The organism is Nitratiruptor sp. YY08-10, from assembly GCF_016629565.1.
Taxonomy (GTDB): domain Bacteria; phylum Campylobacterota; class Campylobacteria; order Campylobacterales; family Nitratiruptoraceae; genus Nitratiruptor.
The window spans coordinates 339,304-454,646 of sequence record NZ_AP023057.1 but is presented as its reverse complement, the minus strand read 5'-3'; the positions used below and the strand labels follow the sequence as shown (position 1 = coordinate 454,646).

The 115,343-nt window shown below is 39.9% G+C and carries 114 protein-coding genes, 2 tRNA genes, 3 rRNA genes and 1 other RNA gene (2 of these 120 only partly in view); 38 read left to right on the top strand and 82 right to left on the bottom strand.

Annotated features, from left to right (window positions below):
• The 3 genes in view from folK to aroQ are tightly spaced (at most 15 nt apart) and all read right to left on the bottom strand, a layout consistent with a single transcriptional unit that may run on beyond the window.
• Positions 1 to 285: the 5' portion of a 2-amino-4-hydroxy-6-hydroxymethyldihydropteridine diphosphokinase gene (gene folK, locus JG735_RS02625; RefSeq protein WP_201335286.1), read on the bottom strand. Its footprint begins 210 nt before the window's first position; only the first 285 of its 495 coding nucleotides appear in the window; the start codon lies at positions 283 to 285; its stop codon lies off the left edge, out of view.
• Entirely contained in the window at positions 286 to 1,299 is a 1,014-nt protein-coding gene (locus JG735_RS02620; RefSeq protein ID WP_201335285.1) for an aminopeptidase P family protein, read from the bottom strand.
• A gap of 15 nt (positions 1,300 to 1,314) precedes the next feature.
• Complete coding sequence (gene aroQ, locus JG735_RS02615) at positions 1,315 to 1,794, bottom strand: type II 3-dehydroquinate dehydratase (RefSeq protein WP_201335284.1); 480 nt, start codon at positions 1,792 to 1,794, stop codon at positions 1,315 to 1,317.
• A 65-nt stretch (positions 1,795 to 1,859) separates the two neighbouring features.
• On the opposite strand from aroQ, the gene JG735_RS02610 reads away from it, so the two are divergent.
• Positions 1,860 to 3,071, top strand: coding sequence for a metal-dependent hydrolase (locus JG735_RS02610; protein WP_201335283.1), 1,212 nt, complete (start codon positions 1,860 to 1,862; stop codon positions 3,069 to 3,071).
• Positions 3,064 to 3,954 (top strand): signal peptide peptidase SppA, encoded by an 891-nt coding sequence (gene sppA / locus JG735_RS02605; protein ID WP_201335282.1) that lies wholly within the window; start codon positions 3,064 to 3,066, stop codon positions 3,952 to 3,954. The genes JG735_RS02610 and sppA overlap by 8 nt, the downstream gene beginning before the upstream one ends.
• Here sppA and JG735_RS02600 read toward each other — a convergent pair.
• The 16 genes from JG735_RS02600 to nadA are packed head-to-tail and all read right to left on the bottom strand — an operon-like array spanning position 3,940 to position 20,384.
• Positions 3,940 to 4,302 carry a gamma-glutamylcyclotransferase gene (locus tag JG735_RS02600; RefSeq protein ID WP_201335281.1) on the bottom strand — a complete coding sequence of 121 codons (363 nt, stop codon included), beginning with the start codon at positions 4,300 to 4,302 and terminating at the stop codon, positions 3,940 to 3,942. The genes sppA and JG735_RS02600 overlap by 15 nt on opposite strands.
• Complete coding sequence (gene xseA, locus JG735_RS02595) at positions 4,292 to 5,542, bottom strand: exodeoxyribonuclease VII large subunit (protein ID WP_201335280.1); 1,251 nt, start codon at positions 5,540 to 5,542, stop codon at positions 4,292 to 4,294. The genes JG735_RS02600 and xseA overlap by 11 nt, the downstream gene beginning before the upstream one ends.
• Positions 5,539 to 8,700 (bottom strand): EAL domain-containing protein, encoded by a 3,162-nt coding sequence (locus JG735_RS02590; RefSeq protein ID WP_201335279.1) that lies wholly within the window; start codon positions 8,698 to 8,700, stop codon positions 5,539 to 5,541. The genes xseA and JG735_RS02590 overlap by 4 nt, the downstream gene beginning before the upstream one ends.
• Complete coding sequence (ubiE, locus tag JG735_RS02585) at positions 8,684 to 9,412, bottom strand: bifunctional demethylmenaquinone methyltransferase/2-methoxy-6-polyprenyl-1,4-benzoquinol methylase UbiE (RefSeq protein WP_201335278.1); 729 nt, start codon at positions 9,410 to 9,412, stop codon at positions 8,684 to 8,686. Before ubiE ends, JG735_RS02590 begins: the two co-directional genes overlap by 17 nt.
• Positions 9,405 to 10,406, bottom strand: coding sequence for a bifunctional diaminohydroxyphosphoribosylaminopyrimidine deaminase/5-amino-6-(5-phosphoribosylamino)uracil reductase RibD (gene ribD / locus JG735_RS02580; RefSeq protein ID WP_201335277.1), 1,002 nt, complete (start codon positions 10,404 to 10,406; stop codon positions 9,405 to 9,407). Before ribD ends, ubiE begins: the two co-directional genes overlap by 8 nt.
• Positions 10,400 to 10,828 carry a ribosome maturation factor RimP gene (gene rimP, locus JG735_RS02575; protein WP_201335276.1) on the bottom strand — a complete coding sequence of 143 codons (429 nt, stop codon included), beginning with the start codon at positions 10,826 to 10,828 and terminating at the stop codon, positions 10,400 to 10,402. The genes ribD and rimP overlap by 7 nt, the downstream gene beginning before the upstream one ends.
• Positions 10,825 to 11,175 (bottom strand): 30S ribosome-binding factor RbfA, encoded by a 351-nt coding sequence (gene rbfA / locus JG735_RS02570; RefSeq protein WP_201335275.1) that lies wholly within the window; start codon positions 11,173 to 11,175, stop codon positions 10,825 to 10,827. The genes rimP and rbfA overlap by 4 nt, the downstream gene beginning before the upstream one ends.
• Before the next feature lie 9 nt (positions 11,176 to 11,184).
• The gene (gene infB / locus JG735_RS02565; RefSeq protein WP_201335274.1) at positions 11,185 to 13,716 is read right to left on the bottom strand and encodes a translation initiation factor IF-2; all 2,532 of its coding nucleotides are present in this window, start codon (positions 13,714 to 13,716) and stop codon (positions 11,185 to 11,187) included.
• Complete coding sequence (locus JG735_RS09935; protein WP_370583465.1) at positions 13,709 to 13,927, bottom strand: DUF448 domain-containing protein; 219 nt, start codon at positions 13,925 to 13,927, stop codon at positions 13,709 to 13,711. The genes infB and JG735_RS09935 overlap by 8 nt, the downstream gene beginning before the upstream one ends.
• A 56-nt stretch (positions 13,928 to 13,983) precedes the next feature.
• Positions 13,984 to 14,865, bottom strand: coding sequence for a homoserine kinase (thrB, locus tag JG735_RS02555; protein ID WP_201335272.1), 882 nt, complete (start codon positions 14,863 to 14,865; stop codon positions 13,984 to 13,986).
• 3 nt (positions 14,866 to 14,868) lie between these two features.
• Complete coding sequence (locus JG735_RS02550) at positions 14,869 to 15,357, bottom strand: hypothetical protein (protein WP_236584201.1); 489 nt, start codon at positions 15,355 to 15,357, stop codon at positions 14,869 to 14,871.
• Entirely contained in the window at positions 15,326 to 16,222 is an 897-nt protein-coding gene (gene lpxC, locus JG735_RS02545; RefSeq protein WP_201335270.1) for a UDP-3-O-acyl-N-acetylglucosamine deacetylase, read from the bottom strand. Before lpxC ends, JG735_RS02550 begins: the two co-directional genes overlap by 32 nt.
• A 40-nt stretch (positions 16,223 to 16,262) precedes the next feature.
• On the bottom strand, positions 16,263 to 17,618 hold the full coding sequence (locus JG735_RS02540) for a M23 family metallopeptidase (RefSeq protein ID WP_201335269.1): 1,356 nt from the start codon (positions 17,616 to 17,618) through the stop codon (positions 16,263 to 16,265).
• Positions 17,615 to 18,553, bottom strand: a complete 939-nt coding sequence (locus tag JG735_RS02535; RefSeq protein ID WP_201335268.1) for a bifunctional oligoribonuclease/PAP phosphatase NrnA — start codon at positions 18,551 to 18,553, stop codon at positions 17,615 to 17,617. Before JG735_RS02535 ends, JG735_RS02540 begins: the two co-directional genes overlap by 4 nt.
• Complete coding sequence (nadC, locus tag JG735_RS02530; protein WP_201335267.1) at positions 18,550 to 19,374, bottom strand: carboxylating nicotinate-nucleotide diphosphorylase; 825 nt, start codon at positions 19,372 to 19,374, stop codon at positions 18,550 to 18,552. The genes JG735_RS02535 and nadC overlap by 4 nt, the downstream gene beginning before the upstream one ends.
• Positions 19,371 to 20,384 (bottom strand): quinolinate synthase NadA, encoded by a 1,014-nt coding sequence (gene nadA / locus JG735_RS02525; protein ID WP_201335266.1) that lies wholly within the window; start codon positions 20,382 to 20,384, stop codon positions 19,371 to 19,373. The genes nadC and nadA overlap by 4 nt, the downstream gene beginning before the upstream one ends.
• A gap of 69 nt (positions 20,385 to 20,453) precedes the next feature.
• Here nadA and plsY point away from each other — a divergent pair, with 69 nt between their 5' ends.
• From plsY to JG735_RS02495, 6 genes are all read left to right on the top strand, one after another.
• Positions 20,454 to 21,083, top strand: a complete 630-nt coding sequence (gene plsY, locus JG735_RS02520) for a glycerol-3-phosphate 1-O-acyltransferase PlsY (RefSeq protein ID WP_201335265.1) — start codon at positions 20,454 to 20,456, stop codon at positions 21,081 to 21,083.
• A complete protein-coding gene (locus JG735_RS02515) occupies positions 21,083 to 21,415 on the top strand; it encodes a dihydroneopterin aldolase (protein ID WP_201335264.1) in 333 nt (110 codons plus the stop codon). Before plsY ends, JG735_RS02515 begins: the two co-directional genes overlap by 1 nt.
• A 94-nt stretch (positions 21,416 to 21,509) precedes the next feature.
• Positions 21,510 to 22,181: a homeostatic response regulator transcription factor HsrA gene (gene hsrA / locus JG735_RS02510; protein WP_201335263.1), complete on the top strand. Its 672-nt coding sequence runs from the start codon at positions 21,510 to 21,512 to the stop codon at positions 22,179 to 22,181.
• A 23-nt stretch (positions 22,182 to 22,204) separates the two neighbouring features.
• Positions 22,205 to 23,470, top strand: a complete 1,266-nt coding sequence (locus JG735_RS02505; protein WP_236584199.1) for a HAMP domain-containing sensor histidine kinase — start codon at positions 22,205 to 22,207, stop codon at positions 23,468 to 23,470.
• Between the two features lie 60 nt (positions 23,471 to 23,530).
• The gene (locus JG735_RS02500; protein ID WP_012081786.1) at positions 23,531 to 23,785 is read left to right on the top strand and encodes a YfhL family 4Fe-4S dicluster ferredoxin; all 255 of its coding nucleotides are present in this window, start codon (positions 23,531 to 23,533) and stop codon (positions 23,783 to 23,785) included.
• Positions 23,785 to 25,251, top strand: coding sequence for a Ppx/GppA phosphatase family protein (locus JG735_RS02495; protein WP_201335261.1), 1,467 nt, complete (start codon positions 23,785 to 23,787; stop codon positions 25,249 to 25,251). The genes JG735_RS02500 and JG735_RS02495 overlap by 1 nt, the downstream gene beginning before the upstream one ends.
• On the opposite strand, the gene bamA is transcribed toward JG735_RS02495, so the two are convergent.
• On the bottom strand, positions 25,241 to 27,457 hold the full coding sequence (gene bamA / locus JG735_RS02490; RefSeq protein ID WP_201335260.1) for an outer membrane protein assembly factor BamA: 2,217 nt from the start codon (positions 27,455 to 27,457) through the stop codon (positions 25,241 to 25,243). The genes JG735_RS02495 and bamA overlap by 11 nt on opposite strands.
• A 120-nt stretch (positions 27,458 to 27,577) precedes the next feature.
• On the opposite strand from bamA, the gene JG735_RS02485 reads away from it, so the two are divergent.
• Positions 27,578 to 28,405, top strand: coding sequence for a prephenate dehydrogenase (locus JG735_RS02485; RefSeq protein WP_201335259.1), 828 nt, complete (start codon positions 27,578 to 27,580; stop codon positions 28,403 to 28,405).
• On the opposite strand, the gene JG735_RS02480 is transcribed toward JG735_RS02485, so the two are convergent.
• The 18 genes from JG735_RS02480 to metK form a co-directional block, all read right to left on the bottom strand.
• Positions 28,388 to 29,818, bottom strand: coding sequence for a BatD family protein (locus JG735_RS02480; RefSeq protein ID WP_201335258.1), 1,431 nt, complete (start codon positions 29,816 to 29,818; stop codon positions 28,388 to 28,390). The genes JG735_RS02485 and JG735_RS02480 overlap by 18 nt on opposite strands.
• Positions 29,802 to 31,454, bottom strand: a complete 1,653-nt coding sequence (locus tag JG735_RS02475) for a VWA domain-containing protein (RefSeq protein WP_201335257.1) — start codon at positions 31,452 to 31,454, stop codon at positions 29,802 to 29,804. The genes JG735_RS02480 and JG735_RS02475 overlap by 17 nt, the downstream gene beginning before the upstream one ends.
• Positions 31,454 to 32,371 (bottom strand): VWA domain-containing protein, encoded by a 918-nt coding sequence (locus JG735_RS02470; protein WP_201335256.1) that lies wholly within the window; start codon positions 32,369 to 32,371, stop codon positions 31,454 to 31,456. The genes JG735_RS02475 and JG735_RS02470 overlap by 1 nt, the downstream gene beginning before the upstream one ends.
• A complete protein-coding gene (locus tag JG735_RS02465; RefSeq protein ID WP_201335255.1) occupies positions 32,364 to 32,744 on the bottom strand; it encodes a hypothetical protein in 381 nt (126 codons plus the stop codon). Before JG735_RS02465 ends, JG735_RS02470 begins: the two co-directional genes overlap by 8 nt.
• Positions 32,744 to 33,577, bottom strand: a complete 834-nt coding sequence (locus JG735_RS02460) for a DUF58 domain-containing protein (protein WP_201335254.1) — start codon at positions 33,575 to 33,577, stop codon at positions 32,744 to 32,746. The genes JG735_RS02465 and JG735_RS02460 overlap by 1 nt, the downstream gene beginning before the upstream one ends.
• Positions 33,574 to 34,521, bottom strand: coding sequence for a MoxR family ATPase (locus JG735_RS02455; protein ID WP_201335253.1), 948 nt, complete (start codon positions 34,519 to 34,521; stop codon positions 33,574 to 33,576). The genes JG735_RS02460 and JG735_RS02455 overlap by 4 nt, the downstream gene beginning before the upstream one ends.
• Before the next feature lie 271 nt (positions 34,522 to 34,792).
• A 5S ribosomal RNA gene (rrf, locus tag JG735_RS02450) occupies positions 34,793 to 34,908 on the bottom strand.
• Positions 34,909 to 35,036: 128 nt separating this feature from the next.
• Positions 35,037 to 37,944 (bottom strand): 23S ribosomal RNA (locus JG735_RS02445).
• 173 nt (positions 37,945 to 38,117) lie between these two features.
• Positions 38,118 to 38,193, bottom strand: a tRNA-Ala gene (locus tag JG735_RS02440).
• 11 nt (positions 38,194 to 38,204) lie between these two features.
• Positions 38,205 to 38,281, bottom strand: a tRNA-Ile gene (locus tag JG735_RS02435).
• A gap of 173 nt (positions 38,282 to 38,454) precedes the next feature.
• Positions 38,455 to 39,997: ribosomal RNA gene (locus JG735_RS02430) — 16S ribosomal RNA — on the bottom strand.
• The 16S, 23S and 5S rRNA genes sit together here with 2 tRNA genes alongside, the layout of an rRNA operon.
• 285 nt (positions 39,998 to 40,282) lie before the next feature.
• Positions 40,283 to 41,281: a beta-ketoacyl-ACP synthase III gene (locus JG735_RS02425; RefSeq protein WP_201335252.1), complete on the bottom strand. Its 999-nt coding sequence runs from the start codon at positions 41,279 to 41,281 to the stop codon at positions 40,283 to 40,285.
• 3 nt (positions 41,282 to 41,284) lie between these two features.
• The gene (gene plsX, locus JG735_RS02420; protein WP_201335251.1) at positions 41,285 to 42,286 is read right to left on the bottom strand and encodes a phosphate acyltransferase PlsX; all 1,002 of its coding nucleotides are present in this window, start codon (positions 42,284 to 42,286) and stop codon (positions 41,285 to 41,287) included.
• Between the two features lie 10 nt (positions 42,287 to 42,296).
• Complete coding sequence (gene rpmF, locus JG735_RS02415; protein ID WP_012081774.1) at positions 42,297 to 42,446, bottom strand: 50S ribosomal protein L32; 150 nt, start codon at positions 42,444 to 42,446, stop codon at positions 42,297 to 42,299.
• A complete protein-coding gene (locus JG735_RS02410; RefSeq protein WP_201335250.1) occupies positions 42,433 to 42,813 on the bottom strand; it encodes a hypothetical protein in 381 nt (126 codons plus the stop codon). The genes rpmF and JG735_RS02410 overlap by 14 nt, the downstream gene beginning before the upstream one ends.
• On the bottom strand, positions 42,814 to 43,227 hold the full coding sequence (gene ndk, locus JG735_RS02405) for a nucleoside-diphosphate kinase (protein ID WP_201335249.1): 414 nt from the start codon (positions 43,225 to 43,227) through the stop codon (positions 42,814 to 42,816). It abuts the gene before it with no gap.
• Between the two features lie 104 nt (positions 43,228 to 43,331).
• Positions 43,332 to 43,616 carry a 4Fe-4S dicluster domain-containing protein gene (locus JG735_RS02400; protein WP_201335248.1) on the bottom strand — a complete coding sequence of 95 codons (285 nt, stop codon included), beginning with the start codon at positions 43,614 to 43,616 and terminating at the stop codon, positions 43,332 to 43,334.
• A gap of 58 nt (positions 43,617 to 43,674) precedes the next feature.
• Positions 43,675 to 44,835: a methionine adenosyltransferase gene (metK, locus tag JG735_RS02395; protein WP_201335247.1), complete on the bottom strand. Its 1,161-nt coding sequence runs from the start codon at positions 44,833 to 44,835 to the stop codon at positions 43,675 to 43,677.
• Positions 44,836 to 44,999: 164 nt separating this feature from the next.
• Between metK and JG735_RS02390 the strand changes: the two genes are divergently transcribed.
• Complete coding sequence (locus JG735_RS02390) at positions 45,000 to 45,599, top strand: peroxiredoxin (protein ID WP_236584197.1); 600 nt, start codon at positions 45,000 to 45,002, stop codon at positions 45,597 to 45,599.
• 22 nt (positions 45,600 to 45,621) lie between these two features.
• Here JG735_RS02390 and dxs read toward each other — a convergent pair whose 3' ends face one another.
• The 13 genes from dxs to clpS all read right to left on the bottom strand — a co-directional run bounded on the left by dxs (position 45,622) and on the right by clpS (position 59,210).
• On the bottom strand, positions 45,622 to 47,421 hold the full coding sequence (gene dxs, locus JG735_RS02385; protein WP_201335246.1) for a 1-deoxy-D-xylulose-5-phosphate synthase: 1,800 nt from the start codon (positions 47,419 to 47,421) through the stop codon (positions 45,622 to 45,624).
• Complete coding sequence (gene hisC / locus JG735_RS02380) at positions 47,411 to 48,511, bottom strand: histidinol-phosphate transaminase (protein WP_201335245.1); 1,101 nt, start codon at positions 48,509 to 48,511, stop codon at positions 47,411 to 47,413. Before hisC ends, dxs begins: the two co-directional genes overlap by 11 nt.
• Entirely contained in the window at positions 48,498 to 49,580 is a 1,083-nt protein-coding gene (gene pheA / locus JG735_RS02375) for a prephenate dehydratase (protein ID WP_201335244.1), read from the bottom strand. Before pheA ends, hisC begins: the two co-directional genes overlap by 14 nt.
• Positions 49,580 to 50,353, bottom strand: coding sequence for an HAD-IIA family hydrolase (locus tag JG735_RS02370; RefSeq protein WP_201335243.1), 774 nt, complete (start codon positions 50,351 to 50,353; stop codon positions 49,580 to 49,582). The genes pheA and JG735_RS02370 overlap by 1 nt, the downstream gene beginning before the upstream one ends.
• Positions 50,350 to 51,552, bottom strand: a complete 1,203-nt coding sequence (gene lysA / locus JG735_RS02365; RefSeq protein WP_201335242.1) for a diaminopimelate decarboxylase — start codon at positions 51,550 to 51,552, stop codon at positions 50,350 to 50,352. Before lysA ends, JG735_RS02370 begins: the two co-directional genes overlap by 4 nt.
• A gap of 43 nt (positions 51,553 to 51,595) precedes the next feature.
• On the bottom strand, positions 51,596 to 52,627 hold the full coding sequence (locus JG735_RS02360; protein WP_201335241.1) for an LptF/LptG family permease: 1,032 nt from the start codon (positions 52,625 to 52,627) through the stop codon (positions 51,596 to 51,598).
• A 45-nt stretch (positions 52,628 to 52,672) separates the two neighbouring features.
• The gene (gene pth, locus JG735_RS02355) at positions 52,673 to 53,239 is read right to left on the bottom strand and encodes an aminoacyl-tRNA hydrolase (protein WP_201335240.1); all 567 of its coding nucleotides are present in this window, start codon (positions 53,237 to 53,239) and stop codon (positions 52,673 to 52,675) included.
• Positions 53,239 to 53,775: a 50S ribosomal protein L25/general stress protein Ctc gene (locus tag JG735_RS02350; protein ID WP_012081761.1), complete on the bottom strand. Its 537-nt coding sequence runs from the start codon at positions 53,773 to 53,775 to the stop codon at positions 53,239 to 53,241. Before JG735_RS02350 ends, pth begins: the two co-directional genes overlap by 1 nt.
• A gap of 64 nt (positions 53,776 to 53,839) precedes the next feature.
• Positions 53,840 to 55,021, bottom strand: coding sequence for a type IV pilus twitching motility protein PilT (locus JG735_RS02345; RefSeq protein WP_201335239.1), 1,182 nt, complete (start codon positions 55,019 to 55,021; stop codon positions 53,840 to 53,842).
• A gap of 14 nt (positions 55,022 to 55,035) precedes the next feature.
• Positions 55,036 to 56,016 (bottom strand): transaldolase, encoded by a 981-nt coding sequence (locus JG735_RS02340; RefSeq protein WP_201335238.1) that lies wholly within the window; start codon positions 56,014 to 56,016, stop codon positions 55,036 to 55,038.
• A gap of 25 nt (positions 56,017 to 56,041) precedes the next feature.
• Complete coding sequence (gene aat, locus JG735_RS02335; RefSeq protein WP_201335237.1) at positions 56,042 to 56,731, bottom strand: leucyl/phenylalanyl-tRNA--protein transferase; 690 nt, start codon at positions 56,729 to 56,731, stop codon at positions 56,042 to 56,044.
• On the bottom strand, positions 56,728 to 58,917 hold the full coding sequence (gene clpA / locus JG735_RS02330) for an ATP-dependent Clp protease ATP-binding subunit ClpA (protein WP_201335236.1): 2,190 nt from the start codon (positions 58,915 to 58,917) through the stop codon (positions 56,728 to 56,730). Before clpA ends, aat begins: the two co-directional genes overlap by 4 nt.
• Positions 58,917 to 59,210: an ATP-dependent Clp protease adapter ClpS gene (gene clpS / locus JG735_RS02325; RefSeq protein WP_012081756.1), complete on the bottom strand. Its 294-nt coding sequence runs from the start codon at positions 59,208 to 59,210 to the stop codon at positions 58,917 to 58,919. The genes clpA and clpS overlap by 1 nt, the downstream gene beginning before the upstream one ends.
• A 67-nt stretch (positions 59,211 to 59,277) precedes the next feature.
• Between clpS and bioD the strand changes: the two genes are divergently transcribed.
• Positions 59,278 to 59,916: a dethiobiotin synthase gene (gene bioD, locus JG735_RS02320; protein ID WP_201335235.1), complete on the top strand. Its 639-nt coding sequence runs from the start codon at positions 59,278 to 59,280 to the stop codon at positions 59,914 to 59,916.
• Here the strand turns inward: bioD and JG735_RS02315 are convergent.
• Positions 59,878 to 60,366, bottom strand: a complete 489-nt coding sequence (locus JG735_RS02315; RefSeq protein WP_201335234.1) for a glycine zipper 2TM domain-containing protein — start codon at positions 60,364 to 60,366, stop codon at positions 59,878 to 59,880. The genes bioD and JG735_RS02315 overlap by 39 nt on opposite strands.
• Positions 60,367 to 60,439: 73 nt before the next feature.
• Here JG735_RS02315 and JG735_RS02310 point away from each other — a divergent pair, with 73 nt between their 5' ends.
• The 6 genes from JG735_RS02310 (at position 60,440) to JG735_RS02285 (ending at position 66,646) form a co-directional block, all read left to right on the top strand.
• Complete coding sequence (locus tag JG735_RS02310) at positions 60,440 to 61,318, top strand: aspartate carbamoyltransferase catalytic subunit (protein ID WP_201335233.1); 879 nt, start codon at positions 60,440 to 60,442, stop codon at positions 61,316 to 61,318.
• Positions 61,311 to 62,252 (top strand): aminodeoxychorismate synthase component I, encoded by a 942-nt coding sequence (locus JG735_RS02305; RefSeq protein ID WP_201335232.1) that lies wholly within the window; start codon positions 61,311 to 61,313, stop codon positions 62,250 to 62,252. Before JG735_RS02310 ends, JG735_RS02305 begins: the two co-directional genes overlap by 8 nt.
• A 601-nt stretch (positions 62,253 to 62,853) precedes the next feature.
• Entirely contained in the window at positions 62,854 to 64,626 is a 1,773-nt protein-coding gene (locus tag JG735_RS02300) for a replication endonuclease (RefSeq protein ID WP_201335231.1), read from the top strand.
• 12 nt (positions 64,627 to 64,638) lie between these two features.
• Positions 64,639 to 64,848 carry a hypothetical protein gene (locus tag JG735_RS02295; RefSeq protein ID WP_201335230.1) on the top strand — a complete coding sequence of 70 codons (210 nt, stop codon included), beginning with the start codon at positions 64,639 to 64,641 and terminating at the stop codon, positions 64,846 to 64,848.
• Between the two features lie 125 nt (positions 64,849 to 64,973).
• A complete protein-coding gene (locus JG735_RS02290; protein WP_201335229.1) occupies positions 64,974 to 65,228 on the top strand; it encodes a hypothetical protein in 255 nt (84 codons plus the stop codon).
• 152 nt (positions 65,229 to 65,380) lie between these two features.
• Positions 65,381 to 66,646, top strand: a complete 1,266-nt coding sequence (locus JG735_RS02285) for an FtsK/SpoIIIE domain-containing protein (protein ID WP_201335228.1) — start codon at positions 65,381 to 65,383, stop codon at positions 66,644 to 66,646.
• Here JG735_RS02285 and JG735_RS02280 read toward each other — a convergent pair.
• The 3 genes from JG735_RS02280 to trpA form a co-directional block, all read right to left on the bottom strand.
• The gene (locus JG735_RS02280; protein ID WP_201335227.1) at positions 66,643 to 68,088 is read right to left on the bottom strand and encodes a tyrosine-type recombinase/integrase; all 1,446 of its coding nucleotides are present in this window, start codon (positions 68,086 to 68,088) and stop codon (positions 66,643 to 66,645) included. The genes JG735_RS02285 and JG735_RS02280 overlap by 4 nt on opposite strands.
• 146 nt (positions 68,089 to 68,234) lie before the next feature.
• Positions 68,235 to 68,613: a transfer-messenger RNA gene (gene ssrA, locus JG735_RS02275) on the bottom strand.
• A gap of 21 nt (positions 68,614 to 68,634) precedes the next feature.
• The gene (trpA, locus tag JG735_RS02270) at positions 68,635 to 69,375 is read right to left on the bottom strand and encodes a tryptophan synthase subunit alpha (protein ID WP_201335226.1); all 741 of its coding nucleotides are present in this window, start codon (positions 69,373 to 69,375) and stop codon (positions 68,635 to 68,637) included.
• 78 nt (positions 69,376 to 69,453) lie between these two features.
• Between trpA and panB the strand changes: the two genes are divergently transcribed.
• From panB to JG735_RS02255, 3 genes are read left to right on the top strand one after another with little or no spacing between them, the layout of a single operon-like run.
• A complete protein-coding gene (gene panB, locus JG735_RS02265; RefSeq protein ID WP_201335225.1) occupies positions 69,454 to 70,233 on the top strand; it encodes a 3-methyl-2-oxobutanoate hydroxymethyltransferase in 780 nt (259 codons plus the stop codon).
• Positions 70,233 to 71,240 (top strand): Holliday junction branch migration DNA helicase RuvB, encoded by a 1,008-nt coding sequence (gene ruvB, locus JG735_RS02260; RefSeq protein WP_236584195.1) that lies wholly within the window; start codon positions 70,233 to 70,235, stop codon positions 71,238 to 71,240. The genes panB and ruvB overlap by 1 nt, the downstream gene beginning before the upstream one ends.
• A 7-nt stretch (positions 71,241 to 71,247) precedes the next feature.
• Entirely contained in the window at positions 71,248 to 72,291 is a 1,044-nt protein-coding gene (locus JG735_RS02255; RefSeq protein ID WP_201335224.1) for an AI-2E family transporter, read from the top strand.
• On the opposite strand, the gene JG735_RS09840 is transcribed toward JG735_RS02255, so the two are convergent.
• Genes JG735_RS09840 through hemB form a run of 12 tightly spaced genes read right to left on the bottom strand, consistent with a single transcriptional unit; the run spans position 72,292 to position 86,563 of the window.
• Entirely contained in the window at positions 72,292 to 72,414 is a 123-nt protein-coding gene (locus JG735_RS09840) for a hypothetical protein (protein WP_255322336.1), read from the bottom strand.
• On the bottom strand, positions 72,411 to 73,235 hold the full coding sequence (gene lgt / locus JG735_RS02250; protein WP_201335223.1) for a prolipoprotein diacylglyceryl transferase: 825 nt from the start codon (positions 73,233 to 73,235) through the stop codon (positions 72,411 to 72,413). The genes JG735_RS09840 and lgt overlap by 4 nt, the downstream gene beginning before the upstream one ends.
• 37 nt (positions 73,236 to 73,272) lie before the next feature.
• A complete protein-coding gene (locus tag JG735_RS09890; RefSeq protein ID WP_201335222.1) occupies positions 73,273 to 74,775 on the bottom strand; it encodes a methyl-accepting chemotaxis protein in 1,503 nt (500 codons plus the stop codon).
• 9 nt (positions 74,776 to 74,784) lie between these two features.
• Positions 74,785 to 75,525, bottom strand: coding sequence for a carbonic anhydrase (locus JG735_RS02240; RefSeq protein WP_201335221.1), 741 nt, complete (start codon positions 75,523 to 75,525; stop codon positions 74,785 to 74,787).
• A 45-nt stretch (positions 75,526 to 75,570) separates the two neighbouring features.
• The gene (locus JG735_RS02235; protein WP_201335220.1) at positions 75,571 to 76,845 is read right to left on the bottom strand and encodes a (Fe-S)-binding protein; all 1,275 of its coding nucleotides are present in this window, start codon (positions 76,843 to 76,845) and stop codon (positions 75,571 to 75,573) included.
• 2 nt (positions 76,846 to 76,847) lie between these two features.
• Positions 76,848 to 79,415 (bottom strand): RecB-like helicase, encoded by a 2,568-nt coding sequence (locus JG735_RS02230; RefSeq protein WP_201335219.1) that lies wholly within the window; start codon positions 79,413 to 79,415, stop codon positions 76,848 to 76,850.
• Complete coding sequence (locus JG735_RS02225; RefSeq protein WP_201335218.1) at positions 79,412 to 81,607, bottom strand: PD-(D/E)XK nuclease family protein; 2,196 nt, start codon at positions 81,605 to 81,607, stop codon at positions 79,412 to 79,414. The genes JG735_RS02230 and JG735_RS02225 overlap by 4 nt, the downstream gene beginning before the upstream one ends.
• The gene (gene hemN, locus JG735_RS02220) at positions 81,604 to 82,971 is read right to left on the bottom strand and encodes an oxygen-independent coproporphyrinogen III oxidase (RefSeq protein ID WP_201335217.1); all 1,368 of its coding nucleotides are present in this window, start codon (positions 82,969 to 82,971) and stop codon (positions 81,604 to 81,606) included. Before hemN ends, JG735_RS02225 begins: the two co-directional genes overlap by 4 nt.
• Positions 82,968 to 83,465, bottom strand: a complete 498-nt coding sequence (locus JG735_RS02215; protein WP_201335216.1) for a DUF2603 domain-containing protein — start codon at positions 83,463 to 83,465, stop codon at positions 82,968 to 82,970. Before JG735_RS02215 ends, hemN begins: the two co-directional genes overlap by 4 nt.
• A gap of 10 nt (positions 83,466 to 83,475) precedes the next feature.
• Positions 83,476 to 84,639, bottom strand: coding sequence for a multiheme c-type cytochrome (locus JG735_RS02210; protein ID WP_201335215.1), 1,164 nt, complete (start codon positions 84,637 to 84,639; stop codon positions 83,476 to 83,478).
• Positions 84,624 to 85,565 (bottom strand): ornithine carbamoyltransferase, encoded by a 942-nt coding sequence (argF, locus tag JG735_RS02205; RefSeq protein WP_201335214.1) that lies wholly within the window; start codon positions 85,563 to 85,565, stop codon positions 84,624 to 84,626. The genes JG735_RS02210 and argF overlap by 16 nt, the downstream gene beginning before the upstream one ends.
• 32 nt (positions 85,566 to 85,597) lie before the next feature.
• Positions 85,598 to 86,563, bottom strand: coding sequence for a porphobilinogen synthase (hemB, locus tag JG735_RS02200; protein ID WP_201335213.1), 966 nt, complete (start codon positions 86,561 to 86,563; stop codon positions 85,598 to 85,600).
• Positions 86,564 to 86,622: 59 nt separating this feature from the next.
• Here hemB and ribA point away from each other — a divergent pair, with 59 nt between their 5' ends.
• Genes ribA through JG735_RS02180 form a run of 4 tightly spaced genes read left to right on the top strand, consistent with a single transcriptional unit; the run spans position 86,623 to position 88,295 of the window.
• Positions 86,623 to 87,186, top strand: coding sequence for a GTP cyclohydrolase II (gene ribA, locus JG735_RS02195; protein WP_201335212.1), 564 nt, complete (start codon positions 86,623 to 86,625; stop codon positions 87,184 to 87,186).
• The gene (gene rsmG, locus JG735_RS02190; RefSeq protein ID WP_201335211.1) at positions 87,186 to 87,731 is read left to right on the top strand and encodes a 16S rRNA (guanine(527)-N(7))-methyltransferase RsmG; all 546 of its coding nucleotides are present in this window, start codon (positions 87,186 to 87,188) and stop codon (positions 87,729 to 87,731) included. Before ribA ends, rsmG begins: the two co-directional genes overlap by 1 nt.
• On the top strand, positions 87,721 to 87,921 hold the full coding sequence (locus tag JG735_RS02185) for a PP0621 family protein (protein ID WP_201335210.1): 201 nt from the start codon (positions 87,721 to 87,723) through the stop codon (positions 87,919 to 87,921). The genes rsmG and JG735_RS02185 overlap by 11 nt, the downstream gene beginning before the upstream one ends.
• The gene (locus tag JG735_RS02180; RefSeq protein WP_201335209.1) at positions 87,918 to 88,295 is read left to right on the top strand and encodes a hypothetical protein; all 378 of its coding nucleotides are present in this window, start codon (positions 87,918 to 87,920) and stop codon (positions 88,293 to 88,295) included. Before JG735_RS02185 ends, JG735_RS02180 begins: the two co-directional genes overlap by 4 nt.
• On the opposite strand, the gene JG735_RS02175 is transcribed toward JG735_RS02180, so the two are convergent.
• Positions 88,273 to 89,271: an alanine racemase gene (locus JG735_RS02175; RefSeq protein ID WP_201335208.1), complete on the bottom strand. Its 999-nt coding sequence runs from the start codon at positions 89,269 to 89,271 to the stop codon at positions 88,273 to 88,275. The two genes, JG735_RS02180 and JG735_RS02175, sit on opposite strands and share 23 nt — an antisense overlap.
• Positions 89,272 to 89,331: 60 nt before the next feature.
• A complete protein-coding gene (locus tag JG735_RS02170) occupies positions 89,332 to 89,823 on the bottom strand; it encodes a hypothetical protein (RefSeq protein WP_201335207.1) in 492 nt (163 codons plus the stop codon).
• Between the two features lie 95 nt (positions 89,824 to 89,918).
• On the opposite strand from JG735_RS02170, the gene JG735_RS02165 reads away from it, so the two are divergent.
• Genes JG735_RS02165 through JG735_RS02140 form a run of 6 tightly spaced genes read left to right on the top strand, consistent with a single transcriptional unit; the run spans position 89,919 to position 94,501 of the window.
• Positions 89,919 to 90,857: an agmatine deiminase family protein gene (locus JG735_RS02165; RefSeq protein WP_201335206.1), complete on the top strand. Its 939-nt coding sequence runs from the start codon at positions 89,919 to 89,921 to the stop codon at positions 90,855 to 90,857.
• Between the two features lie 24 nt (positions 90,858 to 90,881).
• Positions 90,882 to 91,715: a metal ABC transporter solute-binding protein, Zn/Mn family gene (locus tag JG735_RS02160; protein WP_201335205.1), complete on the top strand. Its 834-nt coding sequence runs from the start codon at positions 90,882 to 90,884 to the stop codon at positions 91,713 to 91,715.
• Complete coding sequence (locus tag JG735_RS02155; protein WP_201335204.1) at positions 91,699 to 92,424, top strand: metal ABC transporter ATP-binding protein; 726 nt, start codon at positions 91,699 to 91,701, stop codon at positions 92,422 to 92,424. The genes JG735_RS02160 and JG735_RS02155 overlap by 17 nt, the downstream gene beginning before the upstream one ends.
• A complete protein-coding gene (locus tag JG735_RS02150) occupies positions 92,417 to 93,208 on the top strand; it encodes a metal ABC transporter permease (RefSeq protein WP_201335203.1) in 792 nt (263 codons plus the stop codon). The genes JG735_RS02155 and JG735_RS02150 overlap by 8 nt, the downstream gene beginning before the upstream one ends.
• Entirely contained in the window at positions 93,205 to 94,071 is an 867-nt protein-coding gene (locus JG735_RS02145) for a carbon-nitrogen hydrolase (protein WP_201335202.1), read from the top strand. Before JG735_RS02150 ends, JG735_RS02145 begins: the two co-directional genes overlap by 4 nt.
• The gene (locus JG735_RS02140) at positions 94,061 to 94,501 is read left to right on the top strand and encodes a globin (RefSeq protein ID WP_201335201.1); all 441 of its coding nucleotides are present in this window, start codon (positions 94,061 to 94,063) and stop codon (positions 94,499 to 94,501) included. Before JG735_RS02145 ends, JG735_RS02140 begins: the two co-directional genes overlap by 11 nt.
• A 10-nt stretch (positions 94,502 to 94,511) precedes the next feature.
• On the opposite strand, the gene JG735_RS02135 is transcribed toward JG735_RS02140, so the two are convergent.
• From JG735_RS02135 to JG735_RS02125, 3 genes are read right to left on the bottom strand one after another with little or no spacing between them, the layout of a single operon-like run.
• Positions 94,512 to 95,057 carry an NUDIX domain-containing protein gene (locus JG735_RS02135; RefSeq protein WP_201335200.1) on the bottom strand — a complete coding sequence of 182 codons (546 nt, stop codon included), beginning with the start codon at positions 95,055 to 95,057 and terminating at the stop codon, positions 94,512 to 94,514.
• A 1-nt stretch (position 95,058) separates the two neighbouring features.
• A complete protein-coding gene (mgtE, locus tag JG735_RS02130; protein ID WP_236584178.1) occupies positions 95,059 to 96,417 on the bottom strand; it encodes a magnesium transporter in 1,359 nt (452 codons plus the stop codon).
• On the bottom strand, positions 96,365 to 97,621 hold the full coding sequence (locus tag JG735_RS02125) for a peptidoglycan DD-metalloendopeptidase family protein (protein WP_201335199.1): 1,257 nt from the start codon (positions 97,619 to 97,621) through the stop codon (positions 96,365 to 96,367). Before JG735_RS02125 ends, mgtE begins: the two co-directional genes overlap by 53 nt.
• A gap of 140 nt (positions 97,622 to 97,761) precedes the next feature.
• Here JG735_RS02125 and JG735_RS02120 point away from each other — a divergent pair, with 140 nt between their 5' ends.
• The 3 genes from JG735_RS02120 (at position 97,762) to JG735_RS02110 (ending at position 100,944) form a co-directional block, all read left to right on the top strand.
• Positions 97,762 to 98,451 carry a plasminogen-binding N-terminal domain-containing protein gene (locus JG735_RS02120; RefSeq protein ID WP_201335198.1) on the top strand — a complete coding sequence of 230 codons (690 nt, stop codon included), beginning with the start codon at positions 97,762 to 97,764 and terminating at the stop codon, positions 98,449 to 98,451.
• Positions 98,451 to 99,833, top strand: coding sequence for an FAD-linked oxidase C-terminal domain-containing protein (locus JG735_RS02115; RefSeq protein ID WP_201335708.1), 1,383 nt, complete (start codon positions 98,451 to 98,453; stop codon positions 99,831 to 99,833). Before JG735_RS02120 ends, JG735_RS02115 begins: the two co-directional genes overlap by 1 nt.
• 259 nt (positions 99,834 to 100,092) lie before the next feature.
• The gene (locus JG735_RS02110; RefSeq protein WP_201335197.1) at positions 100,093 to 100,944 is read left to right on the top strand and encodes a YihY/virulence factor BrkB family protein; all 852 of its coding nucleotides are present in this window, start codon (positions 100,093 to 100,095) and stop codon (positions 100,942 to 100,944) included.
• Here the strand turns inward: JG735_RS02110 and JG735_RS02105 are convergent.
• The 9 genes from JG735_RS02105 to JG735_RS02065 all read right to left on the bottom strand — a co-directional run bounded on the left by JG735_RS02105 (position 100,840) and on the right by JG735_RS02065 (position 108,258).
• Positions 100,840 to 102,039, bottom strand: coding sequence for a ComEC/Rec2 family competence protein (locus JG735_RS02105; protein ID WP_201335196.1), 1,200 nt, complete (start codon positions 102,037 to 102,039; stop codon positions 100,840 to 100,842). The genes JG735_RS02110 and JG735_RS02105 overlap by 105 nt on opposite strands.
• A 41-nt stretch (positions 102,040 to 102,080) precedes the next feature.
• Positions 102,081 to 103,496 (bottom strand): replicative DNA helicase, encoded by a 1,416-nt coding sequence (locus JG735_RS02100; protein ID WP_201335195.1) that lies wholly within the window; start codon positions 103,494 to 103,496, stop codon positions 102,081 to 102,083.
• A gap of 3 nt (positions 103,497 to 103,499) precedes the next feature.
• Entirely contained in the window at positions 103,500 to 104,558 is a 1,059-nt protein-coding gene (gene ispG / locus JG735_RS02095; protein WP_201335194.1) for a flavodoxin-dependent (E)-4-hydroxy-3-methylbut-2-enyl-diphosphate synthase, read from the bottom strand.
• A 32-nt stretch (positions 104,559 to 104,590) separates the two neighbouring features.
• A complete protein-coding gene (locus tag JG735_RS02090; RefSeq protein WP_201335193.1) occupies positions 104,591 to 106,420 on the bottom strand; it encodes a primosomal protein N' in 1,830 nt (609 codons plus the stop codon).
• Complete coding sequence (locus JG735_RS02085) at positions 106,420 to 106,758, bottom strand: hypothetical protein (protein ID WP_236584157.1); 339 nt, start codon at positions 106,756 to 106,758, stop codon at positions 106,420 to 106,422. The genes JG735_RS02090 and JG735_RS02085 overlap by 1 nt, the downstream gene beginning before the upstream one ends.
• Positions 106,759 to 106,834: 76 nt before the next feature.
• A complete protein-coding gene (locus tag JG735_RS02080; protein WP_236584147.1) occupies positions 106,835 to 107,263 on the bottom strand; it encodes a prepilin-type N-terminal cleavage/methylation domain-containing protein in 429 nt (142 codons plus the stop codon).
• A 21-nt stretch (positions 107,264 to 107,284) separates the two neighbouring features.
• Positions 107,285 to 107,743 (bottom strand): type II secretion system protein, encoded by a 459-nt coding sequence (locus tag JG735_RS09885; protein WP_201335191.1) that lies wholly within the window; start codon positions 107,741 to 107,743, stop codon positions 107,285 to 107,287.
• Positions 107,744 to 107,818: 75 nt separating this feature from the next.
• Entirely contained in the window at positions 107,819 to 108,028 is a 210-nt protein-coding gene (locus JG735_RS02070) for a hypothetical protein (protein WP_201335190.1), read from the bottom strand.
• A 2-nt stretch (positions 108,029 to 108,030) separates the two neighbouring features.
• Positions 108,031 to 108,258: a hypothetical protein gene (locus tag JG735_RS02065; protein ID WP_201335189.1), complete on the bottom strand. Its 228-nt coding sequence runs from the start codon at positions 108,256 to 108,258 to the stop codon at positions 108,031 to 108,033.
• 59 nt (positions 108,259 to 108,317) lie between these two features.
• Here JG735_RS02065 and uvrB point away from each other — a divergent pair, with 59 nt between their 5' ends.
• Positions 108,318 to 110,348, top strand: coding sequence for an excinuclease ABC subunit UvrB (uvrB, locus tag JG735_RS02060; RefSeq protein WP_305080211.1), 2,031 nt, complete (start codon positions 108,318 to 108,320; stop codon positions 110,346 to 110,348).
• On the opposite strand, the gene JG735_RS02055 is transcribed toward uvrB, so the two are convergent.
• Complete coding sequence (locus tag JG735_RS02055; protein WP_201335188.1) at positions 110,335 to 110,970, bottom strand: carbonic anhydrase; 636 nt, start codon at positions 110,968 to 110,970, stop codon at positions 110,335 to 110,337. The two genes, uvrB and JG735_RS02055, sit on opposite strands and share 14 nt — an antisense overlap.
• A gap of 78 nt (positions 110,971 to 111,048) precedes the next feature.
• On the opposite strand from JG735_RS02055, the gene JG735_RS02050 reads away from it, so the two are divergent.
• The 4 genes from JG735_RS02050 to JG735_RS02035 form a co-directional block, all read left to right on the top strand.
• On the top strand, positions 111,049 to 113,145 hold the full coding sequence (locus JG735_RS02050; RefSeq protein WP_201335187.1) for an RNA degradosome polyphosphate kinase: 2,097 nt from the start codon (positions 111,049 to 111,051) through the stop codon (positions 113,143 to 113,145).
• Positions 113,145 to 113,681, top strand: coding sequence for a gamma carbonic anhydrase family protein (locus JG735_RS02045; RefSeq protein ID WP_201335186.1), 537 nt, complete (start codon positions 113,145 to 113,147; stop codon positions 113,679 to 113,681). The genes JG735_RS02050 and JG735_RS02045 overlap by 1 nt, the downstream gene beginning before the upstream one ends.
• 134 nt (positions 113,682 to 113,815) lie before the next feature.
• Complete coding sequence (locus JG735_RS02040) at positions 113,816 to 115,291, top strand: NAD(P)/FAD-dependent oxidoreductase (protein WP_201335185.1); 1,476 nt, start codon at positions 113,816 to 113,818, stop codon at positions 115,289 to 115,291.
• Positions 115,292 to 115,306: 15 nt separating this feature from the next.
• Positions 115,307 to 115,343: the 5' end (the start) of a hypothetical protein gene (locus tag JG735_RS02035; RefSeq protein WP_201333324.1), read on the top strand. 140 nt of this gene lie beyond the right edge of the window; 37 of the gene's 177 nt are visible here — the first part of the coding sequence; the start codon lies at positions 115,307 to 115,309; the stop codon falls past the right edge of the window.

Genomic DNA, 115,343 nt, shown 5'->3' with positions numbered 1-115,343 from the left:
TTCTCTCGGAGAAAACGAAGTTTGAACAATAATCACCGAATTGTAAAAATCTGGTTGATCAAAATAACCAAAAGGCGGGTTTTTAAGCACTGGAGCCGTTCGTAGTAGTCGTACATGCGGATGAGAGGCAAGATAAATTGCCAGTTTACGAAAACGTCTTCGCACATTGCCAAGATTGCCTCCTATTCCGAGGATGGCAATCTCTCCATTTGTATATTTAGAGAAATTTTTTGGATAGAGCGGATCGAAATAAAAGACAAGATCCTCGCTGAGCTTCTTTCGCACCTACAATACCTCTGCCCGTCCGTTTCGCAGCACAACCATATCTTCTATTCGGATACCAAACTCTCCAGGGATATAAATGCCAGGTTCAATGGTAAATACCATGCCATCTTCAAGAATCTGTTCATTTTTTGCGTTGATAAAAGGCATCTCATGGATATCGAGTCCAACTCCATGTCCCAAGGAGTGGACAAATGTCCCTTTGAATTCGCTCTTGTCGATGATTTCTCGAGCCACTTTATCCAGATCTTTTGCTTTCATCCCGCTTCTTGCAGCCTCGATCGCACGCTCTTGTGCTTTTTTAACAAGATCGTAGGCCCGTTGGATTTTTGGATTTGAAAAGGTTTGCTCTTTGCCAAAATGGATGTTTTCACCAAAACAAGCGGTTCTTGTGCGGTCACTGCAGTAGCGTTTGTACTTGATACCGGCATCAAAGAGTATGAGATCACCTTTTTGTAATCTTTTTTCACCCGGCAGTGCATGGGGTTTTGCAGCGTTTTCATTGATGGCAAAGATGGGATCGAAACTGAGATCAAATTCTCCAAATCTGCTCAGATGTGCAATCGCTTCAAAATGAAGTCTCTTTTCACTCCACCCTTCACACTCTTGCAACTTTTTTGCAAATATATCGAAGGCTTCGGCATTCAGCTCTACCGATCTTTTAATAAGTGCGATCTCCTCTTCCGTTTTGATGAGTCGTTTTTTCCAAGAAAGATTTGCTCTTTTTCTCCAATCGATACGAAACTTTGAAAGTTCGGAAAAATCGGCACAACTGAACTCTTTTGGATCGAAATAGACCCGTTTTACGCCACTTTTTCGAATAATCTCTCTTGCCGTTTTATAAAGATTTCGTGTCTCAATAACCTCAGCATCTCTTATCTGTTCTTTGGCCTCTGTAGTATAGCGGGCATCGGTCAGAAAATATTTTTCATCGCCTAAAGCGATCAAAAGTTCATTATCGCAGCTAAAACCACATTCATAATAGACTGCGTTTTCATCTTTGAGTATATAGTTCATGCAACCTCCAAAGGCTTACGCCTGTTGAGGTTGTTGCTGTTGCTGCGCTTTAAGAGCTTCAATCTCTTGGAAAATCTGATGCATGGCAACCATGGCAAGATGATAGCTAAATGGCCCAAAACCTGTGATCACTCCCGCACACACTGGAGCAATCATACTTTTTTGCCGAAACTCTTCACGTCTATATACATTGCTCAAATGCACTTCGATTGTAGGAAGCTGTACCGCTGCAATCGCATCACGAATAGCAATGGATGTATGTGTATAGGCTCCTGCATTGATGATGATACCATCAGCATCTCCCAAAGACTCCTGAATCTTGTCGACTATTTCGCCTTCAAGATTGCTTTGGAAAAATTCGATATCCAAGCCATTCGCATCGGCGAAGTTCTTCATCTGCTTGTGAATATCTTCCAGTTTCATAGGACCATAGATATGTTGCTCACGAATTCCAAGCATATTGAGATTGGGACCTTGAATGACCATCACTTTCATTCTGTTTCCTTTTTTATCGGTATTATTTTAAGGTATGATTATATCAAATATTTCAAGGAGACTCGGTGCGAATTATCAAACCTTTTGCAATTCTCACTCCGCAAACAATCATACAAGATAAAGCTGTTGCATTTGATAAAAAAATCGAAGCTATCGATACGGTAGAAAATTTGATCAAAAAATATCCCAATGCAGCAGTCGAACATGATGAAAATGCTCTTTTGCTTCCAGGATTTGCAAATCCTCACCTCCATTTGGAATTTAGTGCAAACAAAGCAACGTTGCAATATGGCGACTTTATCCCGTGGCTGTACAGTGTCATACGACACCGAGAAGATCTCTTGCCGCTATGTGACGGGGCATGTTTAGAGCAAACCCTATGGTCCATCATCCAAACCGGAACCACCGCTATAGGCGCAATTAGTAGTTATGGAGAGGACCTGCAAGCCTGCGTCGATTCGGCTTTGAAAGTCGTCTATTTCAACGAAGTGATCGGTTCAAACGCTGCAACCGCCGATGTGATGTATGCCTCTTTTTTGGAGCGATTTCATCAAAGTAAAAAGCATGAAAACGAGCGATTTAAGGCAGCTGTCGCTATCCATTCGCCCTACTCTGTACATTACATCTTGGCCAAAAGAGCACTCGATATCGCTAAAAAATATGGCTCTTTGGTGTCTGTGCATTTTATGGAGAGCAGGGCTGAGCGAAAGTGGCTCGACAAAGGAAGCGGGGAGTTTGCCAAGTTTTTCAAAGAGTTTTTGAATCAGACAAGACCTGTGAATGACACAAAAAGCTTTCTTGAACTCTTCAAAGAGCTTCATACCCTTTTTGTCCATATGGTCTGGGCCAATGAAGAAGAGATTCAAACCATCGCTTCATATAACGCCCACATCATCCACTGTCCCATCTCAAACAGGCTGCTTGGCAACGGTGTTTTGAACCTTGAAAAAATAAAATCCATTCCGTATGCCATTGCTACAGACGGGCTCAGTTCCAACTATTCGCTTAATATGTATGAAGAACTAAAAGCCGCCCTTTTTGTCCATCCTTACAAAGAGGCTACCACATTTGCGAAAGAGCTGATTATCCGTGCAACTAAAGCAGGATATGATGCTCTTGGATTTGAGGGAGGTGAGATAGCTGTGGGAAAAGATGCGGACATGCAACTCATCGATCTGCCTGAAGGCTTAACAAATGTCGAAGATCTCTACCTCCATACAATTTTACATACAAAAAAACCCAAAAAAGTCTATATCCAAGGAGTAGAATATGTCTGAAAACAAAAACTCCATAACCTCTTTTTTTTCAACACTTTTTTCGCCTCTTACGGCACTTCTTGATTTTTTGCAAAAATATTTCAAAGGTATTTTGCTTCTCATCGCTCTATTGCTTCTTATAGGAGCTTTGCAAAAAACGACGCTGCAAAAGCCAAACCTTATGGAGATACGACTCAATGGCCCTATCATCGATGCAAAGAATATCCTCAAAAAAATAGAGTTGGCCGAACAGCCAAACATCAAAGGGGTTCTTTTCGTAGTCAGTTCACCGGGAGGTGCGGTAGCCCCAAGTATTGAAATATCGCGAGCCATCAAACGACTCAATGCTAAAAAACCGGTCATCACCTATGCCGCCGGAACACTGGCAAGTGGAAGCTACTACGCCTCTATCTGGAGCAAAAAGATTATCGCCAATCCAGGAAGTGCAGTCGGTTCCATCGGTGTGATTTTAGAAGCTCCAAATCTTAAAGGCTTGCTCGATAAACTTGGCGTTGCTCCACAAGTGGTCAAAGCCGGAAAATATAAAGAGGCCGGAACGCCATTTCGGCCATGGAAAACATATGAAAAGGAGGAGCTGCAAAAAGTCATCAACGATACCTATGATATGTTTGTGCACGATGTAGCAAAAGCAAGGGGGCTGGATCCAAAAAACAAAGATCAATTTGCCGAAGCACATATTTTTACAGCTCGACAGGCTCAAAAAGTGGGACTCATCGATGAGATAGGTGACTATTTTTCAGCAAAAAAAGAGCTTGAAAAGATAAGCGGTGTTCGAAAAGCCATCTGGGCCAAAGAGGATCCGTGGGAAAAATTTATGGACCAAGTAGCACAAAAAAGCAGTACTATGATTGTGGATATGCTTTTTGGATTAAAACTTTTCTAAACAGTGCTTTTGCAAAAATGGTGGAGGATTGGTCACAAAGTAGGTATAGGCTTCATGCACAGTTCCTTGTTCATCCTTCACTTCAATTTTCGCTCTAAAGTAATAGCGGGGCACCTCTTCGAGTCTGTCAACTTGTTTCAATGTCCTCAAATCCACTTCGTACAGTTCCCCTTGCACTCTTTTGCCTTTGCCAGGCATGTCAATGAGATAGGGATAGATTTTTTTGGGCGCTATCATCGGGTATGGATGTAATGTTGTCGCATTTCCTAAAAAGATGGCGTTTTGCAGATAGTGATGATTGCAATACCCCTGTTTGAGCGTCCCGTATACAAACAGTTTATAATGCATCTTTGGACAGGATTTTCGCCAACGCTTTATAGTGTAGATCTTGTAATTCTACTTCATCTCCAACATCAATATCTTCAAGTGACACCGGTTTTCCGTTTTTAACCATCTGTGCACTGTTTTTTGGTATCTTTTTTGCTTCCATTGCCATTGTGAGCTTTTGCTGCAATGATGTAAGGTCTTGCTGTTTTTGCTTCCATATCCACTCAATTTTTTGATCAAAAAGCGTTTTGAGATGCGGTATCTCATGCGAACTGTTTTTCAATATCACAGTAATAGTTTCTTTCATCCGCTCTTTCATAATGGTAATCTCTTTTTCATAAAACTCAAGGCGCTTTTGGGGAGAGAGCTGGAAAAGGGAGTTTTGCAAATGATCAAGCTCTTGGGTTTTAAGTTGAAGTATCGTTTGCATCCGTTTTGTAAGGCGCTGCATCAGCAGATCAAGATGCATCAGCATCTCTTGCCGATCCGGTAAAATCATCTCCATCGCCGCGCTTGGCGTGGGAGCCCGAAGATCAGCGACAAAATCGCTGATCAAAAAATCGATCTCATGGCCTACTGCCGAGACTATAGGCGTTTTGGCTTCAAATATGGCATCAGCCACAATCTCTTCGTTAAATGGCCACAGATCCTCCAAACTTCCACCACCTCTTCCCACCACGATCACATCAACACCCAAACCGTCGGCATAGGCTATTGATCTTGCAATCATAGGTGCTGCATCGCTCCCTTGCACCAACGTATCGACAACATAGACTTTCACCAAAGGCCATCTGTTTTGAATGATACGGAGCATATCTTGCAGGGCAGCACCTGTCTGGGAAGTTACCAAGGCAATAGTTTGGATAAAATCTGGAAGCGGCTTTTTGAGTTCTGAGGCAAAATATCCCTTTTTCTCCAGTTTCGCTTTGAGCTGTTCAAATGCCAGTTGCAAAGAACCAACACCGGAAGGATGAAGTTCGGTAGCATAGAGTTGATACTCGCCTCTTGGTTTGTAAACGCCTATCTTTCCAGCTACAATCAGTTTTTGCCCATCCTCTACGCGAAACGGCACTTTCGCCAAAGCGCTTCGAAACATCACACATCGGATAACACTCTTTTCATCTTTTAGGCTAAAATAGAGATGCCCGCTGGTGTGATAAGTAGGTCGGCTCACCTCCCCCTCGACATACACCTCCACAAAGTGGGACTCTAACAGATTTTTGATCTGCTCATTGAGTTGTGAAACAGTATAGACATTCATCCAAGCATCCTCAAAATCGCCTCTTTGCGAACCGCCCGACTAAAATAGAATCCTTGCAGATAGTCACAGCCCCTCTCTTTCAAAAATTGCACGGACTGCGCATTTTCCACCCCTTCGGCTGTGATCTTGTACCCAAAAATCTTTCCTATTTCAATAATTTTTTCAACCAACTTGTCATTTTGATGTTCAAAAAGATCTAACACAAAACTTTTATCGATCTTGATCTCGTCTACATCCAAATCTCGCAAATAACTCAAAGAAGAGTATCCCGTTCCAAAATCGTCGATTGCAATTTCCACGCCATATTTTCGAAATGTTTTGATCAAAGCTTTTGCATATTCCACGTTTTGGATTAACGCATCTTCCACGATTTCAAAAATGAGTCCATCTGCATAATGGCTATTTTGTATCTTTTTCAATAGCGTCTCAACATATTTTCTGTTTATAAACTGCTCGGCTGAAATATTGATTGAAACTTTCACTTCTAAATAGCCTGATTCTCTGAGTATCTGAATCATTTGCAACGCTTCATCCAAAACATAATCGGTAATTTCATATAAAAGACGATTGCCTCGCGTATATGGGAAAAATTTATCAGGGAACAGCAATCCATACTCTTTTGAATTCCAGCGAAGCAGCCCCTCCATACCAATAATTTTTTCATTGCTTGCATCGACTTTCGGCTGATAGTAAAGCTCAAACTCTTTCTCTTTCAGCCCTCTTTCAATCGCTTTTTTCATAACCAAAAAGCGTTTTGACTCAAGATCCAACGCCTCATTGTAAAAGGTAAATCTGTTTTTTCCGCTCTTTTTCGAGTTGTACATAGCAATATCAGCATTGGTTATGATCTCATCCACACTCTGCTCGCCGGCCGGAAAAATATAGATCCCTATAGAGAAATTGATATCGAGGTCATACCCTCCTATCTGTTTTTGTCCGCTATATTCACTAATGAGTTTCTCTGCAACCAAAGTCGCATTATGAACAGCTTGTTCTTTATTTTTGGCGAGATCGACCAGAATAAGCGCAAACTCATCCCCGGCAATTCGAGCTACTATATCACCATCTTTCACAACTGCTTTAAGATTTTTCGCAACCTCTTTTAATACTTCGTCTCCCACAAAGTGTCCATACGAATCGTTGATATATTTAAAGTTGTCCAAATCGATAAAGAAAAAAGCATTACAATACCCCTCTTTAATGGCGTTCTTGCGCACAACTTCCAACTCTTCAACTATCTTTTTACGGTTAAAAATTTCTGTCAAAAGATCAAGTTCTATTCGTTTTTTTATCTCATCTTCCGCCTCTTTGAGCTCCGATACATCAAAAAAATGGGCTACATAATTGGTAATTTCTCCATTTTCATCTTTGATAGCGGTAATAGATAGAACTTCCGGATAGATCGTCCCATCTTTTTTCTTATTGTAAATTTCGCCTTTCCAGTATCCTTGATGTTTTATCGCATCCCACATTTGCTGATAAAACTCTTTGTCATGTATCCCAGATTTTAAAATGGAAGGATTTTTGCCTATTACCTCTTCGGCTTTATAACCGGTAATATCTTCAAAAGCTTTATTGACACGCAAAATTTTGCCAGAAGCATCCGTAATCGTAATAGCTTCGTGAGCATTAAACGTATGACTCAATAGCTTAAGCTCTTGCGTGAGCGCTTTCTCTTTTTGTTGCAATTCAATCTGCTCCAATCCATACACACAAAGTTCTGTCATACGATAAAGCTGATCCAAAATATGGAGTTTTATATCTTCTACATTTTTTATGCCTGCTACCAACAGATATCGGCACTCTTTTTTATAATGTAAAGGAAATACTAAAAAACCCTCGATACCCCCAAACTCTTTAGGAAGCTGTGGAAAATGTTCCAAATAGTATTGCTGCTCTCTTTTTGCCTTTTGAATCAAATCTACTATATATTTTTCTTGCAATTCAGAAATCGCAGCCGGAGTAATGTTTTCACTGAAAAGCGTTTCATGTCTTTTACAATCAAATAAAAAGAGAAATTGAAACAGCTCTGTTCTGTTGATTAAAATCGCATAGGCATTCAAAAGAGCAATCTCGTTATGAATAAAAAGAATATTTTCACTGAACTTGGAAAAAATCGTAGCCATTCGTTTCTCTATTTCACTCTCTTTGAAATATTGAGTAAATTCATGCAAAAGAGAGCTAAAAATCTTCACAAACAAAAGAAGTGATACAATGGCACCTAACCAAATAGCTATACTTATAAAAAGAGCTTTTTGCGCCTCAAGTTTGAGCCTCTCTTTCCATGCCAAAATATCTTTTAAAATAGCCTCTTCTACCGCAAAAAGCGTATCGATATAGTTTGTAGCAATCTGCCACCATCTCGTTTTATCTATAGCAACTGATTGATTATTGATAATTTTTTGTTTGATTGTTTGAATCTGCTCTTTTTTCTTGAAAGAGATCATTTTATTGTATACGATTCGTATTTTTACCGGCATAACATGTTTTAATCTCTTTTCCAACTCTTGCAATTCAATTTCTAAGCGCAATAGTTTTTGAAAGAGTGCATCGCTTTTCTTTTCATTGCCAATAATATAGGCAATAAGTGCCCGCTCTTGTCCATTAATCTCTGCAATTTTCAATATGGTGTTAAAACTCACTATCGTTTTAAAAAAGGTATTATTCAAAAAGTTATGTTCAAGCAGTTCGATACTGTGAATCAACTCTTTTATCACCGCTGAATAATGGTTTAAAACCTCTATCATATCGAGTCTATTTTTATCGAAGGCAGTTCGAAAAGTTTCTATACGCTTGATACGTTCAACTATTGTATTGAAGTGCTCTTGCATAAATGGAGAATATGCCTGGGCATTGTGCAATAGATATGTTTGGTACTCGTGTATCTTTTGATTGGTGATGGCACGCTGAAGTTTTAACTTTTGACAAAAGGTATGGCTTTGTAAACATGCTATTGATAGACCTCTCTCTTTTTGCAAACTCTTAATGAGATTGAGCGTATGCTTGGTATATCGAACGGTTTGTTCTAAATAGAGGCTTTTCGTATAGGCACTATACTTTTCATACACGTAACTGCTTGAAAAATAGAGCAGTCCAATAGCAGGAACGAGAAAGATGAGAGCGATCTTGAACTTCAGATTTTTAAGTAATTTTTCCATAATCTTGTTTTTGTGCTATAAACAGCGTTGATATGCCAAAGGAGAACCCTCGTACATAGCGCATGACAAATCCATTTCTTTCAAGCTCTCTGATAAGCTGTTCTGTTGTCAAAAAGTTATCGATAGAGTTTGGCAGATACTCATACGCCTCTTTGTTGCCTGAAACCAATCCTCCAATGGTTGGAAGTACCCTTTTCATATAAAATTCAACTATCCCATCCATCAAAGAGCGTTTTTCCCTTTTGGTAAATTCCAAAATAACAAGCATTCCCCCCGGTTTTAATATACGGTTGAATTCTTTGATAGCCTCTTCTCTTTCTACGACATTGCGAATGCCATAGGTGATACTCACAAAATCGCTGCTTTCATCTTCCAATGGCAAGCTTTGCGCAAACGCTTCCGTATATTCAAAATGAGGAAATTTCTGCTTTGCCACTTCCAACATACCTCGTGAGGGGTCAACACCGACATAGCGCTCGATCTCCAACCCTCTTTTTTGTGCCGTCTTCTCCCAAAACCCCAGCATATCACCTGTCCCGCACGCCACATCTGTAACCTGTTCAATATGATCTTTATTATACAGATCATACGCTTTTTGACATGCTCTTTTGCGCCAGGCGATATCACTCCCGAAACTGAGAACCCTGTTTGCCAGATCATAACTCTTTGCAATATCATCAAACATTGTAACAATTTTTTTCTGTTTATCCATTTTTGCTCCATATCATCGTATCTGTTCCGCATGTTTGTTGGTGTAAAAATCGAAGTTTTTGTGACACTTGGTACCTCTTTCCCTCTTGGAGTACAGGAGCGACGAAAAAAAGATACCAGTTTGCCAAATCCTTTGTAGCTTCCAACATCCCTTCTCCACCTTCGATCATCACATATCGATAATTTTTTATTCTATCAAGAGTCTCTTCAATAAAGACTTTTCTGTTTGGAACATGAAAAAGAGGAATATTGTTATCAAACTTTTTGTTTCTTGAATAGATAAGAATATCAGGGGCTTTGCCTCCTACCATCCTTGCATCAAGAATAGGTCTGTCCGTTCGAACGGTATTGCCTCCGATAACAAGGAGATCTATCTTGTCCCGCAATGCATGGACAAATCGCCTCGATTCTTCACAGGATATGATACCACCATCTATAACACCATTGAGCGTTTGTGCAAGTTTGAAAAGAGTAAATGTGTTTGAGCGCCACTGAAGAAACGGCTCTATCAGCACCTTTGCCCGTTCCTCTTGTATGCCGATATCCACTTGTATTCCACAGTTTCGTAAAAAACTTGCTCCACCTGCTGCTTCCTCATTGGGATCTTGTACACCTATAGCAACTCTTTGGAAACCCAACTTTTTTATCAGAAGTGAACAGGGCGGAGTTTTGCCAAAATGGTTACATGGCTCCAACGTCACATAGATTGTCGCATTATGAAACAGATCTTTTGCGTTGGCTACAAGATATTCATGGAGTTCCAAAGCATCTTGGAGATGATGAATATGTTCATCACCTGTCAAAGCGTAATACGCCTCTTTGATCGCTTCAACTTCTGCATGAGGAGCGCCGGCCTTTGTATGTGCACCTTTGCTTATAAAACAATTATCGATTGCGACAACTGCACCGACTGCAGGATTTGGATAGGTAAGACCTTGATATCGCCAGGCTTCTTGCAAGGCGATATCCATAAAGAAGATATCGTAGTTTACCATTCAAAAATGGTCTTTGCAGATGTAATTTGATCAAATGGAACCTCTACTGGACCGTTCTTCGTTTGAAGCGTGAGAATATTGTCGTGAAAATCTTTTAATGTTCCTTCGATCGTTTCTCCATCACTTTTCGTTACACGCACCTTTTCACCGACAGATAATTCAAAATGAGACGGCTTTTTCAGTTTTCGCTCTACTCCCGGTGAGCTGACCTCAAGATTATAATCGCCGCTTACCGGAGGATGAACATCGAGAAGCGGTGAAATGAGGTTGGAGACTTCAACGCACTTTTGCAGATCCACCCCTTCGGGTGCCGTAATCGTTACACGATATACCGTTTTGCCTCGATCGCTTACCATCTCGATATCATACAGCTTCGCCCCGCAGCTCTCAACGATTTGTTTAATCTCTTGTTCCAGATTCACTTCTCTTCCTTTATCTTTGCAAAAAGCTCTTCGATTCGCTTTTGCTCTTCAAGCATCTCATCAAATTGGAAATGAAGCTTAGGGCACTTGAACCATCCGCTTGACTCCAAACAGTAAGACTGTATGATGGGTGCCGCACGTTTTAGATGTTTGAGTATCTCTTTTTGCTCTTCTGGGGTATAGATCGATTTATCGATATAGACATCAGCATCGTACATCCCGCGCTTTACATCGACTTCTGTCACGGTCAGGCCTCGAAGCATTGCATCATCGAGTGTGCCAAGAGCTTCCGCTATGAGTTCTCGAAGCAGAGACGCTGCTCTTTTTTCCTTGAGACCTTTTTTCATTTCCTCTCCTTACAGCGTTGCTGCCTCTTCCACTTCTTTGTAGGCTTCTATCACATCACCTACTTTGATATCGTTGAAATTTTCTATCATCAAACCGCACTCATACCCTTTCGTCACCTCTCGCACATCCTCTTTGAACCGTTTGAGTGAGCTTATCTTACTGTCATAAATGACAACACCGTCTCGAATAACTCGTGCTTTTGCATTTCGCTCAATGACGCCATCTGTCACAAGACATCCCGCAACAGTACCGATTTTTGGCACGTTAAACGTCTCTCGAACTTCTGCCTGTCCGATAGTCTCTTCTTTGATAATCGGACTGAGCATTCCTGAAAGAAGTGCTTTTACATCATCGATCAAATCATAGATGATTGAATAGGTTTTGATATTGACACCGAGCTGTTTCGCTTTCTCTTTCACTGCACCGGTTGGTCGAACGTTGAAGCCTAAAATCACGGCATTCTCACTGGCGTCTGCAAGGGTTACATCGCTTTCACTGATAGCACCGACTCCAGCATGGATAATATCGACCTTCACCTCTTCGTTTTTGAGTTTTTCCAAACTTCCCTTGATCGCTTCGAGGCTTCCCTGGGTATCGGCTTTGATGATAACAGGAAGCTTTTTGAGCTGGCCCTCTTTCACAAGTTGACTGAGCTCTTCAAGGCTTACCTTTGTTGTTTTGGAAAGCTCTTTTTGCCGCTCATATTCGGCCCTTCTTTCGGCATACATTCTTGCTTCTTCAGCATCTTTCACAGCAACCAAAATTTCACCGGCAGGCGGCACTTTGTCAAGTCCGACAACGACTCCCGGCTCACTCGGTTTTCGCTCTTTGATCATTTTGCCAAGGTCATCGATAATGGCTCGTACCCGGCCAAAGGCCACTCCACAAACAACGTGGTCGCCAACTTTGAGCGTACCGTTTTTGACGATGACCGTGGCAACAGGGCCTCTTCCTTTTTCCAAAGAACTCTCGATAACTACTGCTTTGGCCTCTCTTTTAGGGTTGGCTTTGAGTTCCATGATCTCTGCTTGGAGTAAAATCGTATCCAATAGATCATCTACACCCTGCCCCGTTTTCGCACTCACTTCCACAAACTCATATTCACCACCCCACTCAGTCGGAGTGATACCGATTTCAGCAAGCTGCGATTTTACAAGATCCGGATTGGCTTCCGGTTTGTCAATCTTGTTGATTGCCACGATCATAGGTACATCAGCCGTTTTTGCATGATTCACGGCTTCAACGGTTTGTGGTTTGACCCCATCATCAGCTGCAACTACGATAATGGCGATATCTGTTGCTTGCGCACCTCGAGCTCGCATCTCGGTAAACGCTTCGTGTCCCGGCGTATCGATAAAGGTGATACGTTTTCCATCTTTTTCGATCATATATGCACCGATATGCTGGGTAATTCCACCCGCCTCACGCTCGGCTATCTTGGAGTTTCTGATATAGTCAAGTAGTGATGTTTTTCCGTGATCCACATGCCCCATAATGGTAATGACCGGAGGTCTCTCTTCAAGATACTCATCTTCAACGGCATCATATACTTTCACATAATCAAGCTCTTCAAGCACATTTTTGATTTTTATCTCTACATCGAACTCTTCTGCCAAAATCTCTAACGTCTCTTTATCCAAAAAGTCGTTTTTTGTAGCCATCATTCCAAGATTGAAAAGTACTTTGATTACTTCACCGACACTTTTGCCAATCTTTTCGGCAAACTCATAAACCCGGACCTCCTCCGGAAGTTCAACGACTTTGATTTCGGTTTCGCTTTTGTTCTCTTTTTTCTTTCGTTTTTTCTTTTTGCTTCGACTGATCCCTTGCTGCTCTATCGCAAAACTTTTTCTTGCCACTTTGACCTGTTTATTTTTCTTTTGTGGCTCTTTTGGTTTTTGTTCCTCTTCAACTTTTTGTAGCTCCTCGCTAAAATCAGGAAGGACGACAACTTCCTCTTCAAGCTCCATACTCACATCGCTCAGGTCTCTGTCTTCAAGAATTTCAATTTTTTTGCCTTCATTCTTTTTCGTCGGAGGAGTACTCTTTTTCGCTTTTTTCGGCTTTCTTTTCAATGTTAAAGGAGTCTCTTTTTCAGTAGAAACTTGTGGCGTCTCCTCTTTCGCTTCTTTTTCTTCAACTTTCGGCTCAACTTTTGGCCGTTTCTTTTTCACGATAACAAGGCCTCGTCTTTTTTTCAATGAAGGAGGCGTCAAGGACTCTTCAACGCTTTTCTTCTCCTGTGGCTTCTCTTCTTCTTTCTTCGATGCAGCAACTTTCTCTTCTGCCTCTTTTTTCACTTCTTCTTTTGGTTTTTCCTCTTTTTTTGGAGCACTCTTCTTCGGTTTCTCTTGCGGTTTTGCAGCCACCGGCTCAGCCGGTCCATTGATAATATAGTCTGTCAATTTTTCCGCTTCTTCAAAACTGACTCCACTAGACGGAGACTTAACTTTTAATCCCATCTCCTGAGCTTTTTGAAGTACATCTTTGCTTTTGAGGCCAAGTTCACTGGCAATCTCATGGATTCGAACTTTATCCATTATCTACAATCTCCTTTAACATTTTCAAAGCCGAAATTGGATCTATTTTACAGATTCGAGCGAGGCTTTTTTGCAGTTTTTTGTCATCCAAGCAGGAATTGCATATATAAAAGCTTCTTCCAACCCCCTGGTAACGAGTAATTTTCTTTTCTATACATTGCACTCTTATCAGCTTCTCTTGCGGCTCTCTTTTTCTGCAATGTATGCACATTCTTACTGGCTTTGACATTGGGGCTAATTATATCAAAAAATAGCTTTTTACCAAAACTACTCTTCAATAATCAATCCCTCATTATCAAAATCGAGTATCTTGACCTGATATTTCGTAAATCGATCCTTTAAAACCTTAGCAAGTTCTTTGGCTCTAGATTCATAACACAGATTGAAAAAGGTGGAACCACTGCCAGAAAGAGTGCTCATCAAAGCACCCTTTTGCAAGGCCAGCTTTTGCAGTTCAAAAAGCTCAGGCAATCCACGCATCCGGATATCTTGATGCAGTTTGTCCATCGAAGCGATGCGGAGCATCTCCCAATTTTCACTAAAAAAGGCCGCTGTAAGAAGTGAACTGCGAGAAACGTTATAGACTACATCGCTCATAGGAAAGCGCTTGGGTAGTTTTGTTCGTGAATGGGCCGTAGAAATAGGCCTGTTGGGGATCACCACGACAGCTTTGAGATTTTTAGGGATCTCTTTTTTTAGGCTATACACTTTGTTATTCTCAACAACTGCCACATTGAATCCACCCATTACCGCAGGAGTGATGTTGTCCGGATGGGGTTCATAAATAAGAGCGAGGTTCAGGAGTTTTTCCCTGGGAATAGCAACGCCCGCCATCGCATATGCAGCAGCAATAGCACTCACAATCACCGCCGAGCTGCTTCCAAGGCCTCTGGAAAGGGGTATTTTGTTGATAAAGGTAAATCGAAATTTATCTGTGTGCCCTACCAGTTTACGATAGTGCTCGTTAAAAATGGAGATAAAAAGATTGTTCCCTTTAAGCCGAACATTGTTGGCACCTTCACCTTTAATGGAGATACTGAAAAATCTGCTCTTTTTTATCTTGACAATATTTCTCAGATCCAGAGCCAATCCCAATGTATCAAACCCTGGACCAAGATTGGCACTTGTTGCTGGTACGCTGATGATCAAATGCTACACCTTTACTGCCGGAAGAATATAGAGTGGCGCAATATCTTCTTGACTGCAACGAATCTCATCGATGCTTTTTGGCAATTGAAAAGTCACGGCACCGTATCCTTCCAGTTTTTTGGTGGAAATTGTATCATTTTCTTTGACAAAGTAGTGTGAACCGTAGGCTTTAATAGGCTGATTATTTGTAAATTCGAATCCGTCACATCCAAATAGGGTAATTCCTTTTGCAATGTGAAGGGTTTTTAAAAAGATATACACTAGCTTGATAGACATAAAGCTTCCCGGCCCTCTTGCGAAATAGACGCTTTTTATCTCATATCGATTCATAAGTGACTGAAAGATGGAAGGCAAAATATCGCTGGTTTTTTTGTAGGACTCTATCGTCTCAATACGTTTGCCATCTTGATAGACACCAACTAAAATAGGTGTAGCCAGCGCTACAAGAACGATATCCACCTCACTCTTTTGCGCAGGCTGCTCCAATGACATACCCTTCCTGCATAGTTGTAGAAGCCTCTACAATCTCATAATTGCTGTGCTCTTCCAACAGTTTCACTGTTAACAAATGGTTGAGATGGTGGCTTCCGGCAAAAGATTCGTACATTCCCATGACCGGCATGCCAAGCAAGGAGAGATCTCCGATTGCATCCAAAATTTTATGGCGCACAAACTCATCTTCAAACCGCAAGCCATCTGGATTTAAAATCTTCTTTTCATCAAGAACGATTGCATTGTCTAGACTCCCCCCTTGGGCCAAGCCGATGCTTCGTAGATACTGCACTTCATGCAAAAAACCGAAAGTTCTGGCTCTTGCAATCTCTTCAAGAAATTTTTTCTTGCTAAACTCAAAATGGTAATGCTCCTTACCGATAACCGGGTGATCAAAATGAATGGTAAAATCAAAAGAGAGTGTATCGGCAGGCTTGAGTCGAACATATTTGTCCCCATCCCTTACCTCGACTTCACTTTTTACCCGAAGTACTTTTTTGGTGCTTTTTTGTTCCATTATCCCAGCTTCATCCAAAAGCATACAGTAGCTGATGGCACTGCCGTCCATTATGGGGACCTCATCATGATCCAAAATGATCAATAGATTGTCGATACCATACCCATACACTGCACTCATGAGATGTTCTATGGTAGAAATAACGACATCATCTTTGCCAAGAACCGTTGCCATCTTTGTATCGACAACATTTTGGGGCTTGAGTTCGATATATCTGTTTTTATCTTTTCTGTAAAAAAGAATACCGCTGTTTTCTTCCAGCGGCTCCAGGCGCATAGTAACGGGAACCCCTTTGTGTAGTCCAATCCCTACAACTTCCACACTTTTTGCAATCGTTCTTTGTCTCATACAAGACCTTTAACTTCAATTGATTTCATTGTACCACATTTTATTTGGAATTGATGATCTTTTTTGCCTCTTTCAAGACATCGATAATATTGTCTTTGATCCATTTTTTGTCCATCCATTCTTTGGGTCGAACCTCCACTCCCTGCACCAATACGCCAAAATGGAGATGGTCACCAAGAGCCAGTCCTGTATTTCCTGTCTTTGCGATCGTCTCACCACGCTCAACTTGATCACCTTTTTTCACAAACAGGGTTGAACAGTGACCATAAAGTGTATACAGACCTAACCCGTGGGAAATAAGCGGCATATTGCCATAGATACCGTTATAATCGGCAAAAACAACATCACCAGGATTGCTCGCTTTTATAGGAGCCGCTCGTGTGCTTGCAAGATCCAGTCCCAAATGATACGATTCGCTAACAAGCTTTCCATGATAGTAATAGTACCGATGATCTCCAAAACTGGCGACTCTCGCTCCATTTTTCAAAGGATAAAAAGGTTTGATTGAAAAAGAGTCAAACATCTCCTTTGGCACTTTGGAGGTAAGCTTGTGAATCAACTGTTCGTTTCGCTCTCTGAGCGTTTCATTGACAAACTTGAATTTTTCCAAAGGATCCATTTTGGCCGTCTCTGGATAATCTTCGGCCAGGAGCGCTACTTTTCCTTCCAAAAAGTTCTTTTTGAGGGTTATTTTGCTGACACGATATTTTTTATTGAGGAGATACAGAGGAACATGTACTTTGCTTCGATTGCCTGCTTTGTCATAGGCTACCAACGTTGCTCGAAATCTTTTTTGGGTCACCGGCCATGCGATCAGTGCTGCATAGTATCCCTCTTCGTAAAAAGGCTGAGCATAAAACCTTTTACCAAAATTGGTCTGTACATAAAACTCCTTTAAATTATCGTCATTGCAGTGAAAAACGACAAGAGCACTGCCGCCTTTCGTAATAGAATAGGAGTTATTGACCAAATAGAGTTCAGGACGCTTCGTATCGATGATAATTTTGATATCTTTTACACTTCGATTCCCTAAAAAATAGTGCCAAAGACTCTTATCCTGTACTTCAATATGCAATATCGCCCTATTTCTTGGAAATTCGAGTTTCATCGGCCTTTCAAGGGAAAGTTGTACCTCTTTTGGAGGATTTTCGAAAGTTCTTTGCTCAAGAACTTCTCTGTTTTTCCCGTCATCCATTGTCACCGTATACGATTTGATGCCGGAATTGTCCGAAATTTTAATATCAATCGGCTTTCGAAGATTCCAGTACAGTTTCGATGCAATCTGTATAGAAGGCTTTTGACGCTCAAACAGTTCTGAAGTCAAAATCCAGTAAAAAATCAAACCCAAAAGTGCAATGATAAACAGTACAAGATAGAGTCTGCCTTTTTTTCTCAATCTATCTCCTTTTTCAAAACTTCCAACAATGCATCCAAGACCTTTTCAAAAGATGTCTCTTGCGCAGTAAAGCCTGCAGCCCTTTTGTGTCCACCGCCACCAAACATAATCGCAATGACACTTACATCCACCTCATTTTTCGAACGCAAAGAGACTTTGATACGGCCATCCTCTTCTTCTCTCAATAAAATAGCCACTTCCACAGTGACAAGGCTTCTTGCCATATTCAAAGCATCATCAGCCATCTCTTTGGTACCGCCGCTTTTTCTAAGCATCTCCTGTGTCACCCTCACCACAGCCACTTTTGCGTTGAGCCGTAACTCCAACGTTTCCAAGACATACGTAATAAGCCGAATTTTACTCAAAGGCTCCCGCATCGTCAGCATTGTGGCGACATATTCTGGAATAACGCCTTTTTCACAAAGCTCTTTTGCAAACTCGAAGGTTTTTGCATTGACAGTATCATATTTGAAAAAACCGCAATCATCTACCAAAGCTGTATAAAAACAGATAGCGGCATTTTTATCAACCGGCAATTCGTGATTTTTAGCAAACTCATACACTACTTGCGATGTAGAAGCATACTCTGGTTGGATGATGTTTACATCGCCATAAAGGGTATTGCTTTTATGGTGATCAAAATTGATCAAAAATGCCTCTTTTTCTTCGATACCAAGTCTGTCGAAACTGCCACAATCAAAACTGATCATGAGTTCATAAGAGGATGGAAGCTGTTTTTTGACCTTTTCAATGCCAGGCAAAAAGTCAAGGTTGTAAGGCAACTCTGTTGTATTGACGACAACCGCTTTTTTACCCATTTTTTGCAAAATATGATACATCCCAAGGGCGCTTCCCAATGTATCTGCATCGGGATTGACATGGGTCAGCAGTACGATCCTGTTCACTTCTTGAATCTTTCGTAGAGCCTCGGTCATATCTCCACTTTCATAGATAGATCCGGCCATACAGCTTGATGCACGATACTGCCGCTACTGATGGCATCCACACCGGTTTGTATATATTTTTCAATATTTTCTAATGTAACATTTCCACTCGCTTCCAAAAGCACATGAGGAAAGGCTTCATTTCTAAGCCGAACCACTTGCCGAATGCTCTCAAAATCCATATTGTCACACATCACAATGTCTGCACCCGCTTCCATAGCGATTTGTGCGGTTTGTAATGTTTCAGCCTCAACCTCGATCTTCGCTGTAAAAGGGATCGATTTTCGAGCTCTTTGTATCGCTTCTTTAAGATTGTCAACGCCCAAAATAGCAAGGTGCGTATCTTTTATCATCAAACAGTCATCCAGCCCCATCCTGTGATTCGTCACACCACCAATTCGCGCAGCATATTTTTCAAATACTCGGAGTTTGGGTCTTGTTTTTCTCGTATCCAAAATATGGATTTTTCCCTGTGCAGTCTCGCAAAACGCCCTTGCTTTTGCAGCTATGCCAGAAGCGTGAGAGAGTGTATTCAAAATGGTTCTTTCAGCTTGTAAAAGGTGGATTGAGTCTCCAAAAAGCATACAGATAACATCCCCTTTTTCGAAACCCTCTCCATCATTTTTTTCCCACCTTGTCTCTAGTTCAAGATATTGGGCAAAGGGTTCTACGTATGCCTGACCTGCTAAAACACCTTCGGATTTGGCCACAATTTTCGCTGCGGCCTTTTTAGACTCTGCAACTCTTTCAAACAAGTCGCCTCTTCCTATATCCTCTTCAAAAGCCTCTATCATAAAATCTAACGGATTCACTTCGCCTCCACATACTCAAACATTCGCTCCAGTGCCACTTTTGCCCATTTCCTCGTCTCTTCGTCCACGAAGATTTCGTTTAAAACCGCATTGCTCTCAATCCCTTCAAGGACATTGACCACATCTTCCAGTGTCGTTTCATTCATCGTAGGACACTCCGGTTTTGTCGAAGAAAGCACATAGGTATTTTTTGGTCTGAGTCTATGTACTAAGTTGTATTCCGTTCCTACGGCTACTTTTTGATCAATTGGCAACGATTGAACATATTTGATAATCTGACTCGTTGAACCGACAAAATCGGCAGCCTCACACACACTTGGATCACACTCTGGATGTACAGCTATTTTGATTCCCGGATATCTCTTTCGGAAAAACTCCACATCTTTGAGGGTAAAAAGCTGATGAACGGAACAAAAACCGTTGTAGCAGATGATATCTGCATCTTTGATCGCTTCATTGGAATCGATTCCAATAACAGCACTTTTTAACCCCATCATTCTTGCTACATTTTGTCCAAGACATCGATCAGGGACGAAAAGGATCTTTTTCCCACTTTGCAACGCTTTTTCAATAATCTTCACCGCACTGCTGCTGGTACAGACTGCTCCACCCATCTGCCCTACTTTTGCTTTGACTTCCGCACCACTGTTGATATATGTGATTGGCAAAATATCCTCTTTTTCGATACCTGCATCCACCATCGCCTGGACCGATTCATCAAAGTAGGTGCTATCGATCATTCTTGCCATGGCGCAGCATGCAATTTTTGGCATAACAACCCTTTTTTCCGGGGCCAAAATCTTGACGCTTTGCCCCATGAATCCCACACCACAAAAGAGTATCCACTCGTTTTCACTCTCTTTTGCCTTTTTTGCAAGTTCCAAACTGTCACCAGTAATATCAGCAATTTCATACACTTCATCTTTTTGATAATAATGTGCAACGATCGTTACACCCAACTTCTCTTTGAGTTCTTGTATACGCTTTTGCAATATATGAAAATCACTCAAGCAGGCTCCTTATAGTTGCTATCAGCTAATTTTAGCTAAAATTATACAAAATTAATCAAAAGGGTATAGATGGATTTTTTCACAAATCCCAATGTTTTATTTTATATCACAGCGTATCTAGTCGGAGGCATTCCTTTTGGTTACATTCTTGCCAAAATTTTTGCCGGCGTCGACATCAAACAAAGTGGCTCCAAAAGTATAGGTGCAACCAATGTCTTACGGGTTGTCAAGGAAAAAGATCCAAAGCTTGCCAAAAAACTGGCCATTGCTACCGTTGTTTTTGATGCACTCAAAGGAGCGGTATTAGTGCTTATAGCGAAATGGAGCGGCTTTCCTCCGGCTACCTGGTGGCTTATAGGCATCATGACGGTCCTTGGACACTGTTACAGCCCATTTTTGAAATTTGAGGGGGGAAAAGGTGTGGCAACCGGAATGGGAGTTTTATTAGTGCTTTTACCGATGGAAACAATTATCGGATTTATCACCTGGCTTATTGTAGCAAAAACAACAAAAATCTCATCACTATCTTCTCTGTCCGGTCTCGTTGCTGTCATTCTCGCCTCATTTATTATTCATCCGGACATGCCATATGTGCATTCACACGCACCACTTCTACTTTTAGCATTCATCATCTTTTATAAACATCTGCCAAATATCAAACGGCTACTGACAGGCCAAGAAGGAAAAGTAGCAGCCTAATGGAATATACCATTCGATTGGAACAGTTGTACTTCGATGCTATCATCGGTATCTTGCCGCAAGAGCGTTCCAATCCACAGCCTTTGGAAATTTTTTTGGAAGTGGTTTATGAAAAAAAAGAGGATTTTGTCGATTATGCCCTTTTAGAAACACTTATTTTGCACCATTTCCAAGAAAGAAGGTTTCAACTTCTTGAAGAAGCACTCGAAGAGACCCTTTTTTTGATCAAAAAGAGATTTCCATCTGTCAAAAAAGCCACAATGCGCATAAAAAAACCGACAATTCTTTCTCATTGCGTACCCTCAGTTTCCCTATCCCTTAATTTTTCATAAAAAAAGTTTTAAAATTTGCTAAAAAATTGTTTAAAAAAAACTAAAATTGTGTTATAATTCTGCCAATTCTTAAAATTAGATAAGGGGCGGCTGCATGAGAATTTTGATTGTTGAAGATGAAATCACACTCAACAAGACCTTGGCGGAGGGGTTGAAAGAGTTCGGATATCAAAGTGATGTATGTGAAAGTTTAAAAGATGCACAGTACTATCTCGATATCAGAAATTATGATCTTATTCTTGTAGATTGGATGTTGCCAGATGGCAGCGGTTTGGAGCTTGTTACACAGGTTAAACAGGACAATCCTAAAACAGTCATCATAGTGCTCTCTGCTAGAGATGACAAAGAGAGTGAGATCGAAGCATTAAAAGCTGGAGCAGATGACTATATTCGAAAACCTTTCGATTTTGATGTACTTGTTGCAAGAATAGAAGCAAGACTTCGATTTGGCGGAAGTAGTATCATTGAAATCAAAGAGTTGATTATCAACCCTGAAGAAGAGAAGATTCTTTACAAAGATCGGGAAATAGAACTCAAAGGAAAACCTTTTGAGGTCCTTACCCATTTAGCAAGACATAAAGATCAAATTGTCTCCAAAGAGCAGCTTCTTGACGCTATCTGGGAGGAACCAGAACTCGTCACTCCAAACGTTATCGAAGTTGCAATCAACCAGATTCGGCAAAAACTTGATAAACCGTTGGGTATCCAAACAATTGAAACCGTACGAAGACGGGGCTATCGATTTTGCTATCCTCGCAAAGCCTAAAATCCAAACTTCTCATACGATTAGTGATAGCTTCAGCTATCCTAATCGCTCTTTTTTCCACAATCATCTATAAAGCCGTTCAAAACTCGCTCTATGAAGAGATACAAGAACAGCTGATAAAACAAGCAAACTACATCAAAACCAATGCCCCCAATTTCCATTTGGGACAGAAAATTGACAGTAGTTATCTACAAAAAACGCTCAATATTTCTGTAGAGGTAGTTTCCAAACCACAAAATGCAAAAGATGAAATCCTTATCGAAAGAGTTGTCGACAAAAAAAGAAACAAAACCTGGATGATCCTTTACTATCCCTACGATTTTCAAGAACAGACCTATCTCAAAATTTCCAAAGATATCACTTCCATTCGGTTCATTTTAAAAAAGCTCTACCGTATTATCATCTTTACCAATATCTTGGCATTTGCATTTATTATCGTATACGCTGCACTGCTTTCTAACTATTTGACAAAATATATCATGAAATTGACTGCCAAACTCTCATCGATGAATGAAAATCTTTTAAAACCCATCAAAATCAAAGATCTTCCATTGGAGTTTCAGCCATTGGCCAGATCGATCAATATGCTTATCAATAGGGTTCAAACGTTCGTCAAATACCAAAAAGAGCTCTTTATCGGTATCGCTCATGAGCTCAAAACGCCTTTGGCCGTCATGAAACTCAAAAACGAAGTGACACTGATCAAAAAAAGAACGCCTGAAGAGTATATTGAAACTATCAAGCTCAATATCAAAACAATCAATGAAATGAACAAAATGATAGAAAATGTTCTCAAAATTGGCCGACAAGAGAGTGATCAGTTTGAACCGCCGGTAGAAATAGATCTGATCGAATATCTCAAAGAAAAAGCCAACAACTATCAACTTTTAGCAAGTAATGAGGGCAAAAAGCTTCAAATAGATCTTAAACCAAAATCCTACAAGGCCACGATACAACCAACCCTTCTGAATCATATCATCCAAAATTTTGTCCAAAACGCCATCAAATTCACTCCAGAAGGCGGCACAATAACTCTTCGTTCATATCCGGTAAGCGGAGGAATCAAAATCGACGTTCTCGATGAGGGACCGGGAATCGATGAAAGTATCGATCTTTTTGCACCTTTTAAAAGAATAGGGAACAAAAGCGGAGTTGGGCTCGGTCTTTTCTTGGCACGAAGTGCAGCCGATGCGATGGGTGCCAAAATAGAGATTAGAAATAGAAAAGATGCCAAAGGTGCCATTGCATCCCTTTTTATTCCCACACAACTTGCTTGTCCCATTTGTTAAAGTTATTTTAAGCTAATATCGGCTATAAATCTCTGACAAACATTGATTAGAGGGGGTTGAATGTCATTAATGATAACAGATGAGTGCATCGCTTGTGATGCATGTAGAGAAGAGTGCCCCACAGAGGCGATTGAAGAGGGCGATCCTATCTACATAATCGATCCTGACCGATGCACCGAATGTGTAGGTTTTTATGATGAACCGGCTTGTATTGCCGTATGTCCGGTTGATTGTATCGTTCCAGATCCTGACAATGTAGAAACCATTGCGGAACTTAAATATAAGTATAAACAGATAGTCAACGAAGAAGAGTGATGGCAAGACGTACGGCCATCATAGATATCGGCTCAAACTCTGCTCGTATGATTGTTATCGAGCGGACGAGCCGATTTGGTTTTTATCTTCTCAATGAAACAAAAAGTAAAGTACGTATTGGAGAGGGTGCGTATGAACATGGCGGACTTTTGCAAGAGGTTCCCATGCAAAGAGCACTCAATGCACTCCATGAGTTTTTGCATATCGCACAATCTTTTAAAGTTCGAAAAATTTTATGTGTAGCCACTTCGGCGCTTCGCGATGCTCCCAACCGATCACACTTTCTCTCAGTTGTCAGACGTGAACTTGGGCTCAATATAAAAGTTATTGATGGAAAAACGGAAGCTCTGCTTGGAGGAATAGCTGCAGCAAATCTCCTCCCTATACTGCACGGTATCACGATAGATATCGGTGGAGGCTCAACGGAACTTGCTCTGATTCAAAACCGTAAAGTAGTCGACACCGTCTCTTTGGATCTTGGTACGGTACGACTCAAAGAGCTTTTTTTCGATAAGAAAGAAAATCTGGAAAAAGCGATCAAATTCATTCACAATGAACTACAAAAGATACCTGAGCATTTCAAAAATGAAACAGCAATAGGAATAGGCGGCACAATACGAGCCCTCTCCAGAGCTATCATGGAAAAAAATGAATATCCTCTTGATAAACTTCATGCATTCACCTATGCTCTTGAAGACGAGAAGCGATTTATTGACAAAATCATCACGGCTCCGGTGTATAAACTCAAAAAACTCCACATCAAAAAAGAGAGATATGATACGATCAAAGAAGGAGCGCTCATTTTTAAAGAGGTTCTTTCACATATTCGAGCAAAAAGGGTTATCACAAGTGGCGTAGGCGTTCGAGAAGGAGTCTTTTTAAAAGATCTACTGCGAAACCAGCACTACCGCTTTCCTACAAATTTTGAGCCAAGTGTTCGAAGTCTTTTGGACCGTTTCTGTATCAATGAAAAGCAAAACAGGTGTCTATTCCGTTTTACCAAAAGGATATACGATGCATTGCATCCGCTCTACGATCCTGACAAAAAGTATGAAAAGATACTTCTCATCGCTTCAAAACTGACAAATATCGGTATCAAAATCGACTTTTACGACCACCACAAACATAGCAGCTATATCATTCTTAACGACCTTGAATACAACCTCACCCATCAAGAGATTGCTACCATTTCGACACTGGTTCGCTTTCACAAAAAAAAGCTCCCTTCAAAGTCCCATTTGAAAGCTTTGGGCGCACTTTTGCCTCCAACCGATACAATCAACTGGCTCAGCTTCACTCTCACACTTGCTGAAGTGCTCAATAAAGATCTTTCCTGCCCCGATTTTAGCGTAGAATATAGTGAAGGCGTTATTTTGATCAAAAGCGCTGCAAAGCTCTATTTGGCAAAAGAGGAGATCAAATCGGTGGAAAAACCGGCACCGGTAGCGGTGCTTTTTAGAACCTAGAGCCGATACTGAACTCGAAACTGGAAGTTCTGTCACCCGGCTCTTCATTGAGCGCATGGGCAAAGATAAGTTGCAACGGCCCCATCGGACTGATCCATTCCAGCGCTACACCGGTACCAGCACGGGTAATTTCGGTAAAACTCTCTTCACCGATACCACCAAAATCAAGAAATCCAGTAAGTCGCATATTTGTCTGCTTCATAAGCGGAATACTCGCTTCAAGTGAAGTCGAAAACATATATTTACCACCAATGAGACGACCTTGTGCATCTTTTGGAGATAAAGAGGCTGTCTGATAGCCTCTGAGTGAACTGATACCACCAAGATAAAATTTTTCAAATACCGGCAAATAACCGTTATCGTAAATATACCCCACTTTCCCTTTCGCTCTGAGAATCAGGTCATAATCGATCAGATCTTCAAGACCGTAATATACAGCACCTTTGAGATAGGTTTTGATATATTGTTCATCACCTCCGAGTCCCGCATATTCTATAGAGCCAGAAAGTGTAAATCCATGTCTTGGTATATAGTAATCGTCTGTATTGTCAAATTTCAGTGAAGGCGTAAGAGCACTTTTGGTGTAGTCTCCGGCAAAAAAGTAGGTATTGTCATAGTTGACATCGCTCAACTCATTCTTCTCATAAGTGTAACTGACGGAAGAGTATAGATGTCGTGTCAATCGTTTTCCGACACTGACAGAAGCCCCTTTTCTATCCTGGGTATAATCATAATACTCAAACCGTGTACTAAAAAGATTGACACCAAGACTATAGTCACTGTCAAAGACTCTTGGATTGAATACCCCTACACTGAAACGCAAAGATTTAGAAGAGAAATCCACATTAAAATTCCCATTGATGCCACTTCCAAATATATTTTTATCATTGATTGCGGCATTGAGAATAAATCCTTCATAGGAGCTGTAACCGCCTCCTACCATGATGTTTCCAGTAGGCATCTCTTTGACATTGACGATAAGATCCATCTGATTGGCGCCCACTCTTCTTTCTTCAATCTTCACATCTTCAAAAAAACCCGTTCGTTTCAACGCATTTTTGGATTCGATCATATCGGTATAGCTATAGAGGTCTCCGGGGGCGAGATAGACTTCCCGTCTGATAACACGGTCAAGCGTTCGTTGGTTTCCTGAGATGATCACATCGTGAATATAGACTTTTTCTCCAGGATTGACTATATAACGAAGGGATACAAGGTGCTTTTTTTCGTCTTTATGAAAATCAGGTGCAATTCGAACAAAAGCGTATCCTTTGTCCGCAACAAAACGTTTGATCTTCTCAATATCTTTTCTCATCTTTTCAACGTTAAAGAGTTTTCCTTTTCGAAGCGAAAGCTCTTCTTTCAACTCCTCTATCTCCGTTTTATTCAAAACTGGCTCAAGAAGCTTGATCGCCACATCTTGGACATGATAGGGCTTTCCTTCTGTGATATGATATCTGAGCTTTGCCTTATAATTATCAAAATCGACCCGTAAAAAAGGATCACTGACCTGAGCATCGAGATATCCTTGGGTTAGATAGAGATTTTTGATACGAGCACTATCCATTGGTAACTGGTCCAGTTTCAATTCACCGCTGTTAAATCCCAACATCCAACCAAGCCACTTGTCTCGCTCTTTGTTCGCAACAACATCTTCGATATCATCTTTATCAAATACGGTAGCACCACAGAGATTCATCTTGTGGATATATACTTTCTCACCTTTATTGACAATGAAAGTGACTTTCAAGCTGTTTTCACCAACTTTTTCTGTATCCACTTCCACAACAGTGTCAAAGTATCCTTCGCTCCTGGCTTTTCTCTTGATATTCTCTTTGGCCCGTTCTATCGCTTTTTCATCAAAGATATCACCTTTTTTGAGTCCCAATATATCATTGATTTCATCTTCTTTGTTTTCAAGATAACCCAGTACTTCGATTCCTGCTATCAAAGGCTTCTCGACAAAATGAAAGATGATTTTTCCCTCTTTTTCCTCTACCCAGATATCTTTGAAGTAGCCTTGGGCGTAAAACTTTTTCACCGCCTCATCTATCTTTTCCATATCGAGCGGTTCGCCTTTATGAATACCTATCATCTCTTTTGCAATTGTCGGAGACAGATGCAACAATCCTTCAAACTCTATTGATTGTATAGTCTGTGCATGTAAAGCAGATGCAATAGCCAGTAGCGCGATCCGTTTTTTCATTCATTGCCTTTATAGCGAAGCTTTTGTAAAAATTAATGTATTAAGTGTACCAATATTTAGATTAATCTTGATTAAAAGAGAGGCTCGATATAATAAATCACTCTCAATACAAGGAGTCTGATGCAAGTTGGAATTGTGGGACTCGGCCTAATGGGCGGTTCATTGGCCTTGGATCTTAAAAAAAAGGGTATTGCGGATAGAATTGTCGGTTACGACAGAAATCCTGTGCATTGCCAGCAGGCGATTTCATTAGGTTTGGTAGATAAGATAGTTGATTTCGAACAGATCAAAACATGCGATGTAATCTTTTTAGCTATCCCTGTAGAAGGAATTATCAAAGCTTTACAACAGCTTACCGATATACAACCGAACACAACCATTATCGATCTTGGAAGCACAAAAGAGAAGATTGTCAAAAGCTGTCCGCCACAAATTAGAAAAAATTTCGTTGCAGCCCACCCTATGACTGGAACGGAATTTTCAGGTCCAGAAGCTGCCATCGAAGGGCTATATTACGACAAAATCGTTGTCTTGTGCAATATAGAAGAGAATGATCCTTTCCATAAAGAGAGAGCCGAAAATATTTTTGTTAAACTCGGTATGCAAATAGTAATGATGGATGCTCATGAGCACGACTTGCATGCAGCCTATATCAGTCATCTCCCCCATGCCATCAGTTATGCGTTGGCAAACTCCGTTCTCAAGCAAGAGGACCCCAAAAGCATCTTGATTTTGGCAGCGGGCGGTTTTAAAGATATGAGTAGACTGGCCAAAAGCAATCCTGCTATGTGGAGTGACATATTTAAACAAAACAAAGAGAATCTATTGCGTTCATTTACAACATTCAACGAAGAGTTTTCCTATGCCAAAGAGTTGATCGAGAAGGAGCGTTGGGAAGAGCTGGAAGAGTGGATGAAAAACGCCACCACCCTACATCAAATTCTTTAACAGCTCCTCCACATCTTTTTTAGATATCCTATGTTTTTTCCCTTCATAAATCTCTTCATACAACGCTTTTGCCATCGCTCTGGCTTCTTCATTGTCGGCGACATGTGGCAAGAGTTTGTTGAGAAGCTCTTTTTTATTGGCAAACGAGAAACTTTTCTTTAATGGCTTCCATCTCAATAGAAAAAACCCAATGAGTGCAATCGCGATACCTGCTATGAACCCTGCAAAAAAGATAAAAATCTCACTTTTTCTATTTTTCATATAAACAATCTTTTGATTTGGTTGATTCATAGGAGCTTCTGCTATTTGTTGAGATTCCTTGACAACTGCTCCTAAAACTTTGATAGAGATTGGTTTACTATGGAGATGAACTATTTTTTTGGTCTTAAGATCAAAATAGTCTACTTGCAATGCGGGGATCGTGAAATCTCTGTCTGCGATAATGGAAAATTTTTGTGTAAAACGAGCATGCAATCGACCATTTTTAAACTGCTCTTTGAGTTTTGGTTTATCTGCATAAACAACAGCATTTGAAATATTAAGATCAAATCCGTCAAAATTTTCCAAATTGCCGTATCCGTCGATTGTCACTACAAGATTGATGGGTTCATTAGGATGGATCTCTTTTTTGTCGACTCTCACATTCAAAGAGAAATGTCCAACGATATCAACAGGCTGGGGAAGCGCTTTGACAATGATTTGCACAGGATTTGAAACAACTTGATACCATTTCGGTGCCGTGATAGAAAAACCGAAAAGATCTCTTGTTTTGCTGGCAACGGCATATTTAAAAACAGCAGGTGGAATTTTCAAAACACTAGATTTTTGCGGAAAAAGGAGAAATTGTATTCTTTTAACTAAATATTCGCCATGCTCTTCAAGATACTTGTTGCTACTTTTCAGCTCCTTGACCCAAAAATTGCTGAATTTTGGAGGCTCAAAACTGTAATCCACTATACGTAAGGTTCTTCGAATTTTCAAAATAAGCTCTGCTACAATCGGATCTCCTACATAGGCCTCTTTTTTATTCACTTTCATCTCAAAAAGAATGTTGGCATTTTTTCCGCTTGAAGGTTTGACAATCAGTCGTATCGGTTTACTTTGCACTTTTTTTCCATCGATAACAGCTTCAAGTGGTCCAATCGTCGTATTTGTATCGGGATAGAAAGTAAAAATCTTCTCCTGTGTATATCTCGTATGGCCGTTGAATATCTGTTGCGAAACAATATTGGCGCTATCTGCAACCGGATACGATCCTACTTTTTGAAGATTGGGAAGGAGTATCTTTTGTCCCGTCGCTTTGAGATGAAGCTGTGCCGGTTCTCCCGAATAAATGGGATTCTTTTCCAAAAAAACTTGAAAATCGGCAAATGCGATAGAGATGATAAGAACTAAACTACCAAGGATTTTCATCTGTTCCCTCTTTTTTTATTTTTAATGGCGCTTTATACAAAAATGTTTTTAACGGGTTTTTCTCAATCTGCTTGATCCATTTTTTCTCTTCTCTATTCGAAATTGGCTCATTTTTTCTGATCTTCGGTTTTTGTTTTTTTACATTGTTGCCGCTCTTTTTGTGATTTTTTTCTTGCTGCAAAGTTTGTTGGTTTTCCTTTGTTTTATTTTTTGAAGAACTCTGCTTTTGTTGCTGTTTTTGCTCTTTTTGCCCTTTTTTTTGGTTTTGATTTTTCTTTTTGTGTTTGAGCATCTTTTTGGCAAGCTCTAAATTAAATCTGGTATCAGGATCATTTTTGAGCTTCAACGCCTTTTCATACATCTCAATCGCTTTTTTGTAGTTTTTTAGTTGAAAGTAGCTGTTCCCCATATTATGAAGCTTACGAAACTCAAGTTCTTTGTCATCAGTCTGTACTTTCGCGTAATATTGCAAAGCCTCTTTATATTTTTTCGCTTTGTACAAAGCATTTGCTGCATCATAATAACTTTGTGCAGATCCTTTTACTGTAGCAACCTCTTTGAATTTTTGTGCCGCAATCTCATATGCTCCACGCTCGTACGCTTCTTTTGCCTGTTTGATCAATTTAAAATCGGTCAATCCAGCATGCAGATTCAACTCCAACATCACAGGTATAAGAAAAATCATCTGCTTAGATGGAATCGTAAAAAACGCCATAAACAAAAAGAGAAACGCCAAAGCCAGCAGATAAGGATAAAACTCTACCTGATCCACTATTTTTTCTATATGATGCGTTTTCGCTAAGCTTTCTAAATGTGATAGAATTTTTTGTATATCTTGATTGCCATAGGTTGCTTGAACGAATATTCCTCCGGTTTGCGAAGCAAGCTTCGCTATATGAATGTTGAGTTTTGTTATAATAATATTTCCTTTTGCATCTTGCATATATCCATTTTTCGTTGGAATCGGAGCACCTTTTTGTGTTCCAATTCCTATAATGTAAACTTTTATCCCTCTTTTTTTGGCAAATGCAATCTCTTTTGAAAAATCCTTCTCATCTCCTCCATCAGTAAACAGAACAACACTCTTTTGTCCCTCGTTCCCCAATAGCATATCAGCACTCATTAAAGCTGCTAAAAAATTTGTCCCTCGTAATGCCAGAGTTTTTGTATCCAAATGGCCAAGCATATACAACAGCGCCTCTTTATCAGAAGATGGAGGTGATACGATGTACGCTTCATCTGCAAAAGCAAGCAGTGCAATACTGAGATTTTTTGACTCTTTTATAAACTCTTCGATCTTTTTTTTGGCAAACTGCAATCTATCAGGATAGTAATCTTTGGCTTTCATCGAATTGGAGATATCAAGAGCAATGGCAACATTGGCACTAAGACTTTGGACTTCCACAACACCTTTTTGGTATACAGGTCTTGCCATAGCCAAAATCATGGTAAAAAGAGCCATGAAAAGAAGCGTCAAACGCATTTTTTTAGAAAGGCCTTGATCAATTCTGAGCTTTGATAAAACACTCTCTTCGAAAATACGCTCAACCATACTTTTATTCGTTAAAACAAGATAGAGTAAAACAATAGAAGGAAGGAGCATCAAAGGAATAAATTCAAAATTAAGAAACTTCATCAAAAACCCCGCTTCCCATAGATGTAAATAAATCCGAGAAGAGCCAAAATAGCAACAAATAAGATATATGGATACAGCTCATCTTTTTTAACGATCTCTTTTCCTCGTATTTCACTTGGCTCAAGTCTATTTATCTCATTATAGATTTTTTGGAGCATAGAAGCATCTTTCGCATAAAAATAGTACCCATGTCCCTGCTGGGCAAGCCATCTCAAAAAAGCCTCATCTATGCCTCTTTTATCGCCGATTCCTATCGTGTAGATTTTAACCCCGTACTTTTTCGCCATTTTCACAGCAATATCAGCAGGCGTTTTGCTCGCAGTATCGATACCATCAGTAAGTAGTATCACAATTTTCGATTTTGCCTGTGACTCCTTTAAAAGCCGAATACTCTCTATCAACGCATCATCAATGGCCGTTTTTGATCCTGCCACCCCGATATCAAGATAATCAAGAATCTTTTTCACTGCTGCTTTATTGAATGTCAAAGGAGAAGCAATATAGGTAAAAGAGCCAAAAATAACAACTCCGATATTATCGCTCTTTCTTCTAGAGATGAAAGCTTTAACCAAATCTCGTACCACATCAAATTTTGTTTTTTGAGGATATCTTGGATCAAATCCCTTTTCTTGCATCGATCCACTCGCATCAATAGCTAAAACGATATCGTATCCCTTCTTTTTCAGATGTACACTGTTGTCGATATGGACAGGTCCGGCCAATGCAAAAAGAGTTCCTATAATTGCCGTCATTTTCAAAAACTCAGGCAAAAAAGCTTTTTTGTTTGCCGCTTTTTTCAAAATATCAATATGGGGGAAAATAAGAGCACTCTCTTTGGCTCGACATTTCAACGCACAAAAAATTACAATAAGAATTACCCAGAGCCATAAAGGCCTCTCAAATGCAAAACTACTCATCATGTACCCTCAAAAAAAGACGTATCTCTTTTTTGAGATCTTCAGGGAATGTAGAGACATTTTTTTTGTATTTATAATGTGTTAATTTCTTTACAAGGTCTTCATAAAGCCTTGCCCTACTTTCATCGGTAACAAGATATTTCCCATATTTTGTAAGAAGATAGGCACACTTTTTACTGTCATTACAATCAAGATTTCGCAACATTTGCAAAATCTCTTTCCTTCTATTCACCTTTTTTGTACTCAAAAGCTTGACAATCTGATACACTAAAATCGCGGCCAAAAGCGTTATAACAACAATAAAAGCAAAATAGATCCAAAAACTGTAATCGGGAATCTCTACAATAGGTTTGATATCTCGAAGTTTTTGCATTATCTTTGTCCAAATAGTTTTACAAGTTTAATAAACGGATCTTCATGCGTATAAATCTTTGTAAATCGTATACCGCTTTTTTTAAACTGTTCATACATTATATAATCTCGTTTTTTGATCTCTTTTTTATAATTTTTCAGTGTCAACCCTTCAAAATCAACCAGAAAACTCTCTTTTGTTTCTGGATCTATCAGCGTCATAAAACCGATAGGATCAGGATCCTCTTCAAATCGATCCCGTACCACAATAGCTACAACTTCATGTTTTTTGGCCAAAACTTTCAAATCAAATGAACCCAAAAAATCACTGATAATAAAAAGAATCGATTTTCTTTTGATTCGAAAAAGACGTCTTGTCAAACCATCAAAATCACCTCTTTTACCCAATGATGCAAAATGGAGTGTTTGGTCCACACACCTTGCTACTGCTTGAGGATGCTTTGTAGGAGCAATGGCATCATACTCTTTGTCTGCATATAAAATATAACTGAAACTGTCTTGATTTTTTATCGCTGCATATCCTAGAAGGGCTGCTGTTTCGGCCATTGTTTCATATTTGAAGCGTTTTGTTCCAAAATAGGTACTCCCACTCATCATTAAAGCCACAACCACATTCAATTCTCGCTCTTCCTGATACAGTTTCACATAAGGCTTTTGCATCTTGGCAGTCACGAGCCAATCGATCTTTTTCACATCCTCGCCGGGTTGATATTCACGAAGTTCTACAAAATCGAACCCTTCACCCTTAAAAAGGCTTGGATTATTGCCAGGAATCTCTGTAAAAACCTGTTTTTTGGCTTTGATCAAAAGCTTTTTAACTTGTTTATCCATCATGGAATTGGTACAGCCTCCAACACTTTCTCTACAATCGTATCGGCAGATATCCCTTCCGCTTCTCCTTCATAACTGAGAATGATTCTGTGTCTGAGAACCTCTTTTGCAATATACGCCACTTCCAATGGTGTCACATGATCTTTTCCCCGCATATAAGCAAGAGCTTTCGTCGCTTTAAATAGATCGATGCTTGCCCTTGGGCTCGCACCAAAAGCAATATAATTTTTGATCTCCTTTAACCCATAATTTTCGGGATATCTTGTTGCAAAAACAAGATCAACCATATACTCTTCAACCTCTTTATCCACATGAATATTTTTGGCTTCCTCTTTTAAAAGCTCCAAATCCTCTTTTGATGCCACTTTCTCTATAGTTCCAAATGCATTGTTTGCAACTCTTCTTGCAATTTCAAGCTCTTCGTCCTTTGTGTTGTATCCTACGACTATCTTCATCATAAATCGATCAAGTTGCGCTTCAGGGAGATTATATGCCCCCTCCTGTTCAACAGGGTTTTGCGTTGCCATGACCAAAAAAGGGCGATCTATCGTAAACGTCTCGTCACCGATCGTTACCTGTCTCTCTTGCATCACTTCAAGTAGGGCTGATTGCACTTTAGCTGGTGCTCTGTTGATTTCATCTGCAAGAAGCAAATTCGTAAAAACAGGGCCTCTTTTTATCTTAAATTCGTTTTTGGCCGGATCATAAATCTCTGTACCGATAATATCGCTAGGAAGTAAATCTGGAGTGAATTGAACACGTTTAAATTGTAATCCGAGTGTTTTTGCTAGAGCATTGACAGTGGTTGTCTTTGCAAGACCGGGTACACCTTCTAAAAGAATATGACCATCACATAAAAGGCCAAGAATGAGCCCGTCTACCATTCGCTCCTGACCGATAACGACCTTTTTCACCTCGTTTTTAATGCTTTGTATCAGTTGGTGCATACCAAACCTTTTGAAAATGTTTTCGTTATTGTATAACAAAAAAGTTGACAAATGGTGTATTGGGAATTAGAGAATGGGAAATAGTATGATTTATAAAAAAACTTTGTTTTAACTAAATTCCCAACACAAGAGCTTTCAAGAATAAGAAGTAAGAAAAATGTTAAAAATAACGAAAGACCAAGATTACAAAATCAAAATAGGGGATTTTTTAACAAGAAGAAAAACTATGAAGAAATCTTCAAAAAAGAGAAAAAACAAACAAATAATCTCTGCCTGGCGCCGACCTACTTTTCCACACCCGAGGGGTGCAGTATCATCAGCGATGCGGAGCTTAGCTTCCAGGTTCGGAATGGATCTGGGCGTTTCCTCCGCTCCATAGGCACCAGGACAAGAGAAGAGAGGCTTTTGGGGTTAAAAGACTCTATTCTCTTGTCTCTTGACAAGTTTTGTTTGAAAGATCACTCATTGTTCGCAGCAAAAGAGTGGTAGCTCAGTAAGGCGGCGGTGCATATAAAACGTGTAAGCCAAACGGACTATTAGTACTGGTCAGCTAAACGCATTGCTGCGCTTACACACCCAGCCTATCAAGGTGGTAGTCTTCCACCGTCCTTCAGGGAAGGCTCATCTTGGAGTCGGCTTCCCGCTTAGATGCCTTCAGCGGTTATCCGTTCCGTGCATAGCTACCCAGCGGTGCCCTTGGCAGGACAACTGGTACACCAGTGGCACGTCCAACCCGGTCCTCTCGTACTAGGGTCAGCTCTCCTCAGCCTTCCTACGCCCACGGAAGATAGGGACCGAACTGTCTCACGACGTTCTGAACCCAGCTCGCGTACCGCTTTAAATGGCGAACAGCCATACCCTTGGGACCTGCTCCAGCCCCAGGATGCGATGAGCCGACATCGAGGTGCCAAACCTCCCCGTCGATGTGAGCTCTTGGGGGAGATCAGCCTGTTATCCCCGGGGTACCTTTTATCCTTTGAGCGATGGCCCTTCCACTCAGAACCACCGGATCACTAAGACCGACTTTCGTCTCTGCTCGAGTTGTCTCTCTCGCAGTCAGGCTGGCTTATGCCTTTATACTCTCCAAGCGATTTCCAACCGCTTTGAGCCAACCTTTGTAAGCCTCCGTTACTCTTTAGGAGGCGACCGCCCCAGTCAAACTACCCGCCAGGCATTGTCCTCCGTGTGGATAACACACGCGAGTTAGCCACCAGAATGAGGAAGGGTGGTATCTCAAGGACGGCTCCACCCGAGCTGGCGCCCGGGCTTCTCAGCCTCCCACCTATCCTGCACATCCCCATCCCGATGGCAGTACCAAGCTGTAGTAAAGGTCCACGGGGTCTTTCCGTCTTTCCGCGGGTAGGAGGAATTTTCACCTCCACTACAATTTCACCGGATCCCTGGTCGAGACAGCCCCCATCTCGTTACGCCATTCATGCAGGTCGGTATTTAACCGACAAGGAATTTCGCTACCTTAGGACCGTTATAGTTACGGCCGCCGTTTACCGGGGCTTCGGTTCATGGCTTCGCCCTAAAGGGCTAACCAATCCCCTTAACCTTCCGGCACCGGGCAGGCGTCACACCATATACATCCTCTTACGAGTTAGCATAGTGCTGTGTTTTTGATAAACAGTCGGATGGAGCGCTTCGCTGCGACCCGCCTCGGCTCCAGCCGCAAGGGCCTTCACCTACTACGGGCACACCTTATACCGAAGATACGGTGCCAGTTTGCAGAGTTCCTTGACCAGGGTTCTTCCGCGCGCCTTAGAATACTCATCCCGCCCACCTGTGTCGGTTTACGGTACGGGCTACTTACTACTCAAACGGCTTAGAAGCTTTTCTCGGCTCGACGGCATCACCGGTTCCCCCGCCGCCCCGAAGGGCTTTGGGGGCCTGTCAGGTCTCGGCCTATCGCTGGGCGGATTTGCCTACCCAGCAGCCTACACCCTTCGAGCCACTATTCCATCAGTGACCCCGGCTAGCCCTAAGCGTCCCTCCTTCGCCTTGTAGTAAGTAGGTATCGGAATATTAACCGATTTCCCATCGCCTACCCCTCTCGGACTCGGCTTAGGACCCGACTAACCCTACGTTGACGAGCATCGCGTAGGAAACCTTGGGCTTTCGGCGAAGTGGATTCTCACCACTTTTATCGCTACTCATGCCTGCATGCTCACTTCCAGCCGCTCCACTGCTCCTCACCGGTACAGCTTCACCGCTGACTGGAACGCTCTGCTACCGCGCATACACCAGTATGCACCTGCGACTTCGGTGTGTGACTTAGCCCCGTTATATTTTCCGCGCAGGGCCGCTAGACCAGTGAGCTGTTACGCTTTCTTTAAAGGATGGCTGCTTCTAAGCCAACCTCCTGGTTGTCTAAGCAGCCCCACATCGTTTTCCACTTAGTCACAACTTTGGGACCTTAGTCGGCAGTCTGGGTTGTTCCCCTCTCGACATAGGATTTTATCACCCTACGCCTGACTCCCAGGATTCCACACTAGGTATTCGGAGTTTGACAGGGTTTGGTACCCCTGTGTGGGGCCCTAGCCCTATCAGTGCTCTACCCCCTAGTGCTACGTCCTGAGGCTATACCTAAATATATTTCGCAGAGAACCAGCTATCACCGAGTTTGTTTGGCCTTTCACCCCTATCCACAGCTCATCCAAGGAGTTTTCAACCTCCACTGGTTCGGCCCTCCATGGGGTCTTACCCCCACTTCAGCCTGGCCATGGATAGATCACCCGGCTTCGGGTCTGCAGCCAGTGACTATTTCGCCCTGTTCAGACTCGCTTTCGCTACGGCTTCGCGTTCGCTTAACCTCGCCACTGACCACAACTCGCAGGCTCATTATGCAAAAGGCAGTCCGTCACCCTGTTCCGAAGAACATAGGGCTCCGAATGATTGTAGGCATACGGTTTCAGGTTCTATTTCACTCCCCTCACTGGGGTTCTTTTCACCTTTCCCTCACGGTACTTGTGCACTATCGGTGTGATGGTAGTATTTAGCCTTGGAGGGTGGTCCCCCCGTCTTCAGTCAGGATAACACGTGTCCCGACCTACTCGCAAGGTCTCTGCCTAGTCCCACCTACACTATTTCGCTTACGGGACTGTCACCCTCTATGGTGTGCCTTTCCAGACACTTCAGCTATAATGTAGGCTACACAGAGACGGGCTACTCCCCGTTCGCTCGCCGCTACTAGGAGAATCTCGGTTGATTTCTTTTCCTCTGGGTACTGAGATGTTTCACTTCCCCAGGTTCGCCCCTGACAAAGTCAGGTGACTGGTGTCTCCACCAGCCGGGTTGCCCCATTCGGAAATCCCCGGATCAACGCTTCTTGGCAGCTCCCCGAGGCTTTTCGCAGCCTAGCACGTCCTTCATCGCCTCCATCACCCTAGGCATCCACCGTACGCCCTTTGTAGCTTACACCTACTTCTAAAGCGCACCGCCGCCTTACTCAACTACCTTTGTCAAGTAAAACAGCTTGCCTATTGTATTTACCTCTTTTACTACGAACAATGAGTTGTCAAATATCTCTTAGACATAAAGTCTAAAATAAACCCTAAATACCTTTAGAGCTTATTTTAAACTTCGTCCAAATCTGGTGGAGTCTACCGGGATCGAACCGGTGACCTCCTGCGTGCAAGGCAGGCGCTCTCCCAGCTGAGCTAAGACCCCATCCACTAAACTGGTGGGCCTGAGAGGACTTGAACCTCTGACCTCACCCTTATCAGGGGTGCGCTCTAACCACCTGAGCTACAGGCCCATTATTAAAGCTCGCCCCTGATAAGGGCTCCTTAGCTCTTCTCCTCCACCTTCTCTTTCAAAGAACACCCGATCTCTCACAACTAGACAGAAATGAAGAGTCCCCTCAAGCCAATGAGTGTGAGTCTCATCGGCTTCCATCCAAAGAATTGAATCTTTGGATCATCACTCTAGAAAGGAGGTGATCCAACCGCAGGTTCTCCTACGGTTACCTTGTTACGACTTCACCCCAGTCGCTGAGCCCACCGTCGACGAGGGTCCTCCCTTACGGGTCGGTCCCCCGGCTTCGGGTGAGCTCAACTCCCATGGTGTGACGGGCGGTGAGTACAAGACCCGGGAACGTATTCACCGCGGCATGGCTGATCCGCGATTACTAGCGATTCCGACTTCATGCAGTCGAGTTGCAGACTGCAATCCGAACTGGGACGCGCTTTAGAGATTTGCTCCACCTCGCGGTATCGCCTCTCTCTGTACGCGCCATTGTAGCACGTGTGTCGCCCTGGGCATAAGGGCCATGATGACTTGACGTCATCCTCACCTTCCTCCCGGTTACCCGGGCAGTCTCCTTAGAGTGCCCACCCTAAGTGCTGGCAACTAAGGACGAGGGTTGCGCTCGTTGCGGGACTTAACCCAACATCTCACGACACGAGCTGACGACAGCCGTGCAGCACCTGTCACCGAGCTCCTCCAAAAGGAGGCACCCCTCCATCTCTGGAGGGTTCTCGGGATGTCAAGCCCAGGTAAGGTTCTTCGCGTATCTTCGAATTAAACCACATGCTCCACCGCTTGTGCGGGTCCCCGTCTATTCCTTTGAGTTTTAGCCTTGCGGCCGTACTCCCCAGGCGGGATGCTTAATGCGTTAGCTGCATCACTGCAGTGACTAGCACCACAACGACTAGCATCCATCGTTTAGGGCGTGGACTACCAGGGTATCTAATCCTGTTTGCTCCCCACGCTTTCGCGCCTCAGCGTCAGTACCGTTCCAGCAGATCGCCTTCGCAATGGGTATTCCTGGTGATCTCTACGGATTTTACCCCTACACCACCAATTCCATCTGCCTCTCCCGGACTCTAGCCTAGCAGTTTTGGACGCAGTTCCACGGTTGAGCCGTGGGCTTTCACATCCAACTTACTAAGCCGCCTACGCGCCCTTTACGCCCAGTGATTCCGAGTAACGCTTGCACCCTCCGTATTACCGCGGCTGCTGGCACGGAGTTAGCCGGTGCTTATTCGCAGGGTACCGTCATTATCTTCCCCTGCAAAAGGAGTTTACACCCCGAAGGGCGTCATCCTCCACGCGGCGTTGCTGCGTCAGGGTTGCCCCCATTGCGCAATATTCCCCACTGCTGCCTCCCGTAGGAGTCTGGACCGTGTCTCAGTTCCAGTGTGGCTGATCATCCTCTCAGACCAGCTACCCGTCATAGCCTTGGTAGGCCGTTACCCCACCAACTAGCTGATAGGCCGCAGCCCCATCCCATAGCGCTACATAACGCTTTCCACAACCTGACTTGTGCCAGGAAGGAGTATAGGGTATTAGCAGCCCTTTCGGGCTGTTATCCCCCGCTATGGGGCAGGTTAGCTACGTGTTACTCACCCGTGCGCCGCTTAGCTGACACTCAATTCACCCCGAAGGGATCATTGAGCCGTTCTCGCTCGACTTGCATGTGTTAGGCACGCCGCCAGCGTTCACTCTGAGCCAGGATCAAACTCTCCATAAAAATACTTTTATGAAGTTTTAAAATCCTACTTTAAAACTCAAAGGACTCTTCATTCTGTCTAGTTGTCAAAGATCAAATTCCCTAAAGAACTCTCTCGCCCATCTTCCACTCAAGATGAGCCATTTGAATTCTTTCTCTTTAGCTCCCCGCGTTTCGAGGACTGAAATTATGCCAAAATCTTTCAGGCTTGTCAAGAGCCCCTTCCGAAACCCTCAGCCTCTCGTGAACCACTCGTCCACTCTCCCCTGTTTGAGGCCGAAATTATAGCCTCTTTGTTTTGACTTGTCAAGTGTTGTTCCCAGCAAAAGGAACAATAGCACTTCCCCAGGTAAATCCGCCTCCAAAAGCATCTAATAAGAGCGTATCTTTATATTGGAGTTTCCCCTCTTCATATAAATCGTTGATTGCCATAGGAATCGATGCTGAAGAGGTATTACCATATTTTGATACTGTCATAACCACTTGTTCATCTTTCAGTTTCAAAGCAGATGCCACAGCATTCAATATACGATAATTTGCTTGATGTGGGACAAAGTAGGTTATCTCTTTCGGAGTGATACCATTTTTCTCCAAAATTTCTATTACATCATTGGTAAGTGTCTTCACCGCTACTTTGAAGGTTTCGTTTCCCTTCATTTTGATAAAGCAGGCTCTCTCTTTTAAAACCTCCTCACTGCACGGCTCATTTGTGCCACATCCTGGTGTAATGAGATAATCATAGTATTTTCCATCAGCAGCTATATTTACATCCACGATGGCTTCCTCTTTTTTTTCTGTAGCGCTTATAATAGCTGCACCTGCGCCATCACCAAACAAAATGCAGGTAGTCCTATCCGTATAATCTACAATTGCACTCAGTTTCTCCGCACCAACAATTAAAATATTTTTTGCCATACCCGATTCGATGAAAGCTTTGGCATTCGCAAGTGCGTATATAAAACCACTACAGGCTGCACTGATGTCAAAAGCTGGAATATTAGCAACGTCCAATTTTTTTGCAATCATACAAGCAGTAGAAGGCATACAGAAATAGTCAGGTGAAATAGTGGCACAAATGATCATATCAAGATCATTTTTATCAATTCCTGCCCTTTCAATAGCAAGCTTTGCCGCTTGTACACCTAAATCACTGGTCGATTCCTTTTTATCAGCAATATGTCTTGTTTTAATACCTGTACGTTTCGTAATCCACTCATCACTCGTTTCGACCATCTTTTCAAGATCTTGATTTGTGAGGATATTTTTCGGAACATAAGCTCCAATAGATTTCAATGCAGCATACAATATTTATCCTTTTGGAGTGACCTCTTCAAGACGTTTTTCTATTTTCGTATTTATATCAGATTTAATATATGCGATAGCCTGATAGATGGCATTTTTGATAGCTTTGGGAGTACTCTTCCCATGAGAAATGATTGCACAACCTTTAATCCCGATTAGAGGGGCACCACCATACTCACTATAATCAATCTCTTTTTTCAAAGAGCGAAATACCTTCTTCATCATTAAAGCGCCAGCCATTCTAATTGGCGTTTTTTTGATGTTTGCTTTCATCAATTTACTGATGGCATCGGCCACACCTTCACTTGTCTTTAAAACAATATTTCCCGTGAATCCGTCACAAACGATGACATCAACACTACCATCAAAAATGTTGTTTCCTTCAACATTACCTATAAACGTAGGGAGTGATTTGAGCATTTTAAATGTATTTTTTGTCAGCTCATTTCCCTTCGTCTCTTCTTCTCCATTAGAAAGCAAACCTACTTTTGGTTTATTAACATTCATGATAGCTGTTGCATATGCTTCACCCATAACACCAAATTCAAAAAGGTGTTCTGGCTTGCAATCAACATTCGCACCCACATCAAGTACGAGACTTTTTTTATTTTTATATGTAGGCATGAGCGTAGCTATGGCTGGACGACTGACATGTTTGAGTCTTCCGATACGAAGAGTAGCCAAACTCATCGTTGCTCCGCTATGTCCTGCAGAAACAACTCCTTCAGCTTCGCCTATACGTACAAGTTCCACGGCTTTATATATTGAGCTCTCTTTTCTCTTTAAGGCTTCTGTAGCAGCTTCATCCATGCGAATAACATCTTCTGCATGAACTATTTCTATTCGATTGTTATACTTATTATGAGGAATGAGAGAATGGATCTTTTCCTTGTCTCCAACAAGAATTGCTTTGAATTCCGGGTTTTCTCTTAAGGCAAGAAGTGTCCCTTCTATAATAGGATAAGGACCGAAGTCCCCACCCATTGCATCGATTGCAATCTTGATCATTGCTGTCGTCTTACTTATATTCGCCTGTTGTCGGATTTACATGGTGTGGCAACTTCCATGTACCATCTTTATCTTTTACTGGTTTTACAAGTTTGATTTTGTAATGTGTTCTTCTTTTAGCTGCTCTTGTTTTACTCACTCTTCTCTTAGGTACTGCCATAATTTTCTCCTTCTTCTTGTTGTTCACATTGACTGCAGTAGTTATATCCTGCTTTTATTGACTCTTCTTCAGAATCGATAATAAAATCGAAATCGATTGTACCTTCATAGAATTCGATCACATCTGCTTCTTCATCGAATCCTTTATAGATACCATCACTAAATTTCAATCGGATAGGTTCGTCTATTTTTTTTATAAAATTCGTTCCGCACCGACTACATTCTAAATCAAGATTGCCGACAAGTTCACCATTAAAATTTACTATCTCTCTGTCTTGTCGATTCAGGACTCCATGTAACTGGAGACTGTTTCGCTTTATTGTAATCTCTTTTTTATTAAATCCAACTTTTTTAAATTCGATCTGCACTTAGAGAATTTCCCTCTGAGCAAAAAAGAATGCTATCTCTTTTTGCGCGTTTTCTAAACTGTCACTTCCATGTACCGCATTTGCCTCAATACTTTCAGCAAAATCTGCTCGAATTGTTCCAGGTTTTGCTTCCTTAGGATCAGTTGCACCCATCAATTCTCGATTTTTCGCAACCGCATTCTCACCTTCAAGGACCATAACAACTACTGGACCACTTGTCATATACTCCACAAGGTCATTAAAGAAAGGACGTTCCTTATGTACTTCATAAAATTTCGCTGCGTCATCTTTCGAAAGTTGAATCTTTTTCATAGTAGCAATTCGAAGTCCATTCGTTTCAAAGCGATCGATAATTTTACCAATTACATTCTTCGCTACTGCATCTGGCTTGATAATTGAGAGTGTTCTTTCCATCTATCCATCTCCTGAGGATTTTTAATGAGTGGGAGATTATAGCAAAATTAGCATAATTGAAAATAAAAAGTGGAGATTAATAAGGGGCAAAGCCCCTTGTAAGATTATTCGATAACTGGTTGATGACTCTCTCTTGCATCTGCAGGAATATCTTCTCTACAAGGCATCCCTTCATAACATTTATCCCAAACGATACACCCTTCAGTCGGACATGCTTCTGCACATGCAGGCGTATCATGATAGCCTACACATTCAACACATTTATCTGGATATACGTAATAAGTCTCTTCTCCAGTTGGATTGTCTTCATCATCAACGATTGCCTCAACTGGGCACTCATCAATACATGCTCCACAGTTGATACAGATATCAGTAATCAATACTGCCATAGTTACTCCTTATGATTTTGTTAACGTCAATCAAACTATATCAATAAAAAATTTAAACTTACCTTATTTTTAGATAGTCTGCAATTTCCTCAGCCTTATCCGTTTTTTCCCAAGTAAACTCAGGTAATTCTCGACCAAAATGGCCATATGCAGCCGTTTTTCTATAAATTGGTCGTAAAAGATCAAGAGATTTTATAATACCCCTTGGTGTCAAATCGAAAAGATCTCGCACGCAGGCTTCAAGTTTCTCATCAGAAACCTTGGCAGTACCATGGCTATCTACCATAATCGATACTGGCTCTACAATACCAATCGCATAGGCTATCTGTACAGTTGCCTTTTCGCATGCGCCACTTGCAACCAAATTTTTGGCTACATATCTTGCAGCATATGCACCGCTTCTATCCACTTTTGTCGGATCCTTTCCACTGAATGCACCACCGCCATGCGGACAGCTTCCTCCGTATGTATCGACAATAATCTTTCTTCCAGTAAGTCCGGCATCTCCTTGTGGGCCACCAATGACAAATCGTCCCGTTGGATTGATATGATACACGATATCATCAGCTATCAACTCTTTTGGAATCACTTTGTACACAATCTCTTCAATGACGGCATCTTTGAGCCGATTGTAACTCACATCTGGGTCATGTTGTGTTGAGATAACAATAGTTTTAATTTTTTGTGGTTTGCCATCAACATATTGGACTGTTACTTGGGCTTTGCCGTCAGGTCTTAAAAAAGGCAAAATACCCTCTTTTCTTGCATTTGCAAGCTCTTGTGTTAGTCTATGAGCCATAGTGATAGGCAGTGGCATTAACACATCCGTCTCTTTACAGGCGTACCCAAACATTAGTCCTTGGTCGCCAGCACCTATTTCACCTCCTTCTTTATCAACACCTTGGTTGATATCCGGAGATTGCTCGCCTACGCCATTCAGTACACCTGCACTTCTATAATCAAACCCATACAATGCGTCTGTATAACCGATTTCTCGAATAACCTCTCGTACGATATCCTGCATCGGCGCGTAAGTGGTTGTTTTCAATTCTCCTGCAATAATCGCAAAGCCGTTACTAAGCAACGTTTCACATGCCACTCTTGCGTTGGGATCTCTTTCGATAATATAGTCCAAAATGGCATCACTAATCTGGTCTGCCATCTTATCTGGGTGGCCTTCTGTAACCGATTCAGATGTAAAGAGAAACTCTCTTGCCATTGCATTCCTTTTTTTGCAGATATTATATCCTAAATCAATTTCAACAAATGTATCATTTGATTGAACCATTTTATATGAAATTATCTATAAATTTCAATTTAGCTTAACAATGATATAATTACAATGTTTCGCAAAAGAAAAAAATTATCCAAAAGGAGATAGAGATGCTTGTTACAAAAAAAGCACCAGACTTCACAGCACCAGCAGTAATGCCGGACAATACAATCAATGAAAACTTCAATCTCTATGAAAACATTGGCGAAAAAGGAGCAGTACTCTTTTTCTATCCGCTCGATTTCACTTTCGTATGCCCTAGTGAAATCATCGCTTTCGATCATAGACTTGATGAATTCAAAAAAAGAGGCATCAATGTCATCGGATGTTCAGTTGACAGCCACTATACACACCTCGCATGGAAAAATACTCCTGTCGAAAAAGGCGGTATCGGAAATATTCGATATCCACTTGTAGCAGATCTTACAAAGCAGATCGCAAGAAATTATGATGTATTGCTTGAAGATGCAGGTGTTGCTCTTCGAGGAAGCTTTTTGATCGATAAAGATGGAACAATTCGACACTGCGTTATCAACGACCTACCACTTGGACGAAATATCGATGAGATGATTCGAATGGTGGATGCTATGGAGTTTGCAAATGAGCATGGTGAAGTATGCCCAGCTGAATGGGAAAAAGGAAAAGAGGCTATGAAGCCTACACCAGAAGGTGTTGCAGAGTATCTTGCAAAACACGCAGACGAACTCTAATCTCCTTCCCGCTTTTGCGGGATTATAAAAAAGATTCCACTTTTTTTGCCAACTGCTGCGGTAATAATCCAAGCGCTTTTTCTACATCGCTCACTTTTCCATGAGGAATAAACTGATCTTCATACTCAAATGTCACAATCTCTACAGGAAGTTCCAATTCCAAAAGTGCACTTGCCACTCCACCAAGTCTTGCACTATCGCTAAATACAAACCATCTTTTATATTTTTGTGATAGTTCTTGAAGCAGTTCAACATCCAGCGGCTTCACAAATCGAAGATCCAGTAGTGCAACAGGAATATCCAAAAACTTCATCGTCTCATAGGCTCGCCCTACACCATTACCGTATCCAACGAATAAAATATCACCTTCATTTTCTATTAAAAGCTCCGCTTTGCCAAGCTCAAATGGTTTTGCTTCAAAATCATCATCTAAAATAAAACTTCCTCTTGGATAGCGAAAAGCACAGGGTCTGGAAAAATCTTTTGCAAACTCTACAGCATATTCTAATGTTTTAGGATCTCTTGGAGCAAAAAGATGCATATTTGGTATCGGTCTAAGATAACTTATGTCAAAAGCTCCTTGATGCGTCTCTCCATCTTCACCAACAATACCTGCTCTATCGATCGCAAATGCAACGCCTACATCCATTAAAGCAATATCATGAATAACCTGATCATATCCCCGTTGCAAAAAGGTGGAGTAGATCGCAACGAACGGTTTAAAACCCTCTTTAGCCAAAGGACCCATAGACGTAACAGCGTGCTGTTCAGCAATCCCCACATCCCAAAATCGATCCCCAAAATCTTCAATGAGAGGTTTTAAACCCGTTCCACTGGGCATAGCTGCTGTAACACCGACAACTGTTTCATCCTCTTTCGCCAAATCATACAGTTTCTTACTAAAAATTGATGTTGCACTCGGTTTGGAACTTTTTTTCAGTGATTCTCCCGTACTGATATCAAACGGTCCCACACCGTGCCAATGCTCATAATATCCTTCTGCAATTTTGTACCCTTTTCCTTTCAGGGTTTGAGCATGAATAATAACCGGCCTATTCATCTGTTTGGCAATTGTCATGGTCTCAATCAATACTTTCAAATCGTGTCCATCAATTGGACCGACGTAATCGATTCCGAGTTCTTCAAATAAAATACCAGGAGTAATGAGTTTCAACGACTCTTCCAAACGTTTAGCAATATACGTAGCCGATTCTGGCAGATGTTTTAAAAGCTGTTCTGTTCGCTTTTTCATATTTTGATAAAAGGGACTAGCCATCTTTTGACTCAGATATTTACTTACTGCTCCTATCGGTTTGGCAATACTCATCTCATTGTCATTTAGAATAATCACTACTGGATATTTTCTATCGCCCAGTTCGTTCAATGCTTCATAAACCATACCAGCACTCATGGCACCATCGCCGATGAGCACGACAGGAACTCTGTCCTCATTTTTGAGCTTAATCGCTTTGGCTGCCCCTACTGCCAAAGAGATGGAAGTCGAACTGTGTCCTGCAACCCAGTAGTCATACGGCGACTCTGTTGGTTTGGTATATCCGCTTATACCGCCAAACTGGCGGAGAGTATCAAACTGCTCCCATCGATCTGTCAAAAGTTTATGTGCATAGGCTTGATGACTTACATCAAAAATAAAAGGATCTTTCTCCACATCAAACACATAATGCATCGCTATTATAAGTTCAACTGCACCTAAAGTGGAACTCAGATGTCCACCATTTCTGCTCACAACTTCCAAGATACGGTTTCGTATCTTTTGACTCAGCTCTTCCAACTCTTCAATGGTATAGTTTTTAATATTCATTGAGAACCTCTTTGAAAATTTCAAAGAATCTGTCATTTTGCTCTTTTGTTCCAATGGTAATACGTAAAGCATTCATACCGTACCCAGTCAAATCTCGGACAATTACTCCCTTTTTTAAAAGAGCCTCACTGACACTTTTTGAACTTCTGTCTTCAGGAAACAAATAGGTGACAAAATTTGTATAACTATCAATAAATTCAAAACCGTTTTGCAAAGCAAAATTGACAAAACGCTCCATTTGAAGAAAATTTTGTTCAATCGAATATTGGACAAACCCTTCATCTTCCAAAGCAGTCGTTGCCGCTTTGAGGCTGAGGGTAGTGATATTGAAAGGAGGTCTCAGTTTATAAAGCTGCTGGATGATAGAGTTATCAGCTATACCATATCCAACACGCATACCTCCAAGACCATACGCTTTGGAAAATGTTCCCAAATAGATCACATTTGGATATTTTTGGATCAATTCTTGTGGATCAATTCGTTTTTTTTCATCTTTATAAGCAGCATACTCCATATAGGCACCATCAACTATAACAAGCGGCTCATGCACTCTATCTAAAAAAGAGTAGAGATACTCTGCATCTAACGCATCTCCTGTCGGATTGTTTGGCGTACAGATATGGATGATATCTGGATGATGTTTTTTATACAGATCATAAAACTCTTCTAAATCGTGTCGATAGCAGCTACTTCGAATGATCTTTGCACCTTGCTGCAAAGCATAGATCTCGTACATCGCAAAAGTGATCTTGCTCATCAATACACTGCTTTTTTCATTCAATACGGCTCTTGCACAAAACTCCAAAACCTGATCGCTTCCAGCACCTATAATAATATTTTTTTGATCAACTTTAAATCGCTTCGCTAAAGCATCTTTGAGTTCGAACATACTATCGTCTGGATACATATACATCGTATCGGCAATCTCACGCACTGCATCCACGACCTTTGGGCTGGTGCCGTAGGGATTTTCATTGGAAGCAAGTTTTATGATGTTTTGGGGTTCTATCCCAAACTCGCGTACCACGAGTTCTATCGGTTTTCCTGCCTCATATGTTTTTATCTTTTCAAGTGTCTCATTGAAGCGCATTACTATCCTTTGATTTGGCATAACTTCCAAGCCATTTTATCTCATGGATATGCTTTTGCAAAACTTTTTGGACATTTTCATCATCTATATGTCCATCAAAATCGATATAAAACCAGTAGTTAAAATCTTTGTCCTCAGCAGGACGAGATTCAATTTTTGTAAGATTGATATTTTCTTTATCAAAATCTTCCAAGAAATGTACCAGTGCACCGGGTCTGTCTTGGAGTTTCGCCAAGATAGAGGTTTTGTCAAATCCGCTTCTTCTGTTTTTAAAATCACTTAAAATAATAAATCGAGTCATATTGGAGGCCACATCTTCGATATTTTCAAATAAAATTGGCAGATTGTACAATTTAGCCGCGATATTGGAACAAATAGCTGCTGTTCCACGCTCCCCAGAAGCCAGCTTTGCCGCCTTGGCAGTAGATTCCACTGGGATGAGTTCAACATCATCCAAAAAGTGCTCGTTTAAAAAGTTCCGACACTGTCCAAAAGCGATATCTTTTGAATAGATTTTTTTAATATTGGAAAGCTTCTCGTCCAAAGATGCAAAAGAGTGATGAATCGGCATGTAGGTTTCAGCTACAATTTTGAGATCACTTTTGCCCAAAAGATCCAAAGTCTCTCCCACAACACCGTCGATAGAGTTTTCGATAGGCACAACTCCATACTTTGCTCGTCCTGTTTCAACAGCTTTAAAAACGGCACTGATCGAGTGGATAGGAAGATATTCGCTCATTGCACCGAATCGACTCTCCGCAGCTTGATGGGTAAAGCTGCCTTCGGGTCCAAGATATGCAACCCTCTCAGGTCGCTCCAGATTCCTTGATACCGCAAAAATTTCCAAAAAGATCGCTTCTATAGCCGCATCATTGAGAGGACCACTATTTTTAGATTTGAGCCTATTGAGAATAGCAATTTCTCTTTCGGGTCTATAAATGGGAGCACCTGTAGAATTTTTCAGTTTTCCAACTTCCTGTACGATCTTCATCCGTTCATTCAGTAGTTCAAGCACTTTATCATCGATCGCATCGATCTTTTCTCGTAATTGATTGAGCTTCTCTTCCATTATAACACTCCTAATGCTTTTGCGGCTTGAGCTATGGTATCATAAATCAAATCGGGTCTATACTCTTTTGGAAGTTTTGGTACAATCTCTTTTGCACTCTTATATTTCCCACTCAATACAAAAACCGTTTTCATACCAAGTTTTTTTGCTCCGATTAGATCTCCTTGAGGATCATCACTAATAATGACTACATCTCCAAATTTACCTCCAACTTTCTTGAGTGCTTTTTTGTAAAACAGCTTAGAGGGCTTTCCAACAACTTGTGATTGAACTCCACAAGCATATTCAAACATTGCAAGCAGTGCACCTACCCCAGGATATCGCTTCTCTCCTTTTGCATACAGTGAAGTTTGGTGCATTCCGATTAAAGAAGCACCTTGCAGTAATAATTCATCAATTTGAGCAAACTCATCAAACGTGTAATCATTTTTGACACTTATTACCACAGCTTTAGGTTCATGGTAGTCGAATCTATATCCCATCGATTGTAAAACTTGCAAAAAACCTTCTACACCATACGGAGCAATTGACTCTTTTGGCAACACCTCTTCCAAAACCATTAAGGGATCAATGTAGCGCTCTTTTGGAATTGGAAAGCCTAGTGAGTTCAAATAATTCAAAAACTCTTGACTAGAGTGCTTAGTATTATTTGTAATAATAATATAGGGAATATTTTTTTCATTTAATGCTTGAATACATTCAATGCTCCCTGCAATAGGCTTTCTCTCTTTATCATCGATTAAAGTACCCTGAACATCGATGAAAAATTTCACACCATAAACCTTATCTCTTTTTCGATAATATATTCAAAGCTTTCCCGCTCCCGAATGAGCCTATCCTGACCATTTTCGATAGCCACTTCAGCCGGTCTAGGGCGTGTGTTGTAGTTGCTTGCCATAACAAAACCGTAGGCTCCGGCACTTTTGACAACCACTATATCTCCATGTTCGGTTTGAGGAAGCATTCTGTTTTTTGCTAAAAAGTCTCCACTCTCACAAACTGGACCTACTACATCTGCCAGGCTTTCATCACCACTCTTTCCAACAACTTCAACTTCATGATAGGCATTGTACAAACTTGGTCTAAGCAGATCATTCATCGCACCATCTACAATGATAAAACGTTTCTTACCGTTTTGTTTCTCATAGAGTACTGTTGTCAAAAAGACTCCGGCATTACCAACAATATATCGGCCAGGTTCACATACGATTGTCATATCTGTTCCACTCAAAGTTGAAAGAATGGCCTGGGCATAATCGTATGGCTCGATTGTCTTTTCATCTTTATATCGAATGCCAAGCCCTCCGCCTACATCGAAAAATTTGATATCAATGTCAAGTTTTTGGAGGCTTCGAACCAAATTGGCAACAATTGCGCTTGCTTCTTTGATCGGTTCGAGCTCTGTTAACTGACTGCCGATATGAAAATGGATGGCAACGGGATTGAGAAAGGGAGAATTTTTAGCATAGAGATAGAGCTTTTTGGCCGTCTCTATTTCAACACCAAATTTGTTTTCATGGAGACCTGTTGAGATGTATGGATGGGTTTTGGGATCGATATTTGGATTGACACGGAAACTGACACGAGCCACTTTTCCAATTTTTTTCGCAATCTCTTCGACTCTATAAGTCTCAGCTTCACTTTCAATATTGATATATAAAATATCTTTTAAGAGTGCCTCTTCTATCTCGTCATCTCTCTTTCCGACACCGCTGAATATGATTTTATAGTTTGGAATACCTGCAAGCAGCGCTCGTTTTACCTCTCCGATACTCACACAATCTGCCCCACTGCCAAGCTTAGCCAAATGTTTGAGAAGACTCATATTTGAATTGGCTTTGACAGCATACGCGATAATCGACTTTCTTGCTTTAAAAGCCTCTTTGATAGCTTCATAATTTTTTGCAATTTCATTAAAATCGTACACATATAAAGGCGTATCATATTTTTGTGCTAAGGCTCTGTAATCCACGTAATTCCTTTATGAAAGTTTGCCCAATATTAGCAAAAAAGTGCTAAAACTTTTTATAAAGATAGAGGGCAATCACAAGAAGCAAACTTATCGGCAAGACAATAGCATACCACGCATCCAAAGAACCGTTAAAGGAAAGTTTTACGAGAGTAAAGAGGAATCCCCAGACAATCAAAGAAGTCACGGTAGCACCAAAAAGAAACAGATTGAGATTGGTAATCCTGGCGGTTACCGGAACGAAATAGTAGATGATAATCATCAAAAAAGGAGCAAAAAAAGGAAAAAGAAGCTGATAAAAAATAATCGCCTTGATTCGATCAACATTCAAAGACTGCTGCTTTAAAAGTTTTATCGCTTCCAGTGCATCAATGAGTGTAATAGAGCTTTTCCCCTCATATACTGAATCAAGAATTTTGGGTTTATAATCTTGTAAAATAGAAAGATCTGCCTTTTGTTCCACCAATTTCCCATCCACAGTTTTTACTACGGTTGCATTGCTTAGATGCCAGCTTCTTTTTTGAAATGTCGCACTGCGGGCAAAAATGATCCTTTTTAATTTTTGATTTTCAAGTTCGTAGACCTTCACACCCTCTGCTTTTTTATTAAGTGGATAGAGTTTTTCAAAGAAAACATAATCGTTGTTATATTTAAAAAAAAGATCTTTGGTGGCACTGGAAAGTGATTGGTATTTTTTGATGTTGTTCGCATACTCATCTGCATAGGCAAATGAGGTAAGATGCAAAAAAAGATATACAATAGTCAAAAAGAGTGCGGTGATAAAAACTGGCATTAAAACTCCACGTTTGCTATATCCTAAAGCATATATAGCAACAAGCTCATTGGAGCGTATCAATCTATTTTTGAGTGCAATGAGAGCAAATATCAACGTAATAGGAAATAAAAGATCGATTGCGTTTAAAGATTTATAATAAAGATAGAGAATCTGCAAGTTTGCTGAAGCCGGTAACGACTTGAAAACTTGAAAATAATCAAGACTGACAAAAAAGAGTGTCAAAGAGATCAGAAGAAGTACAAAATATTTGAAATAGTTGATTGCAAGATATCTATATATCATCGCCCCTCTTTGGTTGGCTTCGATGCAATTGTAACAAAAATTTTGTTAGGGGCAGTTGAGCTGTTTTTGCGAATATTGTGACCGTACTTCATCAAGGGATAATCGGGTCAAAGCCAAAGCAGCATCAGCAGCTTTATCGATAACAGGAACAATGCATTCTAACTCTTTTTGAGTAAAATCACTGAGGACATATCGGACAACGTCCTCTTTTCTTTGGGGTCTCCCTATGCCAAATCGTATCCGTATATACTCTTTTCCGATAAGCGCATCAATCGATTTGAGTCCATTATGGCCTCCGCTACTCCCACCTTTTTTGAATCGAAGAGCACCAAGCCCCAAATCCAAATCATCATGAACAACGATAATATTTTCTATATCGATTTTATAAAAATTTTTAACAGCTAGTACGCTTTGGCCACTAAGGTTCATATAGGTCAAGGGTTTTAGAAGAAACAGGGAGCCAGCTTTATAGAGTTCACCTTTGAACTCTTTTTTGGAAATAGAGGTTGGCTTGAGGCGTTCGATCAATCGATCGATCACCATAAAGCCAATATTGTGTCTATTGCGTTCATACTTGGGACCAGGATTGCCAAGTCCTACTATAAGATGCATTATTTCGCTTTTACAACCCCTACTACCGCAACGTGTGGCGCTGTCATATGTTCCACGCCTTCAGGAAGTTCAATGTCTCGAATCAAAATTGCATCCCCAACATCGAGGTTGCTGACATCAAGTGTGATACTATCAGGAATATTTTCGATAGCGCCTTTGACTTTGATTCTTCTTTTGGAAGTGACTAAAACACCTTTGTTCTTAAGACCAATCGGTGTTCCAACAGTTTTGATAGGTACCATATAGTATGTTACGACACCTGGTTGCGCAACCATCAAATCAACATGCAACAAATCATATGTTACAGGATCTTTTTGATACTCTTGAACAACGACTTCCAATTCTTTGTCGCCTACTTTCACTGGGAAAGCCAATTTTTCTTTATGCCGTACAGTCCGGATGAAATCACCCTTTTTGAACGCAGCATGAATATTTGGAAAATCTTTCCCGTAAATGTTGGCAATTAGATAACCATCCCGTCGTAAAGCTTTGGTAGCTTTTTTTCCGGTACTCTCTCTAACGATGCCTTCTAACATTGCTATTCCTTATTGTAAGATTTTAAAGGGAGCTAATTATATGAAAATTTATATTTTATTTTCCTTAAGATTCTTCTTTTAAATCAATGATTCCATCATCAAGAGAAATGTTCATATTTTGTGCCTCTTTCGCACTGCTTGCCACAATCCCTTTTATTGCCAATTTCATATCAGACGGACTCGTTGCGTTTTCTAATGCCGTATCCATATCAATAAGACCCCGTTTGTAAAGATCAAGGAGTGCTTGATCAAATGTCTGCATCCCATAGATTTTACCCTCTTCAATGGCTTCAGTTAATTCAAGGTCTCTTCCTTCAGCTATAATAGATTCAATTCTTTTTGTTTTGAGTAAAATTTCGACTGCAGCAATACGTCCACCATTTTTTTTACGGACAAGCCTTTGAGAAACAACTGCCTCCAATACAGAAGCCAAAATCATCCTCACTCTATTTTGTTCCTCAGCTGGAAAGACACTGATAATCCTATTGATCGTCTCTTTTGCATCGAGTGTATGGAGCGTTGAAAAAACAAGATGCCCCGTTTCTGCCGCATGCAATGCCATCTCTATGGTTTCAAGATCTCGCATCTCACCCACCAAGATAACATCTGGATCCTCACGCAATGCTGCCTTCAATGCGCTTGAAAAACTTTTGGCATCCTGCCCAATATTTCTCTGGTTTATAATAGATTTTTTATCCTGATGTACAAACTCAACCGGATCTTCTATGGTAATGATATGCTCTTTTCGAGTGACATTGATCTCATCTATCAAAGCTGCTAATGTTGTAGATTTACCACTTCCCGTAATCCCGGTTACTAATACCAATCCCCTTGGCATTTGCGTAATTTTATGAAGGGTGATGGGAAGACCCAGCTCATCGATCGACTTAATATCTGTTGGAATAACACGAAAAACGCCAGAGACTCCATTGAGTTGGAAAAAGAGATTGACACGAAATCGGATTTGCTCATTATATATATAGGTAAAATCGATATCCTTATTCTCCACCAACTCATCAAATCGTGTTCGAAGGAGCTCTTTTGCAAGTGTTAAAGCCTCTTCGCGCGTAATAACTTCAGATGAAAGTGGAATAATCTCCCCATGCACTCGTCCTCGTACAATCGACCCGGCTTTAAGATGTACGTCACTACCACCAAGCTCCACGAGCCTTTTTAAATATTTTCGAAACTTTTTTGTCGTCTCAAATGTGAGTTTACTCACATCGACATATTTGGATTCAAGCATATGTTACTCCATTCTTAATCGAGCTCTTGCAAAATCGCTTCAAATGCCTCTTCAAAAGCTTTGAGTCCTTCATGCAAAAGATCGTGATATACCTGCTTCATATCGATCTCATGTGCTTTGAGCATCGCGAAAAAATGATCAATCTCCTCTTCCGAAATAGGTAGTTTCGGCCTTTCATCTCCATCTTTCACAAACGCTTCAATGGTGGATAGAGGAGCTGTATTGACACTGTTTGGAGCAACTAAAGAAGAGATATAGTAATGCGCCGGATATGCACCGCCTTTGACACCCGTACTCGCAAACAGGGCTCTGGTGTAGGGAAGGTCTCTTTTTTTGATCATATTATATATTTTAGCCGCATTCATAATACCAACTTTCCCAATAGGTAAACCTTTGCTTTGTAAAATGGGATCGAGTTTTCTATCAAATCGACTCACAAAAATGCTTAGCACTTTGTGTGCATTTTGGTTCTTTTTGGATCCCCGCTCCATTGCATCCAAACACTCCCTTGCTTGGTATGGGGAGAAAATAAGAGTAGCATTGATATGAATGCCATCTGCAACCAATTCCTCGATTGCCTCACACCCTGCGGGAGTAACAGGAATTTTGATCATTACATTCTCTTTCCCGATCTCTTGAAAAAGTCTTTTTGCTTCTTGGACAGTACCTTGAGCATCATGTGCGAGTCTCGGGTCGACTTCGATACTCACAAAGCCGTCATCACCTTTATCATAAAGGGGTTTGAGTACATCGGCAGCCATTTGAATATCTTTGATAGCCAAAGCCTCATACTTTTCTTTTGGATTTTTGTTTTGTAGCAGATGGAGCTGAGCCTGATATGCAGAAGAGTTTAAAATGGCTTCTTTAAAAATGGCAGGATTACTTGTTGCCCCTGTGATTTTGTATTGACTGATTACTTTTTGGAATTCATTTTGGATAAACTCTCTTTCTAAAAAATCGAGCCACAAAGAGAAATGGATCTCGTTGTTATACATATTGTCCCTTTTTTATAAAATTTCATTATAGAGTAGTATTTTTGGGCTTAAAGTTCCATTTGCCAAAAACTCCTGGCTTTTGAAGAGCACTTTCTAATTCTTGAAGAAACTGGTCTCTAGAAATTTCTACAGCTCCCAGACGTTTAAGGTGTGCGCTTGGAATCTGACAATCGATAAAATCAAGCCCATTTTCTTGAGCAAATTGAGTCAGATGCACAAGAGCTACCTTACTTGCATCACTCACCAAAGCAAACATACTCTCACCAAAAAACGCTCCACCCAGACTCAAACCATACAGTCCTCCCACCAGTTCTCCATTTTGGTATGTTTCCACACTATGAGCAAATCCCATCTCATGCAGTTCACAAAAGACTTCAATGATTTCAGGGAGAATCCACGTTTCACTTCTGATATCTTTACAATTTCGAATAACCGCTTCAAAATTTTGATCAAAACGGACTTCAAACTTTTTCAGACTCTTTTTCAATGAGCGTGAAATTTTTATATCTTCAGGATAGAGTACCAATCGTGGATCCGGTGACCACCAAAGAATCGGATCACCCTCGTTATACCAAGGGAATATTCCTCTTTTATAGGCTTGCAGGACCCTGTTTGGACTCAAATCGCCCCCAAAGGCAACGATGCCTTCAGGTGACGCGAATCTCGGGTCTGGAAATGTATAGCTAAAAAGACTCAGTTGTGGAATATAAATCATTGTATCGTAAAAGCCAATTTCCCTTTTTTCTCATCGATTTTCACTTTTCCGCCGTGACGTAGTTTCCCGAACAAAATCTCGTTCGTCAAAGGCGTTTTGATCTCTTCGCTGATTACTCGCGCCAACGGTCTTGCACCAAGTTCAGGGCTATATCCTTTTTGTGCGAGATATTTTTTGGCTTTTGGCGTCAATGAGAGTGTGATCGATTTGTTGTCGAGCTGATCGTTCACTTCGGCTATGAATTTATCCACGATCCCTTCTACGATCTCTTGAGACAGAGGTCTAAACCGTACAATCGCATCGAGTCTATTTCGAAATTCTGGCGTAAAGTACTGTTTCAACGCTTCATCAAATTTGCTCACACTCTCTTGCTTGAAGCCCATAACATTGGCTTCTGTGGCTCCAACATTGCTTGTCATTATTAATACGACATGTTTAAAATCGGCAACATTCCCATTGTTGTCTGTCAATGTCGCATTGTCCATCACTTGCAACAAGATATTGATGAGATCTGGATGGGCTTTTTCTATCTCATCTAGCAAAAGCACCGTATATGGATGCTTTCGAATCGTCTCTGTCAAAAGACCACCCTCTTCATATCCTATATATCCCGGAGGCGCACCGATTAGCCTTGATACGGCATGTTTTTCCATATATTCACTCATATCAAAGCGCTCAAAGTGTACGCCCATTGTCCGTGCAAGCTCTTTTGCTAGTTCTGTTTTCCCTACACCTGTAGGCCCTACAAATAAAAATGAACCTATCGGCTTGTTTGGCGGATTGAGACCTGCACGGCTGCGCTTGATGGCCATTGCCAGCTGTTCAACTGCTTCTTCCTGTCCAAGAACCCGCTCTTTTAGTCTTTCCTCCAAATTTTTCAATATTTCCAAATCATCACTCGTTACTCGCTGTGGCGGAAGTCCTACCATTTTTGCGATGGTATCTTCAATATCGTTGACTGTGACAACAGCTCTTTTTTTCTTTCGGAGGTGAAAACTTGCCCCAACCTCATCGATCAAATCGATCGCTTTATCAGGAAGTTGCCTGTCATTGATATATTTGTCACTCAACTCCACTGCACTTCTCAACGCACTGATATGGTATTTAACTTTGTGATGGGTTTCATATTTTGATTTGAGCCCTTTTAGTATTTTAAAAGTTGTCTCAAGATCCGGTTCTTTCACATCCACTTTTGCAAACCGGCGGCTGAGTGCCCTGTCTTTTTCCAAAAAGTTTCGGAATTCAGAGTATGTTGTCGCACCGATACATTTGATCGCTCCACTGGCAAGGGCGGGTTTGAGCATATTGGATGCATCCATACTGCCTCCTTGCGTAGCTCCAGCCCCGACAATCGTATGAATCTCATCAATAAACAAAATAGCATTTGGTATAGCCTTAAGCTCCTCTACCACACCTTTGAGCCGCTTTTCAAAATCGCCCCGGTACTTTGTTCCAGCCAAAAGGGCACCCATATCAAGAGAATATAAAGATGCTCCTTCCAAAACATCAGGGATTTCTCCCGCTGCAATTTTGAGCGCCAACCCTTCTGCAATCGCCGTTTTTCCGACACCAGGCTCACCAACGAGCAAAGGATTGTTTTTCTTTCGTCGGCAAAGGATCTGCATCACCCTCTCAATCTCTTTATCCCGACCAATGACCGGATCGATTTTGCCCTCTTTGGCCTCTTTTAAAAGATCAATTGTAAATTTTGCCAGATAGGACTCTTCATCCGTCTTCTTGGAAGGTTTGGTCTCAACCACTTCTTCTTGATGGGAAACAATCTCCATGATATCAAGCTTTGAAATCCCCTGCTCTTTCAAAAGATAGACGCTATATGAGTGCTCTTCATCAAATAGTGCTACAAGAAGATCACCAACAGTCGCCTCTTTCTTTTCCGCATTTTGAATGTGGCGTATCATATTTTCGATCACTCTTGAAAGTGCCACTGTTTCAAAAGGCTCACGTACTATATTTTCAGGTAGTGGCTTTAAAACTGATTCAAGATGCTGGGTGAGCTTACGCTTCATGATTTCAATATCGGCTCCAGCCTCTTTTAAAATTTTGGCTCCATCAGAACTGTTGAGAAGAGCCAAAAAAACATGTTCAACTGTCAAATATTCATGTCTGTGTCTTTTGGCATATTTTACAGCCTCTTTAAAAATTGAATTGAGTTGATTGCTTATCATTACTCTTCCTCCATTACTGCTTTGAGGGGAAATTCGTGCGCTCGCGCAAGTCTGTGCACCTGGTCAATTTTCGTTTCTGCAATCTCATATGTATAGATACCGCACAAACCTTTCCCCTGTCTATGAATGGTCAACATGATATTGACCGCCTCTTCATAACTTTTGTCGAAAATATCACAAAGGATATCCACGACAAAATCCATTGTTGTGTAGTCGTCATTGAGTAAAAACACCTTATATTTTTTTGGCTCCTCTAATTTGACGACCTCTTTTGTTTCTACCTTTTCTCCCACTCGTCCCCTCTTTAAACTTCATTTTATTTTATTGTAATATATTTTTGTAAATTCCAAAAGGAGCAATATGCAAATATTTGTTACCGCTACCAATACCGGTGTGGGCAAAACATACACCACACTTCAGCTAATGGAAATTTCCCATAAGATGGGGTTGAAACCTGGAGCTATTAAACCGATAGAAACGGGAGTGCACGGCATTCCTGAGGATGGTAGCAAACTTTTGCAAAAATGTCAAGAGCTTAATCCTAACTTAAAAGATGTCGCAATAGATGATATTGTTCCTTACCAGTTTTCTTTACCAGCCGCTCCATATGTCGCCAAGAAAGATAGAACAATCGACTTGGAATATATTCGAAAAAAGATAAATATGATGTACGAAGCCAGCGACATTCTTTTTATAGAAGGAGCCGGAGGATTGATGGTCCCAATAGAAAAAGATTTTTTCATGATCGATCTGATCAAATTTTTAGACACTCCAGCTCTTTTGGTTACACCCTCAAAACTAGGCTGTATCAACGATACTCTGCTTTCGCTCAATCTTCTTAACAACTCAAAAATAGCGCACCAGTGGTATATCAATCTTCATGAAGATAAAGATGATTTTTTCGAAATCACCTATCCTTTTTACAAAGCGTACTTTGATGAAGTTCCGCTGGAGCTTTCATCAGTACTCCAGCGTTACTCGCACTCGTATTCTTCGTAATGGCCTATTGCTATATTTCATAATATCTCGTCCCATAACTCTGGCATAGTTTTTATACTCATACACATGCTCTTGTGTCTCTTTGTATCGCGTTCTACATCTTTTTACTGTTCGATACCCCGGTCTTGCATTTCTTTCTGCAAGATTTTTGCCGACAAGTGAACCTATAATGGCTCCTCCTATGGTTGCAGCTGTCTTTCCGCTGCCCCCTCCAATTTGATGACCGATAATTCCTCCGGCCGCACCTCCGATAATCGCTCCCACTGTTCCATCACTACTCTCATCTTCCGGGATCTCTTCGTACCAACACTCTTCATAAGGCACTCGCTTTGTCACTACACGTTCTACTTCAACGCTTTTATAAACAGGAACCGACTTTGTAAAAGTGATCACTTCGGCAAAAAGCTGAGAAATAATGGCAACACTTAAAAGAACAAGAAGCTTTTTCATTTTTCACCTCCTCTATTTTTAGTATAATAGCAAACTTAGTTACTATAACTTACGATTGTGAGGCAATTGTGAAATGAAACGCCATCTGATTACTACAAACGATTTTACAAAAAATGAGATAGAAAATCTTTTTTATGATGCGAAGAGATTTTTGAATGAACCAACGCCTCATCTTTTAAAAAACAAACTTATCATTACCATTTTTTTCGAAAACTCTACCCGTACACGAAGCAGTTTTGAGGTAGCCGCAAAACGCCTTGGAGCAGAGGTTGTCAATCTGGATGTCTCCAAAAGCTCCACAAAAAAAGGCGAAACGCTCTTCGATACCGCGGCAAATCTCAATGCTATGGAACCACATGCCATCGTCGTTCGACACAAAAGTGCAGGTGTTCCATATATTTTGTCAAAATATGTAAGCTGCTCTTTGATCAATGGCGGAGATGGCGCTCACGCCCATCCGACGCAGGCACTGTTGGACCTTTTTACTCTTAAACAGCACTTTGGTGATGTCCATGGAAAAAAAATAGCGATTGTAGGAGATATCAAAAATTCTCGAGTAGCAAACTCAAATATCGAACTTTTGCAACGTTTTGGCATGGAAGTCATTTTGGTAGCTCCGCCACACTTTTTACCAAAAACCGATCTTCCTAGTACATATAGTATCAAAGAGGTCATCGATGATATCGATGCCATTATGAGCCTGCGCACACAGACAGAGCGGCACAAATATCCTATATATGCCAGCTTAAGAGACTATGGAAGCGATTTTTGTATTACGAAAGATTTGATCAAAGATAAAGACATTATCATTTTGCATCCTGGTCCCGTACATCGAAATATCGACATCAGTGATGAAGTTTTGGCAGATCCAAGATGTAAAGTCTTAGAACAGGTAAAAAATGGTGTCGCTGTACGCATGGCAGTTTTAAAAAAACTCATTATGCATGGATAGGCTCAGCTACTACGCACAAAAAGAGATCCCTTTTCTTTTTGTCATCGACTATAAAAAACAAAATATTTTCGTTGAGCCAATCAAGACACTTTCAAATATCTTCTTTCAAACTCCTCTTGCAAGCAATTTTAATTTTACTTCATCTAAACCGTGTCGCATCCTATCGATCCAGCCTATTTCATTGAAACAGTATCAAAAGGCATTTGACAGAGTACAAGAAGAGATAAAAAGAGGCAACACTTATCTGCTCAATCTCACTTTTCCCTCTACTATCACTGTAAATTGTACTTTGTTGGAAATCTTTCAGGCTACAAAAGCAAAATTCAAACTCTATTTTGATGATGCTTTTGTCTGCTTCTCTCCTGAACGTTTCGTCAAAATTCAAAACAATACAATCTCCACTTATCCTATGAAAGGCACGATCGACGCAACATTTCCGAATGCAAAAGAGAAGATTTTGAATGATGCAAAAGAGATGGCAGAACATATTATGGTGGTCGACCTTCTAAGAAACGACCTCAATATGGTCGCAACCAATGTCAAAGTCACAAAATTTCGCTATATCGATCAGGTCGTAGCCCAAGAAAAACAGTTGTTGCAAGTAAGCAGCGCTATAGAAGGCTTGTTACCAAAAGATTGGAAGAAACATCTTCATACGATATTTGACAAACTTTTACCTGCCGGCAGCATCTCTGGTACGCCAAAACGGTCCACTTGCCAAATCATCGAACGGGTCGAACAGTATGATAGAGGCTTTTATACAGGAGTTTTTGGTATTTTTGATGGGAAAAATCTCGATAGTGCCGTGATGATTCGATTTATTGAAAAAACACCTTATGGATATCTCTATAAAAGCGGAGGCGGTATCACAATCGACAGTAACATGCAAAAAGAGTATCAGGAGATGATCGATAAAATCTATGTACCTGTTTAATCTGGTGGAGGTGTGGGGAAGATTTAGAGCATATTGTAAACCTAAAAAGTTCCCATAATAAGGGGTTTTTGTATTCATTTGATACCCTTTTGTATAAAATTATGTATTAAAAAATTTTACAACATTGTTTATTATTTTTTTCAAAAAATATAAAAATATAAATCCACAATAATGTATTACCTCAAAAAAATCCTAAAATGTTTAATTTTTAGTTTTCCTCCTCTTTGCATAAAATAAAAAATTTTAGATATTCAATTAAATAAGTGTGTGCAAAGCACACACACTGTTATGGTTTGATCTAATGTAAAAAAAACATTTTAAACACTCCAACATTTTTATTTATTCTCTCTGTTTGTCTCCTTTTTTACTTCTTTATTTCTCTCTCTCTTTCTTTTTTGCATCCCCTGCAAGGGGTGCAAAAAAAAGAGAAAAAAAGAAAGAGAAAGAGAAAGAAGCCCCTTATAGGGGCTTTCTGTTATAGCTTGATTATCTTAATAAAAAGTGTTGGTAAAAAATTAATATATATATTTAATATTTTTTTGAATTTTGCAAAAAATTTATTATAATTAAATAAGAAAATATTATAAAAGGAAAAATAAAGGTGAATGTAAATAATACATTATTTAATGAATATAAAAAACTTCCTAAAAAATTTATTGCAGATGCAATAGAAAAAGAAAACAAACAATTACATTATTTAAAAAATTTTTCTGCAGTAAATAATTATACTGGAGAGATTTATAGCATTTATTTTTCCTATGAAAAACAAATAAAACAACAATATGAAAATATTTTACAAAAAATTATGTATAACAAAGTAAAAGCAAGTGAGAATAATTTAATCCCTATTTTCATTACTTTCACAGCTCCCTCAAGATTTCACCCATTTAAGCAAAAACCAAATGGCAAAAATGTAATAAATGAGTATAACTATTTTGTTAATAATTATTATGAATATAATAGTATTGATGAGGGAATAAAAGAAGCTTATCAATTTCTTAATAAAATGTGGAGAGAATATTATATAAATATTAAAACAAGTAAAAAATATAGAAAAATAGCAAAAAAAATAAGATATGACTTATTTTTTGAATATCATAAAAGCTATATTCCTCATTTACATGCATTAATTTATATACCTACTGAAATGTATGAATATGCCCAAAAATCCTTTGTTAATTTAATAAATAAGAATAATATGGAAATAAGAGCAAATAAATTTTTGAAAATTGAAGATAAGAAAGAAAAGAAAAAAAAGAAGCTAAATAAATTGGATGGTGCTGTATTGTATATTTCTAAATATATTAGAAAAACTCTTGATGAAATTGTAAAAAAACCTGAAAATGTATATCAATATATTGGCTGGAAATCAGCCCATAAAATAAGAATTTACAGGGGGTCAAATTCTGAATTGGCATTATATTTATATAATAAAATTTATCATAATTTGGAAGAAAAAGAGAAAAAAACATTGTTAGAAAGGGCAAAAAAAAATAATACCTGCCTATTATATGAAATTGAAAAAATAGCAGAAATCAAAAGAACAGTTATAAATACAAAAAAAACAAAAATAAAAAATCAAAAAATAAATAAAAAATATTATGCAAATGTTGAAGTTTCAAAACAAAAAAGATATGACAAAATGGCAATGATAGATTATTTGAGTCAATATTATGAACCAAAAACATTAAGAAAATTGGGGGTTGCAGATTTATATAATTTATTTTCAAAATCTTTTGGATTTGATTTTACATTATATAAAAATTCAATAAAAACAAAAAAAGAAGAAATAAAAAAGATAAAAAAAGAAATAGAAAATAAAATAAAAAATGTTGAATTGATGGAGTTAAAAAATATAGAAAAATTCATTGAAATAACAAAAGAAGCAAAAAAAGCACAAGAAGAAATTAAAAAATATAAAAATGATGAGTATGCATTAATGTCAATTGTCATAATGAAAGAAGATAATGAAACTGTGGAGGATTTTATAAAAAATTTAAATGAAAAAATAGAAAAAGAAGAAAAAGAATTAAAAAAACTAAAAAAAGAATATGAAGAAATGAAGGAAAAAAGTACAGAATATAAAAAAACATTAATGAAATTATTGAGAAATAATAATTTTGAAGAGTTAAGAGAAAAATTATATGAAAATAATGATGATAAAACTGCTAATTATGTTAGTGAAATAATTTATAAAATGAGAGAAATAACCAAATTAGGGGCAAAATTGAAAGAACTGCAAGAAATCAAAAAAGAAGCAATTAAAAATTATTACAAAATTGAGAAAATGGAAATATATAGATTAGATCCAATGAAACAAGCATATACACAAATTTATAATAAAAGTGATATAGCTTTAATTTTTTCAAATTGAAAGGGGTAAAAAATGGCATATAAAAGCAAAAAAACAGGTGAAATTAAAGGTGATTTACATTTATTTATAAATAAATCTGTAATAGATAAATTCACAGGAATAATAAAAATGGAAGGGAAAAAAAGGAATGAAGTTATTGAGGAATTATTAAAAAAATATATAGATGAATATGAAAATAAATTAATCAAAAAAAAGAAAGAAGAAATATTTTTAAATTTTTAAGCCCTCAAAACCCCCATAACTTCATTACTTTTACAATTTTTTAAATATTTTTTAAATTTTTTTGCAATTGAAAAAAATTTATTATAATATAAGTGTATATAAAATTCAACATAAAGGATAAAAAAATGGAACTATATATCAAAGGCAAAGTATTCAGTGTTAAACCTGTAAAAAAAGGTGAGGAAGTTGTAGCATATCAATTGCAATTTTTAGAAGAATTGCCTGAGGGTGGAGTAAATTTACAACAAATAAAAGCACCTGCTGAAGTTGTAAAAGATCCAAAAAATTTAAAAGATAAGCAAATAATGGCAAAAGTAAGGGCTAATGTATTCAATGGCATTATTTATTATAAAGCTGAAAATATCAAAATAGGGGGATAATTTCCCTCTATTTATTTAAAAGGGGGTAAAAATGGGTATTGAGATGAGTTTAATGGAATATATTATTACTTATATATTTTTCATTATTTTAATTGCAATTGCTTTATTTCCTATATCTTTTTTATTATCTTTTATAATTATGAGGTTAAAAAATGGCAAAAAGAATTATAGGAATATTACTATATAAATTTTTGAAATATGCCCTAATTTCCATTGTTTTATTACCTCTATTTTTTAATATTTATACATTAATAAAATATGGTGTAATCTCTGATCCATTGCAATTAAATACATATAAATACATATATAAAAACTATTACAACTATATCCCTATTATTTTTATTTCATTAGTTATTATTTCATTTCTATATAATGTAATGAAAACAAAAAAATCCCCATTGTTTTGGATTAAAGCCTATTTGCTTCCTTATTCTTTTAATTTTTATGCACAAATCAAAAAAAAGAAAAATGGAGAAAATAAAGTAAATTCCTATATTTTTGACAAAATGAAAAAAATGACAAAAGATTACATAATTTACAAAAATCCTATAAAAATTAATTATGATAACTATTATAAAGCTCTTGAGGATATTAAGCAATATTTGCAAGTTGAATTTATTAGGGTTGAAAGATATGGAAGCAAGGGAATAAAATTATATATCAATAACCCTGTAAAGTCTTTTCAATTTAATGAAAAATATTATAAAAAAGGGAAAATATATATAGGCAAATCATTAGAAAATAAAGATATATACATATCTTTGAAAGATTTAACTCATATTTTAATAGCTGGCCAAAGTGGAGCTGGTAAAAGTGTATTTCAAAATTTATTAATAGCTAATTTTATCTATAATTTGGATAATTTAGATTATTTATTTTTAGTGGATCTAAAGGGGGGAGTTGAATTTTTTGAATATTCCAAAAAAGACAAAAAAATAAAAGTCATAACTAAAGTCCAAAGCCTTTTAGATTTTACTAATAAATTGATTCAAATAATGGAAAAAAGATATTTATATATGAGAAAAAATAATATAAAAAATTGGAATGGAAAACAGATAATAGTAATGTTTGATGAGTTTGCCTCAATTAATGATCAAGCAACATTGTTAGAAAAAAAAGAATATCAACAATTATTGAAGAATTTAAGGACATTATTAGCCAAAGCAAGGGCATCAGGTATTAAGTTTTTTATTGCAACTCAAAAAGCCACCTCAGATAGTATTGACACTACTTTAAGAGAAAATTTACAAACCAAAATCCTCATGAGAACAATAAGCAAAGAAGCTCAAAGAGCAGTTTTAGGGGATAATGAAATAATTGAATCACTTGGCTTAAATCCTGCTGATTTTGGCAAAGGTCAATTTATAATAAGATCTGACACAATTCAAACTATTGTCCAAAGCCCATATATTTGTTAAAATTCTTCAAGATTTATATTTCTGTAATTTACTTCATTATCTAAATTTTTTTTATATTTACTAATTTCTTCTAAGAAATTAAGAGTAGAAATAGCTTTATGTAATTCACTATCTTTTACTTTATTGAGGTTGTAAGTGCTAAAAGTAATATTATCTTGGGTACTATGTCCAACTAATAATTTTATTATATTTTCATCAATTCCATTTTCATATAGCTTTATTACAAAATTTTTTCTCAAACTATGAAAGCTTTTTCTCTCATGATTTATTATATTTTTCATTTTTCTGCTTACTCTTTTTTGCAATGCATCAGCTTTATTTTGGGCATTTATATTAAATAAATTATCACTATTGCAATTTTTTACATATTTTTGCATTATTTCAAAAATATCTTGGTGAATTGGTATTTTTCTTTTTGCATTTGCTGTTTTGCCTTTTTCTACATGTATAAATTTATTGACTAAATCTATATTTTCCTTTTTTAAATTTGCAATTTCTCCAATTCTCATTCCTGTGTATAATCCTATCAATACTATATCTTTCTCAAATTCTTTTTTCTTTTCTGTAAAATTTTTTATCAATAATGCTAATTCTTCAATTGAATACTCCATAATATTTTTTATTTCTTCTTTCACAGGTTTAATAATTTCAGTTGGATTTTTGGCAATATAGCCATTAAATTCAAAAAATTTAAACATTGCTTTCCACGCTATTATTATGTTGTTGATGGTTCTGCTTTCTAATTTTTTATATTCTTTATCTTTATATAATTCTATTACCTGCTCATATTTTAGATTTGGATGCTTTAAAATTGTGTGGCTTGGGATTTTTAATAACTTATATTGTATATCTTTAAAAAAATCTGAAGTAAATTTAAATATTTTTTCATTTTCATCAGTAAATAATAAAAGATATTTATATCCTTTATTATACATCTCCATAGTTTTTTTGCTTATTTTCTCTATTTCTCTTTTATGTCTAATGAATTCTTGAAAACCAATTTTTAGGGTTTTGCTTGTAATATTTTTATCTGTTTTTATTGATATGCTTTTAATTTTTCCTTTTTGCCTTTCTTTTTCTAATTCTTCTTTTATTATTTTTTCTATTCTTTTAAGAATTTTAGGATCTTCTCCATTTTCAGAAGCCAAACTTACTTCAAAATTTAGATTAAAATTATCCAAAATATTACTGCTTACTATTTTTTCCTCTATGATTTTTTTGATAATTTCATCATTTTCTTTAGGTTGATAATCTTTTAATAAATCATCATCAACAACCATTATTAGGATACTTTTGCCCAATATTTTCTCCCTTTGCCTATATGTCAACAAATCATTAATTATAAATTTTTTTAATAACTTTAATTTTCTAATGTTTGCTCTTATTTTATCTTTTGTTTTTAAACTTTTATGTATAAGTCCTTTTTTTGTTCTTATATGCAAATAATAATATCCATTCAGATTATAAAGATATTCATTATTATTTTTCAGATAATCATATATTATTTTTCTATTTGTGTAAAAAATTGTATCAAAAAATTTTTGAGGGTCTTTTGAATTTACCATAAAATGGGGATTATAAAAGCTTTTGGTGGAGGTGTGGGGAATCGAACCCCAGTCCGGAAACAACCCACCACAGGCCTCTACGTGCGTAGTAGCGCTGATTGATCTCGATTGATACAGGTTCAGCGCCCGAAACCTGTATCAACCCAGCCTAAAGGTGTCGATGAGCGGCTAGGCAACCGCTCATCCGAGCCCTCGAATGGATGACCCCGCAAAATCCTCTCTTTGAGGGCTAAGAGAGGTGCGAGGGACCGTAAGTATCTTCGTTAAACTTACGCTGCTACTGCGTAAGCCGGTCTATAATCTGTATTGTTTGCGTCTATTTTTTTGAGGAGTTTTTACGGCGTTCCTCAAGCCGGCACGCAGCCTGTGACAGACTGCTCCCGTCGAAGCCATGTCACCCCCATAATATGGGGTAACCAAGCCTTAGGAGTTGATTTGTTCCTTAATCTTTCCTGAAAGCTCGGCAATTCTAGCAATTTTTTCACTGTTTGTCAAGTTTTCATCCAATAATACCTTGACAAATGCACTTCCTACGATGACGCCATCAACATCTTTGGCTTTCTCTTTCGCAGTCTTTTCATTGACTCCAAAGCCAAGATACACTGGAGTATCTGTTGTTTCTCGAATCCATGTAATTATCTGGCTCAAATCTTCACTTTTTTGTGCCCCGGTAATCCCTGCATACGCAACAAGATAGATAAATTTTTTCGAATCTTTTAAAATCGTTTTTATTCGCTCTTTGCTATCTGTAGGAGCAACAAAATCGATAAGAGCTATCTCATTCTCATCAAAAAGGGACCGATACGCCAGGGCTTCTTCATAGGGCAAATCTGGAATGATAAAACCGCTGACTCCAAGCTCTTTGGCTTCCTCAATACTTTTTTGCATACCTCGATGATAAAAAGGATTGAAATACCCCATCCATAATGTATCAATGGAACCGGCTACCGCATTAGTAATATCCAAAAGATCTTGAAAGCGAAATCCATTGCTCAAAGCTCTTACATTTGCCTCTTCTATAATTGGTCCGTCAGCAACCGGATCACTAAAAGGCACACCCAACTCAACACTGTCAAGCCCTTTTTCTTTCATAGCCAAAATGAGATCGATCGTAAAATTTTTATCGGGATAGGCAGAAGTTATATATCCTACGAGCTTTTTCACATGATGCCTTTAAAAGTTTTTTGATTGTAATTATACCCTTTTTTTGATAAAATTGAGGCAACTTCACAAGGGGCATCAATGAGAAAAAAGCAGACCATAAACACCATAAAATCGGCAAAAAACAGCGATAAGCTTGTCATGATTACTGCATATGATGCACTGTTTGCAAAACTTTTTGAGCCGATTGTGGATATGATTTTGGTAGGCGATAGTCTCAATATGGTATTTGCTGGAAAACCAGATACACTCTCTGCTACATTGGATCAGATGATCTATCATGCCAATGCTGTATGCAACGGCGCACCTTCTGCTTTTGTCGTTTTGGATATGCCCTATGGGACATATACGAATGAACAAGAAGCCTTACACAACGCCATACAAATTTATAAAGAGACTAGTGTCGATGCAATAAAGCTTGAAGGTGGAAAAGAGAAAGCCGATCTTATTCAAACACTCTGTACAAACGGTATAGCTGTTATGGGTCATATTGGACTTCTTCCTCAACACGTCCGTGGTCAAGGCGGCTATAAAGTGGTCAATGATGCTGACAAGCTCATCGAAGATGCTAAAGCGCTGGAAGATGCAGGGGTATTTAGCATTATTATCGAAGGTGTGAAACCAGATGTTGCAGCCAAAGTCACACAAGCTGTGCATATACCGGTGATTGGTATCGGCGCAGGGAAAGAGACAGACGGCCAGGTGCTTGTGTGGAGTGATATGCTTGGACTCTTTGAAGAGTTTAAACCAAAATTTGTCAAACGCTACCTTGATGGTGCAACACTGATCAAAGAGGCTGTTTCAAGATATGCCAATGAAGTGAAAGAGGGCTCCTTTCCAAGCGAGGAGTACAGTTACTGATGGAACGAATCGTCGAAGTTGAAAAATTTAGCGAAGAAAACAGTTTCGAAACCACCCTTCGCCCAAATGACTGGGATGAATATATCGGGCAGGAGAAAATCAAAAACAATCTCAAAGTCTTTATTCAAGCGTGTAAAAAACGAAACGAAACCCTTGATCATGTTCTCTTTTTTGGACCTCCGGGGCTTGGGAAAACGACGCTTTCTCTTATTATCGCTTCGCAGATGGAAGCAAATATCAAAATCACAGCTGCACCGATGATCGAAAAGAGCGGGGACTTGGCTGCAATACTCACAAACCTTGAAGAGGGAGACATCCTTTTTATTGATGAGATTCATAGGCTCTCTCCCGCCATCGAAGAGATACTCTATCCGGCTATGGAAGATTTTCGTCTCGATATCATTATAGGAAGCGGTCCAGCGGCACAAACCATTAAAATCGATCTGCCCAAATTTACCCTCATTGGTGCGACAACCAGGGCCGGAATGCTCAGCTCCCCTTTGAGGGATCGCTTTGGTATGCATTTTCGTTTGCAGTTTTATACTCCACAAGAACTTGCACAAATAGTAACAAATGCGGCAAAGAAACTATCGAAAAATATTGAGAACGATGCAGCATTGGAAATCGCAAAGCGAAGCCGAGGAACTCCAAGAATTGCATTGAGACTCTTAAAAAGGGTTCGGGACTTTTCCGATGTGGCAGATGAACAAACTATCACATTGCAACGGACCAAAGAGGCTTTGGAAGCGCTTGGAGTGGACGAAAGAGGTTTTGATGAGCTTGACTTGAAACTCCTCAAACTCTTAGCTGACGCAAAAGGAAAGCCTTTGGGACTCAGCACTATTGCTGCCGCACTCAGCGAAGACGAAGGAACGATTGAAGATGTGATCGAACCGTATCTCTTGGCAAACGGATATCTGGAAAGAACAGCACGGGGCAGAGTTGCTACACTCAAAACATATGAGATTTTAAAACTCTCGCCCAATATACAAAATTCACTCTTTTGAGGACAGTATGAAACCGATCCATTTTTTAGGCGTTCTTTTTCTCATCGTCACCTATTTTGTTTTGAAAGTGTTCTATCCATTTCTCAATACGATGATCATTGCTATCCTGCTGGCACTTGCGTCCTATAAAATGCATAGCTATTTTATGAAAAAACTACCGGGTCAGATTTTACCCGCAATCGCTAGTACGATCGTTCTTGCTTTAATCTTTTTTCTTCCTCTCATCTACATCATTACAAATGCGGCCTCATTCGTCGCAAATATCGATTTTGATCTTTTAAAGCAGACTATCGCTCACACCAAGGATTGGATTGTACAGACACTGCACCACAACGGATGGATCAAAAGTGACTCTTTACAAAGGTATTTTGATCAATTCGATATCCAAAGCATTATCAACTGGATTATACAAAGTGCAACCTTTTTAGGAAAAAAGAGTGCCAACTTTTTCAAAGATATCTTTTTGATTCTTATTTTCTACTTTTTTGCAAACCTCTACGGAAAAGATCTGCTTGTTTATTTTCAAAGTATCATACCTTTTACAAAAGAGGACAGTAAACTGCTTTTTGAAAATCTTGCAGGAGTGATGGGGGTTGTCTTTAACTCTATTATCGCTACTGCAGTTTTGGAAGGCATCCTTTTTGGAATCATTGTCCAAATGTATGGATACAACGGCATAATGCTTGGCATCCTCTACGGCTTTGCTTCGCTTATCCCTGTTGTTGGTGGCCTTATCATGTGGCTGCCTGTTGCATTACATCAATACTTTTTAGATAACACAACCGGCGCTATTGTAATAGCATTGTACTCTATCATTGTTATCTCAGGCATAGCCGATACCATTATCAAACCGATTATCATAAAATATATCGATCAGGTAATGATAGAGGACGAACATGTCCGTATCAATGAGCTGCTCATCTTTTTCTCCATTGTAGCCGGATTGACAAGCTACGGATTTTGGGGAATGATCATAGGACCGGCTGTTATAACGCTTTTTATCAGCATTTTAAAAATTTATCCAAAAATCACTAAGCCAGAAAGGGAGTGACTACTTTTTCAAACCATCTCTCCCTCTTTTCTTGACATATTTGATCACAACATAAGGCATAATGGCCAAAATAATCATAAAAATAAATGTGGCATACAGTCCTATCATATGTGTATCGCTCATGTTACCCTCCCATAGTTGGTGTTCTTCAAATAGATATAGACTATACCGGATAGCACAACCATCATAAGTGAAAGAAGCTGCCCCATTGTCATCCATCCACAACAAATAAATCCAAGCTGAATATCGGGAGCTCTGAAAAACTCGCATAAAAATCGAAATGCTCCATACAATATTCCATACAATGCAATCAACTCACCATCAAAATGCTTCTTTTTTCGATATAAAAATAAGATGATAAATGTTAATAATCCTTCTGTTAAGGCTTCATACAGTTGAGAGGGGTGTCGCAAAGTGCCATCTACATAGATCCCCCATGGCACATGTGTAGCCCGCCCAACGAGCTCTTGATTTAAAAAGTTTCCTATCCGTCCAAAAACATATCCCAAAGGTACAGCAAGTGCAACCAAATCCATCAACTTCCAAAAATCTTTATTATATTTCTTTGCGTACAAATAGGTTGCGATTAAAAAACCGATTATGGCACCGTGATAACTGAAGCCCCTGATCCCTATGAAATGGCCGTTCATAAAAGGATTGAAAATTTGCCATGGATGGGTAAGATAGTAACTTGTATGGGAATCATAAAAGAGTATATAGCCAATTCTGGCTCCCAAAATAACACCAATTTCCGCCCAAATAAAATAGATATCAAGCTCTTCTTTTGTAAATGGCAACTGATCTTTTTTGACGATCCATTGAGCCACCAAAAGTGCTACCAAAAGCGCCAGAACATACATGATCCCATACCAGTGCACGGGGATACCAAATATCGTGAAAGCTATTGGATTAAAATGCTCGTAGATTTGATTCCAGTATGTCATAATTCCCCTTGTTTTTACAAGGGCAATTATATCTTATTTATGAAGCATTTTTTAAGGCAAGCGGTTCGTCTTTTTTCACAACTTCCACATCGATAATTTCCTTATTCAAATAGATTTCATACTCCTGTAAAAGCCTATCAAGCAGTTCGAAAAGCTGTGAAGAGGCATTTTCCAATGCTACAAATTTATTGTATATCTCATCTTTATGCGCAAGAACGTAAGTATCAAAATCGGGCTGTTGAATAGTTTCAATAATCTCTTTTGCAAGCCCATGCAGACTCGTATGAGGTTTTTCGATCTCAAAATAGAGCGGAATCTCTTTATAAATCTCTTTGCCTTCACTGTAATACCATTTTCCAAAATCACAATGTTTCTCATCGACATATGGGTTTTCTACTTTTCCTATAAAAAAGTTGTGATAAATGATTTTATTTTTAAATATAACATGATCCAGCTTAAATTTGGTGATGGTAAGAGTACTTGCGATAGAGTCTGCCAAAATTTTGGATCGTGCAGCATGAGCGGTAAAATCCATAAGTGAATTTTTAAAATGTTCAACAAGACCTGTTGACTCGTTTGCAATGCGTTCCATACTTTTTGCGTTTTCGACACTTTCTCGACTCTCACTTTGAAGAAGTTCGAGTACTTTTCGAACCTCTTCAGTCGATTTTTGGGTTTTTTCAGCCAACTTCCTTACTTCATCAGCGACGACACTAAATCCTTTCCCCAGTTCGCCGGCTCGGGCAGCTTCAATTGCAGCATTGAGGGCCAAAAGATTGGTTTGATCTGCAATATCGTTGATTAGTTTGATAATGTCACCCACATTCTCTGCTTTTTTATTTAACGATTCGGTCATTTTGTTCGATCTGTGAATCAGTAAAAGAAGCTGATCCAGTTTTGCAACAACATTATCAAGAAGTGTATTTACATCTTTCGCTTCATTGGAAATATTGTTGGAGTTGGCAACAATCTCTTTTACCTTTTTGATAGAATGCAACAAATCTTCTTTAATGACATTCAAACCACCTGCTACTCCACCACCCAATTTTCCGATTTTGAAATTAAGCTCTTCTTTTTCAACGATTTTCTCTTTTGACTGAATATTTTCGACAGAATGATTAATAGAAAGTGCTATTTTATTAAATTCTCCGTTGTACCGATTCGGATCAATAGTCGTAAAGCGCTTTTGATCGATATCTTTCAATACCCTGTCTGTGTCACTTAAAAATGTCTCAACCTCTTTCATGAATGCGATGAGATTTTCCCCCATAACTTTTATAACACCAATGTCATTTATAGTAAAGGAGTAATCAAATATGCCATTTTTTGCTTTTTGAATCACATTAGAAAGTACTTTCAACGTTTTTTGGATCTGCAATACACTGACAAATATAATCCATGCACAAATAAAATTGATGATATTGAGTATAAAAATCCAGTCAAACCCCGATTTAAATATTTGTACAGTAACTGTAATAGAAAAAAGAACTATGGAGAGGATATTGGCATACTGGATCTTTTTAAGTATGGATAGATTCATTATGTTTCCTTATTTTAAAATGACTCGCGCTTTCAGAGGTTGTACTGGTCTATTGTTATTATGCATGATTTCGTGCATTTTGGCTATCTGCTCTTTACTCGCTTGCACCGGACGCTTCAATACAATCCATCGTACACCTTCTGTACAAGGAGGTGTCGTAAAAGAACCATCATATCGATAATAATCCAATTTTCTTGGAAAGAAATCTCCAGGATTGAACATCTCTTTTAACATACGCTTTTGACCAACTTCCGGTTGTAAATCATTGAGTATTTTTTGCAAAGCACTGTTTTTTGCTCCCTCTTTGAACATGAGAGCTATAACAAGATACTCTCCGTCTTTACTTTTGTGAACGAAATGCGCCTCCATAGGAAACTGTTTTCCATTGATCTTGTTTTCGCTTGGTGTATGAAAATGAAACTGCTGTAACACAAAGGGTTTTCCATCTATAACCACCTCGTTTTTCCCCAAAGTAGTTACTTTGATCGTATGGCCATTGTAGACAACCTCTTTTGCGATTCCTGCGTATGTAATTTTGAGGCTTGGGAGTTTCGCATCAACAAAGCGGTTCATGTCGATGGGAGATTGATTGACACCCAGAGCGCACATTCGAAACTTTGGATCTATCTCACCCCAATGCTGTGGTCCTTCTTGTCCCGAATAGCTCCAATGATTGGCATGATGTCCTTCTCCTGTCACTCCCGCAAATACCCATGCACATAAAGCAGTTACAATTACAAGTTTTTTCATTCCTTTCCTTTGTATATTTATTGAACAATTGTAATGTAATAAAAATTAAGACTCTTTTAAAGCTTTTGCAATCAGCTCTATCGGATTTTTAAAGATTGCATTGACACCATTTTGATACAGAGAATTGCTTATCTGTACACGACATGCGCTGCACTCTGCTGAAACGATCTTCGCTCCGCTTTGTTCGATCATAGCAGCTTTTGGCTTGCCCGCAGCCTGGGCAAGATGAAATTTTTCTGTTTGTATCGTAACGCCACCAAATCCGCAACATCTGTTTGGGTCTTCCATCTCCACAAGCTGAAACGATTTTCCAAGAAGCTCTCTCGGCTCTTTCCAGATCCCTTGCACCTTTCTGGCATGACATGCATCATGATAGGTCACAACTTCATCAAATTTTCTCCCCTTTTGCTCCAACATTACTGTGAGATCCGTATGGTTGGCTAGCCACTGGGTTGCCATAAAAATCTTTTCATTCACTTTTTTGGCTCTTTTCGCCCACTCCTGCATTCCGCGATTGGTAAAAAAGACCTCCCAGTCGTGCTTGATCATAGCACTGCAGGTGGCCTCTGGTATGATGATCGCTTCCACTTCGTCGATAAATGTTTCAAAATATTCGATATTCTTTTTTGTAAGATACTCAACCGTATCAAAATCACCGGTAAAGTAGGCAGGAGCTCCGCAGCAAAGCTGCTTTTTGGGAATAAATATCTCGTAATCAAGCCTTTTTAAAATCTCCACCAGTCCATCGCCAATCTCTGTATAGTTGTAGTTAGCAAGGCATCCTATAAAAATAGCCACTTTGCTTTTGCCATTTTTGTTCATTCGGGTGGGGTATTTATTGAGAAAGCTTTTACTTTTCATAGATGGAAGGAGTCTATCTTTTTTGATCATCGGCAGATCAAATTTTGGAAGAAGCCCTCTTCCTTTCGGTTCATTTTGCAGAGCACAGCTTTTAAAAACATACCCCAATTTACTAAAAAGATCCATCGCCCATCTGTTTCGAAGCAGCCAAAAAAACGCCCTTTTATACCAGGCGATTCCATATTTTTGTGCGATATCGTGTCGAACCTCCTCAATGATCATATCCGTCGGCAAAGAGTTTGGACACACATCCACGCAGTTGGTACATAAAAAGCAGCTTTCAAAAATATCTTTTGCCGTTTTGTCCAGCTCAATCTCACCCTTTTGATAATCTCCAAGTAGTTCAATAAATCCTCTCGGACTTGTCACCTCATCCGGATTCACCTGGTGAATCGTACATGTGGGAATACATTTTCCACATTTGATACAAGCATTACTGATTGATGTAAACTCAAACACACTCAAACCTTTTTTAGAGATAGTTCGTCGATATACAGAAGATATCCTTCGGCTTTTTTTCCTGTTATCTTCTCTACGGACTCTTTGTAAAATTGAACTTGTTTTATGTATCCGCTCTCATCATGCGGTCTTGTACTCTTATAATCGATGATGACATAGCGATCATCCTCTTGTATAAGCAGGTCAATTATACCAAGCTTATCACCGCTCACAAATGGAATCTCTTTGTAGTAAAGAGGTTTAAATCTCTTTTCAATCAACGTTTGAACCTTTTTGACTTCCTCTTGCATATGTTCCAAATCGCTTAAAAGCGCAAATCTGCTTTTGGCATATGCAAAACCGATTTCCAAAGCTTGGTGATAGGCTTCCCCTTTGTAAATTGCCGCAAAATCGTTCGGTTTGTACTCCTGCTCTTCGATAATCTCTTGTTTGCCATAGTTTCTCAATTTCCATGTAAAAGGTATGACAGAATCTTCTTGCCCACTTTTTTGAACAATGATACTGCCTCTTTTTGTCTCTTGTAAAAATCCGTATCGTTTTGAGTCCGGATTTTTCAAAACGATTAAAGAGTTCCTTGCCCGTGTCAATGCCACATATGCGACATTGCGAAGCTCCCGCCGCTCTTTACGTTCCTCTTTTTCAAGCAGTTGCTGATATTCTGGGTCAAAATGCTCTCTTCCCTTTTGTCTCAAAACGAGTCTGCGTAACGCAATCCCTTCATAGTCAAAGATGATGTTCTCTTTTCGTGTTCGATCCTTTCCAAGTCGGTCTAAAACGATTGTATGCTCAAACGCAAGCCCTTTGGATTTATGGACCGTTAAGACTTCTATTCCTTGGCTTATGCTTTTGACTTCAATATCGCATTGATCAATTTCGTTAACGAACTCATCGATATCTTTATAGTTGAGTGCATGTTCCAAAAGGTCCACAACCGAATCATCCCACAACCCATAACGATCGGCTATCTTTCGAATCAGTTGAACCGGCTTTTGTTCTTTGAAGACTTCGAGCTCTTGAGAAGTGACACTTTGAAAATTGAAAAGATGAATCTTTTGGCGTGTATAGAGATACTTGATTGCTTCTATAATCGCTTTTGCATGGGGTTGATGAATAAGGAGTTTAGAGCTGCTCGTAGTTGCCTTTAGGCCCAGCTCTTCTTGCAGAAAATCGGCCACTTGGAAAATATCGCTGTTTGTGGGGACAAGAATTGCTATTTGATGCTCTTGCACACCCGCTTCCAGGAGCATCTGTACTTTTTCCTTTAACATTTCAAGCAAAGAGTCACTCGCTATGACTTCCACATAGCCACCCTTTTCGTGGCTTTTTTGCTTCAGATCAAACATCTCGTTGACATATTCAACGATATTCGAACGCGAGCGGTAATTGACATCCAGTTCTTCGATTTGCATACCATAACGGTTCGCCACCCAGTCGAAAAGCTCCGCCTGCCCTCCTCGAAATCCGTAAATAGCCTGTTTCACATCACCAACATAAAAAAAACTGCGATTCTCCCTGGCCCCAGCTCCACTGGCTATCTCATCGACTAAGGGCTCAAATATTTTCCAGTCTTCTACTGAGGTATCCTGAAATTCATCGAAAAGAATATGCGATATTTTGCTATCGAGTCTGAAATAGAGAAAATCTTTTTCGATGGAGTACTGTAACAAATCATAGATAAAATGCTTGATATCGGTAAAATCTAATCCATTTTTTTGGATAATGAGATTTTTTCTTTGGGTTTTAAACTGTCGATAATACTCAAGCAGCGTTTGTAAAAATTTCGCCTCTTTGTAATCATAATATGCTTTCAGCTCCTTTTTTAGCTGCACAAAGATCTCTTGGATCTCTTTAGAAGCAGGAACTCCTGGAATCTTAAACTCCTCTTTCGTGAGCCATGCTCTTAACCCGCCGCTTTTTGTAAACAGAAACTCCTCTACTTTTGCTACCGGCTGAAAATCTCGTTTTTTCGCTTCTGTGCCAACATTATGAATATGCTCTACTATTTTGTGATACAAGGTGAGTACTGCTTGCGTATTATCCTGGATAGGAAACTGTATATGGGGGAGCTCCTTATCTTTTTCGTAGAGCGTATCAAAAAAAGCGCCTATTCCACTGTGCCCAAACCACTTGGCAAAGTTGGTGAACGCTCGGAACTCTTTGTCCTCCAATGTATTGATGAAAGATTCGAAAACTTCGATTTTTTCGATGGTAAAATCGGGAGAAAGGCCGGCAAAAAAAGCAAATTTACGCAGGATTTTTTGCACAAAAGCATCGATGGTCACGATGTTCAATCGGCTGGCAAGAAATTTTTGAATAACTCTTTGTCGTTCATTCGCGATTGATTTTGCATCTTTGTCTATAATCGAAGCTATTTTTTGCAACTTCTCATCATCCAAACCGAACAAAAAATCCACCACACGCTCTCTCATCTCATTGGCGGCTTTATTGGTAAAGGTAATTGCCAAAACATCGTAAGGATTGGCCCCTTCAAAAAGCCTTGCAAGATAAAATAGCGCCAAACTGTATGTTTTTCCAGTCCCAGCACTTGCTTTGAGAGCAAGAAGATTCATACAAGTCCCTTACAGCCAAATTTATATGGGCAATATTTACAATACTCCGTATCTTCACACTTTTTCGTCACCCCTTCAAGGCTATCAATCGCTCTTTCAATCTGCTCTTTTGCTTGAGAGGTATCCACATACTCAAGCTCCACATTATGCAAATCCCAAAAATAGACCTCATCGGTCTGCCAGATATACGCATAAAATTCGGCTTGCAGTTTCGCCTCATCCTTCTCATAGGTTTTTAGGTAGCTGCCTGTTTTACTGGTTTTATAATCGTAGATAAAGACTTTATCCCCTCTTTTGACCACTCTATCGGCTCTTGCTTCGATGATGTAATCCCCAAATGCTCTTCCATGATTTTTTTCTACAAGGACCTCTCCATTCAAAAGAGCAAAATCTCTTTGAGCAAACTTTCGAAGTTTCTCTTCCCACTCCACACGGAGTCGATACTCATCGTATCGTGAAACTGTTTGTATTACATTCTTTATAATCTTTTCAAAATAGTCTTGAGCACTTTTAGGCTTTGCAAGGATTGCTCGATTGATCGATTCATGAATATCAAATCCCAAAACACGCTCTTTTGGCACCGTGATCTGCTCAATAGAACGAAGATAGTAACGCAAAGGGCATCGAAGTAGTATTTCAAGCGTTGTAGGAGTCAAGACCTTTGGAAGTTCAAACGTTGTATTGATCTCAAACACGCCCGCTTTTTGCGTTTTTGTATAGAGCACATTTTCATACCGTTTTGCATTCTCTTGTTGCTTTTGAAAAGGAAGTTCGTAAAAAAATCGGCTGACATCGCGCTCTTCATTTTTCACAAATCCCAGTGCAACTCTTTTTGCATGTTGCATAAGCTGGTAGTAGTAGTGTTTTTGTAAAGACTCTTTGTCTCTCATCGTAGGGAGCCCTACACTTTTACGCAGGCTGCTATCCAAAAAAAGATCTTCCGTACCGATTTTCGGTACCACCTCTTCATTGAAATCTACAATGATCACACCATCATACTGACATCCTCTGCTTTCGAGCATTTCCATAACCGTCACTTTGCCACCGCGGATATCATCAAAGCTGAGCTCTTTGAGTCTCTCCAATAGCAGCTTTACCATATCTTTCGTATTGATTTCAATATTTTCAATCAGCCTTCCAAAAAGATAGAGACTCTCTTCAATCACTCTTTTTTCGCGATCACTTGCTGTAGTTTGGATAAAAGTCTCAAGCTTTTGCCAAGAATCAATCTTTTGAAAAGTTTCAATCTCCTCTTCATTTAATTTCGTTCCATACTTCTCTTCTTCCAAATAACAGTACCGATACAAAGCTTCCAGTTTTCTATAAAGCGCTGAATAGATAAAGGAGTCTCCCATGCTGAAGTTGAGATTGTCCAAACGATCAAAGGCTTCTAAATATTCTTTGAAATCTTTTTGGGGCAAAATCACAGCAATATTTTGCGGATCGATTCCAGATCGAACAAACTCCTCTATCTTGGCAAAGACAAAATTTGCCTGTTCTACTCTTTTAGAAAAGCCGCACACCTCAAGTGTCGGCTCACCTCTATCTTCTTGTATGGTTTGAATATTGCCTTTTTGATCGATTGTATAGAGACCTTGCTTTTGAATACCAAACATCTTATCGGCAAGAGTTTTGTTGAAAGGAGTCACTTCCAGTTCTATAGTAACGGGAGTTCGGATAGAGCGAATGATCTCTTTGTCAAACCGACTTAAATAGCCGGAAAGATAGATCGTAATCGCTTCAAACTGATCAAAGTATGCATTGTTAATTGTAAAATCTTCTAAAGTGATTAGATCGACAAGTCCCTGTGCATTCAGTAACTTTTTATAATTGTCGTAAATTGCTTGAATAATGGCAATATGCTCCGGATAGGATGCGTAGATATCGTACTGAGCGATTTTTTTTAAATCTACGTTTTCAAGATAAACCTCTTTCAAAAAAGAGTAGATCAGATCAGCCTCATGCACAAACCGTTCAAAATTTTTCTCAATGCCCAATTTCTCCAATGGAACATTTTTGCATGCTTTGTAAAAGTAATGCAGCCTCAGCTCTTTTGGGATAAATACCTTATCGGTCAAAATCGCTCTATCGAGAAACTCTTGAATGGTTAGAAGTTTCGGCAAAAGAGTGTCACAATGAGCAGCAGCGTAATTTCGCAACTGCTTTTTTGTAGTAAAAACAAGAAGTCTCATACCGTTTTACTAAAGACCTTTTTACCCTCTTTATGCTTTTTCATATAGGCATCAAAAGGCATAGCGATGTTTCGGATAAGCAAAGTCCCCGTCGGACTCACTTCTATCGCATCCTCACGTACTGTCACAAGGCCTTCTGATTCGAACTCTTTGAGCTCTTGTAAAGCGTCTTGAAAATAGTCTTTGAAATCGATGCCGAACTCTTTTTCGATTCTTGGAATATCGAGTTTGAAATTGGCCATCAGTTCCATAATGACCGCTTTTCGCACCTTGTCATCAAAACTGAGCTCCACTCCTCGATGAAAAGGAAGTTTTCCTTCATCGATCGCAGCTTCGTACTGTTGCATCTCTTTGAAATTTTGGGCGTAGTAGTCCTCGCCTTCACCAATACTTGTCAGTCCGATGCCTATAAGATCAGCACCTCCTTTTGTGGTATAGCCTTGAAAGTTTCTATGCAGTTCCCCTTTTTCGATCGCTTTAAAAAGCTCATCATCCGGTTTCGCAAAATGATCCATCCCGATCATTTTGTACCCGTTGGAAGTAAAAAAATCGATGGTGTATTTGAGAATCTGCAGCTTTACATCTGGTGTAGGAAGTGTGGTCTCGTCGATCTTTCGCATTGTTTTTTTGAGCCAAGGTACATGGGCATAGTTGAAAACGGCCAGTCTATCGGGATCAAGTTGCAGCGTCATATCCAGCGTCTTTTTGAAACTCTCAAGCGTTTGGAAAGGAAGTCCGTAGATAAGATCGATATTGACGCTTTGCATACCATATTTCCTGGCAAGTTCCACCGCCTTTTGAGTCACTTCAAAACTTTGGATTCTGTGTACTGCTTGCTGAACCTGTTCATTGAAATCCTGTACGCCAAAACTGACCCGATTGAAACCGCCCTCACTCAAAACCTGCATATGCTCTTCACTCAGAAATCTGGGGTCGATTTCACAGCTCACTTCTGCTTCACTGCTCCAATTGCCAAATACATCTTTAATAGAAGTAATGATTCTTTGCAGCTGTTCGGGTGAAAAAAATGTAGGCGTACCACCTCCAAAATGGAGCTGAATCACTTCTCTGTCTGGATTGATATGCGTTTGTATAATATCCAGCTCTTTTTGCAAATAGGAAATGTATCGCTCTTTTTTATCCTCTTTGGAAGTAAAAACAACATTACATCCGCAAAAGTAGCAAGCACTCCTGCAAAAGGGAAGGTGAAAATAAAGAGATAGAGGCGTCTCATCTTTTTGAGCATGAAGCTTTTCGATATATCTTTCATACGAAAAATCTTCGCTAAATTCGATTGCGGTAGGATAACTTGTATATCTCGGACCCGGTTTTGAGTATTTGACAAACTTTTCAAAATCGATCATTGGTGGCCTTGTGGAGGAAATTGCAAATCTTTGAGCTGCATAAAAAGATTTGGATGATGTTTTTTGATATCTTTCACAAGCTTTTTAATATCGATATCAAGCAAATTTTTATTTTTACTCTCGGCGAGCCTTTTTTGGATCTCACTCATGGCAACAACCCAGACATCGTTAAAATCGATGGGAAGATTTTCCAGAATCGCTTTTTCCAGTTTGAGATTGAAATTTTCATATTTTGCTTCATTTAAAGAGCGAATCAGATGTAGAATCGATTCAAGTGTAGAAAGAACATGCACCTTCTCTTCATTATCGATGACAAACCAGGGCGCTTTGTTCTCCCAGCTCCCCTGAACAAGTTCGAGAGTCTTTTTGTTTGGATCATCCGTATCTTCCAAACGAACAATCGTCACGCCTTGGGGATTTTCAATCCCAAGCTCTTTTGCAAGGTTGTTGATCTTTGTCATCAACGCTTTGCCACTGCTTTTTTCTATATTCACATCTCCTCCATTATATCTTGAGTTTCAAATTGGCGATAGGATAGTTTTTATGAAAAATAGGATCTTTCACTTTCAATTTTTTTTCAAGATCGTCATTGATCAATCGGTAATAGATTTTGATCAAAATCTCCTGCGAATGGTTCGAAGGGATATCAAACGTAACAACTCTGTCTTCGTTTGGCAAGATTCTATTGTCAAATACTTTTTTCTTACCCAGATACGGAACCGTTATCCTCCCTTTTCTGTCGTGATACTCTGTTTTAATCATCTTTTTTTTCAGAGTATTGCCAAAGTGGGCCTCAATGACGATCATTCTTCCCGCAAAACCTGTCGGAACACGGTGGGGTGTTCTATTGATCAAATGGATTGTTAGCTGTCCATTGCTTACAGAAGCTTTGACATCAAGAGCTTTTTGTAAAATATCGCCGTTTCTCGCACCCATAAAAAGATGGTCACGTACAGCTCTGATCTTCGGCAATGATCCGTTGACTACGATATTTGCCAAGCGACGCTCTCTTTTTTCGCTCATATGACACTCGACACACTGTTTTGTCGAACCTGAGTGTTCATACTCCATTCCCGTTTCATAGACCAGTTTATGGTATTTGTTGCGGCCATTGTAGTGGCACACAAAACAGAGCTTGTTGGGGTGAAGGAAATGATCTGCTTGCATTGTTTTATGATATGGTGATTTTGCATCAGCAAACGGTCCCACCATCGTATCATTCGGTCCCCACACGATACTTTTATATCCTCGTTTGTCAGGATCGTGGCTCTCTTTGATCTCTTTGATATTGTGACAGACGATACAGTTGATTCCATCTTTCACATAGGCTGCATTGATCGCTTCGTCTGTTTTTTTATCACCGATTCCAACCGCTCTGGAGATGATTTCATCCTCACTCATTCTTTTCACATCCATTCGAGGATTGTGGCACTGTGCACATTTGATCTCTATCGCTTCCAATGGACGATGCAGTTTTTTGGACATATACTGCAACGTTGCTTTGTAAAGCGGGTCTTTTGAGTAGTGTGATCGTGAGTGCCAAGAGGTTTTCCATTTGTCCACTACCCATTTATGGCAGCCTATACAGTTATTGGCAACCATATATCTCTTACTGATATTGGCGGCAAAAAGAGGAAAGGCAAGTAAAACAATCAAAAAATATCGCACGATTCACCCCTTTTTCTATCAAGCCAAACCATGATTCCCTTTTGGGCGTGGAGTCTGTTTTCAGCCTCATCGAAAATCTCATCGGCGTGTGCTTCAAATACCTCCTCAGAGACTTCATATCCCCTGTATGCTGGCAAACAGTGTAAAAATATGGCATCCTCTTTTGCCAAGGACATAAGCGCTGTATCGACTTGAAATCCTTTAAAATCTTTAACTCTTTTCTCTTTTTCCTCTTCCTGGCCCATGCTTATCCATGTATCTGTCGTTACTACATCGGAATCTTTGACCGCCGCTTTCGGATCGTGCATAAGCTCGATCGTCGCACCGCTCTCTTTAGCAAAACGCTGTGCTTCTTCTACAATATTTGGATCCGGCTCATACCCTTTGGGCGTGGCTATGCGGAGGGTAAATCCAAGTTTACCGGCCAACATGAGCCAGGAGTGGGCCATATTGTTTCCATCGCCCACATAAGCAACAACAGGATTATCCGCTTTTCCATATTCTATCATCGTCAAATAATCGGCCATCAACTGAACTGGATGGTACTCGTTTGTCAGACCGTTAATGACAGGAACTTGACTAAAAGCGGCAAACTCTTCCAGTTTGCTTTGTTCATAGGTTCGTATCATCACCATATCGCACATGCGACTTACCACACGAGCCGTATCTTTCATAGGCTCACCACGACCAAGCTGGATATCGTTTTTACTCAAAAAAAGCCCGATTCCGCCAAGTTGATATATTCCAACTTCAAAACTGACTCTCGTTCGAGTTGAACTTTTTTCAAAAATCATCGCTAATGTTTTGTTTTCCAAATAGGGCACAAACTCTCTTCGCTTAGTCTCGGCTTTGATCGAACGGGCCAGTTCGATCATCTCCAAAATCTCTTCTTTTGTAAAATCTTTCAGTGTTAAAAAGTGTCTCAAGACCTGTCCTTGCCGGGAAATTAAAAAAATAATTATAGCAGTTTTGCTGCCTCTTTCGCATGGTAGGTGATGATAATATCTGCACCTGCGCGTTTAAAACCAAGAAGCGTCTCCATCATCACCTTTTCATAATCAATTACTCCTGCTCGAGCAGCCATCTTCAGCATCGAATACTCCCCGCTAACATTATAAACAGCCAGCGGAAGCATCGAAGCCTCCCTGATATCCCGAACAATATCCAGATATGCTAACGCAGGTTTTACCATCAAAATATCTGCACCTTCTGTCTCATCCTCTATGCTTTCCAAAATCGCTTCGCGCCTGTTTGCAGGATTCATCTGATAGCTTCTTCTATCCCCAAAACTTGGAGCAGACTCTGCCACATCACGAAACGGTCCGTAGTAGGCACTGGCAAACTTTGTCGAATAGCTCATAATAGGAATATGACTGAATCCCGCTGCATCAAGTCCGGCTCTAATAGCGGCAATCATTCCATCCATCATTCCGCTTGGCGCGATCATATCGCTGCCTGCTTTTGCATGAACTACCGCTTGTTTCGCTAACAACTCAAGAGTTGCATCATTGTCCACTGTTTGCAGTTTTGGATCGAGTACTCCACAATGACCATGATCGGTATATTCGCAAAAACAAAGATCTGTCACAACAAACATGTCAGGATGTGCTTCTTTAATCGCTTTGATAGCACGCGCAATGATTCCTGACTCACAAAGTGCTTCACTTCCTACACTGTCTTTGACATCAGGAATACCAAACAAAATAATTGCATAGAGCCTAAGTTTTTTCAGCTCTTCACACTCTTTTACCACTTCATCAATACTCATTTGGTAGACTCCGGGCATCGAGTCCACCTCTTTTTTGATCCCTTCTCCACTTCGAACAAATAACGGATAGATAAAATCATTTGCACTCAATCTCGTCTCTTGCACAAGGTTTCTCAATACAGGATTGAGCCTGAGTCTTCGAAAACGTTTAAACATGGAAAGCCTTTTGATATAATTTGAGCAAAGTTAGGCTATTTTACCAAAAGAAGAGGAAAATGGATATAAAAGTCAGTGAAGTCGCCAACCTCCCTACAAGCTATGGGGATTTTAAAATCCAATGTTTTGCCCAAGGGTGTAAAGAACATCTTGTCATGATCAAAGAGCCTCTTGGAAAAGCCCCAGTGGTTCGTGTCCATTCCGAATGTCTTACAGGTGACACTCTTGGAAGCAAAAAGTGCGACTGCGGAGAACAGCTGCATTTTGCCCTCAACTACATCGCACAACATGGCGGAATGCTTATCTATCTCAGACAAGAAGGACGCAATATCGGCCTTTTGAATAAAGTCAATGCCTATGCATTGCAGGATAAAGGGTATGATACAATCGAAGCAAACCATCAACTTGGATTTTCTGCAGATGAGAGGACTTATGAGATGGTCGAGTTTATCCTCGATTTTTATGGAATTGATCAAATACGGCTTTTGACAAACAATCCTAAAAAAATTGAAAGTTTGAAAAATGTAGAGATCGTTGAACGCATACCTATCAAGGTTTCACCAAATCCTCACAATGAAGCCTACTTGAAGACAAAAAAAGAGAAAATGGGACATATGCTTTGATGAGTACCGAAGAAAAACTCAATGTTTTTACCCAAAAACTTCTGGAATGGAACAAGATTCACAACCTCACAGGGGCAAAGAGCGAAGAGGAGGTGCAAGAAAATATCGAAGATACCCTCTTTGCACTGCAATTTCTACCAGATACCATACAAAATGCCCTTGATATCGGTACAGGAGCCGGTTTCCCCGGACTCGTTTTGGCCATTGCGATGCCAAAGACACAGTGGATTCTTACTGAACCAAGACAAAAACGGGCTAGTTTCCTACACTATATGAAATCGATCCTTTCTTTAGATAACGTGGAAGTCTATAAAAAAAGAGCGGAAGAGATCGAAGCAATCCCTATGGATCTTATCACTTCACGGGCTGTGATGAAAACGAAAGATCTAATTGAACTAAGTAGACCATTCATCACACCCTCGACAACGCTTCTCTTTTACAAGGGCGAAAATCTTAAAAGTGAACTGGAAGGAATGGACCACTACTCTATATTTGAGCGAGGAAAAAGAAAATATCTACTACTAAAGGGAGACGATGTTATTTAAAATTTTACTTCTTGCAGCAGTTATCGGCGGAATCTATTACTTCTTTATCAAGAAAAAGCCAATTACCCATGATAAAGAGACAGATACGATGGTTGAGTGCGACACATGTGGAACATATGTAAGCAACAAAGAAGCGATCATTAAAAATGGCAAATATTACTGCTCAAAAGAGTGTGCAGGAGCAAAATGATGCTGATATTTGGTCATCCCAAGATTCCGGCTCCTTCATTTCATCTAGTTGAAAACAAAGAGCAAATAGCCTCAACACCGCCAAACAGCATTGTACGCTTTGCATTTGATTTTGAGATGTTACGCTATTGTCAAAAAAATGGAATACAAGTTGCTGTGGAGATAGCAAATATAAAAGAGGCGGTCTATGCAAATGCACTGCACGCCTCTTTTCTACTATGTCCATTTGATCTAGCGAAAAAAGTGCAAAAGATAGCGGAAAATTATCTTTTCGATGCCAAGGTGATCGCTTTGATGGATGAAAGATTGATCGAAAAAGCGATTGAGGCCGGAATCGATGGGGTATTTTTAACTAATCAACCCAATTGCGACTAAGATGAGCCGGCATTTTCACAAGAAGTTCGTAGCTAATCGTCCCTAATGCATGGGCCATCTTTTTAGCGTCACTAAAGATACAAATCTCTTTTTCCTCTCCTTCCAAGAGGATGGAGTCCATGCTCACTCTTCCTAAAATTTTCCCATCTTCAATCTCTTTTTGGAAGCGAAAAATTCCGTCTGCATAGCCTGCGTCATAGGTACTGATAACCATATCCTCCTTAGCTTCGTATATGCCACCATATCCGACTCGCTCACCCTTTTTCAGTCTTCTTGAAACAATTTTTTTAGCCCAAAGTGATGCAACCGGCTCTAACACAGGAGGGTCATACAGTGGATCCAATTCTGTATATCCGTACAATGCTATCCCGACTCGTGCAAAATCATCCTCACATCCCAATCGAAACAGAGCTGCACTGTTTACAGCATGAAAGAGCGGTTTTGACACCCTGTTTTTTTTGATGAGCTGTATAACTTTCTTTTTCGCATACTGCCAAAGCTCATTTTGCCAAAAGAGTTCACTACTTAACTCATCTGCACTTCTAAAATGGGTGAACACTCCTGTCAAATGAGCTCTGTTTTTTTGTAATAGCTCAAATGCCTTTTCAATCTCCTCTAAAGCGATACCGTTTCTATGCATTCCGGTATCGACTTTCAGATGGACCTTCGTCCCTGGTTCCAATACCTGCAATGTATCCAAATCATTGATGGCATAATGAAAAGCATCATGACGGGGAACATCAGAGAGAATAAGAATGTAGGGGAAAAAGTCAGCTATTTTGAGTGCCTCTACGTGCGTACGCACCACCGCTTTTTTGATACCAAGCCTGCTGATCTTTTTTCCAAATTCCTCTATACCGTGCCCATAGGCATTGTCTTTCAAAACAGCAGCTATTTTTTCGGTACCACCGGCTTTTTTGGATATAGTCTCTAGATTGTGTTTGAGCGCTTTTTCACTTAGTTTTACATATGCCATAAGGAATTGTAGCAAAATGAGTAATGTTATCTATTAGAAATTGCAAATCCCATCTTCAAACTAAACCAGACCGCAATACAAAATCGCTGGGATTGCATTTTTAAATCGAAACTCTTTTTCTCTTAACTCTTGCAGTTCATTTTCTATTTTCAAAATGTGCCTATCCCAATATTCTACCTCTTTTGATAAAGGAAAAACAATAAAAAGTACTGCTTTGTGTATATAGGTACTATTTTTTCTTAAATCTTTTATATCTTTAATTATACTTTGAATGTTTTTGGTAATTGGCCTTGTTTTATTTACAACATCATTATAGTGGTAATTTGTATTTGCTGTTTTGAGTTCCAAAGCCCAATTATCAAAAACAATATCAATTCTATCTTTTTCAGGCACAATGTCAGTCGTATATTTCGATAAAATATCGCAAATTTCCACCTTCAACCATCCTTCAAATTTTGCTCTATTTTTTGCAAAATACCCTAATCCGTTATGATTGTTTATCCTTTTTACAATTTCTGATGATAAAATTTTCCAAAGCTCTTCAAACGTCATTTCATTCCTTTTTTTAGAACAACACATTTAACACATATAAGGAATTTCTAATATCTTACCATTTTTCGATACCATAACAATCAAAAAGGCTTCATATGAAACTGCCTGCGGAATGGGAAAGACAGAAGGCTCTTTTGGTAGCATATCCTCATGAAGAGAGTGACTGGTCTCCATATCTTGAAGAAGCAAGAGATTTTTTTAATGAATTTATCTCTATTGTTACTCACTATCAAGATGTCTATCTAATTAGCCAAGAAGATCTTAGCTTTCCTCCAACAAAGCATGATATAAAAATCTTTAAAGCCCAGACAAACGATACATGGGTGCGTGATTTTGGACCTATCACAATATTTGAAAATGATAGACCCAAACTTCTTGATTTTACATTCAACGGCTGGGGGCTCAAATACCCAGCAAATTATGACAATCTTCTCAATCGAAAAATTTTCAACACCAAAAAGATAGGCTTTGTACTGGAGGGAGGCAGTATCGATTCCAATGGCAAAGGGCTATTACTTACAACAACATCGTGCCTTTTGGAAGCAAACAGAAACCCGTACATGACGCAAGATGAGATTGAAACGTATCTGAAAACGACACTTGGAGTTGAAACAATTTTTTGGCTAAATCACGGCTTTTTAGAAGGAGATGATACGGACGGCCATATCGATATGCTTGCTCGCTTTATTTCTCCTGATACAGTGGTCTATGTGGAATGTGACGATCCAAAGGATATTCACTATGAAGCACTGCAAAAGATGAAACAGCAGCTACAAAATTTTGGACTCAAAACCATTCCGCTTCCCTGGATAGAACCAAAATATTACGATGGTGAGCGTCTTCCGGCAAGTTATGCAAACTTTGTTTTCATCAACAATGCCATTATTGTTCCAACCTATCAAGACAGCAACGACGAAGCAGCTCTGAGTCTCTTTCGCTCATTATTTCCAGATAGAGACGTCATAGGTCTCGATGCAAGTGTGCTTATTCGCCAGCATGGATCGATCCATTGCAGCTGCATGAATCTCTTTTGATATAATTTTGGACAAAGGAACAGCATGAGAGCAATAATAGCTATATTTTTTCTCACTTTAGTTTTAAGTGCAAAAGAGACAATCCTTGTTTCTATACTGCCTCAAAAATATATCGTTGATACATTGGCGCCAGATTCGTTCAATGTTTCTGTCCTTATTCCAAAAGGAGCATCTCCGGCTACATTTTCCCTCAAGCCTTCCCAGGCAATGCTCATCAAAAAAGCAACATGCTATTTTACCATCGGTGTGCCTTTTGAAAAGAGATGGCTAAAAAAATTTAAAGCAATCAATCCAAATCTAAAAATTGTCGATATGGGAGAGTATCTCCACAGATTTCCTATGAAAGCGCACCACCATGAGCATCACCACACAGATGGTCACGATCCTCATATTTGGCTTGCACCTCCATATATGCAGTTGATTGCCAGAAGAACATTGCAAGAACTTTGTGCACTCGATACAAAACAATGCAATCTGTATCAAAAAAATTTCGTAAGATTTATAGACAAAATAGCAAAGATCGATATGCGGCTATTTAAAATGCTACAAAAGAGCTCGCATAAAACATTTTTAATCTTCCACCCTTCTTTAGGCTATTTTGCAAAAGTATACGGTTTACATCAAATGGCGATCGAAGAAGAGGGAAAAGAACCAAAGATCGCACACTTAATGGAGATTGCAAAAAGAGCTAAAGAGCTGCATATCAAAATGATTTTCATAGAGCCGCAGTTTCCCAAAAGAAGTGCCAAATTCTTGGCAAAGAAGCTCAATGCAAAGATAGTTGTGATCGATCCTTTGGCATATGAGTGGGATACAAATATCATAGCAATAGGAAAAGCGATTGCGCAAAGCCATTGAGATTGAACATCTTTGGTTTCGCTACCAAAACGAGTATGTTTTGGAAGATATAACTGTTTCAATCGAAGAAAATGAATATATCGCTATCATAGGGCCAAACGGAGGCGGCAAAACAACCCTCGTGAAACTCATTTTGGGTCTGCTCCAACCTACAAAAGGCAGCGTACATATTTTTGGTCAGCCACCACAAAAAGTAAGCAGCCTCATCGGATACCTTCCCCAACATATCAACTTCAATCTCGATATTCCATTGCTTGCCAAAGAGGTCATTTTGCAAGGAAGACTGCAAGCAAACAGACTCCGTTTTGATCAAAAAGATTATGAAGCACTCGGAAATGTCACAAGGAAACTCGGTATTGAACATATCATTGAAAAAAAGATTTCCCAACTCTCGGGTGGTCAGCGCCAAAGAGTACTGCTTGCTAGAGCCATCATCAGTGATCCGAAAATTTTGATCTTGGATGAGCCGACCGCTTCAGTGGATCTGCAATCGCAAAAAGAGATTTATCATCTTTTAAAAAATCTGAATCTTACCCGAATCGTCGTCAGTCACGATATCAACATCCTTTTGGAAGGTGTTCAAAGAGTCCTGTATGTCAACAGAAAACTGTATGAACATACCAATATCCCGCTGAATATCGATAAAAAAGATGGCCATTTTTGCGAAATGGAACTCCTTGAAGAGCTCTATAGGAGCTGCAATGGGTGAATTTTTAGAGTTTTTTTCCAACTCGATTGTCGCTTCATTGCTCATAAGCATCGCTATTGCCACCATTGGGTCTTTGATGCTCATCAACCGCTACAACTATCTTGCTGCAAGCATTGCACACGGTAGTTACGGAGGGATTGGAATAGCGCTTTATTTTGGAATATCCATTCTTTTTGGAGCCACTCTTTTTGCTCTTGCTTTGGCGCTGCTTCTTGCCTATATCTCCTATACCCATCCCCAGCGCCAAGATATCTCCATTGGAGTCATCTGGGCTACTGGCATGAGCATCGGTATCATCTTTAGTGATCTGACTCCAGGATACCATGTGGATCTTTTGGGATATCTTTTTGGAGATATTTTGATGGTTCCAAGAAGCGATTTGTGGTTTATGCTTGGAGTCGATATTGTCTCGACACTCTTTGTGCTGCTCTTTTTACACCAACTTTTATTGGTGGCATATGATAAAGAGTTTGCTATATTACGCGGCATAAGAGTAAAAACTTTACATACTGCTACACTCATACTCATCGCTTTAACGATCGTCATGAGTATCCGATCCATTGGACTTATCCTTGTCATCGCACTTTTTAGCATTCCTCCCTATATTGCTGAAAAATATACCAAAAATATCACTTCCATGATGATCATGTCAGGATGTTTAGCATTTATCATGATGCTTCTTGGACTGATAGCAGCCTACTATCTCAATATCTCTGCAACCGCTTCCATCATTTTGATTGCATCCGCTTTTTATCTTGGAACTTTCATAAAGGTCAGACGATGAAAATAGCTTGTATCCAGCAAAAATTTCACGGTACCAAAGAGACCACCATCCAAAGAACATGTGAAATGATAGACCAAGCTGATGCTGAACTTGTGGTCTTACAAGAGCTCCACCAAGGCCCTTACTTTTGTCAAAGTGAAGCAACACAATTTTTCGATTTGGCAAAAGATTTTGAAAAAGACATAGTTTTTTGGCAAAACGTCAGTAAAGAAAAGAAGATTGTCCTTGTCACATCTCTTTTTGAGATGCGAGCTCCAGGACTCTATCACAACACAGCAGTCGTTTTCGATAAAGGAAAATTGGCAGGAAAATATCGTAAAATGCACATTCCAGACGATCCTGGATTTTATGAGAAGTTCTACTTTACACCGGGTGATCTTGGATTTGAACCGATTGATACATCTGTGGGCAGACTTGGCGTGCTGGTATGCTGGGATCAATGGTATCCAGAAGCTGCAAGAATCATGGCCTTAAAGGGAGCGCAGATTCTTATCTATCCAACGGCTATTGGATGGTTTGATGAAGATAGCGAAGAAGAAAAAAACCGCCAACTCGATGCATGGATAACGGTACAACGGGCTCATGCGATTGCCAATGGATTACCGCTTGTAGCGGTCAATCGTGTGGGATTTGAAAAGGATGAAACAGGATGTTTGCAAGGCATTCGATTTTGGGGAAACAGTTTTATCTGTGGTCCCCAAGGGGAGTTGTTAGCTCGAGCCGGCAGTAACCAAGAAGAGATTTTGGAGGTAACTCTTGATATGGATCGAATAAAAGCAGTCAGAGATATCTGGCCATTTTTGCGAGATCGAAGGATTGATGCGTATCAATGTTTATTAAAAAGGTATTGCGATGAAATTTGAGATAACTGCGACAAAAAAAGGCGAATGCGTAACGTTTAGCAATCCTCCCAAAGCTTTTTTCGAAGCTGTTGGAGGAGTAGATGGTATGAGAGATTTTATGTATAACTTCTATGATAAAATTTATGAAAGCAACATCGCACACTTTTTTCCTCAAGATGAAGAGGAGTTTGCGAAGGTCAAAGAGAAAAATACGCTCTTTTTTATTGCCATATGTGGCGGACCGAAACTATACGAAGCCGATGAAGAGGATCTGAATGAATATATGGTGGAGTTTCATAAAAACTTCAGTATCGATGAAAAAGCAAGGATCGAGTGGCTTGGCACCATGCGTGAAGCCCTGGAAGAGCTTGAGATAGACGAAGCGTTAAAAAAAGCATTTTGGGAGTATGTAGAGCGTTTTTCTAAACTCACTGTCAATAGATTTGACTAAAACTATCAATTTAATACTCTTTATGTTGTTCAAACCACCAGCAAAAGGCAAAAAGAAGTCCAGGCGTTTTTGGTTTGGACTCATCATACATAAATGCTTTTGCTTCATTGAGGGGTAGATAAACTACTTCTATCTTCTCGTCCTCTATCCCTCCACCTTCACTCACTTTTTGTTCTACTTCAGCATAAAAAAGAGTCTGTTTGGATCCAGCAAATCCTACAGAAGTGTAAAAAGAGGTGATCTTTTCTAACGATTGTGCTTGATAGCCTGTCTCTTCAATTATCTCCTCTTTGGCTATCTCTTCCAAACTCTTCTTTTTATCCACGATGCCGGCACACAACTCAAAGCTATAAGGGTAGCCATGCTGCATATAAAGAGCCGGTCGAAACTGTTTTACCAGCACAAAAGCCTCTTTTTTGGAATGATACAGTAAAACAGCCACACTGTCATGCGCTTTCACTGCCTCCCAAGACAGCTCTTCCCCATCCCTATCATAGATGATTTTTACCGGATGGATAAATTTTGGATCTTTCAAGGGTTCTATTCGTTTAATCATATCAGTGCACCAACATCGCTTTTGCTAATCCCAAAAAGGCAAAGAAACCTACAACGTCGGTTACAGTGGTCAAAAGAACACTGCTTCCAACGGCTGGATCTTGCCCAATTTTTTTCAAAAAAAGCGGTATCACTGCACCAAAGAATCCAGCAGCCAAAAGATTGATCACCATAGCAAGTGCTATCACTACCCCTAACAGATGATCATGAAACCAAACCCAAGCTATCACACCCATGACTACTGCAAAGATTGCACCATTTATCAAAGATATCACCGTTTCATGAATCAGTGCTTTTTTCGCGTTTTGCCAGTCAATCTCTCCAAGAGCAAGTTTTCGAACCACAACCGTCAGTGTCTGCGTCCCTGCATTGCCCCCCATAGAAGCAACAATCGGCATCAAAACCGCCAGTGCCACGTACTTTTGTATCGTCTCATCAAATAGACCGATCACAAACGAAGCAAGAATCGCCGTACCAAGATTGATAAAAAGCCACCAGGCTCTTTTTTTGGTTACTTCTTTGATATCCCCCTCTTCTTCAACCTCATCTTCAACACCCGCTAGGTTATAGATCTGTTCGGTAGCTTGTTCTTCGATCAAATCGATTACATCGTCTGAAGTGATACGTCCAAGCAGTCTTCCTTTCTCATCCACAACCGCCACAACTGAAAGATTGTAATCCTCAAATTTTTTAATTAGATCTGCAACTGATTCGTCTGCATGAACTGCAATTGGCTCATACCGTTTTTCATGAATAATATCGCTAAAGCGTTCATTAAAATCATAAAGAATCAAATCTTCAAGAGGAATGACAGCTTTGAGAACCCCCTCTTTGTCCACCACATATACCTGGTGGATATTGGAGAGTTCTCCTTCATCTTTTAGTTTACGAAGACGCTCAATCGCATCTGCTACTCTTTCTTCTTCATACGCTTTAAAAACTTCCGTTTGCATATAGGCACCGGCAGTCTCCTCATCGTATGCACTGAGCTCCTCAATCTCCTCTTTATACTCTTTATCAATATTATCAAGGACCTGCTTTTCTAAAGTTTCATCAATATCTTCAATATCTTTAACTAAATCAACCGCATCGTCACTATCAAGTTCCTCTATCGCCTTCGCCAATTTTTTAACAGAAAGGCTTTCAATCGCCTCATCTTTGATTGATTCAGGAAGTTCCAACAAAACCTCGCCAAGTACTTCTTCGGGAAGCTGGCGGAGGATTGCATTAAATTCATCCGGATCCTCTGTAGCGAGGTATTTGAGATATGCTGCTATTTCACTGGGATGAAGAGAAATCTTCTTTGTTTTAAGCTCCGTTTGAAGAATTTGTCCTATTTTGATCAATTCCACCTTTTCCATCTTCCCCTCCTTTAAAATACTCCATCATCTCATGCGTCACACGTATAGTCAGTGGCTGTTTTTGACTCTGTATGAGTTTTTCAAGCTCATTTTTATATCGCTTCGTCATTGCTCTAAACATTTTCAGTCGTTTGCCCTTCAATTTGCTTTTTGTAATTTTGACCACACTTAAAGGATTGATGGCCCGACCGTTTTTATAGAGTCCAAAATGCAGATGCGGACCTGTACTGAGTCCAGTGGACCCCACGAGACCTATTAAAGAACCCTGTTTGACGCGCCTGCCTCTTCGAACAAGTCGTTTTTGCAAGTGCGCATACAATGTTCTATATCCATCCGCATGGGCGATAATGATCACATTGCCATATCCACCTTTTCTTCCGGAAAAAATGACTCGGCCATTCCCGGCTGCATAAACATGCGTTCCTCTTGGTGCACCAAAATCGACACCCAGATGTGCCCTGTATTTGTGTAAAATCGGATGCCACCGTTTTCGGGTAAATCGAGAGGTTATCCTTGCATGGCGTACTGGACGGATAAGGAAAAAGGTCTCAAGTTCTCTTCCTTTTTCATCGTAGTAACGCTCTTGATAATTGAACACATAGTACTTTTTGCCCAAAGCTTCCACCACTCCCGCTTTGATCCTTGGCATACCGAAAAAATCACCGAGTCTAAACTTTTGCTCATATAAAATCGCCAGCTTGTCCCCAGAGTGAATGTTTCTACAAAAATCGATAGGAGCATTTCGAAATGCCCGAACAAACTCTCCGGCAAGCCGGTCATTTCCTTCTGTTGCTTTTTTGATCGCAATATATGGTGAGCAATCCAGTTCCAAAGAAAATCCGTCTTCAATTTTTTGGTAATGGATAGGTATCAGTTCAAAACGATATTTGTCACCATCTTTGAAAACATGGATCTGCAACTCTTCATTTACAGGAATTAGCAAGTGTAAAATCTGCCCATTTCGAGCAGTTGCATTGGTCTCTTTCTTGTTTCCGTAATCCATCACCCGATAATAGGTGACACCTGCTCTTATTTCTCCGGTCAGCTCTTTCTCTTCATCATCAAGATCGTAATAGAGCTTTGTCGGAATATTATGTTTAATCAAATACCCAAGCAGTGTATCCCCACTCTGCCACACCTTTTTTTCAACAACTGCACCAAAAGAAATGCCAAGAAAAAATAGTATGAGAATGAAATATCGCATGAAGCCTCCGACTCATAAATAAGGGTCTCATTTTATCTAAAACAGACTTAAAAATATGCTACTTTTCTCACTCTTCTTACAACTTTATAAGGTAACTATCGCTATTATATGAGACATTGAAATGAAAAAGGAGATGATGCGTGATACGTTTTTTGATATTTTTGATGCTGCCTTTCGTGCTCTTTGCCCAGACAAAATCGCAGATTCTTTCCGTATCGGAAAATGAAGCGGTTATCAAACCTGTTGAAGCACAAAAAGGAATGAGCGGAATTGTGGTACACCACTATGATGCGACCCATTCTACAATCGTTGCAAGAGCGGTATACGAGGGAAATGGCAAAGTACGCTTTATGATATACGATGCTTTAAAACAGGACTCTTTACCAAAACCAAAACTGACACCGAAACCTGGTGACGAGGTGATTTTGGGTTATCTTTATGATAGAGCGACGATCGTTGCACCTGATCTTCTTACATTTCAGGCTGCGCAATCAAAAATCGATACAAATACTCAATTGCTCCATCCAGACCTTTTCTTAGCCGAACTTTCAAAAAATAAAGAACCTGCACCGACAAAAGAGGATTTTAAACAGTTTTGTAACAAATATGCCGTGGGAGTGGTCTATATCGTCTTTGATAACACAATCCACAAAACGGACTGCTACACAATGCAGTCATTACAATCTGTCAAGCTATCAACATCACCACAAAAAATCAACACACCATTTTATTCCCGAATAGGAAAAGTGGAGACTTCCATTTTTAACTTTTTTGGAAGCAGCGAAATAAATGACTACAATGCATACTATCGATCTTTGGTGGTGCAATGATGGTTGTCAAAGAGCATATCCAGGCCCTTGAAAACCTTGTAGGCAAAGAGAATGTCAAAAGCGATAAGCCTCATCGTCTGGCATACTCCTATGATGCAACAAGAGAGCATTTCAAACCTGATGTTGTCGTTTTCCCAAAAGATGAAGCGGATGTCAGTAAAGTACTGAAATACTGCAATGAACACAAAATCCCGGTAGTTCCAAGAGGTGCTGGAAGTGGGTTTACCGGTGGTGCACTCCCTGTTGGTGGAGGCGTGGTACTGGCTGTGGAAAAACATATGAACAAAATTTTGGAGATTGATACCAAAAACATGGTAGCCGTCGTACAGCCAGGCGTAATCAACAAAGTGCTGCAAAAAGAGGTGGAAAAGCTTGGACTTTTCTATCCGCCAGATCCGGCAAGCCAGGACTACTCCACAATCGGAGGCAATGTTGCCGAAAATGCCGGGGGTATGCGAGCGGCAAAGTACGGCATCACAAAAGATTACGTTATGGCACTGCGGGCAGTCTTGCCAAACGGAGACATCATTCGAGCTGGAAAGAAAACGATCAAAGATGTAGCAGGGTACAATATCGCCGGTATCTTAGTGGCAAGTGAAGGAACATTAGCCGTTATCACAGAAATCACACTCAGACTTTTAAGCAAACCTCGCTTGACAAAAACGGTCATGGGTGTATTCCCAACGGTTACAGAAGCGATGAATGCCGTTTACAAATCACTCGCCGGCGGAGCCAATCCAGTTGCGATGGAGTTTTTGGATAATCTCACAATTCGTGCGGTAGAAGAGAAATTCCATAAAGGATTGCCGGTCGATGCCGGAGCAATTTTGATCAGCGATATTGACGGAAACGTAGAAGAAGAGATTGACTATCAAATAGGACTCCTTGAAAAGTTTTTCAAAGAAAACGGTGCAACAGAGTTTCGTATCGCAAAAGATGAGAAAGAGGCAGCTGATATCTGGTTTGCTAGACGTAATGCCAGTCAAAGCATCACTATCTACGGAAGCAAAAAGATCAACGAAGATGTAACCGTCCCAAGAAGTGAGCTTCCAAGATATCTTGAAGAGGTAGATCGCATATCCAAAAAGTACGGGGTAAAAATCCCCTGTTTTGGTCATACGGGAGACGGCAACGTACACACCAACGTTATGGTGGATGGCAGCGATCCAAAACAGGTAGAGATCGGTTATAAAGCCATCGAAGAGATTTTTGAAAAGACGATCGAAATCGGTGGAACACTGAGCGGTGAACACGGAATTGGCCTATCAAAAGCCCCATTTATGAAGATGGCGTTTACCCAAGAGGAGATGAATCTCTTTCGAGCCATCAAAAAGGCTTTTGATCCAAACAATATCCTCAACCCCGGAAAAATGGGGCTTTGACCGTCAAGCAAACGACAACTGCTTGTCGTCTGACAGTCAAAGCGGGTTTGACGATGTGCAGAACGAAGTGAATGCACCGACAAACTCAGGGTACTGAAAGAGTGAGCGAAGCGAGCGGGCCCAAGCAAACGACAACTGCTTGTCGCCTGACACTTAAAGCGGGTTTGACACTGACGAAAGCAAAGGAATGCATCGACAAATAACATCGGAAATTAGGAATCGGGAATGTGTTCCTAATCACCTATCCCAAGGATAACAGTTGAACAGATTAAAAGAGTTGATTAAAACCTTTTATGATCCAGATATCGGTCTGTATGCCGCATCGCTTAGTTTTTATACCATCTTTTCTATCGTTCCTTTGCTTTTGGTTTTTTTTACGATATTTACGAAACTCCCCAGCTTTTCTGAGTATTATGAAAAATTGAAACACTTTATCTTTACCAGTCTCATTCCGACTCAACAAGAAACCCTTTCAACTTACCTGGACACCTTTTTACAAAACAGCTCAAAACTTGGCATCATTGGATTTGTTTTTGTTCTCTTTGCTTCCATTATGTTTTTTCAAAATTACGAATACATTGTCAACAAGATCTTTAAAACAAGCCCCAGAAGCTTTTGGGACTCTATAACCACCTATTGGACGCTAATGACACTCGCTCCTATCGGATTAGCGCTTTCATTTTATCTCTCTACAAAAATCCAGCATACACTCAACAGCTACGAATACACTAACTGGATCGATTTTCTCTCAATCTTTCCCTATCTTATCATCTGGGCGATCTTTTTTATCACCTATAAAATCTCTTCCACTACATGGATCCATCCAAAAGCGGCTTTTTATTCCTCTTTTATAGCATCTCTTGTATGGGATATCGGTAAAAATCTTTTTGTCTATTATGTAATTTACAGCAAAACCTATGCAACCCTGTATGGTTCTTTCAGCACAATTTTGTTTTTCTTTTTGTGGATTTATATCTCATGGCAGATCTTTTTGTACGGTTTGAAACTATGCTATATGATAAATCAAAAATATAACAGGAATGGCCACAACCAGGACAACTGCCCATCTGTACCAGATAGCCAAGAAAGAATTGAGGATATGCAAAAGTAGCAGCCACAATGGAAAATCTATCTTCATAACAGTATGCGTACTGTGTAAAAATCCAAGTATTTCATCCAACATTCCACCGAATCCCACAACATGAAGTAAAAGTTCTACCGGATAAAAAAGAACAAAACACATACTCAAAAATGGTGCAAAAAGCTGCATCAAACTAAAATGGTGAAAGATGAAGAGTGACAAAGGCATCATAACTATATACATCCAAAAATGGATCAAAACAAAGATCGCTATTTTAGAAAAACGAAAATGGTGCAAAAAAAGATAGATATAAAATACGCCACTAACTGAAAGCCAAAAGCCTACCGAAAACAAAAATTTGGGAAAAATCGCTATAAGAATCAACACTACCCATAAAAGCGTCTCAAAACTGAGAATCTTCATATGCCTCGAATAGAGAAAAAATCCAAAGAGGAGCATACACAAGGACCGAATGAGTGATGGAATCGCACCTAAAAAGAGAGTATAGGAAATTGCTACAAAGATTGCAAAAGAAAAAGCATACGTATACAGGTTTTTATAGGGATAAAAGCGCTGCCACAATGATTTAAGGAGTATAGAAAAAACAAATGTAATAACTGCAACAATCAATCCAAGGTGAAATCCACTGATTGCAACAAGATGGCTGATGGAAAAGTTTGCGATTTTATCACGAAACTCCTTTTTCATAGGAGTTGCCAGAAAAAGGGCACTGAAAAGTTCTTGAAAGAATGGATTAGTGTGCTGAGAAGCGATACATCTTTGTAACTTCTCTTTCAGCGAATCTGCTGGCAAAACACGCAGAATATAGCTCGGAGCGTAAAATCCTTGTAAAAAGTCCCAAAAAGATGGCTTATGTTTTGAACGAAAAACAAGCAGAGCAACCCTTCGACCACGCAAATCTTTCAGATCTTCTGCACTTGTAGTATAAAATCTGTTTCCATTGCTATCTTGCATCTTCAAAACCCAGTGTCTTCGTTTTTGATACTGGTTGAGCACTGTAGCTTTCGTAAAATGCTTTGAAGAATCGAAAAAAGCTTGATATTCTTTATAAAGCGAAAAAAGTTGAAAAGAAAATAGTAGCAATAAAGCTATAAAGAGTGTCACACGCTCTTTCTTGTTGACAAAGAGAGGAACGGGAGCAATCATCAAATAGGAGGGATTTCGATATTGGACTCTTTCATCTCATACTCTCGCACCGTCTCGGCTGCCTCTTCAGCAAACTTGACATACTCTTTGTGAAAATAGAGCTTCACAACACCCGTCGGGCCGTTTCTTTGTTTACCTATGATAATCTCAGCTTCCTCTACACGCTTCTCTTCAAAGTTTACATTCACCTGTCTTCCCTCTTTGGCAGCCTCTTTCGCTTTTTCCTTAGCCTCTTTAAGCTTATACACATCATCTCTATATACAAACAAAATCACATCAGCATCCTGTTCGATCGCACCAGATTCTCGCAAATCACTTAGCATTGGTCGTTTATCCGTCCTGCTCTCCAAAGATCTGTTGAGCTGAGAAAGCGCGATGATAGGGATTTCGAGTTCTCTGGCCAGCATCTTGAGACTTCTGCTGATTTCACTGATCTCAAGATGTCTATCTTTGTTCGAGCTTCCACTCATAAGTTGCAAATAGTCGATAACGGCAAGTTCGATTTCTGGATGCTGGGATTTGAGTTTACGAAGTTTTGCCCGAAGCTGATGAACATTGAGGTTCCCTTCATCATCGATGAAAAGTTTTCGTTTATCATAGTAATCACTGAGCCTGCTGATCTCGCTCCACTCGATATCGTTGAGATTTCCCACACGAAGCCGCTGCAGGGGAATGGCCGCTTTGGCGCTGAGCATCCGAAGCATCAGCTGTTCAGCCGGCATCTCAAGTGAGAAGAAAACTACTCCCTTATTTTGGTCAAGTACAGATTGAGCGATATTGAGACTAAAAGCGGTTTTCCCCATGGATGGTCGTGCAGCGATAATGATCAGATCTCCTGGAGAAAAACCCGCCGTTTTGAGGTTGAGTTCATGAAACCCGGTATCAAGGCCTATGAGAATGGAGTTGCCTTTCTCTTTCATCTTCAAAAGATGCTTCAAAGTATCTTTCATAACCTGCGTCGAGTCTTTGAAATCTTGTGAACTGGTCTGGGTTGTGATCTTATAGAGTTTTGACTGAATTACATCAATCACATCTTCAACAGGCAAGTCCTGCTCGACTGTAATCTTTTTGATCTCTGTCGTCAAATGGACAAGATCTCGTTTGACCGCTTTATCTTTGATCTCCTCCACATATGCACTTACATTGGCACTCAGCGGATTGGCGGCCAAAACTTCTAAAAATGCGGCTTCATCAAACTGCTTTTTGAGTTCCAGTTTCTCTTTCAAAAACTCTTCATCGATCGGCTGGTCTTCTTTGGCAAGCTCCTCCATCGCTGCAAAAAGATTTTTATGAAAGGGATGGTAAAAATCGTTAGGGGTGAGTCTTGCAGCCACATCTTCAAATATGGCCGGATCAAACAAAATGGAGCTAAGGACTGAACGTTCGATATTGAGATTGTATAGATGTGCTTCCATAAACTACTCTTTCTCCTTTGCCAACTTTTGCACCTCTTGCAAAAATCGATCCACCAGTTTGTTTTCAGGCAGTTTGGCGACAACTTCACCTTTGACCATGATAAGACCGCTCCCTTTGCCATAGGCAATCGCTACGTCGGCGTGTTTTGCTTCTCCGATAGCGTTGACCACGCATCCCATCACAGAAACATTGAGAGGCGTTTTGATATGTTTTGTTTTTTCTTCAACTTCGGCGACCGCCTTGACAAGGTCTGCTTCGATTCGTCCACATGTAGGACAGCTGATGATATTGAGCCCTTCACTGGCTCGCCCTGCATCTTTGATGATGGCCCTGCCTACTTCGATCTCCTTTTCCAGTTCTCCCGTAATAGAGACGCGAATCGTATCACCGATTCCATCTAAGAGTAACGCACCTATTCCGATAGCAGATTTAATCGTCGCATGAAAGACAGTTCCGGCTTCTGTCACTCCAAGATGAAAGGGATAGGGAACAAGTGGACGAAGTTTTCTATACGCCTCCACAGTCCGTTCTACATCACTTGCTTTCATACTCACTTTGATATCTGTAAAGTCAAGATCTTCCAACAGCTTAATATGATACAAAGCACTTTGTACCATCGCTTCACTGGTAGCCCCGTATTTTGCTTCGATCTCTTTTTCAAGGCTTCCCGCATTCACTCCGATTCGAATGGGGATATTTCGCTCTTTACAAGCTTTTACTACCTCTTTTATCCGCTCTTTGCTGCCGATATTTCCAGGATTGATCCGTATGCAGTCAACCACTTCGGCTGCAATGAGCGCTAAACGATAGTTAAAATGAATATCTGCCACAAGAGGTAAAGAGGTCCGCTCTTTGATCTCTTTGAGCGCTCTTGCATCCTCTTCTTCCGGTACTGCTACTCGAACGATATCTGCCCCGGCAAAATGGAGTCTGTTTATTTGCTCGACCGTGGCTTCCACATCTGCAGTTTTGCTAAATGTCATCGACTGCACCGATATCGGAGCGTCCCCACCCACAGCCACATCACCGACAAATATCTTTTTTGTAGGATAGCGTTTCATTGTAGCCTTTTTTTGCTCTGATTATAGCACACTTATCCTATCTGCACCGGATCCATATCCACATCGCACAGATCGTTTTTGCACGCATAAATAGCCTGCAACAAAGCTTTCGAAGATGGGGATCTTAAAAGAATATGATAGCGATATTTGCCGGCAATCTTTTCTATGGCATTTGGTCCATATCCAACGATCTCTATCTTCTCACAACCTCTCAAACACGTTAAAACCTGCTCCATCGCCTCTTTAGCCTTTGATTCATTTTTGTGAGCAAAATTGAGCTGCGCCAAACGAGTAAAAGGAGGATAGAGATCTTTTCGAAATGCAAGCTCATCTTGCAAAAAAAGATCATACTCTTTGTATTTGTCAAAAAATGCTTCGTTTTTTGTCTGCACTACAACATTGGCAGACTCTTTTCTTCCTGCTCGTCCCGCAATCTGAACAAAAAGCGATACCGCTCTTTCTCTCGCACGGTAATCCGCCATCGCCAGCACATAATCAATATCCATAACCACACTCAACGCTACATCTGGATAATCGTGCCCTTTGGAAAGCATCTGCGTACCAACCAAAATGTCTATCTTTTTTTGAGAAAACTCTTTGATAAGCTTTTCGAGTTTTCTTTGCGTAGAGACCGCATCTTTGTCAAACCGCTCTATTCTCGCACTTGGAAAATGCAACTGCAATTCACTTTGTATCTGGGCAGTACCCAATCGTTTCGTAGAAAGTTCTGATGATCCACAGGATGGGCACTGTTTTGGAATGTACTCTTTGAAATTGCAGTAGTGACACTCTAATGCATGCTCATCAAAATGCACACTCATTCCCACATCGCAGTAGGGACACTTCACCGCTTCACCGCACTCTTGACAGATAAGATATTTAAAATGGGCTCGTGTAGGTAAAAAGATGAGAGCCTGCTTTTTTTGTTCAAGTACTTTTTGAAGCTCACTTAAAAGCTGCGTCGAGACACCTTGAGAACTATCAAATATAAAATGCTTCTGCCCGCCAAAATAGCTTCCTTTGAGGCGAAAAGATGGGTAGCGCTTGGAACTACTCACACTCGGCGTAGCACTTCCAAGAAGTACTGGAATATCAAATGTCTTTCCCATGTAAACAGCTATGTCTCTTGCATGAATCCTCGGTTTGCTTTGGGATTTGTAGCTATCGTCATGCTCTTCATCCACGACAATGAGCCCAAGATTTTTCAGAGGTAAAAACAGAGCGCTTCTTGGTCCGGCAATAACTTTTATTTCACCTTTACGTATTCTTTGCAGCGTCTCTTCTCTCTTTTTCTTGCTAAGCCTGCTGTGCCAAAGGGCGACACTATCACCAAAAACAGCTTCGATGCGTTTGAGCATCTGGGGGGTGAGAGCAATCTCTGGCATCAAAAAGATAGCTTCTTTTCCACTTTGTACAACCTCTTTCATCCATGCCAGATACACCTGCGTTTTTCCGCTTCCAGTATCGCCAAAAAGAAGAGAGATACCTTTGTCTTTTGCAAACTGCAAAGCCTCTTGCTGTTTTTTGGATAACACTATATCTTTTACATCGATATCACTCTTTTCATACACCGTCTCTTTGTCAAAAGGGTGAAAAAGCTGCAGTGCTTCACTTATATGACACACATAGTAGGTAGCGATAAACTGAGCAAGTTTGAGCTGTTCATGAGAAAAATAGTAGGAAGTACTATGCTCAATCTCTGCACACTCAAAAGAGGGTTTATCCACTTGTTGTAATATAGCACCCTTGTATATTTTCGATTTTACAGGTACCTCAACAATATCGCCGATATGGAGCTTTTTTTCAGACCGATACGTTAATGTAAGGGGTCGTCCAAGGAGTGCTACCTCAAAGAACTGCATCAAAAATTATTGCATAAAGAGTCTGAAGTGTGTATTGTATCACAAGTAAATGTGCCATTGGATGGATTGTAAATAAATCGTATAATATCTCCACTTTTTAATTTCGCTTCATAGGCTGTCGCATTGATTTCACGCCAATACCCGCCATTATTTTGATCCGTGGTACACTCCCCGTTAAAAATTTTTCCAAACAGGCAGGTACCATCATCCAAACTATTTGGATACGGTGATTTGCCTTTCAATATATTTTTTGTTTTTTGGACTTGAAGTGCACTTCGTATCGCAGTCACTTTTGATTTGACATTGGCTAGGTCTGCCTGTCGTATACCTTCTCTCATCTTCGGAAGAGCGATACTGGCTAAAATTCCAATGACGATAATGACAAAAATAAGTTCAATTAACGTAAATCCTCGTTTAAAACTGATGAGTATCTCCTTCGTCTATCACAAAAAGCGGTGCATTCGTACTGTTACCGTCACGACAAAAAAGATTGTATTTTCCTTTTTCGCTTTTTCTCATAAATGGATTGGCTACTGCACCGCTTTGTACACAGTTTTCAAAATTCACAGTCGTTTTATCGAAGTAGTCTGGAATGGTTACATACACTTCCAAACTCCTTCCATAAAACGTAGAGCTGTTTCCATCTCCATCACCTTTTATGCTTCCATCTTTTCCTTCGCTAAGCGACTTGGACCAGAGGGAGTGTCCCACGGTCCGCGTCATCGTCGCTGCAAAGGATTTTGAGATATTCTCTTTTGCTTGCTGCTCTATTCCAAAATATCTTGGAATTGCAACAGCTCCAAGAATCCCGATTATGATGAGCACAAAAATGAGCTCGATCATAGTAAAGGCATTTTTCATGAATTAAGATGAAGGTCCTGCTAATACTTTACCACTTGAGTCAACAAGTTGAAAGGCAGGAGCATTAGTAGAATTTCCATCCCGACATGTAATTGTATAATCCCCTGGCATTACATTATCGTCTGTCTCTGCAATTGTTTTGAATTGAGTATTGTCATTACACTTACTTAAATCAACAGTAGATGCATCAATCTCTTGGGGGATATCTACATAAGCAGAGAGATTTTTTTCTCCATCTGACAAAGTTAATTTAGCTATTTTTCCAGATCCATCGTTCGCTATAGCTTTACTCCAAACGGCTGGTCCAACTGTTCGGTTCAACGTACCTACAAACGCCTTAAGTTTCCCTTCTCTTGCCTGTTCACTCACACCTACGAACTTCGGCAACGCTACTGCAGCCAAGATACCCAGGATCACGATTACGAAGATCAATTCGATCATTGTAAAACCACCACGTCTCATGACGACTCCTTCTATTTGATTTTTGCAGGTCTTCCTGCATAAGAAAATTATCTGATAGTTAAGATTAAAAAGAGCTTAAGGTTCTATTTTTTTGATGAGTTCGTTGAGCTTTCTTTGAAGTTTGAAACATTCATAAGATTTTCTTAAGTATGCATGGAGAAGATTTTTAATGGTCTTTACATTAAAACTGCCCTTGTCAAGCTCTTCTTGCAAATAGTTGGCAAACTCCTCTTCTAAAGAGATTTCATACTCTTTGCCCTCTATTTTCAATGTGATTTTCTTCACGGTTATCCCATAAACTGCTCGATTTTTTTGATAATCTCATCGATTTCCATATTCTTTAAAGCCAACTCATCTCGAAGACGTTCGATCTCTTTCTCTTTCTCTTCGTTTGCCGCCTTACATGTTACAAGTTCCCTTCTCAGAGTCTCAAGTTCCTCTTTCATTCTTGTATATCGCTGCATCATCTCTTCGATTTTATGAGAGAGTTTCTCTACTAAATCCATCTGCTCCATCAAAGCCCTTTTAAGTTTTGTTTAATTTTTGTATAATTATAACCAAAAAAAGGAGTCTCTTGGCAAAATTTGAAATGACAACTCCCTATCCACCAGCAGGGGATCAGCCTCAGGCTATCGAAAAACTCTCACTCTCCATTAAAGAGGGAAACCGCTATCAAACCCTTCTTGGCGTTACCGGAAGCGGCAAAACTTATACGATGGCAAAAATCATAGAAAAATTGCAGATGCCAACGCTCATCATGACGCACAATAAAACGTTGGCAGCCCAGCTTTTCAGCGAATTTAAACACTTTTTCCCAAAAAATCATGTAGAGTACTTCATCAGCTACTATGACTACTATCAGCCAGAGGCGTACTTGCCAAGACAAGATCTTTTCATAGAAAAAGACAGCTCCATCAATGAAGAGCTGGAGCGTCTCAGACTCTCAGCCACTGCAAGTCTGCTGGAGTATGATGATGTGATCGTCGTTGCTTCAGTCAGCGCCAATTACGGACTTGGCAACCCAAATGAATATCGAAAAATGGTTTTCAAATTTGAGGTAGGCAACGAGATCGGCCAAAGAGAGCTACTCTTTCGTCTCCTTGAGATGGGGTACAAACGAAACGACAAATTTTTCGATCGCGGTGATTTTCGTGTCAGTGGCGATGTCGTAGACATTTATCCGGCTTATTTTGAAGATGAAGCGATACGAGTAGAGTTTTTTGGGGATGAAATAGAGTCTATTTACTATTTTGATCCACTTACCAACAAAAAGCTGCAAGAGCTGCAAACGATCACTTTGTATGCGGCAAATCAGTTTATCGTAGGACAAAATAGACTCGCCGAAGCTATAAAATCGATAGAAAAAGAGCTCGAGGAGCGACTGAACTACTTTTTACAAGAAAACAAACTGGTAGAGTATCAGCGTCTTAAACAAAGAACGGAGTTTGACCTGGAGATGCTTGAGACCACAGGGACGTGTAAAGGAATCGAAAACTACTCAAGACATCTCACAGGCAAAAAGCCGGGTAAAACACCCTACTCTCTTATCGACTATTTCGAAGCCAAAGGTAAACCCTACCTCATTATCGTCGATGAGTCTCACGTGAGTCTGCCACAGTTTCGCGGTATGTATGCCGGAGACAGAAGTCGAAAAGAGGTGCTGGTAGAGTATGGTTTCAGACTTCCTAGCGCTCTGGATAACAGACCCTTAAAATTTGATGAGTTTATCAACAAAGCGCCACACTATCTTTTCGTCTCGGCAACACCGGGAGAGCTTGAGCTGGAACTCTCAAGTGTAGTAGCTGAACAGATCATTCGTCCAACGGGCCTTCTTGATCCTTTGGTTGAACTTGCTCCTAGTCGCCATCAGGTAGAGATCCTTCACGATGAGATCAAAAAAGAGACAGCCAAAGGCAACAAAGTTTTGGTTACGACACTCACCAAAAAGATGGCAGAAGACTTGAGTAAATACTACGCCGATCTTGGTATAAAAGTGCGATATATGCACTCAGAGATTGATGCAATTGAGAGAAATCAGCTTATCAGAGGTCTACGAAGAGGAGAGTTTGACGTACTCATAGGCATCAACTTGCTTCGAGAAGGGTTGGATTTGCCGGAAGTAAGCCTTGTAGCTATTTTGGATGCAGACAAAGAAGGGTTTTTGCGTAGTGAAACGAGTCTCATCCAGACTATGGGACGAGCTGCCAGAAATGCCGAGGGCCGAGTAGTGATGTTTGCAGACAAAATTGAGCAAAGAACAGTCTTACACAATTTAGAAGATTTAAACGCAGTAGAAGACAAAATCACAGGCTCGATGCAAAGAGCCATCAAAACGACAATCGAAAGACGACTCAAACAGGATGCTTTCAACAAAGCCCACGGGATCATACCAAAGACTGTGCACAGAAGACTCGATGAAAATCTCAAATCCGAAGACCTGGACAAACTCTACGAAAAAAGAAAAAAGATGGATAAACTCCCGGCCAAAGAAAAAGAGAAGATCATCAAAGAATTACGCAAAGCGATGCATGAAGCAGCAAAAAGATTAGAATTCGAAGAGGCTGCAAGACTCAGAGACGAAACAGAAAAGATCAAAGCGCTATAGGCTTGAATCTTTCATCCTCTTCATCAAAATATTCTATCTCTCCGCTCTCTATTTTGTAGTACCAGCCATGCACAAATAGGCTCCCTTCCTCCAAACGTCTTAAAATAGCAGGATAGGTTAACAAATTTGCCAGTTGTACTACCACATTAAACCGTTCGGTTGCTCGTAACAAAGTCTCTTTATCTTCCTCTCCCACTTCTGCAATGGCCGTCTCTTTTGCCGGTTTTCCAAGTTGCAGCCATGTTTTTGTATGAATAAGCTCTTCGCTTTGCGGGAGTTCTTGGTACAAGCTCGCGCATGCTCCACAGTGACTGTGTCCCACCACGACAATATCTTGAACATTCAGGACACTCACCGCATACTCGATAGCCGCAGCCGTTCCATGAAAGTCCGCATCCGGTTTGAACGGGGGGATGAAATTGCCCACATTGCGAAAGATAAAAAGATCACCCGGTTTCGCACCCGTAAAAAGGTCCGGAACTACTCGCGAATCGCTGCAACCTATAAAAAAGGTTTTTGGCTGCTGCCCTTTTTTCACAAGCTCTTCGAAAAGATTTTCATACTTTTTAAAATGAATTCTTTTAAACTCTTTGTAGTTTTCTATCAACTTTTCTATCTTCATATCCTCTCCTTTCCAAAAATTCTACGTTTTTTTTGATAAAATCGGACTAAAATATTATAAAAATGTAAAAGGGGTTGCATGAATTTGAAAGATCCGAAGCTCTATATCAACAGAGAGCTCTCCTGGCTCAAGTTCAATACCAGAGTTCTCGAAGAAGCACAAGATACAAACAATCCTCTTCTTGAGCGTTTAAAATTTATTGCCATTTACGGCACAAACCTGGATGAATTTTACATGATTCGCGTCGCTGGACTTAAAAAACTCTATAAATACCGTATACTAGAGACCGGTCCGGACAAAATGACCCCTTTGGAACAGCTTCAAGCTATTAGAAACTACTTGCATACAGAAAAAAAGTCTCTTGAAAATACCTTTTACGAAATTATCAATGCGCTGAAAAAAGAGGGTCTGCATCTAAAAAACTACAGTGCGTTGAGCAGTGAAGAGCAAAAAGAGATCGATAAATTTTTCTATAGCAATCTCTATCCGGTTATCATACCAATCGCTGTAGATGCAACCCACCCTTTCCCCCACCTGAACAATCTCAGTTTCGCTTTGGCACTCAAACTGGCTGATGCAAACAATCCAAACGATATCAAATACGGACTTGTCCGTATCCCTCGGGTTCTGCCCCGCTTTGTACAACTCGGTGAGGCAACGTACATTCCCATCGAATCAATCGTACAAGCCCATATCAACTCTTTGTTTCCGGGATACAACGCACTAGCGAGTACACCTTTTCGGGTTACCAGAAATGCAGATATCGAAATAGAAGAAGAGGAAGCGGACGATTTTATGGAACTATTGGAAGAAGGACTGAAACTTCGAAGAAAAGGAGAGATTGTCCGCTTAGAAATTGGAGCAAATGCCGATGAAGATCTTGTAGCATTTTTGAACGAGCATCTTCATATCCACGGAGAAGATATCTATCGATATTCCATTCCACTCAACCTTGCAGGTCTTTGGGAAATTGTCAGCAACAAAAATTTCCCTCATCTGCTTTTTGAACCCTATACCCCTAAGATTTTGCCACCATTGGATTCGGGAGAGCCCATCTTTTCCATTATTGATCATGAAGATGTAATGCTTTATCATCCATATGAAAGTTTTGATCCTGTGGTGAAGTTCATATCCGAAGCAAGCAAAGATCCAAATGTCTTGGCTATTCGAATGACTCTCTACCGCGTTGGAAAAAACTCTCCCATCGTCAAAGCCCTCATCGATGCAGCCGAAAGTGGCAAACAGGTAACGGCTATGGTGGAACTCAAAGCGCGTTTTGATGAAGAGAACAACCTCATCTGGGCCAGAGAACTGGAAAAAGCCGGAGCACATGTAATCTTTGGGATTCCAGGATTTAAAGTTCATGCAAAGATAGCACAAGTTATCAAGAAAGATGGAGACAGACTCAGACAGTATGTGCATCTTGCAACAGGAAACTACAACCCCCAAACAGCTAAAATTTACACCGATGTGAGTCTTTTTACTGCTCAAAAGGCGGTCGTAGATGATGCAACAAAATTTTTCCATTTTCTCACAGGATTTAGCAAAAAGACAAAACTGAGTACATTGTATATGTCTCCGTATCAGATCAAACCAAAACTACTGCAGATGATAGAAGAGGAAGCGAAGAGAGGACAAGAAGGTCATATCGTTGCCAAAATGAACTCTTTGGTCGATCCCGATATCATCGTCGCTTTATACAAAGCGAGTATGGCCGGGACAAAAATCGATCTTATCGTGCGAGGTATCTGCTGCCTTCGGCCAGGAATAGAAGGAATCAGCGAAAATATCCAGGTCATCTCCATCGTCGGCAAATATCTCGAACACGCCAGAATATTCTATTTTAGGCATGCAAAACCGCAAGTTTTTATCTCAAGCGCAGACTGGATGCCAAGAAATTTGGAAAGAAGGATTGAGCTGATGAGTCCTATTTTTGATCAAGATATCGCCGAAAGGCTCATCGAGATACTCAATATTCAACTCAAAGACAATGTCAAAGCCAGAATCTTACAATCTGATGGCAACTATATCAAAAAAACGCCTGAACCAAACAAACCGCCTATCGATTCGCAACGGCTTATGGAAGAGTATGCAAAGCTACTTCACTCTACACATCAAAAGAACAGCACCTCCAAAGCCAAAAGACTGGCTAGAAGATTATTGAAGGAGAGTTGATGCTTTTACGATACAAAGAGTGGTTTCCAAAAAAAGAAGAAGGTGTATGGATCGCTCCTGATGCGACGGTTATTGGAAACGTTACCATGGGCAAAGATGTATCTATCTGGTTTGGATGTGTGATACGAGGAGATGTACACTACATCAAAATAGGAGATCGTACCAATATTCAAGACCTTACCATGATCCATGTTACCCATTATAAAAAACCGGACATGAGCGATGGATTCCCTACTATTATAGGAAACGATGTTACAATCGGCCATCGTGTGATGCTTCATGGCTGTACCATCGAAGATGCCTGTTTGATTGGCATGAATGCTACCATTTTGGATGGAGCTGTCATCGGCAAAGAGTCAATCGTCGGAGCGGGAGCTTTGGTGACTGGAGGAAAAAAGTTTCCACCAAGAAGCCTCATACTTGGAAGTCCCGCAAAGGTGGTACGAGAGTTGAGTGAAGAAGAGGTTCGCGAACTCTACGCTAGTGCAAAACGGTATGTTCATTTTAAAAATGAATACATCAATTCAATATCATAAGCATATATTATTATAAAAATAAGTTTTGCTCATCACATACTTAGTCGATTAAATTAGTTTATATTCCTTATAATTTTATTTTAAACTCTATCGCCCTATAATAATGTGTATCGAAATTCAAAAAAGGGGCAAATATGGCAAGAATCGTTGTATTAGGTGCTGGTGTCTCCGGACATACTGCTGCTACTTTTGCAAAGCATTGGCTTGGCGACAAACATGAAGTAGTAGTAGTATCTCCGAACAGTAAATGGAACTGGATTCCATCCAATATCTGGGTCGGTGTCGGTGAGATGAAGCCAGAGGATGTTATTTTCGAATTGGCTCCTGTATATAAGAAGGCTGGCATCGACTTTCGACAGGCAAAAGCTGTTTCCATCCATCCAGAAGGAAAAGAGGGAAGCGATAGACCATTTGTTACAATCGAATATACTGATCCAAACAAAAAAGGCCAGACTGAAGAGGTAGAGTATGACTATCTCATCAATGCTACAGGTCCAAAACTCAACTTTGCTGCGACTCCTGGACTTGGACCAGACGAAGGAAACTCACTTTCAGTATGTACTTATCAACATGCTGCTGAAGCAAACAACCATTTTCAAAATGCAATTGAACGCATGAAAAAAGGGGAAAAAGTAAAATTCCTCATCGGTACAGGTCATGGTATGTGTACCTGTCAAGGGGCGGCGTTTGAGTATATCTTCAACATCGAGCATGAACTCAGAGAAGCAGGTGTTCGAGATAAAGCGGAAATCAAATGGATCTCAAATGAGCAGTTCCTTGGTGACTTCGGAGTTGCAGGTCTTCATATCAAATGGGGTGGCCATATTGTAAGCTCTAAAGTATTGGCTGAATCACTCTTTGCGGAACGTGGTGTTGACTGGATCACAGGAGCTCACGTCAAAGAAGTACAAAAAGGAAAACTCCAGTACGAACTTCTTGATGGAACAGAAGGCGAAGAGACATTTGATTTTGCAATGCTCATTCCTCCATTTAGCGGTGTAGGTCTTAAAGCATATGATAAAGCTGGTAATGACATTACAGATAAAGTTTTCGCTCCAAACGGTTTTATGAAAGTAGATGCAGACTACACTCCGAAACCTTTTGAAGAGTGGAAAGCTAGCGACTGGCCAAAATATTATCAAAACCCAGATTATGCAAATATATTTGCAGTAGGTATCGCATTTGCACCTCCTCACCCAATTTCTAAACCGGCAAAATCTGTCAACGGTACACCAATCACTCCGGCACCTCCAAGAACCGGTATGCCTTCAGGAATCATCGGTAAAACTGTCGCACGAACAGTGTGTGATGTGATCGAAGGAAAATACAGCCTAGAAGAAGTAAAAGAGAAAGGTCATCACGCTTCTATGGCAGAAATGGGTGCAGCATGTGTGGCTTCAACTGGTAAAAGTATCTGGAATGGTTCAGCCGTAGCATTGACAGTTTATCCAGTTGTACCAGATTATGACAGATTCCCAGGAACCGGACGAGATCCAGAATACACTTTTGGTGAGATTGGTCTTGCAGGTCACTGGATCAAGCATATCTTGCACTACATGTTTATGTGGAAAGCGCAACTCAAACCAGGATGGACACTCATCCCTGAATAAGAAAAAGGAGCAACAATGGCAGATTACAAAGATATACAAAAGAACATTACAC

What these genes read in the sequence shown, in the direction of transcription:
- JG735_RS02620 (WP_201335285.1), bottom strand. Translation starts at nt 1,299, where the DNA reads ATGAACTATATACTCAAAGATGAAAACGCAGTCTATTATGAATGTGGT.
- aroQ (WP_201335284.1), bottom strand. Translation starts at nt 1,794, where the DNA reads ATGAAAGTGATGGTCATTCAAGGTCCCAATCTCAATATGCTTGGAATT.
- sppA (WP_201335282.1), top strand. Translation starts at nt 3,064, where the DNA reads ATGTCTGAAAACAAAAACTCCATAACCTCTTTTTTTTCAACACTTTTT.
- JG735_RS02600 (WP_201335281.1), bottom strand. Translation starts at nt 4,302, where the DNA reads ATGCATTATAAACTGTTTGTATACGGGACGCTCAAACAGGGGTATTGC.
- xseA (WP_201335280.1), bottom strand. Translation starts at nt 5,542, where the DNA reads ATGAATGTCTATACTGTTTCACAACTCAATGAGCAGATCAAAAATCTG.
- JG735_RS02590 (WP_201335279.1), bottom strand. Translation starts at nt 8,700, where the DNA reads ATGGAAAAATTACTTAAAAATCTGAAGTTCAAGATCGCTCTCATCTTT.
- ubiE (WP_201335278.1), bottom strand. Translation starts at nt 9,412, where the DNA reads ATGGATAAACAGAAAAAAATTGTTACAATGTTTGATGATATTGCAAAG.
- ribD (WP_201335277.1), bottom strand. Translation starts at nt 10,406, where the DNA reads ATGGTAAACTACGATATCTTCTTTATGGATATCGCCTTGCAAGAAGCC.
- rbfA (WP_201335275.1), bottom strand. Translation starts at nt 11,175, where the DNA reads ATGAAAAAAGGTCTCAAGGAAAAAAGAGCAGCGTCTCTGCTTCGAGAA.
- infB (WP_201335274.1), bottom strand. Translation starts at nt 13,716, where the DNA reads ATGGATAAAGTTCGAATCCATGAGATTGCCAGTGAACTTGGCCTCAAA.
- JG735_RS09935 (WP_370583465.1), bottom strand. Translation starts at nt 13,927, where the DNA reads ATGTGCATACATTGCAGAAAAAGAGAGCCGCAAGAGAAGCTGATAAGA.
- JG735_RS02550 (WP_236584201.1), bottom strand. Translation starts at nt 15,357, where the DNA reads ATGTCATTGGAGCAGCCTGCGCAAAAGAGTGAGGTGGATATCGTTCTT.
- lpxC (WP_201335270.1), bottom strand. Translation starts at nt 16,222, where the DNA reads ATGAGACAAAGAACGATTGCAAAAAGTGTGGAAGTTGTAGGGATTGGA.
- JG735_RS02535 (WP_201335268.1), bottom strand. Translation starts at nt 18,553, where the DNA reads ATGACCGAGGCTCTACGAAAGATTCAAGAAGTGAACAGGATCGTACTG.
- plsY (WP_201335265.1), top strand. Translation starts at nt 20,454, where the DNA reads ATGGATTTTTTCACAAATCCCAATGTTTTATTTTATATCACAGCGTAT.
- JG735_RS02515 (WP_201335264.1), top strand. Translation starts at nt 21,083, where the DNA reads ATGGAATATACCATTCGATTGGAACAGTTGTACTTCGATGCTATCATC.
- hsrA (WP_201335263.1), top strand. Translation starts at nt 21,510, where the DNA reads ATGAGAATTTTGATTGTTGAAGATGAAATCACACTCAACAAGACCTTG.
- JG735_RS02500 (WP_012081786.1), top strand. Translation starts at nt 23,531, where the DNA reads ATGTCATTAATGATAACAGATGAGTGCATCGCTTGTGATGCATGTAGA.
- JG735_RS02495 (WP_201335261.1), top strand. Translation starts at nt 23,785, where the DNA reads ATGGCAAGACGTACGGCCATCATAGATATCGGCTCAAACTCTGCTCGT.
- bamA (WP_201335260.1), bottom strand. Translation starts at nt 27,457, where the DNA reads ATGAAAAAACGGATCGCGCTACTGGCTATTGCATCTGCTTTACATGCA.
- JG735_RS02485 (WP_201335259.1), top strand. Translation starts at nt 27,578, where the DNA reads ATGCAAGTTGGAATTGTGGGACTCGGCCTAATGGGCGGTTCATTGGCC.
- JG735_RS02480 (WP_201335258.1), bottom strand. Translation starts at nt 29,818, where the DNA reads ATGAAAATCCTTGGTAGTTTAGTTCTTATCATCTCTATCGCATTTGCC.
- JG735_RS02475 (WP_201335257.1), bottom strand. Translation starts at nt 31,454, where the DNA reads ATGAAGTTTCTTAATTTTGAATTTATTCCTTTGATGCTCCTTCCTTCT.
- JG735_RS02470 (WP_201335256.1), bottom strand. Translation starts at nt 32,371, where the DNA reads ATGAGTAGTTTTGCATTTGAGAGGCCTTTATGGCTCTGGGTAATTCTT.
- JG735_RS02465 (WP_201335255.1), bottom strand. Translation starts at nt 32,744, where the DNA reads ATGCAAAAACTTCGAGATATCAAACCTATTGTAGAGATTCCCGATTAC.
- JG735_RS02460 (WP_201335254.1), bottom strand. Translation starts at nt 33,577, where the DNA reads ATGATGGATAAACAAGTTAAAAAGCTTTTGATCAAAGCCAAAAAACAG.
- JG735_RS02455 (WP_201335253.1), bottom strand. Translation starts at nt 34,521, where the DNA reads ATGCACCAACTGATACAAAGCATTAAAAACGAGGTGAAAAAGGTCGTT.
- plsX (WP_201335251.1), bottom strand. Translation starts at nt 42,286, where the DNA reads ATGATCAAGATTGCAATCGATGCAATGGGTGGGGACTTCGGTCCTTAT.
- rpmF (WP_012081774.1), bottom strand. Translation starts at nt 42,446, where the DNA reads ATGGCAGTACCTAAGAGAAGAGTGAGTAAAACAAGAGCAGCTAAAAGA.
- ndk (WP_201335249.1), bottom strand. Translation starts at nt 43,227, where the DNA reads ATGGAAAGAACACTCTCAATTATCAAGCCAGATGCAGTAGCGAAGAAT.
- JG735_RS02400 (WP_201335248.1), bottom strand. Translation starts at nt 43,616, where the DNA reads ATGGCAGTATTGATTACTGATATCTGTATCAACTGTGGAGCATGTATT.
- metK (WP_201335247.1), bottom strand. Translation starts at nt 44,835, where the DNA reads ATGGCAAGAGAGTTTCTCTTTACATCTGAATCGGTTACAGAAGGCCAC.
- JG735_RS02390 (WP_236584197.1), top strand. Translation starts at nt 45,000, where the DNA reads ATGCTTGTTACAAAAAAAGCACCAGACTTCACAGCACCAGCAGTAATG.
- dxs (WP_201335246.1), bottom strand. Translation starts at nt 47,421, where the DNA reads ATGAATATTAAAAACTATACCATTGAAGAGTTGGAAGAGCTGAGTCAA.
- hisC (WP_201335245.1), bottom strand. Translation starts at nt 48,511, where the DNA reads ATGCGCTTCAATGAGACACTTGAAAAGATAAAAACATATGAGGCAGGA.
- pheA (WP_201335244.1), bottom strand. Translation starts at nt 49,580, where the DNA reads ATGGAAGAGAAGCTCAATCAATTACGAGAAAAGATCGATGCGATCGAT.
- JG735_RS02360 (WP_201335241.1), bottom strand. Translation starts at nt 52,627, where the DNA reads ATGATATATAGATATCTTGCAATCAACTATTTCAAATATTTTGTACTT.
- pth (WP_201335240.1), bottom strand. Translation starts at nt 53,239, where the DNA reads ATGCATCTTATAGTAGGACTTGGCAATCCTGGTCCCAAGTATGAACGC.
- JG735_RS02350 (WP_012081761.1), bottom strand. Translation starts at nt 53,775, where the DNA reads ATGTTAGAAGGCATCGTTAGAGAGAGTACCGGAAAAAAAGCTACCAAA.
- JG735_RS02345 (WP_201335239.1), bottom strand. Translation starts at nt 55,021, where the DNA reads ATGCTTGAATCCAAATATGTCGATGTGAGTAAACTCACATTTGAGACG.
- JG735_RS02340 (WP_201335238.1), bottom strand. Translation starts at nt 56,016, where the DNA reads ATGTATAACAACGAGATCCATTTCTCTTTGTGGCTCGATTTTTTAGAA.
- aat (WP_201335237.1), bottom strand. Translation starts at nt 56,731, where the DNA reads ATGATTTATATTCCACAACTGAGTCTTTTTAGCTATACATTTCCAGAC.
- clpA (WP_201335236.1), bottom strand. Translation starts at nt 58,917, where the DNA reads ATGATAAGCAATCAACTCAATTCAATTTTTAAAGAGGCTGTAAAATAT.
- bioD (WP_201335235.1), top strand. Translation starts at nt 59,278, where the DNA reads ATGCAAATATTTGTTACCGCTACCAATACCGGTGTGGGCAAAACATAC.
- JG735_RS02315 (WP_201335234.1), bottom strand. Translation starts at nt 60,366, where the DNA reads ATGAAAAAGCTTCTTGTTCTTTTAAGTGTTGCCATTATTTCTCAGCTT.
- JG735_RS02310 (WP_201335233.1), top strand. Translation starts at nt 60,440, where the DNA reads ATGAAACGCCATCTGATTACTACAAACGATTTTACAAAAAATGAGATA.
- JG735_RS02305 (WP_201335232.1), top strand. Translation starts at nt 61,311, where the DNA reads ATGGATAGGCTCAGCTACTACGCACAAAAAGAGATCCCTTTTCTTTTT.
- JG735_RS02295 (WP_201335230.1), top strand. Translation starts at nt 64,639, where the DNA reads ATGGCATATAAAAGCAAAAAAACAGGTGAAATTAAAGGTGATTTACAT.
- JG735_RS02290 (WP_201335229.1), top strand. Translation starts at nt 64,974, where the DNA reads ATGGAACTATATATCAAAGGCAAAGTATTCAGTGTTAAACCTGTAAAA.
- JG735_RS02285 (WP_201335228.1), top strand. Translation starts at nt 65,381, where the DNA reads ATGGCAAAAAGAATTATAGGAATATTACTATATAAATTTTTGAAATAT.
- panB (WP_201335225.1), top strand. Translation starts at nt 69,454, where the DNA reads ATGAGAAAAAAGCAGACCATAAACACCATAAAATCGGCAAAAAACAGC.
- ruvB (WP_236584195.1), top strand. Translation starts at nt 70,233, where the DNA reads ATGGAACGAATCGTCGAAGTTGAAAAATTTAGCGAAGAAAACAGTTTC.
- JG735_RS02255 (WP_201335224.1), top strand. Translation starts at nt 71,248, where the DNA reads ATGAAACCGATCCATTTTTTAGGCGTTCTTTTTCTCATCGTCACCTAT.
- JG735_RS09840 (WP_255322336.1), bottom strand. Translation starts at nt 72,414, where the DNA reads ATGAGCGATACACATATGATAGGACTGTATGCCACATTTATTTTTATG.
- lgt (WP_201335223.1), bottom strand. Translation starts at nt 73,235, where the DNA reads ATGACATACTGGAATCAAATCTACGAGCATTTTAATCCAATAGCTTTC.
- JG735_RS09890 (WP_201335222.1), bottom strand. Translation starts at nt 74,775, where the DNA reads ATGAATCTATCCATACTTAAAAAGATCCAGTATGCCAATATCCTCTCC.
- JG735_RS02240 (WP_201335221.1), bottom strand. Translation starts at nt 75,525, where the DNA reads ATGAAAAAACTTGTAATTGTAACTGCTTTATGTGCATGGGTATTTGCG.
- JG735_RS02230 (WP_201335219.1), bottom strand. Translation starts at nt 79,415, where the DNA reads ATGAATCTTCTTGCTCTCAAAGCAAGTGCTGGGACTGGAAAAACATAC.
- JG735_RS02225 (WP_201335218.1), bottom strand. Translation starts at nt 81,607, where the DNA reads ATGAGACTTCTTGTTTTTACTACAAAAAAGCAGTTGCGAAATTACGCT.
- hemN (WP_201335217.1), bottom strand. Translation starts at nt 82,971, where the DNA reads ATGATCGATTTTGAAAAGTTTGTCAAATACTCAAAACCGGGTCCGAGA.
- hemB (WP_201335213.1), bottom strand. Translation starts at nt 86,563, where the DNA reads ATGTTTAAACGTTTTCGAAGACTCAGGCTCAATCCTGTATTGAGAAAC.
- ribA (WP_201335212.1), top strand. Translation starts at nt 86,623, where the DNA reads ATGGATATAAAAGTCAGTGAAGTCGCCAACCTCCCTACAAGCTATGGG.
- rsmG (WP_201335211.1), top strand. Translation starts at nt 87,186, where the DNA reads ATGAGTACCGAAGAAAAACTCAATGTTTTTACCCAAAAACTTCTGGAA.
- JG735_RS02185 (WP_201335210.1), top strand. Translation starts at nt 87,721, where the DNA reads ATGTTATTTAAAATTTTACTTCTTGCAGCAGTTATCGGCGGAATCTAT.
- JG735_RS02180 (WP_201335209.1), top strand. Translation starts at nt 87,918, where the DNA reads ATGATGCTGATATTTGGTCATCCCAAGATTCCGGCTCCTTCATTTCAT.
- JG735_RS02175 (WP_201335208.1), bottom strand. Translation starts at nt 89,271, where the DNA reads ATGGCATATGTAAAACTAAGTGAAAAAGCGCTCAAACACAATCTAGAG.
- JG735_RS02170 (WP_201335207.1), bottom strand. Translation starts at nt 89,823, where the DNA reads ATGACGTTTGAAGAGCTTTGGAAAATTTTATCATCAGAAATTGTAAAA.
- JG735_RS02165 (WP_201335206.1), top strand. Translation starts at nt 89,919, where the DNA reads ATGAAACTGCCTGCGGAATGGGAAAGACAGAAGGCTCTTTTGGTAGCA.
- JG735_RS02160 (WP_201335205.1), top strand. Translation starts at nt 90,882, where the DNA reads ATGAGAGCAATAATAGCTATATTTTTTCTCACTTTAGTTTTAAGTGCA.
- JG735_RS02150 (WP_201335203.1), top strand. Translation starts at nt 92,417, where the DNA reads ATGGGTGAATTTTTAGAGTTTTTTTCCAACTCGATTGTCGCTTCATTG.
- JG735_RS02145 (WP_201335202.1), top strand. Translation starts at nt 93,205, where the DNA reads ATGAAAATAGCTTGTATCCAGCAAAAATTTCACGGTACCAAAGAGACC.
- JG735_RS02140 (WP_201335201.1), top strand. Translation starts at nt 94,061, where the DNA reads ATGAAATTTGAGATAACTGCGACAAAAAAAGGCGAATGCGTAACGTTT.
- JG735_RS02135 (WP_201335200.1), bottom strand. Translation starts at nt 95,057, where the DNA reads ATGATTAAACGAATAGAACCCTTGAAAGATCCAAAATTTATCCATCCG.
- mgtE (WP_236584178.1), bottom strand. Translation starts at nt 96,417, where the DNA reads ATGGAAAAGGTGGAATTGATCAAAATAGGACAAATTCTTCAAACGGAG.
- JG735_RS02125 (WP_201335199.1), bottom strand. Translation starts at nt 97,621, where the DNA reads ATGCGATATTTCATTCTCATACTATTTTTTCTTGGCATTTCTTTTGGT.
- JG735_RS02115 (WP_201335708.1), top strand. Translation starts at nt 98,451, where the DNA reads ATGGTTGTCAAAGAGCATATCCAGGCCCTTGAAAACCTTGTAGGCAAA.
- JG735_RS02100 (WP_201335195.1), bottom strand. Translation starts at nt 103,496, where the DNA reads ATGGAAGCACATCTATACAATCTCAATATCGAACGTTCAGTCCTTAGC.
- ispG (WP_201335194.1), bottom strand. Translation starts at nt 104,558, where the DNA reads ATGAAACGCTATCCTACAAAAAAGATATTTGTCGGTGATGTGGCTGTG.
- JG735_RS02090 (WP_201335193.1), bottom strand. Translation starts at nt 106,420, where the DNA reads ATGCAGTTCTTTGAGGTAGCACTCCTTGGACGACCCCTTACATTAACG.
- JG735_RS02085 (WP_236584157.1), bottom strand. Translation starts at nt 106,758, where the DNA reads ATGAGAGAAGGTATACGACAGGCAGACCTAGCCAATGTCAAATCAAAA.
- JG735_RS02080 (WP_236584147.1), bottom strand. Translation starts at nt 107,263, where the DNA reads ATGATCGAGCTCATTTTTGTGCTCATCATAATCGGGATTCTTGGAGCT.
- JG735_RS09885 (WP_201335191.1), bottom strand. Translation starts at nt 107,743, where the DNA reads ATGAGACGTGGTGGTTTTACAATGATCGAATTGATCTTCGTAATCGTG.
- JG735_RS02065 (WP_201335189.1), bottom strand. Translation starts at nt 108,258, where the DNA reads ATGGAGCAGATGGATTTAGTAGAGAAACTCTCTCATAAAATCGAAGAG.
- JG735_RS02055 (WP_201335188.1), bottom strand. Translation starts at nt 110,970, where the DNA reads ATGAAGATAGAAAAGTTGATAGAAAACTACAAAGAGTTTAAAAGAATT.
- JG735_RS02050 (WP_201335187.1), top strand. Translation starts at nt 111,049, where the DNA reads ATGAATTTGAAAGATCCGAAGCTCTATATCAACAGAGAGCTCTCCTGG.
- JG735_RS02045 (WP_201335186.1), top strand. Translation starts at nt 113,145, where the DNA reads ATGCTTTTACGATACAAAGAGTGGTTTCCAAAAAAAGAAGAAGGTGTA.
- JG735_RS02040 (WP_201335185.1), top strand. Translation starts at nt 113,816, where the DNA reads ATGGCAAGAATCGTTGTATTAGGTGCTGGTGTCTCCGGACATACTGCT.